Annotated in this window: 79 protein-coding genes (2 of these 79 cut by a window edge); 32 read left to right on the top strand and 47 right to left on the bottom strand. The window is 45.6% G+C overall.

Annotation, left to right across the window (positions count from 1 at the left end; all coding sequences use genetic code 11):
* Both H6F56_RS23925 and H6F56_RS23920 read right to left on the bottom strand, forming a co-directional pair.
* Positions 1–5,020, bottom strand: partial view of a CHAT domain-containing protein gene (locus H6F56_RS23925; protein WP_242032148.1) — the 5' portion only. It extends 815 nt beyond the left edge of the window; only the first 5,020 of its 5,835 coding nucleotides appear in the window; it begins with the start codon at positions 5,018–5,020; the stop codon falls past the left edge of the window.
* 84 nt (positions 5,021–5,104) lie between these two features.
* Positions 5,105–6,298, bottom strand: coding sequence for a caspase family protein (locus tag H6F56_RS23920; protein WP_190673949.1), 1,194 nt, complete (start codon positions 6,296–6,298; stop codon positions 5,105–5,107).
* A 246-nt stretch (positions 6,299–6,544) separates the two neighbouring features.
* On the opposite strand from H6F56_RS23920, the gene lysS reads away from it, so the two are divergent.
* Complete coding sequence (gene lysS / locus H6F56_RS23915) at positions 6,545–8,101, top strand: lysine--tRNA ligase (protein ID WP_190673947.1); 1,557 nt, start codon at positions 6,545–6,547, stop codon at positions 8,099–8,101.
* A gap of 91 nt (positions 8,102–8,192) precedes the next feature.
* Here lysS and H6F56_RS23910 read toward each other — a convergent pair whose 3' ends face one another.
* From H6F56_RS23910 to H6F56_RS23900, 3 genes are all read right to left on the bottom strand, one after another.
* Positions 8,193–10,424, bottom strand: a complete 2,232-nt coding sequence (locus tag H6F56_RS23910) for a glycoside hydrolase (protein WP_190673943.1) — start codon at positions 10,422–10,424, stop codon at positions 8,193–8,195.
* Positions 10,425–10,557: 133 nt separating this feature from the next.
* On the bottom strand, positions 10,558–10,788 hold the full coding sequence (locus tag H6F56_RS23905; RefSeq protein ID WP_190674979.1) for a NifU family protein: 231 nt from the start codon (positions 10,786–10,788) through the stop codon (positions 10,558–10,560).
* A gap of 160 nt (positions 10,789–10,948) precedes the next feature.
* Positions 10,949–11,599, bottom strand: a complete 651-nt coding sequence (locus tag H6F56_RS23900; protein ID WP_190673940.1) for a DUF3386 domain-containing protein — start codon at positions 11,597–11,599, stop codon at positions 10,949–10,951.
* Positions 11,600–12,253: 654 nt separating this feature from the next.
* Between H6F56_RS23900 and H6F56_RS23895 the strand changes: the two genes are divergently transcribed.
* From H6F56_RS23895 to dnaG, 3 genes are all read left to right on the top strand, one after another.
* Positions 12,254–20,260, top strand: coding sequence for a PAS domain S-box protein (locus H6F56_RS23895; protein ID WP_190673937.1), 8,007 nt, complete (start codon positions 12,254–12,256; stop codon positions 20,258–20,260).
* A complete protein-coding gene (locus tag H6F56_RS23890) occupies positions 20,253–21,815 on the top strand; it encodes a diguanylate cyclase domain-containing protein (RefSeq protein WP_190673934.1) in 1,563 nt (520 codons plus the stop codon). The genes H6F56_RS23895 and H6F56_RS23890 overlap by 8 nt, the downstream gene beginning before the upstream one ends.
* Positions 21,816–22,087: 272 nt before the next feature.
* Positions 22,088–24,106: a DNA primase gene (dnaG, locus tag H6F56_RS23885; RefSeq protein WP_190673931.1), complete on the top strand. Its 2,019-nt coding sequence runs from the start codon at positions 22,088–22,090 to the stop codon at positions 24,104–24,106.
* 331 nt (positions 24,107–24,437) lie between these two features.
* Here dnaG and H6F56_RS23880 read toward each other — a convergent pair whose 3' ends face one another.
* Both H6F56_RS23880 and H6F56_RS23875 read right to left on the bottom strand, forming a co-directional pair.
* Complete coding sequence (locus tag H6F56_RS23880; protein WP_190673928.1) at positions 24,438–25,112, bottom strand: response regulator transcription factor; 675 nt, start codon at positions 25,110–25,112, stop codon at positions 24,438–24,440.
* Between the two features lie 46 nt (positions 25,113–25,158).
* A complete protein-coding gene (locus tag H6F56_RS23875) occupies positions 25,159–26,262 on the bottom strand; it encodes a sensor histidine kinase (protein ID WP_190673925.1) in 1,104 nt (367 codons plus the stop codon).
* A 440-nt stretch (positions 26,263–26,702) separates the two neighbouring features.
* Between H6F56_RS23875 and kdpA the strand changes: the two genes are divergently transcribed.
* The 5 genes from kdpA (at position 26,703) to H6F56_RS23850 (ending at position 32,711) form a co-directional block, all read left to right on the top strand.
* Positions 26,703–28,385, top strand: a complete 1,683-nt coding sequence (gene kdpA, locus H6F56_RS23870; RefSeq protein WP_190673922.1) for a potassium-transporting ATPase subunit KdpA — start codon at positions 26,703–26,705, stop codon at positions 28,383–28,385.
* 55 nt (positions 28,386–28,440) lie between these two features.
* Entirely contained in the window at positions 28,441–30,540 is a 2,100-nt protein-coding gene (gene kdpB / locus H6F56_RS23865; protein ID WP_190673919.1) for a potassium-transporting ATPase subunit KdpB, read from the top strand.
* Positions 30,541–30,561: 21 nt separating this feature from the next.
* The gene (kdpF, locus tag H6F56_RS23860; protein WP_190673916.1) at positions 30,562–30,831 is read left to right on the top strand and encodes a K(+)-transporting ATPase subunit F; all 270 of its coding nucleotides are present in this window, start codon (positions 30,562–30,564) and stop codon (positions 30,829–30,831) included.
* A gap of 49 nt (positions 30,832–30,880) precedes the next feature.
* Positions 30,881–31,468 (top strand): K(+)-transporting ATPase subunit C, encoded by a 588-nt coding sequence (kdpC, locus tag H6F56_RS23855; RefSeq protein ID WP_190673913.1) that lies wholly within the window; start codon positions 30,881–30,883, stop codon positions 31,466–31,468.
* A 91-nt stretch (positions 31,469–31,559) separates the two neighbouring features.
* Positions 31,560–32,711, top strand: coding sequence for a sensor histidine kinase KdpD (locus tag H6F56_RS23850; protein WP_190673910.1), 1,152 nt, complete (start codon positions 31,560–31,562; stop codon positions 32,709–32,711).
* Between the two features lie 446 nt (positions 32,712–33,157).
* Here H6F56_RS23850 and H6F56_RS23845 read toward each other — a convergent pair whose 3' ends face one another.
* On the bottom strand, positions 33,158–33,667 hold the full coding sequence (locus H6F56_RS23845; RefSeq protein ID WP_190673907.1) for a pentapeptide repeat-containing protein: 510 nt from the start codon (positions 33,665–33,667) through the stop codon (positions 33,158–33,160).
* Positions 33,668–33,817: 150 nt separating this feature from the next.
* Here H6F56_RS23845 and H6F56_RS23840 point away from each other — a divergent pair, with 150 nt between their 5' ends.
* Positions 33,818–34,354, top strand: a complete 537-nt coding sequence (locus tag H6F56_RS23840) for a YraN family protein (protein ID WP_190673904.1) — start codon at positions 33,818–33,820, stop codon at positions 34,352–34,354.
* Positions 34,355–34,376: 22 nt separating this feature from the next.
* Here the strand turns inward: H6F56_RS23840 and H6F56_RS23835 are convergent, their stop codons facing one another.
* Positions 34,377–34,766 carry a hypothetical protein gene (locus H6F56_RS23835; RefSeq protein WP_190674976.1) on the bottom strand — a complete coding sequence of 130 codons (390 nt, stop codon included), beginning with the start codon at positions 34,764–34,766 and terminating at the stop codon, positions 34,377–34,379.
* 974 nt (positions 34,767–35,740) lie between these two features.
* Here H6F56_RS23835 and queA point away from each other — a divergent pair.
* Complete coding sequence (gene queA / locus H6F56_RS23830) at positions 35,741–36,898, top strand: tRNA preQ1(34) S-adenosylmethionine ribosyltransferase-isomerase QueA (RefSeq protein WP_190673901.1); 1,158 nt, start codon at positions 35,741–35,743, stop codon at positions 36,896–36,898.
* 76 nt (positions 36,899–36,974) lie between these two features.
* Here the strand turns inward: queA and rpmF are convergent, their stop codons facing one another.
* The 4 genes from rpmF to H6F56_RS23810 all read right to left on the bottom strand — a co-directional run bounded on the left by rpmF (position 36,975) and on the right by H6F56_RS23810 (position 43,356).
* Positions 36,975–37,145 (bottom strand): 50S ribosomal protein L32, encoded by a 171-nt coding sequence (rpmF, locus tag H6F56_RS23825; RefSeq protein ID WP_190673898.1) that lies wholly within the window; start codon positions 37,143–37,145, stop codon positions 36,975–36,977.
* A 314-nt stretch (positions 37,146–37,459) separates the two neighbouring features.
* Positions 37,460–38,455, bottom strand: coding sequence for a CBASS cGAMP-activated phospholipase (locus H6F56_RS23820; RefSeq protein WP_190673895.1), 996 nt, complete (start codon positions 38,453–38,455; stop codon positions 37,460–37,462).
* A 521-nt stretch (positions 38,456–38,976) separates the two neighbouring features.
* Positions 38,977–42,036: an ATP-binding protein gene (locus tag H6F56_RS23815; protein WP_190673892.1), complete on the bottom strand. Its 3,060-nt coding sequence runs from the start codon at positions 42,034–42,036 to the stop codon at positions 38,977–38,979.
* Between the two features lie 105 nt (positions 42,037–42,141).
* On the bottom strand, positions 42,142–43,356 hold the full coding sequence (locus H6F56_RS23810) for a DUF790 family protein (protein ID WP_190673889.1): 1,215 nt from the start codon (positions 43,354–43,356) through the stop codon (positions 42,142–42,144).
* Between the two features lie 719 nt (positions 43,357–44,075).
* On the opposite strand from H6F56_RS23810, the gene H6F56_RS23805 reads away from it, so the two are divergent.
* Both H6F56_RS23805 and H6F56_RS23800 read left to right on the top strand, forming a co-directional pair.
* Positions 44,076–45,410 (top strand): alkaline phosphatase PhoX, encoded by a 1,335-nt coding sequence (locus H6F56_RS23805; RefSeq protein ID WP_190673887.1) that lies wholly within the window; start codon positions 44,076–44,078, stop codon positions 45,408–45,410.
* Between the two features lie 154 nt (positions 45,411–45,564).
* Positions 45,565–46,017 (top strand): hypothetical protein, encoded by a 453-nt coding sequence (locus tag H6F56_RS23800; protein WP_190673885.1) that lies wholly within the window; start codon positions 45,565–45,567, stop codon positions 46,015–46,017.
* Positions 46,018–46,126: 109 nt separating this feature from the next.
* Here the strand turns inward: H6F56_RS23800 and H6F56_RS23795 are convergent, their stop codons facing one another.
* From H6F56_RS23795 to H6F56_RS23785, 3 genes are all read right to left on the bottom strand, one after another.
* A complete protein-coding gene (locus tag H6F56_RS23795; RefSeq protein ID WP_190673883.1) occupies positions 46,127–47,473 on the bottom strand; it encodes an MFS transporter in 1,347 nt (448 codons plus the stop codon).
* Between the two features lie 358 nt (positions 47,474–47,831).
* Positions 47,832–50,147, bottom strand: a complete 2,316-nt coding sequence (locus H6F56_RS23790; protein ID WP_190673880.1) for a tetratricopeptide repeat protein — start codon at positions 50,145–50,147, stop codon at positions 47,832–47,834.
* Positions 50,148–50,238: 91 nt separating this feature from the next.
* The gene (locus tag H6F56_RS23785) at positions 50,239–51,840 is read right to left on the bottom strand and encodes a DEAD/DEAH box helicase family protein (RefSeq protein WP_190674972.1); all 1,602 of its coding nucleotides are present in this window, start codon (positions 51,838–51,840) and stop codon (positions 50,239–50,241) included.
* Positions 51,841–52,035: 195 nt separating this feature from the next.
* Here H6F56_RS23785 and H6F56_RS23780 point away from each other — a divergent pair, with 195 nt between their 5' ends.
* Positions 52,036–52,659, top strand: a complete 624-nt coding sequence (locus H6F56_RS23780) for a cytochrome b N-terminal domain-containing protein (protein ID WP_190673878.1) — start codon at positions 52,036–52,038, stop codon at positions 52,657–52,659.
* A 156-nt stretch (positions 52,660–52,815) separates the two neighbouring features.
* Here the strand turns inward: H6F56_RS23780 and H6F56_RS23775 are convergent, their stop codons facing one another.
* The 3 genes from H6F56_RS23775 to H6F56_RS23765 form a co-directional block, all read right to left on the bottom strand.
* Positions 52,816–53,601 carry a Uma2 family endonuclease gene (locus tag H6F56_RS23775; protein ID WP_190673875.1) on the bottom strand — a complete coding sequence of 262 codons (786 nt, stop codon included), beginning with the start codon at positions 53,599–53,601 and terminating at the stop codon, positions 52,816–52,818.
* 62 nt (positions 53,602–53,663) lie between these two features.
* Positions 53,664–54,119: a type II toxin-antitoxin system VapC family toxin gene (locus H6F56_RS23770; protein ID WP_199313232.1), complete on the bottom strand. Its 456-nt coding sequence runs from the start codon at positions 54,117–54,119 to the stop codon at positions 53,664–53,666.
* Complete coding sequence (locus tag H6F56_RS23765; protein WP_190673871.1) at positions 54,106–54,348, bottom strand: hypothetical protein; 243 nt, start codon at positions 54,346–54,348, stop codon at positions 54,106–54,108. Before H6F56_RS23765 ends, H6F56_RS23770 begins: the two co-directional genes overlap by 14 nt.
* A 130-nt stretch (positions 54,349–54,478) precedes the next feature.
* On the opposite strand from H6F56_RS23765, the gene H6F56_RS23760 reads away from it, so the two are divergent.
* From H6F56_RS23760 to H6F56_RS23750, 3 genes are read left to right on the top strand one after another with little or no spacing between them, the layout of a single operon-like run.
* Positions 54,479–55,246 carry an ATP-binding cassette domain-containing protein gene (locus H6F56_RS23760; RefSeq protein WP_190673867.1) on the top strand — a complete coding sequence of 256 codons (768 nt, stop codon included), beginning with the start codon at positions 54,479–54,481 and terminating at the stop codon, positions 55,244–55,246.
* Positions 55,243–55,878: an ABC transporter permease gene (locus H6F56_RS23755; protein ID WP_190673865.1), complete on the top strand. Its 636-nt coding sequence runs from the start codon at positions 55,243–55,245 to the stop codon at positions 55,876–55,878. Before H6F56_RS23760 ends, H6F56_RS23755 begins: the two co-directional genes overlap by 4 nt.
* A gap of 29 nt (positions 55,879–55,907) precedes the next feature.
* Positions 55,908–56,810, top strand: coding sequence for a glycine betaine ABC transporter substrate-binding protein (locus H6F56_RS23750; protein WP_199313230.1), 903 nt, complete (start codon positions 55,908–55,910; stop codon positions 56,808–56,810).
* A gap of 78 nt (positions 56,811–56,888) precedes the next feature.
* On the opposite strand, the gene H6F56_RS23745 is transcribed toward H6F56_RS23750, so the two are convergent.
* Positions 56,889–57,572, bottom strand: a complete 684-nt coding sequence (locus tag H6F56_RS23745; RefSeq protein ID WP_190673861.1) for a Uma2 family endonuclease — start codon at positions 57,570–57,572, stop codon at positions 56,889–56,891.
* 173 nt (positions 57,573–57,745) lie between these two features.
* On the opposite strand from H6F56_RS23745, the gene H6F56_RS23740 reads away from it, so the two are divergent.
* Positions 57,746–58,762 carry an aromatic ring-hydroxylating oxygenase subunit alpha gene (locus H6F56_RS23740; protein WP_190673859.1) on the top strand — a complete coding sequence of 339 codons (1,017 nt, stop codon included), beginning with the start codon at positions 57,746–57,748 and terminating at the stop codon, positions 58,760–58,762.
* Between the two features lie 190 nt (positions 58,763–58,952).
* Here H6F56_RS23740 and H6F56_RS23735 read toward each other — a convergent pair whose 3' ends face one another.
* Positions 58,953–59,540 carry a DUF1802 family protein gene (locus tag H6F56_RS23735; RefSeq protein ID WP_190673857.1) on the bottom strand — a complete coding sequence of 196 codons (588 nt, stop codon included), beginning with the start codon at positions 59,538–59,540 and terminating at the stop codon, positions 58,953–58,955.
* 133 nt (positions 59,541–59,673) lie between these two features.
* Here H6F56_RS23735 and H6F56_RS23730 point away from each other — a divergent pair, with 133 nt between their 5' ends.
* The 5 genes from H6F56_RS23730 to H6F56_RS23710 all read left to right on the top strand — a co-directional run bounded on the left by H6F56_RS23730 (position 59,674) and on the right by H6F56_RS23710 (position 66,823).
* Positions 59,674–60,636, top strand: coding sequence for an aldo/keto reductase (locus tag H6F56_RS23730; protein ID WP_190673855.1), 963 nt, complete (start codon positions 59,674–59,676; stop codon positions 60,634–60,636).
* A 26-nt stretch (positions 60,637–60,662) separates the two neighbouring features.
* Positions 60,663–60,827: a hypothetical protein gene (locus tag H6F56_RS23725; RefSeq protein ID WP_190673853.1), complete on the top strand. Its 165-nt coding sequence runs from the start codon at positions 60,663–60,665 to the stop codon at positions 60,825–60,827.
* Between the two features lie 165 nt (positions 60,828–60,992).
* Positions 60,993–63,770: a HEAT repeat domain-containing protein gene (locus tag H6F56_RS23720; protein WP_190673851.1), complete on the top strand. Its 2,778-nt coding sequence runs from the start codon at positions 60,993–60,995 to the stop codon at positions 63,768–63,770.
* A gap of 211 nt (positions 63,771–63,981) precedes the next feature.
* Positions 63,982–64,851, top strand: coding sequence for a DUF4351 domain-containing protein (locus H6F56_RS23715; RefSeq protein ID WP_309236623.1), 870 nt, complete (start codon positions 63,982–63,984; stop codon positions 64,849–64,851).
* 94 nt (positions 64,852–64,945) lie between these two features.
* Complete coding sequence (locus H6F56_RS23710) at positions 64,946–66,823, top strand: tetratricopeptide repeat protein (protein ID WP_190673849.1); 1,878 nt, start codon at positions 64,946–64,948, stop codon at positions 66,821–66,823.
* A gap of 195 nt (positions 66,824–67,018) precedes the next feature.
* Here H6F56_RS23710 and H6F56_RS23705 read toward each other — a convergent pair whose 3' ends face one another.
* A complete protein-coding gene (locus H6F56_RS23705) occupies positions 67,019–67,627 on the bottom strand; it encodes a L,D-transpeptidase (protein ID WP_242032147.1) in 609 nt (202 codons plus the stop codon).
* A 935-nt stretch (positions 67,628–68,562) separates the two neighbouring features.
* On the opposite strand from H6F56_RS23705, the gene H6F56_RS23700 reads away from it, so the two are divergent.
* Together H6F56_RS23700 and H6F56_RS23695 are read left to right on the top strand one after the other, a co-directional pair.
* Complete coding sequence (locus H6F56_RS23700; RefSeq protein ID WP_190673847.1) at positions 68,563–69,123, top strand: hypothetical protein; 561 nt, start codon at positions 68,563–68,565, stop codon at positions 69,121–69,123.
* Between the two features lie 163 nt (positions 69,124–69,286).
* The gene (locus tag H6F56_RS23695; protein ID WP_190673845.1) at positions 69,287–70,117 is read left to right on the top strand and encodes a DUF1838 family protein; all 831 of its coding nucleotides are present in this window, start codon (positions 69,287–69,289) and stop codon (positions 70,115–70,117) included.
* A gap of 20 nt (positions 70,118–70,137) precedes the next feature.
* Here the strand turns inward: H6F56_RS23695 and H6F56_RS23690 are convergent, their stop codons facing one another.
* Positions 70,138–70,839 (bottom strand): dienelactone hydrolase family protein, encoded by a 702-nt coding sequence (locus H6F56_RS23690; protein WP_190673844.1) that lies wholly within the window; start codon positions 70,837–70,839, stop codon positions 70,138–70,140.
* A gap of 115 nt (positions 70,840–70,954) precedes the next feature.
* On the opposite strand from H6F56_RS23690, the gene H6F56_RS23685 reads away from it, so the two are divergent.
* The gene (locus tag H6F56_RS23685; protein WP_190673842.1) at positions 70,955–71,545 is read left to right on the top strand and encodes a hypothetical protein; all 591 of its coding nucleotides are present in this window, start codon (positions 70,955–70,957) and stop codon (positions 71,543–71,545) included.
* Positions 71,546–71,684: 139 nt separating this feature from the next.
* A complete protein-coding gene (locus H6F56_RS23680) occupies positions 71,685–73,094 on the top strand; it encodes a PQQ-dependent sugar dehydrogenase (RefSeq protein ID WP_190673840.1) in 1,410 nt (469 codons plus the stop codon).
* 99 nt (positions 73,095–73,193) lie between these two features.
* Here the strand turns inward: H6F56_RS23680 and ftsH3 are convergent, their stop codons facing one another.
* The gene (gene ftsH3 / locus H6F56_RS23675; RefSeq protein ID WP_190673838.1) at positions 73,194–75,032 is read right to left on the bottom strand and encodes an ATP-dependent zinc metalloprotease FtsH3; all 1,839 of its coding nucleotides are present in this window, start codon (positions 75,030–75,032) and stop codon (positions 73,194–73,196) included.
* Between the two features lie 331 nt (positions 75,033–75,363).
* Entirely contained in the window at positions 75,364–75,627 is a 264-nt protein-coding gene (locus tag H6F56_RS23670) for a hypothetical protein (RefSeq protein WP_190673825.1), read from the bottom strand.
* A gap of 19 nt (positions 75,628–75,646) precedes the next feature.
* Between H6F56_RS23670 and H6F56_RS23665 the strand changes: the two genes are divergently transcribed.
* Positions 75,647–79,480 carry a HEAT repeat domain-containing protein gene (locus H6F56_RS23665; protein ID WP_190673823.1) on the top strand — a complete coding sequence of 1,278 codons (3,834 nt, stop codon included), beginning with the start codon at positions 75,647–75,649 and terminating at the stop codon, positions 79,478–79,480.
* Between the two features lie 280 nt (positions 79,481–79,760).
* On the opposite strand, the gene H6F56_RS23660 is transcribed toward H6F56_RS23665, so the two are convergent.
* Positions 79,761–80,843, bottom strand: coding sequence for a glycosyltransferase family 4 protein (locus H6F56_RS23660; RefSeq protein WP_190673819.1), 1,083 nt, complete (start codon positions 80,841–80,843; stop codon positions 79,761–79,763).
* 695 nt (positions 80,844–81,538) lie between these two features.
* On the opposite strand from H6F56_RS23660, the gene H6F56_RS23655 reads away from it, so the two are divergent.
* Positions 81,539–81,841, top strand: a complete 303-nt coding sequence (locus H6F56_RS23655; protein WP_190673816.1) for an antibiotic biosynthesis monooxygenase family protein — start codon at positions 81,539–81,541, stop codon at positions 81,839–81,841.
* Positions 81,842–81,918: 77 nt separating this feature from the next.
* Entirely contained in the window at positions 81,919–83,217 is a 1,299-nt protein-coding gene (locus H6F56_RS23650; protein ID WP_190673813.1) for a hypothetical protein, read from the top strand.
* A 27-nt stretch (positions 83,218–83,244) separates the two neighbouring features.
* On the opposite strand, the gene H6F56_RS23645 is transcribed toward H6F56_RS23650, so the two are convergent.
* On the bottom strand, positions 83,245–83,736 hold the full coding sequence (locus H6F56_RS23645; protein ID WP_190673810.1) for a DinB family protein: 492 nt from the start codon (positions 83,734–83,736) through the stop codon (positions 83,245–83,247).
* Positions 83,737–84,118: 382 nt separating this feature from the next.
* Between H6F56_RS23645 and H6F56_RS23640 the strand changes: the two genes are divergently transcribed.
* Positions 84,119–84,322 carry a hypothetical protein gene (locus H6F56_RS23640; protein ID WP_190673807.1) on the top strand — a complete coding sequence of 68 codons (204 nt, stop codon included), beginning with the start codon at positions 84,119–84,121 and terminating at the stop codon, positions 84,320–84,322.
* Between the two features lie 378 nt (positions 84,323–84,700).
* On the opposite strand, the gene H6F56_RS23635 is transcribed toward H6F56_RS23640, so the two are convergent.
* The 8 genes from H6F56_RS23635 to H6F56_RS23600 form a co-directional block, all read right to left on the bottom strand.
* Positions 84,701–85,960: an ATP-binding protein gene (locus H6F56_RS23635; RefSeq protein ID WP_190673804.1), complete on the bottom strand. Its 1,260-nt coding sequence runs from the start codon at positions 85,958–85,960 to the stop codon at positions 84,701–84,703.
* A gap of 20 nt (positions 85,961–85,980) precedes the next feature.
* A complete protein-coding gene (locus H6F56_RS23630; protein WP_190673801.1) occupies positions 85,981–88,071 on the bottom strand; it encodes a CHASE2 domain-containing protein in 2,091 nt (696 codons plus the stop codon).
* A 419-nt stretch (positions 88,072–88,490) separates the two neighbouring features.
* The gene (locus H6F56_RS23625) at positions 88,491–92,840 is read right to left on the bottom strand and encodes a CHAT domain-containing protein (protein ID WP_190673798.1); all 4,350 of its coding nucleotides are present in this window, start codon (positions 92,838–92,840) and stop codon (positions 88,491–88,493) included.
* 7 nt (positions 92,841–92,847) lie between these two features.
* A complete protein-coding gene (locus tag H6F56_RS23620; protein WP_190673795.1) occupies positions 92,848–93,642 on the bottom strand; it encodes a DUF928 domain-containing protein in 795 nt (264 codons plus the stop codon).
* A gap of 1,400 nt (positions 93,643–95,042) precedes the next feature.
* Complete coding sequence (locus H6F56_RS23615; protein WP_190673793.1) at positions 95,043–97,880, bottom strand: PAS domain S-box protein; 2,838 nt, start codon at positions 97,878–97,880, stop codon at positions 95,043–95,045.
* 811 nt (positions 97,881–98,691) lie between these two features.
* Positions 98,692–99,567 carry a nucleotidyltransferase domain-containing protein gene (locus H6F56_RS23610; RefSeq protein ID WP_309236622.1) on the bottom strand — a complete coding sequence of 292 codons (876 nt, stop codon included), beginning with the start codon at positions 99,565–99,567 and terminating at the stop codon, positions 98,692–98,694.
* A gap of 20 nt (positions 99,568–99,587) precedes the next feature.
* On the bottom strand, positions 99,588–100,223 hold the full coding sequence (locus tag H6F56_RS23605) for a GerMN domain-containing protein (protein ID WP_190673791.1): 636 nt from the start codon (positions 100,221–100,223) through the stop codon (positions 99,588–99,590).
* Between the two features lie 205 nt (positions 100,224–100,428).
* Positions 100,429–101,706 carry a hypothetical protein gene (locus H6F56_RS23600; RefSeq protein WP_190673789.1) on the bottom strand — a complete coding sequence of 426 codons (1,278 nt, stop codon included), beginning with the start codon at positions 101,704–101,706 and terminating at the stop codon, positions 100,429–100,431.
* Between the two features lie 425 nt (positions 101,707–102,131).
* On the opposite strand from H6F56_RS23600, the gene H6F56_RS23595 reads away from it, so the two are divergent.
* Positions 102,132–102,860, top strand: a complete 729-nt coding sequence (locus tag H6F56_RS23595; RefSeq protein WP_190673787.1) for a DUF72 domain-containing protein — start codon at positions 102,132–102,134, stop codon at positions 102,858–102,860.
* 75 nt (positions 102,861–102,935) lie between these two features.
* Here the strand turns inward: H6F56_RS23595 and H6F56_RS23590 are convergent, their stop codons facing one another.
* The 12 genes from H6F56_RS23590 to H6F56_RS23535 all read right to left on the bottom strand — a co-directional run.
* Entirely contained in the window at positions 102,936–103,880 is a 945-nt protein-coding gene (locus H6F56_RS23590) for an alpha/beta hydrolase (RefSeq protein ID WP_190673785.1), read from the bottom strand.
* Positions 103,880–104,263 carry an AbrB family transcriptional regulator gene (locus tag H6F56_RS23585; RefSeq protein ID WP_190673782.1) on the bottom strand — a complete coding sequence of 128 codons (384 nt, stop codon included), beginning with the start codon at positions 104,261–104,263 and terminating at the stop codon, positions 103,880–103,882. Before H6F56_RS23585 ends, H6F56_RS23590 begins: the two co-directional genes overlap by 1 nt.
* Positions 104,264–104,703: 440 nt before the next feature.
* Complete coding sequence (locus H6F56_RS23580) at positions 104,704–105,576, bottom strand: ABC transporter substrate-binding protein (RefSeq protein WP_190673779.1); 873 nt, start codon at positions 105,574–105,576, stop codon at positions 104,704–104,706.
* 95 nt (positions 105,577–105,671) lie between these two features.
* On the bottom strand, positions 105,672–106,463 hold the full coding sequence (locus tag H6F56_RS23575) for an ABC transporter ATP-binding protein (protein ID WP_190673776.1): 792 nt from the start codon (positions 106,461–106,463) through the stop codon (positions 105,672–105,674).
* Between the two features lie 236 nt (positions 106,464–106,699).
* Positions 106,700–107,701, bottom strand: coding sequence for a FecCD family ABC transporter permease (locus H6F56_RS23570; RefSeq protein ID WP_190673774.1), 1,002 nt, complete (start codon positions 107,699–107,701; stop codon positions 106,700–106,702).
* On the bottom strand, positions 107,694–108,329 hold the full coding sequence (dhaL, locus tag H6F56_RS23565; RefSeq protein WP_190673772.1) for a dihydroxyacetone kinase subunit DhaL: 636 nt from the start codon (positions 108,327–108,329) through the stop codon (positions 107,694–107,696). Before dhaL ends, H6F56_RS23570 begins: the two co-directional genes overlap by 8 nt.
* 10 nt (positions 108,330–108,339) lie before the next feature.
* Positions 108,340–109,413 (bottom strand): dihydroxyacetone kinase subunit DhaK, encoded by a 1,074-nt coding sequence (gene dhaK, locus H6F56_RS23560; RefSeq protein WP_190673769.1) that lies wholly within the window; start codon positions 109,411–109,413, stop codon positions 108,340–108,342.
* A 173-nt stretch (positions 109,414–109,586) separates the two neighbouring features.
* A complete protein-coding gene (locus H6F56_RS23555) occupies positions 109,587–111,248 on the bottom strand; it encodes a dynamin family protein (RefSeq protein ID WP_190673766.1) in 1,662 nt (553 codons plus the stop codon).
* A gap of 55 nt (positions 111,249–111,303) precedes the next feature.
* On the bottom strand, positions 111,304–112,413 hold the full coding sequence (locus H6F56_RS23550; RefSeq protein ID WP_190673763.1) for a leucine-rich repeat domain-containing protein: 1,110 nt from the start codon (positions 112,411–112,413) through the stop codon (positions 111,304–111,306).
* 91 nt (positions 112,414–112,504) lie between these two features.
* Positions 112,505–113,746 (bottom strand): leucine-rich repeat domain-containing protein, encoded by a 1,242-nt coding sequence (locus tag H6F56_RS23545; protein ID WP_199313228.1) that lies wholly within the window; start codon positions 113,744–113,746, stop codon positions 112,505–112,507.
* 89 nt (positions 113,747–113,835) lie between these two features.
* Positions 113,836–115,077 (bottom strand): leucine-rich repeat domain-containing protein, encoded by a 1,242-nt coding sequence (locus H6F56_RS23540; RefSeq protein WP_190673760.1) that lies wholly within the window; start codon positions 115,075–115,077, stop codon positions 113,836–113,838.
* A gap of 92 nt (positions 115,078–115,169) precedes the next feature.
* Positions 115,170–115,343, bottom strand: the end of a protein-coding gene (locus H6F56_RS23535; RefSeq protein WP_199313226.1) for a leucine-rich repeat domain-containing protein. The gene runs 672 nt beyond the window's last position; 174 of the gene's 846 nt are visible here — the last part of the coding sequence; the start codon falls outside the window, past its right edge; the stop codon is at positions 115,170–115,172.

Here is a 115,343-nt window from a genome sequence, read left to right as displayed (position 1 = left end):
GCGGAGTAGTCGGATTTGATGGGATAGGTAATGCCGCAAAAGGAATATATTGCAATGCCCCATCCCCAACAATCAGTAGCCGTTTATTGCCAAGTTGATTAGCAGCCGGCCCTAGTAAAATTTGACTCAGAGGCACGCCGGCATCTAGTTTTGCTACACTATTTTGAGTAACAGAATCTCGGAAGGTTTTGACCAGGGTTTCAATTTCGTTTTGTTTGGGAAGTTCGTAACTGGTAATGCTGTTGTTAGTCACTGCCCAAAGATAACTACGGTTTGCGCCCAGAGAATATTCTAGAAGTACAGTATTTTCATCCAATACTTGTTGTTGAATTTCTGACAGTTTCAGAGGTTCAGGATATTTCAGCTCAGCATAGCGGGGATTTGTGACGCGAATTTTAGCTTTAAGTTGATCAAGTTGAGCGAGCATTGATGCAATTTTTTGCTGAATTTCCTCAAGTTCTGTTTGCGTATAAGACCCACTGACTAATTGATACTTTTGATGATCTAAGGCATTAAGTTTTTGTTGTAAACTTTGTTCTTGTTCCAGTAGTTGAGGGTCAACCCCAGCTCGAATATCTGCGGTTGCTTCAGTCAGGAGTTCAAGAAGACTTCTAGCACGGGCACGTTCGCTAATATGCAAAGCCTCGGCATCATATCCTTTAGTCGGATCTTGCTGATGCAATTGCATTAATAAATCAATATAAAATTGATAATAATCTTGGTTGCCGGCAAAGTAGGATTGTCTTAGTTCTTGACTGGCAATTTGGGTGCGAAGGTTCTCAATAATATTGATAGCGGTTTCGATTTCAGTTTTGGCAACTGTGAGGTGATTTTGTTGCCGGCTCAAAATCGCTTGATTGTAGAGGATGTTCGCTTCTTCAGTTTTATAACCGAGTTGCCGAGACAGAGATAACGCTTGATTATAAGATTCAATGGCTGCCGATTCTTGACCTAAAGCCGCGTAGATTTTTCCCATCTGATTAAGGATGGTGGTTTCTTTAATTCTGTCGTTAAGATGCTGGGAGATTAATAAAGCTTGGTTGTAGGCATTGAGAGCCGTTGTCCAGTTTTGAGAGGTAATATAAACGTTGCCAATACCCATGAGGGCAGAGGCTTCAGCATCTAGAGTGCCGGCAGGGCGAGAAATAACCAAAGCTCGATTGTAAGATTTGAGAGCATTTTGCCATGGTTGGGAAGTTGCTTGAATAGAACCAATGTTGTTGAGGGTAGCGGCGACGGCCTTTTGGTCATTTAATTGATAAAACAAGGGTAAGGCTTGGTTATAGTAATCAAGGGCAGCTTTTGGCTCAGCTAACTCGGTGTAGAGTTGACCGAGACTATTGAGAATATCGGCTTCTTCTTTTTTAGACCCAGCTTGTTGTGACAAAGGTAACGCTTGATTGTAGGAGTCTAGTGCCGATTGAAATTGACCTAAATCAGCGTGAATTTTACCCATTGATAAAAGCGTGAGTGCAGCTTGAGCAGCGTTCTGCTCGGCACGATAGAGAGTAAGCGCTTCTTCTAACTGAGTGAGAGCGAGTTGTCTAGATTCGATAGTTTCTTGATTTGAGAGTTGATTACCTTTGATAAAGGCGACTTCTGCGGCTGAGACTTTGATGCCGGCAGCAATATCCCATATACGGGCGGTTCTATCATTACTAGCGGTGAGGATTTGCCAGCTATCTGGGCTAAATTCTGCACTTCTGACCCCATCTTCATGTCCCCGAAATATGGCGAGAAGATTACCTTTGTTATCCCACAGACGGGCAGTTTTATCCTCACTGGCAGTGAGAATTTGACTCCCATCCGGACTAAATACGGCGCTGTTGACAGCACTGTCATGATCTCGGAGTATTGCTAGAAGATTGCCTTTGATATCCCACAGGCGAGAAAGTCTATCTCCACTGGTGATCAGGATTTGCTGGCCATCCGGGGTAAATTCTACATGGCTGTCATGACTGGAACCTTGATATACATCCTTCTGCCCCCGAAACTCTGCCAGGAGATTGCCTTTGGTATCCCACAGACGGGCATACCCGTGCAAATCATTGCCGAGGGTAAGGATTTGCAGGCCATCTGGGGTAAAGATTGCATTGTCAACCCACTCATGCCCCCGAAATTCTTGCAGAAGGTTGCCTTGGGTATCCCACAGACGGGCAGTTTTATCTAAACTGCTGGTGAGGATTTGACTGCCATCTGGACTAAAGACTGCACTGTCAACAGCACTGTCATGCCCTCGGAACACAGTCAGGACATTGCCTGTGAGATTCCACAGGCGGGCAGTACTCTCTAACCCGGCAGTGAGAACTTGCCGACCATCGGGGCTAAAGACTGCACTTTGGATTCGATGCCCTTTTTCCTGAAACTCAATCAGGAGATTGCCTTTGGTATCCCATAAACGAACGCTTGAATCAGTCGCAACGAGAATTTGCCGGCTATCTGGGCTAAATTCTGCACTTTGGACATACTCCTGCCCAGCTAACTGTGCGACAAGATTGCCGTGGGTATCCCACAAGCGGGCAGTTGCAGAAGGATAATGACCAATTGTAAGAATTTGCCGGCCATCTGGGCTAAATATTGCACGCCTGATCTGATCCTTATCATCGCGTAATGCGGCGAGTTGGGCATTATTTTTAGAGAGATTGTCCTGAAAGGTTTGCAAAGCAGCCGTTTGCTTCGCTTGAGCAGCCATTGCGACTGATACATCCCACAAACGGGCAGTGCCATCCCCACTGGCGGTGAGAATGTGCCGGCCATCGGGGCTAAATACTGCACTATTGATTCCAAGCTCATGCCCTCGGAACACAGCGAGTAGATTGCCTTTGAGATCCCACAGGCGGGCGATGCCAGGGCCGGTATTCTCACTGCTAGTAATGAGAATTTGGCTGCCATTGGGACTAAAAATTACACTCCCAAGATAGGTTTCATCTGCTCGAAACTCTGCCACAAAATTGCCTTTGCTATCCCACAAGCGGGCGGTCTCATCTAAACTCTTAGTGAGGATTTGGCTGCCATCTGGGCTAAATATGGCACTTTTGAGTCTCTCCCGATGCCCTCGAAACTCTGTTACGAGATTGCCTTTGAGATCCCACAAGCGGGCTGTTTCATCATCACTGGCAGTGAGAATGTGCCCGCCATCCGGACTAAATACTGCACTGTTCACCCCTTTCAGGTGTCCCCGGAACTCTGTTAGGAGATTGCCTTTGAGATCCCACAGGCGGGCGGTTTTATCGTTACTAGCGGTGAGGATTTGTTTACCATCAGGACTAAATACTGCACTTTTAGCGACCCCCCCCCATACTTCCTCAGGGGGTCGCAACTCAGCAAGGAGATTGCCTTTAAGATCCCACAACCGGGCGGTATTATCCCCACCACCATTAATACCAGCAGTGAGAATTTGGCGACCATCGGGGCTAAATTTTGCACTTCCGATTATTAGAGACTCACTCCCGCGCAACACAGCTAAGAGGTTGCCTTTAAGATCCCACAACCGGGTAGTTCTATCAAAACGGGTCGTGTTATAGTCCCCACCAATTGTGAGGATTTGGCGACCATCGGGGCTAAATATTGCGCGGCTGACCCCCTCATGAACCTGGAACTGTACTAATAGATTACCGTTGGTATCCCACAGACGGGCGTTTCTATCATCACTAGCAGTAAGGATTTGCCGGCCATCGGGACTAAATACTGCAATGACATCACCATTGTGTCCCCCGAATATTGCCAGTTGAGCATTATTTTTAGAGACGCTTTCCTGAATAGTTTGCACACCAGCCATTTGCTCAGACTCGGCAGCTATTGCAGCTGATACGTCCCAGAGACGGGCGACTTTATCCCAACTAAAGGTAAGGATTTGCCGGCCATCGGGACTAAATACAGCCTGGACTAAATCATTATGCCCCCGCAACTTTGCTAGGAGATTGCCTTTCGTATCCCAAATTTGAGCAGTTCCATCTCGACTACTTGTCAAGATTTGCCGGCCATCGGGGCTAAATCCTGTTGCAATCCAGATATTACTCCAGTCAGAATCTCCATGCTGCCCAAATACAGTTAGGAGGTTGCCTTTGGTCTCCCACAAGCGGGCGGTTCCATTGCTGACGGTGAGGATTTGGCGACCATCCGGGCTAAATATTGCATTGGCGACCCCTGCCTCCTGAAATTCTGTCAAGAGATTACCTTTGGTATCCCACAAGCGAACGATTTTATCATCACTATTAGTGAGAATTTGCCGGCTATCGGGACTGAATACAGCCCTGATGATCTTATGCTCCTGGAACTCTTTGAGAAGCTTACCTTTGATATCCCACAAGCGAGCGGTTTGATCTGAACCGACTGTGAGGATTTTGCTGGCATCAGGACTAAAGGCTGCTCTTCCTTGAAACGCACCATTTCTAACTACTTTATGTCCCTGGAGTTCTACTAAAAGATTGCCTTTGGTATCCCATACATGGAATTTATCCCATATACCAGCTTTATCGCCAAAGTTACCAATGGTGAGGATTTGCTTTCCATTGGGGCTAAATACTGCTTTTCTGACATCATTCTGGTGCCCCCGAAACTCAGCTAGAAGATTGCCTTGGGTATCCCACAGACGGGCGGTTTTATCCTCAGTGGTGGTGAGAATTTGGCTGCCATCAGGACTAAATGTAGCTTCTGGAGCAGCAGCAAGGCTACTTGTCTCCTTCTGATCTGCCTCAAACTGAGTTAAGAGATTGCCTTGAGTATCCCACAAGCGGACAGTGCTATCTACATCAATGGTGAGGATTTGCTTTTTATTGGGACTAAAGACAGCGCTGGTGACATGATCCTCATGCCCCATAAATACTGCTAATTGGCCGGCAAATGCCTGCACCGGCTCTTTTGTTTCTGTTGTCGCCGAGTGTTCAGTTGCCGGCACCTGAGAAACTATGCGAATCCTCGATTGAGCGTTGATGGGGATGCTGTAAGTCGTCGCAAATACTACACCCATCACAAGGGCAACACAGCGCTCAACTTTTCGGTATTGACTTGGCATCATCATTATTTTTTCAGCAACCTGAGTGCGGGGACTTTTTGGAATTCTTCTAATCTATATGAATTCTTAAAAGCAAAAAGTTATTGTTATTTAACTCATCAAACGCAACGGCGTTCCTTCCGTAACCGCTTTCTCAATCTTTGCCTGTGCGACTAACCCCTCACGAGACAAAACTCTCACCTGTCCTGTCCCCTTAACAGCAGTAAATATCGCTCCTACATCCACTTTTCGTAAATCAACTCCTCCTAACCACAATTGGGCAGTATCCCCACTCACTTGCGTCACTACTGCCTGTGCAGTGGAATTGGGAGAATTGATAAAATACAAAGGTTGCTTCTGATAGCTAGTTCCTGGTTTAACTTCATAACGAGGATCTTGAGCGAAGGTTTCAGGAATCTCTGGCTGAATCTTCGGAAATATTCGCTCAATATTTCCATCTTCTTGCCATAAAAAATGGGTTAATAAATAAGTAAATATCCCCGACAAGAACCCATTAACATTAATTTCTCGCGCCAGTTGCTCTGGAGCAGTCGCCGCTAAAACAACACCTTTCGCCACACCTGTGCGGTAGCCTTTAACAAATTCTTCTGGCGACATATTTAACCGTGATAACCATTGCTGTTGGTAGGTTTTTTCATCGGCAGATACTAAAATATTCTTGCCACCTTCGCGGGAACGGACTCGTGCTTCTCTCGTTGCTCCGCCGGCAAAACAACTATCTAACACCACCGTGACGTTTTCAGTGTTTAGGGCAGACATCAATAAAAATAAAGTATGCCCCATTATGTCTTGCACCGCTCCTCCCACTTCGGGATATCCTGCCGGCAAGTTACCATCCACCGGCACAAAGGTTCCGTTCATGCCTTCCTTCCCTGGTTCAACAATAATTGGGTTCGGATCACGAATCAGTGAACCATGTCCAGAATAGTGATAAACCACCACATCTCCGGGTTTAGCTTGTTTAATGAGATGTTCTTCAAAGGCTCCTAACATTCCTTCCCGTGTCGCTTCTTTGTCGGTTAATATATAAACATCTTTGGGATTAAACCCAAACCGATGAACTAGCAAATTTCGTTGCAGTTCAATATCGTTGAGACATCCTTCTAACGGTTGCGAGGTATATTGATTAATTCCTACCAGTAAAGCAAGTTTGCGAGGGGTACTTTGGGCAAGCACTTGGCCATAGCGTTGTGCTTGTTGTTGGAATAAAAATTGATTAATTCCCAGAGTTGCCAAGGCAGAACCGGCAAATTTGAGGAAATGACGACGAGTTGGATGAATCATGGCGAACTCACTTAAAGATTTAGGTTTGTTATAGAGGGCAACTGAGAAATTAGCTAAAATATCAGTTTTTTGTCATATTTATACAAATTTTTCTAGAAGTTTACCCTTAAAGGTTGTTTTGATCAGGTTTTATGGACGGAAAAGGCAAATCTGCGAACGGGAAACGCGCTTTAAGATTATCTTTGACATTAATCTTGCCCTAAGCTGCTATAATTTTATGTTTGACTTAACACAGGATGCCAGGGAATGACTCGGAGTGAAGCGGAAGTTCGAGCGCAAAAAGTAGATGAACTGCGAGCGCAAGGGATAGAACCTTATCCCAGCCAATCTTATCAGCGGTCGCACACAACACAGCAAGTTCACGATTTATTTAGTCAGCCAGGAAACGAACTACAAAATGAAGAAACAGACCCCGAAGAACGCCAACTTCGGGTTTCAGGACGCATCACTTCAAAACGGGATAGTGGCAAAATTTGCTTTATCGACTTAACCGATGCCACCGGCAAGATTCAACTGAAGATCGAAAAGAACGAAGTTACTGGCAATCCCGGCTTATCTTTTGACCAAATTAAAAAACTGCTTGATGTCGGAGATTTCGCCGGCGCCGTTGGAATTGGCTGTCGTACCAAGCGGGGAGAACTTTCAATTCAGGTTAAAGAATTGGATGTTTTGTCAAAAGCAACCATCCCCTTTCCTGATGCTTATTACGGTGTAAATGACCCGGAAACGTGCCGCCGGCATCGGGAAATGGATCTCGCCGGCAACTTAGAATCTTTCAACCGCTTTCAACTCCGCAGCCGCATCATTCAAAGCATTCGCGCTTACTTAGTTGACGCTAATTTCTATGAAATTGAAACTCCAATTTTGCAAGCGATTTATGGCGGCGCAGCGGCTAGACCTTTCATCACCCATCATAACGCCCTAGATGTGGATTTATATCTACGAATTGCCCCAGAATTGTTTTTAAAAAGGGCAGTTTGTGGCGGATTTGAGCGGGTTTTTGAATTGGGTAGAGTGTTTAGAAACGAAGGCGTTGACAGCACACATAATCCTGAATTTACAGGATTGGAAGTTTATCAGGCTTATGCAGATTACTTCGATATTTTAGCAGTGGTAGAAGATGTCATGTGTCATGCTGCTACGGTTGTTTTTGGTGAGCAAACAGAAATTGAATATCAGGGACAAACGATTAGCTTAAACCGGCAATACGATTACAGTGACAAATATCCGGGGTTTGCCGGCAAGCATTGGCAAGTCAAAACAATGGTTGAAGCGGTTAAGGATGAAACCGGCTTAGATTTTGAGGTTTTAGATTTACCCGCAGCCATCAAAGCAGCGGAAGAACGCGGACTTAACCTTTCTAAGTTAGAGAAACAAAGCTTAGGTTATGTTCTCTATGCCGTCTTTGATAAGCTAGTTGAATCAACATTAATTCAGCCAACGTTTATCATCGATTTCCCCGTAGAAGTCAGTCCCCTGGCGAAGGGACATCGCAGCAAACCGGGTTATGTTGAGCGGTTTGAATTATTTATCGCCGGCACTGAATATTCCAATGGATTTTCAGAGTTGAACGATCCGAAAGAGCAAAGAAAGCGATTTGAAGAACAACTCGCGCAAAAGAATGCCGGTGATGATGAAGCGCATCCAATGGATGAAGATTTTATCGAAGCTTTATCTTTAGGAATGCCGAATTGTGCCGGCATGGGAATTGGAGTTGATCGCCTTGTGATGCTGTTAACAAATACGCAAAGTATCCGAGATGTCGTGATGTTCCCCACCATGAGACCTGTGAAGGATTCTTAGGCCGGTTTAAGAATTCTACTGTACTCTCGCTTAGCCAGTAGTCCGCCTGGGATTTGATTCCCAGGCGTTTTATTAGACAACAACTTAAACGCTACGGCATCTCAATCGGAATTAAGGAATTCTCCGGCACATAATCTTGAAAACGACCAGCATCGGAAAGCATTAAAACCAATCGCAGTGACCAATCTGGATTCATTGGCAAATCGGCCCACGGAATTGCGATTTCCAAACACTTATCTAGAGCCACCTGAGCACGACCGGCACGGGGATGCCACTTATGGTGTTCACCGGCTTCTTGAAACCAAGCGGTTTGCGTTACCAAATTAATCCCTAAATGATGGTGAAACCCATAATTCACCGGCGCTTCATCGGGGATATCTGCCAGAGGCGCACGACTGTTGTGCATTGTCCGATCCGGATAGTACCACAGCAAATTCAGCTCTGAGGGACAATCCTTGCCCGGTTGCGTGCCACTTTTGAAATCTAGCCGCAGATAGAAATTTAAGTGATCCACCCCATACCACAGCCGCTGAACCGCTGAACTGCGGTGCATCGTTCCCCGTGCGCCACCAATATCGAGCCGGCCGGCCTTATCCCAATCTTGCTCATCCCCCACCCCATCGATAACAGGATGAATAAAGCTTTGTGGCCGGTGATCCCCCTGATTTTCGTGGATCTCCACTGCACGCATCAACTCAGGGGGAATCGGCTCATTCAACGCTTGATAAATCGCCGCTAAATGTTCGCGGAACAGCTGGTCAAAAATCGCATCTTGGTTTGAGGAATGGCCGGCTCCAAACCACCAGAACCAGTCAGAACCCTCCGCCGCATACAGCGCTTCCCAGGCTTCTGGATTGTTTTCTTCCGTCGCCTGTGGATGGTTGGCGAGTACCTGCCGCGCTTGTGTCAGTAAATCCCAAGCCCGATTTTTTGCGGGATCGCCGATCCAAGTGGTAAAGTTGCCATCCACCCAGGAACCGCTATGCAGACGATCTGTCGGCAGTTTTTCCGTCGGCGGGAATTGCTCAATAAACTCGGAAACCGTCACCAGTTTTAGATCCGGCGCATCACTCAGGGTTTGATAAAGCTGTTCTAAGAACGGTTTCCCATCCTGCTGATAGAATTCCCAGCAATTTTCCCCATCTAAGGCAATTGTCACCAACCAGGGTTGTTCTAAAGCTGTGCCGTCACCCGGTTGTCGATATTTCAGGGTTCGTGAAATGGCTTCCAAATGGCCAACCAAATCGGCTGCGGCCCGTTTCGGTTCCATCGCGCTATAAGTAAAGCCGATCAAATCGGAAAGCCGGTGATCTCTAAATACAATGGCGAGATCCCCGTGAGGCGTTTCTAAGCGATAAGGCCGGTAAAGTAACTCCGGTTCGCAGACATTCCCCACACCATCCCGGTGGAAAAAGGTTTTGAGGGTACAACCGAGCACCGCTTCATCCGAGCAAATCCAGTTAAACCCTTGCTTTGCAATATAGGGCAAAATTTGGGGACTGACAGACTGCTCTGAGGGCCATAATCCGCGCGGCGCTTGACCGAAGCGGTCGGTATACATATCCCAAGCTTTCTGCAAGTGCCGGGGAATATCTTCTTCCCACTGGAAACGGTGTTGCGGTAAGGTCATGTGCGGCACCGCCACCCGACCGGCATCTGTATCCGCTAGTAAGGGTAAAATCGGGTGGGTGTAGGGCGTTGTTGTTACCTCCAACTGACCAGCTTGTTGCATCTGCCGGTGTTGCGGGACGATGCGGCGGAGAATGTCTCGCTGTTTGGAATAAATTCGCTGCCGATCACTTAAGGTAAAGTTCTTGCCTTGCTCTAACCACTGCGCGATTTCTGGATCATCCCAAAACAGGGGATCAATCCAAGCTAAGTTATGCCAAGCCAACAAATCGCTATAATCTTGCGCGTTCCAATTGTCTAAGCACCACGGCCAGCCCTTGTCTTGTCGTTGATGGTAGAGTTCGGCGTAGCGGGGGTGGGGATCAATTAAGGTGTGGTGATTGGCGTCAAAGAAATGCTCAATGATGAATTGCTTTTGTTCGGTGTTGAGCTGTTCCGTTGGCGTTAGCGCTGCTGTCAGGTAAGGGTCGAGTGCAGTGCCGTCGATGTAATCCTCTAACTGCAAAATCAAGGAGGGAACAAGGTTCACCGTTTGATGCAGTTTGGGATAGCGCTCTAGCAATAATACGAGATCCAGGTAATCTTTTGTCCCGTGCAGCCGTACCCAAGGCAGCCGGTATTGACCGTTGCTGCGATTTTTGTAGAGCGGCTGATGTTGATGCCAGATAAACGCAATGTAGAGGGGATGGGGCATAGGTTTCAGCTTAAAAACAAACAGGGAAAAGCTTTTACCTCTCCCTGTTCAATGTATCAGTTTTCAGCTGTCAGTTATCTTTTATGGCTTGTCATTTGTCGTTTGCTGTTGACAAATAAGTGATGAGCGATAACTAGAACACTTGCTCGACTTCGGCAATTTCTGGGATCATTTCACGCAATTTCCGCTCAATGCCCATTCTCAAGGTCATTGTAGAGCTAGGACAGGAACCGCAGGCTCCTTGCAAGCGCAGTTTGACAATCGGGCCGTCTAATTCAACTAGCTCAACGTTGCCACCATCAGCCATCAGGTAGGGACGCAGTTCATCCAAAACAGTTTCTACGTTGTCTGGGGTTAGTTCCAGTGTGTTCATGGTGTCCTCGGAAAATCTTGCTCTATTGGTCATTTTACCTTTGTTCTCCCAACGTGGGCGTAGGAAGAGTAGGAGAGGGAAGCAAGAGCGACGGCAACTATCTGCGCTCTTGCTATGGCACGCTGCGCTTACCCCCCTACGAGCGTTCAAATTAAACGGCTGCCGGTTCGAGCAGTTTCACGTTCGAGAAGTTGAACTCGGTGGTCGTTACTTGGCCATTTTCTTTGGAATGAATCACCTGACGGGTCATTACATAGTAATTGCCAATTTTCTCGTAGCTGTCTTCAAATTGCAGTTCTTTGATGGTGTCATTGGTCTGGGGATTGCGGAAAATGGCATCATACCGGCTTGCGGCGTAGCCCTCCCCAGTATCCAAGCTTTCGTGGGTGTCGATGGTGAATGCCATCCGTCCCATGACTCGGCTGACTTGGCAAATTTCGGTGCCTCGGATCTTGTAATTTGATCCCATCGCGTCACCTTTGACCAAGATTTCGAGTGCGCCGGTGTTGTCAGCTTCACCCGCACTAAAGGTGTTTTTTCCGTGAGATTGCTCGAAATTACTGCGTTTGCGGTGGGTGACGATGTCGCGTAGTTGGGTGTAGACGCTTTGTTTCACCTCGTCGTCTTCAATGCCGGTGACTTCGACACTCATATCAGGCTTGATGGCGATCTTGCCGTGATAAACTTCATCACCCTGCTTGAGTACGATATCAGCCGTGTAGCCGGGAAAGTTCCCATCCCAGGTGTAGCGGTTTTCGTAAGCAGCTCGAAATAGCTCACGAGCATTCGTTTGCTCGGTCATAGAATTCCTCTGTGTATCAACACTTACCAGTTTGACATCTTCCCCACCCAGGCGTACTGGCTAAGGGTGTGGTATTCCCATCCTCGCTGATAGGGTTTCCTGCCTCTATAGTTGCTGTAGCGTCTAAAAGGTCAAGTCATTGATAAGTGGCCGGCAAATTTATCTCACCCTTGCCCTATAGGTACTATCGGTGAGAATCGGCAAAAATTTCCATAAAAATCGTTTAGTAAAATTGTAGTCATAGCTTCTTAAAGCTGTTTAATTATTACCACAATTTAAATATTAACTTCTTTGTTTTATTATTATTATTTATTGCCGTAATTTTTAGTTTTAGATTGTGCAATATCTATTTATAAAAATAAAACTTTATTGTAAAAGTAGCTATTTAAATTTATAATATTTTACAACAAAAAATGACATTTATCTGAACTTTATGCTTGAGGTCTAGGTAAAATAACAGAATCGTGTTGCAGTTTTACAAAACAGTTAATTATACTGGTCTTAATAAATTTTTCCTTTAAGTAATGCAGTCTGAGAGGTAGGAATTAGAAAGCTGTAAAGTTGAGCTTGCCGGCTCTTAAGTTGTATGAACCTATCTTCACAGCAACATCCCATTGACTTTTCTGCCTGATTAATACTTCTAAAAAAAATAAAATGTTGGAATTATTCAAAAACCTTTTCGCTTGGCAACCATTTCTCCCCCAGGGACATTGCTACCTCTGGAAGCCTGGGTTGGTAGGGCTTCATATCGCTTCCGACTTAATTATCGCCCTAGCCTATTATTCAATCCCCATCACCCTACTCTATTTTGTTCGTAAGCGACAAGATTTGCCCTACCCCCGGATATTTCTGCTATTTAGCACCTTCATCGTCGCTTGTGGCAGCACTCACCTGATGGAGATTTGGACGCTTTGGCATCCCACCTATTGGCTGAGTGGATGCCTCAAAGCCATCACCGCCTTCATTTCTTTCTTAACGGCTGTTGAGATGCTGCAATTAGTGCCCAAGGTACTTGCTCTCCCTAGCCCTGCACAGTTGGAAGCAGCTAACCGAGAATTGGAGCGTCAAATTGGCGAACGCAAGCGGGCTGAAGAAGAACTGCGCTGGAAAGAAACCTTGCTGCGCTCAATGACTAATGCTTCGCCACTTGCTTTTTACGCCGTAGATAATCGCACCGATAAAATTCTCTACTTCAACCACCGCTTCTGTAAAATCTGGAGCATCGAACATCTAGAAGAACGAATGCAGCGCAGTCAACTCAAACACAACGACATCATTCCTGACTGTTTGCCTTCCTTTACAGATATTCTTGCTTGCGGCGAATTTTGTAACCCGCTGCAAAGCGAAGAAAATCGAGACGTTGTTGAAGATGAAATTCCTTTTAACGATGGGCGCACAATTCGTCGGTTCTCGACACAAATTCGCGACGAAAGCGAACGCTATTTCGGTCACCTTTATCTATTTGAAGATGTTACCGAGCGCTATCGAGCAGAAGAAGCACTGCGGGCATCCCAAGCACGTCTTTCTGGGGTTCTAGATATTGCCGATGAGGCAATTATCTCAGTAGATTCCAGCCAACGCATTACCCTATTTAACCAGGGGGCGGAACGGATTTTTGGCTATACTGCCGAGGAAATGCTAGATCAGACCCTCGACCGGCTTTTACCAGAACGCTTTGCGGCAAGTCATCACCGGCATATAGAGCAATTTGGCAAAATTACTAACCCAGCAAGAAAAATGGGTAAGCGCGGCGAGATTGCCGGTTGTCGTAAAGATGGCACGGAATTCCCAGCTGAAGCCTTGATTTCTCAATTGGAATTAGCTGGAGAAAAAGTTTTTACTGTCTTTCTGCGTGACATTAGTGATAGCAAACGAGCAGAAGCCGCCTTGCAAGAAAGTGAAGCCCGCTTCCAGGCATTTATGGACCATAGTCCTGCGGCTGCTTGGATTACAAATGCAGATGGGAAAATTCTCTACGCCAGTCAAAGCTATTTCCGTATGTTTAACTTGCCGGCAAATTATTCAGTTGGCAAAACAGACCTCACCATTTATCCATCTGAGTTCAGACAGGAATATTTAAAAAATATTCGCAAAGTTGTAGAAACCAATCAAGCGCTCGAAGCAATTGAGCACAGTCCCCTTCCGGACGGCAGCATTGGCGAGTTTTTGGTTTACAAGTTTCCGCTGCCAAGTTCATCGGGGCAAGTGTTAGTTGGCGGAGTAGCGATTAATATTACCGCTCGAAAAAAAGCAGAGGCGGCCCTGCAACAGCGAGAACAAGAGTTCCGCGCTTTAGTCGAAAATGCCCCCGACATTATCATGCGATTGGATCGCGAATGCCGGTATCTCTACATTAACCCTACGGTTGAACGACAATCCGGCATTGCTCCCGCAGCGTTTATCGGTAAAACTGTTGAGGAATTTGGCGCACCCGAAGCGTTGGTTAATCTTTGGCAAACAGCCATTCAGCGAGTATTTGAAACAGGCCAAGAGCAAGTTATTGAATATGAGATTCCATCGATTACAGGGCTAAGTTATTATGCTTCTCGCGTGGTGCCTGAGTTTGGCAGTGATGGCTCAGTGCAATCGGTTTTGGCGATCGCTCGCGATATCACCGACCGGCAAGCTGCGCTTCGCGAACGCAACTTAGCAGAAGCAGCTCTGAAACAGGCTCGCAACGAGTTAGAAGTGAGGGTAAAAGAACGCACAGCGCAACTCGTAATAGCCAATAAGGAGTTGCGGCTGGAGATTAGTGATCGCAAACAAACACAATTTGCTCTGCAAGCGTCAGAAGCCAGACTCAAAGGAGTGCTTGGCAATACAGGCGCTTTCATTTGCTCTGCACGCATCCATCCTGAAAAACCTTGGAAATATGAGTACTATTCTCCGAATGCAGAGGAAATTTTGGGCTACAAGGGTGAAGAATTATTGGCTGTCGATTCGAGTCTGTGGTTTTCTCGAATTCATGCTGAAGATATCGAGACGATCGTTCAGCCGGCGATGGAAGATTTGTATGCTGGACGCCAAATAACCCTAGAGTATCGATTTCGCCGGAAAGATGGGAATTGGTGCTGGTTAGGTAACACTTTGGTTGCCAAAAAATACGAATCTGAGGATTACTGGTTTCTCACCGGCATCGCTATTGACATCACCAAACGCAAAGAAGCAGAAAAAGCATTGCTGCAAAGCGAACAGCGCTTTGCTACTTTAGCGAAAACCGCGCCGGTTGGAATATTCCGCACCGATACTCAAGGCAATTGCGTGTACAGCAACGAACGCAGTTCTCAAATGATCGGACTTAGCCTAGAAGAATCAATAGGAGCCGGCTGGACGACAGCGATACATCCGGATGATCGTGATCGCACGATAGCCGCATGGTTGAGCTTTGTCCAACAGGGCATTCCCTATCACTGCGAACACCGCTTTCGGCGACCTGATGGGAGCGTTATCTGGGTGTTGGGACAGGCGATTGCAGAAAAAGATGCTGACAGAAATATCATCGGTTACATCGGCACCATTACGGAGATTACGGAGCGAAAACAAGCAGAACAACTTTTAAAAGATTACAATCAAGCTTTAGAAAATCAGGTGCAAGAACGCACGGCGGCACTTAGCCGAATGAATACTTATTTAGAGCTTGAAATTGAGGAACGCAAGCAAATAGAAGCCCAATTACGACGCAGCGAAACCAAACTATCAGCGATCTTAGATAACGCAGGTGCTTGTATTTATATCAAGGATTTGAATGGCACCTACACCTATGTAAATCGATCAACTGCGGAGCTTTTTGGTTGCGGTGAAGCTGAAATTGTTGGAGCGAATGATCGTGATTTTTTTGGAGAAGAGTTCGCTGTAAATTACAGAGAAAATAACGCTCAGGTAATAAAAACTGGGGTCGTCCATCGCTTTGAAGAAGCTGGAATTGATCGTCACGGAGAGCTTCATAACTATTTATCTACCAAAGTTCCTTTAAAAAATTACGATGGCGATATTTATGCCATTTGCGGGATTTCCACAGATATTACCGAAATCAAAAAGGCAGAAGCAGCACTGCGGCAAAGTGAAGAACGAATGCAGGCACTTTTGAGGGCGATACCCGATTTGATGGTTCGGTATCGGGTCGATGGTACTTATCTAGATATCGCGGGAAATGAGAGTTCCTTGCTGCTACCGCGCGAAGCACTCATTGGCAAAAAAATACAGGACACCCCCTTTCCCAAAGCCCTTAAAACCGGCCTGCTGGAACGTTTTCAGGCAGCAGTGGCAACCGGAACGCTCCAAATTTACGAACACGACCTCAAAAAACCCGATGGAATGCACAGCTACGAGACGCGCATCATGAAAAGCAATGCCGGTGAGGTCGTGTGTCTCGTGCGCGATATTACCGAGCGCAAGCGAGCGCAAGCCGCCCTAGAAGAGAGCGAAGAACGCTACCGGACTGTAATCGCAGCGATGGCAGAGGGTATTGTCTTGCAAGACGCCGCCGGTGCAATTAGTACGTGTAATCTCAGCGCCCACGGCATTTTGGGTTTATCTCGCCAGCAAATGATGGGGCGAACTTGCCTCGATCCGGCTTGGCGAGCGCTTCACGAAGATGGTTCGCCTTTCCCAGGAGAGGAACACCCGGCAATGGTGACGCTGCGAACCGGCAAAGCTTGCTCTAACGTGGTGATGGGAGTCCACAAACCGGATGGGAGTTTTACCTGGATTTCGATTAATTCCCGCCCTTTATTTCGAGCCGGCGCACCGCTTCCCTATGCAGTTGTCAGCTCATTCGCTGATATTACCGCTCGCAAGCAGGCAGAAGAGGCACTGCGGCAAAGCGAAGCGCGTTATCTTGCGATTATTGAAGATCAAACGGAACTGATCGGTCGCGCCTCACCCGATGGAATCTTAAGGTTTGTCAACGAAGCTTTCTGTCGATTCTATGGGAAGACACGCGAAGAACTCGTCGGTCACTGCTTTGAACCTGATGTGTTTGAGGAAGACCGGGAAAAAGTCGTAAGACTGATTAAGACCCTTAGCGTTGATAATCCGCTCGTGATTATCGAACATCGAGTCATTGCCAAGGGACAACAGGTGCGTTGGACGCAGTGGATTAACCGAGGAATATTCGACGAAGAGGGTCAACTCCTAGAGTTTCAAGGGGTTGGACGAGATATCACTGAACGCAAGGAAATGGAAGAAGCGCTTCGGGAAAGCGAAGCGATGCTATCGAGTATTTTTGATAACGCCGGCGCTTATATTTTCATTAAGGACTTAGATAGTCGCTACACCTACGCCAACCGTTCGATCTTGGAATTATTCGGCTGCAGGAAAGAAGAAATTATTGGCGCAGATAATTCCAAGTTTTTTGCAGCAGAAACAGCTCAACGCTTGCGAGAAAGTGATTTACAGGTTCTTGAGAGCGCTGAGGTGTGGCAATCCCAGGAAGTTGCTATCGTGAAATACTCTGGGGAGGTTCATTACTATTGGACAGTGAAAGTTCCCCTAAGACGTGCCGATGGCAGTATTTACGGCCTTTGTGGGATCTCAACCGATATTACCGAACTGAAACGAACCGAAGAAGCGCTGCGACACAGCGAATCAACGCTTCGCAGCTTCTTTGACAGCGGCTCAATGATGATGGGTATTGTTGAGCTATATGACGACGACATTCTACATCTTTCCGATAACCTAACAACGGCGCGGTTCTTCGGGAGTACCCAAGAACAGATGAAAAATCGGTTTGCAACTGAGATGGGCGTGCCGGCAGCACACCTACAACAGTGGCTCGATCACTACCGAGAAGCTTTACACACTCAAGCTGCCGTGCGATTTGAATATGCTCACGAGACTCCAACCGGACAAAAATGGCTCTCTGCCAGCGTTTGCCCGATTGGAACCGGCCCTAGCGGTCGTCCGAGATTGTCGTACATTGTTGAGGACATCAGCGAGCGCAAATGGGCAGAAGAGGCGCTCCAGTTAAGCGAAAGCCGGCTCAAACACTTAACCAGCAGCGTTCCGGGAACCCTTTACTCCTTCGGATACTATCCTGATGGTTCGGCTAAGTTTGAATATGTTAGTGCCGGTTGCCGAGACTTATTTGAACTTGAGCCGGAGCAGGTACTAGAAGATCGAAATCTTCTGGAGAATCAAGTTGCTCCTGAGCATCGACCCAAGTTTGAAGCAGCAATTTTTGATGCCCTTGAAAATATGCAACCGCTCACTTCTGAATGGCGCAATATTGCGCCTTCTGGAAAACAAAAATGGGTACGTGTCCAAGCCCAAATTGAAGACCGTGAAGATGGCTCTAAAGTTTGGCATGGCGTGATCTTAGATATCTCGGATCGCAAACAAGTAGAAGAAAAGCTCAAACAGGCAGAGCATAAATATCGCACCTTAATCGAACAAATTCCAGGCGTTGTTTATATTTCTCCGATTGCAGCAACGACTGAGCAAGCTTATATCAGCCCTCAACTGCAACAATTGCTAGAGATTTCTCCCGAAGAATGGTCTCCTGGCTTCTTTAATAGTTGGGCTGATTTTGTGCATCCAGAAGATCGCCATCGGGTTTGGCAAGCTGTAAATACTGCGATTTCGACGGGAGAACCATTGAGTATCGAATATCGCATGATTACTAGCAATGGCAAAACGATCTGGATTAGAGATCGTGCCCATCTCGTTCTTTCTGCCGGCGGACAGACTCAAGTGCTTCAGGGTTTAGCTTTTGATATTACCGACCGCAAGCAAATGGAGCAAGCCCTGCAACAAAGCAACGAACGTTTTCAGCTAGCAGCATCAGCAGTTAAAGGATTTATCTACGACTGGGATCTCAAACAGAATATCGTTTTAAGGACGCAGGGATTATTTGAAGCCGTTGGATATCACCCCGAAGAAGCCGAAGCTAAAATTGATTGGTGGAGCAAACACGTCCACCCAGAAGATTTAGCCAACGTTTCCCAGCACCTATCCGAAGCATTTGCCAGTAAAACTCAAAATAACTACGTGCTGGAATATCGGCTTCGCCATCGAGCCGGTCACTACGTTTACCTATCAGATTATGGGACAATCGCCAGGGATGCAGACGGACAAGCCATTCGAGCAGTCGGCCACGCGATAGATGTCAGTGATCGCAGAGAGGCAGAAGCCGCCTTGCAAAAAGCACTCCAAGCCGCCCAAGCCGCATCCATTGCTAAAAGCCGCTTTTTGTCTAACATGAGCCACGAACTGCGTACCCCTCTCAACGCCATTCTTGGTTTTAGTCAGGTAATGGTTCGCCGCCATTCTCTTTCCGTTGACCAAAAAGAGCAGTTAAAAATCATCAATCGCAGTGGTGAACATTTGCTCAGTTTAATCAACGATATTCTGTCAATGGCCAAAATTGAAGCCGGTCAGGTCACTCTTAATAAAAATCGCTTTGACCTATATGAGCTACTTGACGATTTAGAACAGATGCTTAAACTCAAAGCGACGTCTAAAGGGTTACAGCTAATCTTTGAACGGGCATCAAATATTCCTCAATACGTGCAAACTGATGAAAATAAGTTGCGTCAAGTTTTAATTAACCTGCTGGGAAATGCGATTAAATTCACGAATTTTGGTCATGTGGCACTGCGCGTGAAAAGGCGTGAAATGTTAGAAGCGAGGGGTTCGAGGCTAGGAAAATCTCATGGCCAAAATCCAAAACTTGAAACTTGTTTATTCTTTGAAGTTGAAGACACCGGCCCTGGGATTGCTTCCGATGAAATTGGCAGTTTATTTAACGCCTTCGTCCAAACAGAGACGGGTCGCAAATCAATGCAAGGAACGGGGTTAGGTTTACCGCTCAGTCGGCAATTTGTCCAGATGATGGGGGGAAAGATTGCAGTCAGCAGTCAAGTTGCCAAAGGGACAATTTTTACATTTGATGTTCTGGTGAACGAGGTGCCTGAAGCTGATGAAAAAAGTTTATCAAGTAGCCAGCGGGTGATTGGGTTAGAGCCAAACCAGCCAACCTACCGTATGCTGGTAGTTGAGGATGTCCAAGAGAACCGTCAGCTGCTATTACAATTACTTGAACCTTTAGGATTTCAAGTGCGAGAAGCGGTTAACGGTGAAGAAGCAATTGCTTTGTGGTCAACTTGGAAACCGCACCTGATCTGGATGGATATGCGAATGCCAGTTATGGACGGCTACAAAGCGGCTAGAAAAATTAAAGCTTTGGAACAGCAAAGTGGAGGTGTAGAAGAGAATAATCGCTCGTCCCTAGCCGGCACCTCATCTGCCGGTAAAACTAAAATTATTGCTTTAACCGCTAACGCTTTTGAGGAACAGCAAGCTAAGATTTTGGCTGCCGGTTGCGACGACTTCATGCATAAACCTTTCCGGGAGTCGCAACTGTTTGACAAGATAGCTCAACACCTCGGAGTACGCTATATCTACGAAGAAGACGAGCAAAGCGATTCCCTTCAGTTAGAAGCGCCCAGAAAACTTACCCCGCAAGATTTGAGCGTCATGTCTCCTGAGTGGATAGCGCAGCTACACCAAGCAATACTGTGTGCTGATGAAGCCTTAATTTTGAAGCTGATCGAACACATTCCTGCTGCTGAAGCTTCTTTAGCACATACTCTTACAGATTTGCTCAATAATTTTCGTTTGGATCTGCTTTTTGATGTGACTCAAGAATGTACTCATGAGTAGTAACCACATACCAATTTGTGTTGAAGATGTTCTCATCGTTGATGATAGCGCAGACAACCTAAGAGTTTTGTCTACGATACTTGCTGAGCAAGGATATCAAGTTAGAAAGGTGATTAACGGAAATCTGGCTTTAAAAGTCGCGCAAACTGCTCCACCGGCTCTGATTTTACTAGACATTTTGATGCCAGATTTGGATGGCTATGAACTCTGCCGGTTGCTGAAGGAGAACCCACTAACAGCCAAAATCCCAGTAATTTTTATCAGCGCACTAGATGATATCTTTGATAAGGTTAAAGCCTTTGAGGCCGGTGGAGTGGACTACATTACGAAACCTTTTCAGGCGGCAGAGGTTTTAGCTCGCGTTAAAAGTCAATTGACGATTCGAGATTTTTATATTCAACTCCAGCGGCAAACACAAAAGCTCACTGAACAAAAAAAGTGCTTACAACAAGAAATTAAAAAACGCCAACGCGCTGAAGCGGAAACCAATCTCTTACTGAAGATAACGCAAGCGATTAGCGCCTCGGAAGATTTTCCCTCGGCTTTAGAAGTGACTCTTCGCCAAGTTTGCGAAACCATAGGTTGGGATTTAGGAGAAGCTTGGATTCCCCAGGAGGAACGGGAGGTTTTAGAATACAGCCGAGCTTGGTATTCTAGCGAAGCGAACCTAGAAAAATTTCAACTTGAGAGCAAGAAGTTGACGTATGCTCCAAATGCAGGACTGCCAGGGCGAATTTGGGTATCCAAACAACCGGAGTGGATAGAAGATGTTTCGGTTGCCAAAAACCCAGTTTTTTTCCGCTCTGCTCTTGCCGTAGATGCGGGACTCAAAGCAACCTTCGGTATTCCTATTGTTCTTAATAACCAAGTATTAACTGTTTTGATTTTTTTTAAGAAAGAAAAGCTTGAACCTAAACAGCGGCTGATTGAGCTAGTTAATGCCGTTGCAACCCAATTAGGTGCGCTTGTTCAGCGCAAAAAAGCTGAAGCCGCTCTTAAAGAAGCTAACCTGAAACTGCACCGCCTCGCAACGGTGGATGAGTTGACAGGAGTTGCGAATCGTCGTTGGTTTAATGAATCCTTGAACCAAGAGTGGCGGCGGATGGCACGAGAGAGATTACCCTTGTCTTTAATTTTGTGCGATCTAGATTATTTTAAACAATATAACGATACTTACGGTCATTTAGTTGGAGATTTTTGCTTGCAGAAGATCGCTCAAACAATTAGTGATGTGCTCAAGCGTCCAGCAGATTCAGTTGCTCGTTATGGCGGCGAAGAATTCGTAATAATTCTGCCTAATACCCATGCTGATGGAGCTTTACAAATCGCTGAAAATATGCGAAATGAAGTTGAAAGTCTTAAGATGGATCACGCCAAGTCTGAGATCAGTCAATATGTGACTTTGAGTTTGGGCGTTGTTAGCTTACTTCCCCAAAATCCACTGAACCCTTCAATTTTAATGGCTGTGGCGGATAAAGCACTTTATCAAGCTAAAGCTGAGGGAAGAAACCGCTCAGTTTTAAAACCGTTGGATTTAGATAATTTAGAATTATAAATATCCGTTATTTTTTAGTAATAAAACTTTAAGCTTTATTGCGAGAATTGGATTCCTAAACTTTCGTGTAAGTTCTCAATAAAGTTTAATGCCTGACTGATAAAAATATCCTTTTAAAAGAACTTAATGCTGAGTAGATAAAAATTTTAGCAGCTTTTAACTCTTAAGCGATGCGCGGGGAAATTCATTTTAAAATAAATTAGCCCGACTTTACTGCCGGCAGCAGAAACGTCAAAATAGGCATAGTGATTTTTTTGGCATAATTTTGACTGATGGACATTCCCCGCCTGCATCCAGACACCATTGAAGAAGTTAAGCAACGCGTTGATATTGTCGATGTTATCTCCGAACACGTTGTACTGCGAAAGCGCGGGAAGGATTATGTGGGCTTGTGTCCTTTCCATGAGGAAAAATCACCTAGCTTTACGGTAAGTCCTGGGAAGCAAATGTACTACTGCTTTGGCTGTAATGCCGGCGGTAATGCGATTGGGTTTCTTAAGGAAGTGGGTAAGCAATCCTATAGCGATGTAGTGTTAGATTTGGCGAAGCGCTATCAGGTGCCGATCAAAACCCTGCAAGCCGAACACCGGCAGGAATTTCAGCGCCAAATTTCCATCAGAGAGCAATTGTATGAAATTCTGGCAATTGCATCCAGTTTTTACCAACACGCGCTCACGCAACCTCAAGGCAAACTGGCGCTGGAGTATTTGCAATCTGAGCGGCAACTAAGCCAAGAAACGATTCAGCAGTTTCAACTCGGTTATGCACCTGCCGGCTGGGATACGCTTTACCGCTATCTGGTGGAAGTCAAACAGCAGCCGGTGCAGTTGGTGGAACAAGCCGGTTTAATTGCACCGCGCAAGTCGGGAAGCGGCTATTATGACCGATTTCGTGAGCGTTTGATTATTCCCATTCACGACATCCAAGGAAGAACGATTGGTTTTGGCGGTAGAACTTTGACGGATGAGCAACCGAAATACCTCAATTCTCCGGAAACTGAGCTATTTGACAAAGGCAGAACCTTGTTTGCTCTAGATAAAGCGCGAAATGCGATTTCTAAAGAAGATCAAGCGGTGGTGGTGGAGGGATATTTTGATGCGATCGCGCTTCACGCTGCCGGTATTGCCAATGTTGTTGCTTCTTTGGGAACTGCTCTCAGTATCGATCAAGTGCGTCAGTTGCTCCGCCACACAGAATCGAAGCAAATTGTGCTTAATTTTGATGCGGATAAAGCCGGCACGAATGCGGCAGCACGAGCGATTGGAGAAATCGCCGATTTGGCTTATCGGGGTGAAGTACAGTTACGAATTCTTAATATTCCCGAGGGTAAAGATGCGGATGAATTTCTCAAAACTTATTCTTCTGAACAGTATCGAGAACTTTTAGCAAATGCTTCTCTGTGGCTTGATTGGAAAATCCAGCAAACTTTACTTGAGCGCAACTTGACACAAGCGGATCAGTTTCAGCAAGTGGCGACGGCAATGGTGAAGTTATTGTGTAATATTTCTAATGATAATCAGTTAACTCACTACATCAATCGCTGTGCCGAACTTTTGAGCCAGGGTGATTCTCGCCGGCAACCTTTATTGGCGGATAACCTTCTGAGTCAAATTGTTCGTTACTGTGACGAACTTCTCAGCCATGATGAGTCGTGTCGGTTTGCGCCGTTTATCGAAAGCCGCTTGCAACAAAATAAGCGACGTTTCGTGCGTCGTGCCGGCACCCCAAAGTCAAATCCTGCTCAAGCACTTCCGCTTTCTTCTGAACGCAATCTTTTAGAAAAAGCTGAAGCTTTACTGCTGCTGATTTATCTCCACTACCCTGAACATCGGCAGGCGGTTCTTGATGCTTTAGAAGAACGAGATTTAGAATTTAGTTTATCTCATCATCGATTTTTATGGCGGCAGATTTCGGAGATTCCGACTGCCGGCTCAACACCGGCACAGCTTATTTCGACACTTCAAGATCGTTGCTTGGAGTTGTCTGAGGATATGGCTGTTATTTCTCCCCTATTTCATTTAGATGAAAGAACGAAGCAGGAAATTTTGCGAACTCCGCTCGTTATCCGCGCTGCTGCTGCTTCTATAGAGCGGGTAATGTGTGAGAAACGCTATCGTTTATTTCTGGATTTATGGCGCAATACAGACAGCAAGACGAATCCTGATCTTTTTGAGTCTTATTTACAGCAACTTTATGCTGAGCAAGCTCGCATTCAAGAATTAGATCGGCAGCGCCATACTACGTTTTCTGATTTGGTACAGTTGCCTTGGATCGGGAATTTTGTATCTTAGACTTTGTGTAAAAGTCGATGGTTTGGTTTTTACTAACCGCAAATGATAGCGCAGCGTGCCGTTAGGCATATGCAGATGATAGCGCCAATGGGGATTGAAAATGCCGGCACGGGAATGCTTACTAATAGGTTGGATTTTACCGATTTAAACATCACCTGTGCCACATCATGAATCACCGTAAAGCGTTTCACGAGTTTCTCGATCCTTAACTGGATGGAAATTCCTTGCGGCAAGAAGTTGCAACAAACTTATCCGGACATCAGAAAAAATACACTGTTTTGAAACGTCAGTTGTCTGAGTTTATCAAATAACGATATCCACAGATGAGATGTTAAGCCAAAAGTTTTGTATCAATCAATCCTTTCTGTAGCGCGAGGATAGCAGCTTGCGTGCGATCGCGCACCTCTAACTTTTGCAAAATAGCATGGACATGAACCCGCACTGTACCGGGGGCAATGTAAAGCATTTGTGCGATTTCTTGATTGTTTTTACCGGCAGCCACCAATGCCAAAATTTCTTGTTCACGCTTTGTCAACTGATTTTCTATTGTATGTGCCGATTGTGAGGCAGCAACTAAGTCGTTGTCTGCAAAAGCCGCTCGAATTTCCGTCGTTGCTGCCTTATCCCACCAAGAAGCGCCGGCAGCCACCGAACGGATCGCCAAAATCAAAGCCTGTGCTGCAATTCCTTTAAGACAGTAGCCATGAGCGCCGGCTTCAATTAACCGCGCAATTAGAGGCTTTTGTGAGTGAGACGTTAACACTAAAACTGGTAATTCTGGATGTTGCTGCTTGATTTTGCGACAAGCTTCAATGCCCCCAATTCCAGGCAGTCCCACATCAAGCAGAACAATGTCGAGTGGATGCCGATTCGCTAATTCCACAGCCGTATCGCCATCTTCCGCCTCCGCCACTACGTCCAATCCCGTTTCCTTTTGTAACCGCATTGAAAGACCAAGGCGAAATAGTTCGTCATCTTCTACTAGCAAAATCTGCACTGCGCTCATTAGTGATTAATCCTTGAAAAAGGATGGAGCATAGAGGAATCACAACTCAGGATTTAGGAAAGCAAGCTGCCAATTTAAAGCCAAACATTGCCCCGTGCGGCAATCGATTTTCCGCCCAAATTGTACCATCATGGGCGGTAATAATCTGGCGCGTCAAATATAAACCCAGCCCAGAACCTTTGGCGTGGCGATTACTGTGTCCTTGATAAAACCGCTCAAATAAGTGAGGCAGTTCGTCTGCGCTCATTCCTGGCCCATCATCAGTAATTTTCACAACTTGATAGGCGGACTGTGATTGCATTGCGACTTCTACCTTACTGCCGCGAGGAGAGTGATTGATGCTATTGGTCAGTAAATTGGCAAAAACTCGCTGCAATTGCAAGGCATCCCCGTTTACCCAAAATGAGCGGCGGAAATCAGATTCTCCATAACTTAAACGAATATAGACTTGGCGGGTTGCAGCTAAATCGATGAGGGTCGCAATCACTTCCTCAGCAATGGCAACTAAATTCACCGGCGATCTGCGCAGTTGAAGTCCTTCTGTATCGTTGTGATACACATCTAGCAGTGTCTCAACGAGTTGTAACGTGGTGCGGTGAGAGCGAACCATCATTTCTAGCACTTTTTGTTGTGCCGGCGTGACTGCACCAAATTGCTGCTGCTGAAAGGATTTGATAGTTTCAATGGCACCGAGTAGGGGGGTTTTGAGGTCGTGACTTAACGTGGATACAAAATCTTCACGCAAACTTGCGAGTTGCGCTTGTGCTTGCAGTTGCGCTTGCTGTCGAGCGAGTGCTTCCTCATACTGCTGGTTGCGTTCGCTTAACCAGCCGGTGACAACTAGCGCCAGCACTGCAATTAATCGGTTGGCTAAAGTTGCGGAGTCGAAAGCTTCCAAAACGGGAAAGACGAGATTTAACAAAGTTAAACCACAAGCTGCCAGCGTTACTCGCACCGTTGCAGACTTACTCCGGCGGGGATGTACCAACAAAATCGCGCCGGTGTAGAAGTAGCCAAAGACATAAGCCGGCGGCGTGGAAAACTCCAGTCCCAGAACAATCGCTAATAAGCCAGCCATCAGCCAGTTCGTGTTGAAGCGCTGGTTAGACTTTAACAGCTTTTCTTTGAGCGTTGAGAACTTGATGGCCATTCTGAACAGCTATGGTTTAAAGAACCTACCGATCAAGATTAAACGCAGACAAGCAATTTGGATTCAGTCAAAATGCGTGTTTAGTTTTGATCTATATCTGTTGTTATAGATCAAAGCTAAACGCAGTGAATCTCAATATAACTTAAAAAATATATTGCTTTGTGTAATCTTTCCCAAATCACCTTTTAGATATTGATTATTCAAAATAAAACTTTTAAAATCAGCTAACTTCCTAATTAAATCAGTCAGGTTTGCGAATTATACGTGAAAAAATATTTTCAGTTTTGTGGTATTTGATTAAGTTTAAACACTTTCAAAAACTTAATCAAGAATTTGTTCCAGCTATCTATTTACGAAGAAGTCGCTAAGCCGGCCCTTAGTGGAAAAAATTAGAAATTCATCAATTTTGTTTAGTTTACAACAGAGATTCGTGGCTATTTATGTTCCAAGGATTCATTCAGATTGCATTAACTCTAATCATTTTGGTGGCAATTGTACGCCCACTCGGAAGTTACATCGCGCAAGTATTTCAGGGAAATAAAACCTTTCTTGACCCCGTAATGAGACCTGTTGAACGAGTTATCTACAGCGCCGGTGGATTGCGTTCGCTCGAAGCAATGACCGGCAGGCAGTATGCTCGTGCTTTGCTACTCAGCAACCTGGCAATGGGCTTTTTAGTTTATTTAATTTTTATGTTTCAGGGGCTTCTGCCTCTGAATCCTACTGGCTTAACAGCACCTAGCTGGGATTTAGCGCTACATACAACAATCTCATTTTTGACAAATACAGACCAGCAACATTACGCCGGCGAAACAACCTTCAGTTATTTAAGCCAGCTAACGCTAAATTTTTTGATGTTTACATCCGCCGCAACGGGTTTAGCTGTAGGAATTGCTTTTATTCGGGGCTTAACCGGCAGACCCGTCGGCAATTTTTATGCAGATATGATTCAATCAATTACCAGAATTTTGCTTCCGCTTTCGGTTGTGGGGGCATTGCTATTACTGATTCTGGGAGTTCCAGAAACTTTAGCCGGCCCAGAAACCGTTACCACTTTAGAAGGAGCAACTCAGGTAATTGCCAGAGGGCCGGTGTCTCACTTTGAAGCGATCAAACAGTTTGGAGAAAACGGCGGCGGATTTTTTGGTATTAACTCCGCACATCCTTTTGAAAATCCCAACGGGGCGACCAACTTAATTGAAACACTTGCCATGATGTGTATCCCGGCGTCACTAATCTACACCTACGGGATATTTGCAAAAAACACCAAACAATCTTGGCTGATATTTTGGATGGTATTCATCATCTTTGTCATTCTAGTCGGCGTAACTGCGATTGGTGAATATCAAGGCAATCCGCTGGTTAATTCTATTTTGGCAGCAGGAGATCAGCCGAATTTAGAAGGCAAAGAAGTTCGGTTTGGTTGGGCAGCAACAGCATTTTGGGCAGTAGCCGCCACCGGCACCATGACAGGGGCAGTTAACGGAATGCACGATTCCCTGATGCCTGCCGGTGGTTTCTCGACTTTGTTTAACTTGTTTTTGCAAATCGTCTGGGGCGGACAAGGCACCGGCACCGCTTACTTATTTATTTACCTAATTTTGACCGTATTTCTCACCGGCTTAATGGTCGGACGAACCCCAGAATTTCTGGGACGCAAAATTGAAAAGTGGCAAATCGTTCTTGCCAGTGTGGTGCTACTCGTCCACCCTATCGCGGTCTTGATTCCGAGTGCCATTACCCTCGCCTTTCCTGAAACCCTCGCTGGCATCAGTAACCCAGGCTTTCACGGTCTTTCTCAAGTTGTCTACGAGTACGCCTCGGCTGCCGCCAACAATGGTTCAGGCTTTGAGGGATTGGGAGATGCAACTCTCTGGTGGAACCTAAGCTGTTGTTTCAGCCTCTTGGCAGGACGCTACATCTCGATTGTTGCCTTGTTGCTGCTGGCTGACAGTATGGCAAACAAACAACCTGTCCCCGAAACTCCTGGCACCCTCAGAACCGACAGCCTGCTATTCACCGGCATTACAGCCGGCGTAATTTTAATTCTCGGTGCTTTAACCTTTTTCCCGGTTTTAGCGCTTGGCCCCATCGCCGAAGCCTTTCAACTCGCCAAAGGTTAGCGGAACGCAATTTCTCTGCAATCAATCCCGGCATTAAAAAACTTTCCTCACAACTATGACATCTGCCAATTCTTCTGCTAAACCTGTGCGCCGGCCTGAAGGGCCACGCGACTCCCGCAGACACACACCCAAGGTCAATACAAAAGGGCTTTATCAAAGAGCAATTCGCGAGGCATTTGTCAAGCTTGACCCCAGAAATACTGTCAAAAACCCCGTCATGTTCATCGTTTGGGTTGGCACAATTGTCACTGCACTGCTGACGGTCGATCCCAACCTGTTTGGCACAGTACAGGGAGAAAATCTGCGATTGTTAAACGGTTTAATTACGACGATTTTATTTTTTACCGTCGTATTTGCCAATTTTGCGGAGGCAGTGGCAGAAGGGCGGGGGAAGGCACAAGCGGATGCCTTGCGGGCGACGAAATCTGATACAGTTGCCCGCAAACTCGCACCCGATGGATCGGTGCAGGAAGTTTCTTCAACTGCGCTGAGAAAAGGCGATTTGGTGAAAGTGATTGCCGGCGATATGATTCCTGCGGACGGAGAGGTGATTGCCGGCGTTGCTTCGGTCGATGAATCTGCGATTACCGGCGAATCTGCGCCGGTGCTTAAAGAACCGGGGTCTGATATTGCCAGTTCCGTCACCGGCGGGACGCGAATTATCTCGGATGAACTCACACTCCGGGTAAGTGCTGACCCCGGAAAAGGATTTATTGACCGGATGATTTCTTTGGTGGAAGGCGCTGAACGGTCGAAAACACCGAATGAAATTGCCCTAACGGTTTTGCTGGCGGTTTTAACCCAAGTCTTTTTGATTGTGGTGGCAACGTTGCCGTCGGTGGCTAACTATGTGAATAGTCCCGTGAGTGTGGCGATTTTAATTTCTCTATTGGTGGCGCTGATTCCCACAACGATTGGCGGATTGCTGAGTGCGATCGGGATTGCCGGCATGGATCGGGTGGCTCAATTTAATGTGGTGGCAACTTCTGGACGCGCTGTTGAGGCGTGCGGGGATGTCAATACTCTCGTTTTGGATAAAACCGGCACGATTACTTTGGGCAACCGGCTGGCAGAGGAGTTTATTCCAGTCAATGGCTACTCAATCGAGGAGACTGCCGGTGTGGCGCTGACTGCCAGCGTCTTTGATGAAACGCCAGAGGGGAAATCTATCGTTCGCCTAGCAGAGACATTAGGGTCAACCATTGATTTTGACCGTAGCCAAGCCGAAGGGATAGAATTTTCGGCCAGAACGCGCATGAGTGGTACAGACTTGCCCAATGGCCGTGAGGTGCGAAAGGGCGCGGTCGATGCGATTAAAGGCTTTGTGCGCTCTCGCGGCGGCAATCTCACGCCAGAACTCGATGCCGCCTACGAACGAGTTTCCCGTCTTGGGGGGACACCTCTAGCCGTTTGTCAAGATGGCAAGATTTACGGCGTTATTTACCTCAAAGATATTATTAAGCCCGGTATCCGCGAACGCTTTGACCAATTGCGGCGAATGGGGGTGCGGACAGTGATGTTAACTGGCGACAATCGAATTACAGCGTCTGTGATTGCTGATGAAGCCGGTGTGGACGACTTTATTGCGGAAGCGACACCGGAAGACAAAATTTCTGTAATTCAAGCCGAACAAGCGGAAGGCAAAATTGTCGCAATGACCGGCGATGGCACCAATGATGCGCCGGCACTCGCCCAAGCAAATGTTGGATTAGCGATGAATTCTGGCACTCAGGCGGCAAAAGAAGCAGCGAATATGGTGGATTTGGATTCAGATCCCACGAAGCTAATTGACTTGGTTACGATTGGCAAACAGTTGCTAATTACGCGCGGTGCGCTGACGACTTTTTCTCTTGCTAATGATATTGCCAAATACTTCGCAATTATTCCGGCGATGTTTGCCCCGGCAGGAATTGGTAGCCTTAATGTAATGGGATTATCCAGTGCAAATTCAGCAGTTGTCTCGGCACTCATTTATAACGCCCTGATTATTCCCGCTTTGATTCCTTTGGCGCTGCGGGGTGTAGAATTCAAGCCGCTAACTGCTAATCAATTGCTGCAACGCAACATTCTAATTTATGGGCTGGGGGGAGTTATCGCACCGTTTATTGCTATCAAAATTATTGATATTGCGATTTCTGCTGTCGGGTTGGTTTGAAAAGAGATAGGAAAAAAAGCCATGAGAAAAATTAAGCTGTTTGATACAATTCTGGCTGGTAATTTAGCTGAAACTCTGGATTTCGCCGGGATGCTGCGAGGAAAAAATCGGGTGCCGGTGCAATTGTTTCTCTTAATGTGTTTGAACCTGGTGATCGCACCCGCAGTTTATGGGGCTGCCGGCAGAGAAATTGAGCGATTCACTGCCTGGACAATTAGCCTTTTAGGTCTTGTAACGTTGGGACTTTCTCTCTATTTATTTGTCGTAATTTTCCAACCAGAACGATTTTAAAAGGCAGCATTAAAAACAAAGGATCAAAGAAAAAGCAGCCGAGGAAAAAATGTCTCTAATTCGAGAAACGATTGTTGGCCTTCGCATGACCCTAATTTTATGGGTATTAACGGCCTTAATTTATCCCTTTTTCATGCTGGGTGTTGGCCTGATTTTTCCTTATCAAGCCAATGGCAGCTTGATTAAAAATGCCCAAGGGCAAGTTGTGGGTTCGGCTTTAATCGGTCAGCCTTTTGCTTCAGAGCGATATTTTTGGAGTCGCCCCAGCACCACGAACTACAGTACAGGAGAAGCGGCTAAACAAACTGGCATTTCTGGTGCTAGCAATCTCGCACCCAGCAATCCAGATTTGGTAAAACGAATTCAATCGGAAGTTAGCCGGCTAAACCAGGCAAATATCAAGCCTACAGCGGATTTAGTTTACACATCTGGATCGAGCTTAGATCCTCACATTAGTGAAGAATCTGCCCGCACCCAAATTCAACGAGTGGCAAAGGCGCGAGGGCTAGATACGAATCAGGTTGAAATTCTGATTTCTAAATATGTTGACGGGAGATTTCTCGGAATTTTTGGTGAATCGGGTGTTAACACCCTCAAACTAAATTTGGCTTTAGATGCTTTACAAACGGGTAAATAAAAATTACCATATTTCTAAAGTTTCTTGTCATTTTATCAAATTCTGATTGGTTAAATGAATTCTGAAAAATGAAGCTAAAAATTAATTCCTGATGATTCACTCTAGCGAAGTTACAGGTACTCCCAACCTCCCTAGCAATTCGTCGGATAAAACTTACAATCGTTCTGGCCGGCGCGGGAAGCACAAAATTTTTATTGGCATGGCTCCTGGCGTCGGTAAAACCTTCCGGATGCTAGAAGAAGCTCATCAGATTAAGCGGGAAGGGATTGATGTTGTTATTGGGCTTTTAGAAACCCACGGACGTCGAGAAACTGCTGAAAAAGCCGAAGGTTTGGAGAGGGTGCCTCGCCAACAAATCTTGCGAGGGGGCATGACACTCACCGAAATGGATACGGATGCGATTTTGACACGAGTTCCTCAGTTGGTGTTAGTAGATGAACTCGCACATACTAACGTTCCCGGTTCTCTACGCGAGAAGCGCTACCAAGATGTTGAAGTAATTTTAGCTGCCGGTATTGATGTTTACTCCACTGTTAATATTCAGCACTTAGAAAGCCTCAATGATTTGGTAGCTCGAATTACCGGCGTTGTGGTGCGAGAGCGCATCCCTGATCGGTTGCTAGATGAAGCGGATGAGGTAATTGTTATTGATGTTACCCCGGAAACCCTAGAAGAGCGGCTGATGGAAGGTAAAATCTACGCACCAGAGAAAATTCAACAATCTTTAGAAAACTTTTTCCAACGCCGAAACTTGATTGCCTTACGAGAGTTGGCGCTGCGAGAAGTGGCGGATTTTGTTGAGGATGATGCTAATTCCAACACCTCATCGGGTCAATTTTGTAATATTCACGAACGCGTGTTAGTTTGTGTTTCGACTTACCCTAATGGGATGCAGTTGCTGCGTCGCGGCTCCCGAATCGCTAACTATATGAATGCTAAACTCTACGCAGTGTTTGTGAATCATCCTGAGCGCTTTCTTAATAAGCAAGAGAGCCTTCATATCGAAACCTGTGAGAAACTTTGCAAAGAATTCGGAGGTGAATTTGTGCGCTTCACCAGTTCCAATATTTCCCAAGCAATTGCTGAGGTGGCGGAAAAATATCACATTACTCAAATTGTGCTGGGCGAGACTCAGCGTTCACGCTGGCAGTTACTAATGAAAGGATCTTTGATTCAACAATTGATGCGAGAACTAAAACATATTGACTTACACATAATCGCAACAGAAAAAATACAAAGTTAGTTAGATAAGTAAGCCGAATTTAGGTTAAAGTTATATACAATATCATGTAAAATCGTGATGAGAGTGGAGCGTCTTAGTTTAGGCTCTCAGAATGTTAAGATAGTTTGAAATAAAACTCCAATATTTTTGAGTTTTATTTACAGCAACTTTATGCTGAACAAGCTCGCATTCAAGAATTAGATCGGCAGCGTCATACTACGTTTTCTGATTTGGTGCAGTTGCCTTGGATCGGGAATTTTGTATCTTAGATTGTTGGTTAGTGTTGATGGGTTTGATTTTTTAACCGCAGATTCCGCAGGTGAAACTTGAATGTGCTTTGCTCGTCATTCAAGTTCCACCTTCGTCCGCAGATAAACGCAGATGTTGGTGATAGCTTAATTCCGTTAATGGAGATTAAAGATGCCGGCACGGGTAATGTCTATGGCAGCATCACCCGTGCCACATCATTAATCACAGTAAAGCGTTTCGCGCGTATCTCTACCCGTGACTGGATTTTTCCCTGTCGCTATCTGACAAAGCAATTTCTGGGTATCCTCGCGCAGCAGCACATCGGTAAAATCTGCGCCGTCAATCGTGGCACCTTCAAATTTGGTATTAAAAGCGAAGGCACCTTCTAAAATTGCGTTGGATAAATTGACTTTGGTAAAACGAGCAGTGTCTAAGGTGGCGTTTCGCATATCCGCCCCCTCAAAATTTGCTCCATCCAAATACGCCCCAAATAAGCTAACGCCCTGCAGATTGGTATGGCTGAAATTGCTACCGCGCAGGTTGGCTTTGTTAAAGCTGGAGTCTGTCAGGTTTTTGCCTGAGAAATCCATATTGACGAGAATTTCTTTGTCGTATTCATTCGCAAACGCAGGGGTTGCTAGGGCACCAATGGCTGTCAGGCACACGACAGTGCACAAGAGTGCGCTGAGGAGGATTGCTGGGATACGCTTAATAAAGCTATGATTCATTCGGTTTTTACGTTGATAGGAAACCTTATCCTTAACAGGGTATAGCCGGCTGGCTGCCACTGTTTGATGAGGGGAATAAAAGTAACAACTGTTACCGATGCTTCCTATCTCGTAATCCTACCAGTTAAATGAATGCTGTGAGTTTGCTTTATGCCAAGCTTTCCCTCATCACCCTCTGCCGGCGAGAATCGCAAACCTGACACCGGCACGCTTGGGGAAAATTTGGTGGCTCACTGGTTGCAGGAGCGCGGTTGGGTAATTCTACGCCGGCGGTGGCGCTGCCGGTGGGGTGAACTCGATCTCATCGCTCAGCAAGCGAGTGGATCTGAGTGTCGATTGCAGGAAACAGCCTTGGCGTTTGTAGAAGTTAAGACTCGTCGCCGGTGGAATTGGGATGCCGGCGGACTTTTAGCTATCACTGAGCAAAAGCAAGCAAAACTGAGGAAAGCTGCTGAGATGTTTCTGGCAGAGTGCCCGGATTTTGCTGATTTACCCTGCCGGTTTGATGTGGCGCTTGTTAGCTTTGAGCCACTCGCGCCTACGCAAATACAAGATTGTGAAATAGGGATGGATGCCGGCAGTTACGCCTTCGGGCAACCAATTATATTGGGTCAACCCGTCTTCGCTCCAGGTTGCAAACTCACGCTTATCGATTACATTGAGTCAGCTTTTGCTGAAGACGGTTAACTAAGCTCAACAGGCACAACCCTTAAGCTAGTGTTTCCGGGCAGTAGCCCAATCCTTTCACAAACTGCCGGCGAAATTCTTCAATTTCTCCGCGATCTGGATGTCCGTGAGAAACGACTGCTACTTGATAACGACGCATGACATCAATCGGAGATTGTCCGTTTTCCAAGCTCCAAAGCGCCATTTGCAGCCGAATTCCCGGCATATAGGAAATTCCCACTTCATTCATGAACGCTCTAAAGTCGCCATCAGTCTGGGATTCTAACGGCTGGCTCATCTTGACCCGAATTACCCAGCCATCTATCTGATGAATAACGCTCATGAACTCCACGGGAAGATGGCGTGCGCTGTGCAGGTACTCAGCGACTCTCAAGGTCAAGCTGGCATTGGCAAGGTAATAAAGGTATTCCATCTTTTCGGGGGTGTGCATACGCTACTTCTTATATTGTTACGAAGTGCGAGTGCTTACGACTACGGGAAAAGCCCGATCTTTAATGGGTAAGTTTCCCCAATTCACTGCATAATTAAAGGGTTTTGTTGCGGGAAATCATAAAATTATTATTGTCATCTAGCTAAAGATATATTTCTCAAGAGCGCTATTCAATATTTTTAAGCGGTCTGTAGCGTTGAGGCTTCTCTTGGCGCTGTCGGCTTGCGATAGCTGATTTCTAAATAATTTTTTTATTTTTACAGAGAAAGACGCTCGTTTAATATTTGAAATTTTAGGGTTAATTGTATTTAACGGTTGAAACGCAAAGGTGGCTGCTGCTCTTTTCTCTCGAATCCATGAACCACACACACGTTCAAAGCAGATAATTTTTTCTTTTATAGTCGGTATATTTACTCAAAGGCAAAGCAATCATCGTATTTCTGTACTTCTAAGTTTTTTACACAAGCCTGCTATCTGCTATAAGTTTTCCCTATTTTTTTAAGGAAAGCGGTATCTTTTGAAACCTTATAGCAATATCTAATCAGTCGTACAATTTAGTTACAATGATTCAATGTAACGCTGTGTTAAGCTATTTGGCTTTTTGAGAATATTTTTATTTATTCAACGAACTTACGTGATTTGAAGCCTTTTGTCTGATAAAATCCATTTTCTAGAATCAAGGGAGCTGTATGACTCACTACAAAAAAGTCTGGCAGTGAACGCTTAAGCCCTGATTTTATCGTGGGCTTTGTATGCAGCTCAAAAGAAAAAACAGAGTTTTTCACCGGCTCGATTTCAATTCTGATAAATTTTTGTAACGACTGCCAACTGGGTAAATTTCAAATTTTGACAAAACAATAGATATACGAGATAATTTTTCGGTTAAATTTCCCCATCTTCCCCCATCGAAACAAACACCGGGGGAAGCGAGTACAACTTTGTTAGAAGCGAATAATATGCCGATCCACTCCTCATCCGTCAATTCACTCGCAGCCGGCAGTGAGTGGGATCGGTCATTGATGGCTTATGATTACGAACTCCCAGCGGATCGAATCGCTCAAAATCCAGCCGTGCCAAGAGATAGCTCCCGCTTGCTGGTGGTAGATTCCCCCACTGATCACAGCCATCGCATTTTTCGTGATTTACCGGCTCTGCTCAACCCTGGAGACTTGCTGGTACTCAATAACACCCGCGTTATCCCAGCCCGATTGTACGGACGCAAACCCACCGGCTCTGTGGTAGAAGTCCTGTTATTAGAGGAGCGGCAGGAAAATATCTGGCTGGCTTTAGTCAAACCGGGGAAGCGCTTCAAAGCCGGCTCAAAAATAGAATTTGAACCCCAAAAATCTTCAAATTCCCCAATGTCAAGCCGGTTGAGCGCCACAGTCATCGACACAGATGAAGCAACCGGCGGACGCTTGCTGCATTTTGAGCTTCCAGAAGGCATCCCCCTGAGCCAGATGTTAGAAGCATTCGGCTATATGCCCCTGCCGCCCTACATCACCAATTCTGCTGCCTCACCGGCACAGTATCAAACTGTCTATGCCCAGCAACCAGGGGCAGTTGCGGCACCCACAGCTGGGCTGCACTTCACCGACGATTTATTTGGCCGGCTGGCTGAACGCGGCATCAATCACGCGTTTGTGACGCTGCACGTCGGCGTGGGGACATTTCGACCTGTGGAGGTGGAGGACGTAACAACTCACCAGATGCACGAAGAGTGGGTAGAGGTGCCGGCAGCCACCGTAGAAGCGATTCGTCAGACGCAGCAGAAAGGAGGGCGGATCATTGCAGTGGGCACTACCGTGGTGCGATCTCTGGAGGGGGCGGCTGCGAATGGCCGGCTGCAACCGTTTTGCGGCAAGACAAATTTGTTTATCTATCCCGGCTATCGATGGCGAGTCGTGGAGGGGCTAATTACGAATTTTCACTTACCCCGATCTAGTTTGTTGATGCTGGTGAGTGCGTTGGTGGGGCGTGAGCGCTTGCTGGATTTGTATCGGGATGCAATTGAGAAGGAGTATCGCTTTTACTCGTTTGGCGATGCAATGCTGATTTTGCCGGCGGCACGCATAGCAGTGATTGCCAATGATGGTGATCGTGCTAATGGCTAACGGCTAATGGTCGATCAAGCTTTGCTTACAATTCTCAACGATTAGCAATTAGCCTTTAGCCCAACTACAGTGCGGATTATTCTTCGTCATCCTCCTGATCGGGTGGATAAACAAAGCTGGAGCGTTTCGTTAAAATCGACTTGCCTAGGGAGAGGGCTTTCTGCGCTTGCTGGACTGCTTTGTGCTTCCAGGTTGCTTTACGCTTATCGCGCTTGGATTTTGATGTTTTCTTCTTAGGGACTGCCATGACAGTGAGTGCTGCTAATTTTTGACAATTTCCTATTGTAAGGCATTCTCTGCCGGTTAGCGGGTTTTTGGGGAAAATCAGATTTTGCACCCTGTAGTGTCACAGGCAAACAAGGAATTGTCAAAATTATTATGGATAGCCAAGCCAAGCTTTCTAAAAGGTGGGAAATTAGATAGCCTAGGCTGGTTAGAGCGAAGCGTACCCTCCGTTTTACTTCGCTCTAAAACCAATCGCTCAATATTGGGTTGAAAACCCAACCTAGTTAAGTGTTTTAGGGTTGCTGGCACTGTTCAGTGTTTTGCACGAATCAACCTTTAAACGTTGCCGGTTGGGATGCTGCTAACTAACTGCTGGCAAAGTGTATTTAAAAGAGTGTCGTTCTTATTAATCATATCTTGTGCAAGGCGTTTCAGGCCGGTGATGTTTTTGGGATTTGCATCATCCAGATGATCGCCGACATCCCCAATTAAGCTAGTTTGAAAGCGGTAATAACGATTCGTTCCTTCTTCTAAAGCCGGCAATAAAAGTCTGAGTTGATAATCTACCGTATCGCTGCTGCCATCAAAAACAACGTGAAGAATGGGTTGCGCCCATTGAAGCAGTCCCCAGTCTTTTACATGATCGTAAAAAAGTCTGGTACTCAGCTCTCCTGTTCCCAATGAGACAACGAGAAAATCAGTGGCATCTGGATAAGTGTCTTTAGCTTCTACATAGGCACACATGGCAGGGTTGTTGGCAAAAACACCTCCATCAATTAATGCATAATAATCTGTTAGATCATGGTTTTCTAATTTGAGCGGTTCAAAATAAGTCGGTGCAGCAGAAGTAGCCCGTGCCACTTTTCTCATGGGAAAATCTCGCTCATAGTCATTTTTAGCTTTTCGGCTTTTAAAAAAATGGGGCCGGCGCTGCTCAATATCATAGCTGGGAACGATAATTTCGGTCAGAGCTTGACTTAAACGGGTGTTACCAAAATACTTTTCTAAAACGGCTTCAATGCCGTCTGCTGGATATTTTTCGTCTGTTAAGGATCTCAGTCTTGCAAAAGTTTTAGGTGAAAAAATTATCTCACCTTCTTCCTCATACATTCTGACTAAGTTTGTAGCTTTATATTGAGGTTGGTTACTATTTTTTTTGGGTTTTGTTAAAGCTAATGCCAACAGCCCTCCTGTTGAGGTGCCTGCAATTAAATCAAACATCTCTGAAATTCGCTTTTGCGTTCGAGCTTCAATTTCAGCTAAAACCATCGCCGGAATAATCCCGCGAATTCCGCCTCCATCAATGGCTAAAACTTTAACTACATTTGACATGGTGTTCTCCTAAAAAAAAAAACTAGCAACATTTACCGAGCAAATGGTAGTATCTGTGAATTCTTCCAGTCTGAGAAGCTAGAGTAAGTTATTAATTTTAGCTTTTCTTTTGTGATAACCTTCTTGATTCCTTAACAAGGTTTTTCAGCGTGGAGTTCACAACCGGCACTTAAGATGAGTGTTAAATTAACATACTAGGTACAATAGCGCAAAGAGGGGTGTGAACTGTGTTATATCTAAAACTCAGGGGTTTGAAGTCGCTTGCGGCTGATCATTCCTTGATAAATCGCTTACTTCCTAAGCCAGCTTCAGCAGTAAATTCTCCTAGAACTTTATCATTGCCGGCATTTCTAGATACATTGAACACCGGCGAAGAAATGGAAATGGTTTAACTGCTTTCATTTGAGATAATCTATTGATAAATTTTCAACCTATAAATCTTTTAACTTTCTTTAACTTAATTATTTTTAACAAAAAACCGTTTCTAATACAGCCAAATTGCTCTCATGCACACCCAGCAATTAAGGTGCAAAAACCATACGTTGACAGCGTTTTAAATAAATTTGAGCAACTTTGTCTTCTGGATTTTTAGACAAACAATCTTTGAAACATTGTGCAGATTCAAGAAACTTTTCTTGATTGTAGAGAAACAAAGCTTCCTCAAAGCGCTGGATAGTCATTAATTTCCCCTCTCGAATTTTATCGGGGTCGGCATCAAACACTTCATAAACCGTTACTAATTCTGATTTTCCCTTAACTGTAACTTTATCAATCAGACGAATAGAATAGTCATCTGGATGCTGGAGATGAGAAAAAGTATGGTGAGAGATTAATAAAGACACGCCATAATTTTTCGTCAATCCTTCAATTCGAGAGGCTAAATTCACCGCATCGCTAATTACTGTTCCATCCATTCGGTTGTGTCCGCCAACTGTCCCTAACATCAAAGAGCCGGTATTGATGCCAATGCCAATCTTAATTGGGGGTTTACCGGCTTCTTCGCGGTCTTTATTATATTCACCCTGCCGTTGTAGCATCGCAAGGCCGGCTTTAACCGCCCAATCTGCACTGCCCCCAAACAAAGCCATAATTGCATCTCCAATATATTTATCAATAAACCCATGATTGCTGGCAATTGCCGATTCCATTCGAGAAAGATAAGAATTGATAAATTGAAAATTTTCATCTGGCGTCATTGTTTCACTTAGGGTTGTAAAATCCCGAATATCAGAAAATAAAATTGACATTTCTTGTTGCACTGAATCGCCTAGTTTGACATCAATTATACTTTCCTTATTCAAAAGTTGAAGAAATTCATGGGGAACAAACCGACCGTAAGCTCGACTGATATTGGCGAGGTTAATGTGAGTTTTAATTCTTGCTAAAAGTTCATATTTGGAAATCGGCTTAGTTAGATAATCATTCGCGCCGGCATCCAATCCTTCTAGCAAATCCGAGACTTGATTTTTTGCTGTCAAAAGCACAATAGGAAGCTCATGAGCTGGAAATTTTTCGCGCAGTTCCCGGCAAACTTCATAGCCTGTCATTTTCGGCATCATCACATCCAGTAAAACCAAGTCGGGTGGGAAACCTTCATCAAATGCAGCGAGTGCCTCGCTGCCACTTGCTGCTTGAATAATGGCATAATTTTGCAGCGACAAATGATTAAAAAGAACCTGAAGATTCACCGGCTCATCATCCACAACCAGAATTTTGAACTGTGAGACGGATTCAAAATTAGAAACTGGGAATTGAGGCGCTTGAGAAATCGGGATGAGGGCTTGAGAATTGGCCATCGATGCAATTGGGGAAAGCTTTTGCAAAGAAGCTTCTTTTTCTTCAGTTTTCAGCTTCCTCTCTTCAGGAGACACCGGCAGGGTAAAAGTAAACCGCGATCCAGTACCTGGGGTCGATTCAACCTGAATTTTCCCACCATGTAATTCTACTAACTGTTTCGTAACCGTTAAACCCAAGCCGGTGCCGCCATATTCCCTGGCTGTCGAGCCATCCGCTTGCTCAAAAGATTCAAAAATTCTGTCTAATTTATCTTCAGCAATTCCAATGCCGGTGTCAGACACAGTAATTGCGAGTTGGGAATTGGCTGAAGATACGGATAAGTCTTTTTCAACCAATTCCGCTGAAATTTCTACTGTGCCAGATTGCGTAAACTTAATCGAATTTCCAATTAAGTTATACAAAATTTGTTGAACCCGATTCTCATCGGCCTTGGCAAGGGGAAGATTCGGAGAAATTTTATTAATGAGCTGCAAATCTTTTTTACCAACCAGCGTTTTACTGAGGGCTAAAACCACCTCAGTGATTTCTCTCATTCCCACCGGCTTCAGTTGCAGTTCAATATTTTTATGTTTGAGTTGCGAGAAATCGAGGAGATCGTTAACCAGCGTGTTCAGCCGCTGTCCGCTTTGGGCAATCATCAATAGATTTTTCTGTTGCTGTTCTGACAGTTCCCCCGTCGCTCCATCTATCATCGATTCGGCAATGCCAATCATCCCATGCAGGGGGGTTCGCAATTCGTGAGACGTATTTGCCAAAAATTCATCTTTGATGCGATCCAAGTGCTGCAACTCGGTATTTGCTGCCATCAGGGCTGTCTCACTGTTTTTCAGCGCCCCTGTAGCCCGTTCTACGGCTTCTTGCAATTTTGCCGGCCATCTGACCAAAATGTAAACCAAACCGCCCGCCACCAGCGCCAGCACCCCGCCTCCCAAGTGCAACCATTGGGAAATAGGGGCTTGGCTTGGCCATCCTTGTGCCGGTACTGCTGCCAACTGCCACGAACCGTTTGGCAGCGTCACGGGCAAAATGACTGGATTTTGTTTAAAAATTTTCTCATCACCGAAAAAGACTTCCCCACCCACCCCTAACCCATCCTTGCCACGAATGGTGTAGTGAAGTTTCGCTGAGGGATCGAGTAGTCCTGCATCTTGAAACAACGTATTTTGGTCGATGATGATGCCAACCATCCCCCAGAAAGCGCCACTTTCAGGTACTTGTCCGGGGGGAGTGAGAAAAACCGGCGTGCGGCTGATGAATGCCACACCGTGGGGCCTTAAATTAATCGGGCCGGCAACCACCGTTTTTTTGTTTCTAATTGCCCGTTCGATTGCTTCGCGTTCTTCAGGGATGCTCATTGGATCAAAGCCGATAACCCCTTCATTCCCTGCTAAGGGATACATATGACTGACAATGGTGTTTTTATAAAATCCTACACTGCGGATGCCCCGTTGCTGCGCCACGATGACTTTAGCAATACTTTCAAATTGCTTTTGGTCAATATCGGAATTGATAGCTGAAACATAAGCCACCAGACCCCTTTCTAGAAAAAGTCTCTGGTTTAACGCGCCTTCAAGGCGAGCTCTAACGGTACTCAATTGATTAAGAACATTGGCGCGATGTTGCTCTTGAAACCGTTTTTGTTCAGAATAATCGAGTACCGCCGTCACACCCAAAACCATCACGAAGGCGAATGAGGCGGCGAAATAGGGCAATAAGTGAATTTTACCGCCGGCTTTAGGCGCTTTTCGAGAAATTTTAGCTGAAAAATAAGTTAAAAATTTCATATTTTATGAAAATGAGAGCGACCTCTCTTCAACAGCAGTGGTTTTAGAGGATGATGTCTTCTGCTTTTTTATAGTAGTGAGCCGGCGAAATTATGCCTTAACAATTTAGTCAAGGACTTCTAATACAGATTTGGGTGATAATTTATCTTTAAACCAGACAATTCGTGCCGGCACATCTTTGAGATTAACTCCAGCTTTTTCTAAATTCAATCGCTCAGAAATCGCCAAAATTAAGTTATCGCGATCTGACCGGCGCACTTGAGCAAATTTCTTTTGCAAATATTCAGGCCGCCAGTAGCCAACAATTTCTAGCAAGAATGTGCGACCGTCGGGATGTACCAAGCGAAAGTCTGGAATCATTACACTCCCAGGAATGGGAATTAAATCCACTTCTCTTTCCAAAACCCAATCAGTTTTCATTGCGTCCCACCTGTCCGCAAAGGATGCTTCTAGCATACTGTCATAAGGCTTGCCGGGGGGGTAATGACTGACTAAACCGCACTCAGAGTCAAGAGCAAAGCGTCCCGTTTTCCAGTCGCCGGTATAAAAGTCACGGGTTTGCAGCGTTGCTTTCATGCTCCATTTCGTAACGTGCAGCAAAGCGGGGATCATTTTGGCGAGGGCGAGTCCATAGCGCGTGCTTGGTTTAAATAAGCTGGTCGGGCCATCGATGGTGATCGTGAAACCGCAATCGGCATCGCCTTCAATATAAGCCATTAGTTGAAAAAGTTTGAGATAGCGGAATAAAAGCTTATACTCACCGGGAACGTTACGGTGTGCGTTGAGGGTGAGGTGGGTGGCGCGGTAAAAAACGCCCTGCACTTGAGAAAGGTTGTAGCGGTACAGTAAGTTTTCGGGCGTTGGTGCGTCAAATTCTGTGAGGATTTTATTTTCGTTTAAATCGGCATAAAGGCCGGCTTTGATTTCCACCGGCAGCACTTCCCGTTCTAATTCCTGACTCAGTTGGGTGGCGAGTTTGTCTAGGGTTTTCTCGGTGGCGTGGCTGCTGGGGACAGTTTCTGCTGCCAGCGTAAACACGCGTTGCCGCAATTGTTCAGGATCGAGGGGACTGATCGCTTCAAAGGTGCAAAAGCCACTTTTCAGAAGGTGCGCGAGTCCGCGTTTGAGCCGGTAGTCGGGACTGTCGCCTTCGAGTTCGAGGAGTTGCCGGTCGAGTTCTCCTTGCGTCGCACCTTGGCACTCTTGGAAACAAGTGATGATTTCGGAAGCGATCACCAGATGTTTAGAATCTATTGTTAGGCATTTGGGAACGATGGTTTCGCCCTGAAGTCGGTGCATCAGTAAATCGGTTGGAAGCATGGATAATTATTAACGACTTTTAACTTTTTATTTTGCCTTACTTCCCCCCACTTGTTGGAATTATATCAGTTGATTTTTGTTATAAAAATTACATAGATCAGGCCGGCACCGTGCCGGCCCTAAAGATACAGCAGTTTCAAGCTAGCGCAACAGACCTGTTGAATGTGTCAGTTTGGTAGAATTTCTCAAACTCAGCACAGTTTTAGACATAAAATTTAAAATATTTATAAGCTGGTGGTTGTTTTATAAATAAAATTTTTGGATAAATTAAAAAATAGTAAGCTTTTAAAAAAGCTCAACAATAAAAACTGCCAAAATATTAGTTAATTATCTTAAAAACTTACAAATATTAGATAGACATAAATTTTAGAAAAACCCTTTTTAGCAAAGCGGAGTAGGGTGTTTATTGCCGATCTTACTCGGTTTTTTACAGAACAGGCAGAACAACGAACAGCCAGGGAAGTCGAGCAGTTACGAGCTGTTGCCATTGATCCTGAACAGCTATAAGACAAGCTTAATGAGAAATTAAACCAACCTTATTTTGCTCTTGATACAGGGTTAGGATGTTTTTTCGATACTGTATTTAGTTTTTCGCCATTAACCAAAGAATAACTAAATGGCTCCTGCAACTCTTAGCCCATAAATACCCTCTAACTATTCTTTGAGCAGTGGCGAAAACTTAACAACACTAATCTGTTTTTTGATTCACCGGAACCCTGATGCATCTATCACGACGAAAGTTTTTTACCTTGGCAGGAGCGAGTGCTGCCGGCGCTTTAATGATGTCTCCTCTAGAAGCGCTTTATGCGAGAAAAGCGAATGGTCAATCAGTATTTGGGGGAGGGTATGGCCCTCTCGTAGCCGATCCGAATGGATTGTTAGATTTACCTCGTGGGTTTCAGTATCGGGCTTTTTCACGGACGGGCGAGATCATGAGCGACGGTTCCCCCGTGCCTGGTGGTCACGATGGCATGGCAGCTTTCGCAGGTTCCAATAACACGGTGATTCTGGTTCGCAATCACGAACTGAGTCCGAATTCTACAACCCAAGTTGTGGGTTCAAATCCTTACGATCCTCTTTGCAAAGGAGGAACAACCACACTAGAGGTTGGACCCAATCGTCAGCTCATCAAGCACTATGCTTCGCTTACCGGCACCTATCGAAATTGTGCCGGCGGTCCGACTCCCTGGGGTTCTTGGATTACTTGCGAGGAGAATGTCTCGACTCCGGCGACTAATCGACCTGGCAATGCGACAAATGTCTCGAAATCTCACGGCTACAACTTTGAAGTGCCGGCTAAAGCAACAACTCCGGTGAATCCCGTACCGTTAGTTGCGATGGGCCGGTTTAACCATGAAGCGGTTGCGATCGACCCGACAACGGGAATTGTCTACGAGACTGAAGACCAAAGAGATAGCCTCTTCTATCGCTTTATCCCATCTCAAGGGAACAATTTAAGCGCAGGGGGCACTCTGCAAGCGCTGAAGATCAAGAATATGCCTCAGGCAAAGACTTTTGCCGGCTTTCCCCAGCGCCAACCGATGCCGGTGGAATGGGTGACCATTGACAATCCTGACCCGGCTACGGATACGGTACGGGTCGAAGGTTTCGGTAAAGGTGCTGCCCAGTTTGCTCGTGGGGAAGGCATCTGGTACGGCAATCGTGAAGTTTATTTCTGTTGTACGAACGGTGGCTCTGTTGACGTCAGTGGCAGACCGAACGGATTTGGTCAGGTTTGGCGCTATCTTCCCGATCAAGATGCGATCGAATTGTTTGTTGAGGCTCAATCGGTTGACGAACTCGATGGTCCTGACAACATTGTTGTGGCACCTCATGGTGATCTGATCATTTGCGAAGATGGCGATGATGAGCAGTTCTTGGTGGGCGTAACTCCCAAGGGGCAACTGTATCGTCTGGCAAAAAATGCGATCAACGATCAAGAATTGGCAGGAGCGTGCTTCTCGCCGGATGGTCAAACTTTGTTCGTTAATATCCAAACCCCAGGCACCACATTTGCCATCTGGGGTCCTTGGAAGTCTCAACGAGGAGCATAACATTATTGCCTTGTAGTGCAAGCATTTTAGTTGCCTGTAAAACGCTTAATGTTTGCACTATGTAATGACGAATCACGCCGGATTGTGGCAACATCCGGTGTGATTTTTCTACAAGCTTATGAAAGTTTAACGATTTGTGGGAGTTTGAAGAGTCGTGCAATCTGTCAGCCGGTCGAAACAAGTGTTTTATTTTGTAGTAACGGTGTTCAGTGCCTTTGCCGTTGACCTATTTCAATCTAGTAGTTCACTCGCTCAAATACCTGATGATTACGTTTGCTATATACAGACGAGTGATGGTCAAACGACCGACTTAGGTAAGCTTTGCGGACGCAGTAGTAGTGGCCAGCCAATCGCTTTACAGCCAAATGACCAGGCTTTTATTAAAAATTACCAACAATCGTTGAGCAAACGGCTCAAGTCATCCTCATCCGATGCTGTGTCTCGCCTTCAGCAAAATCCCCAAGCGGCTATCGAACGTGCACGCGGGATATGTAAAGCGCTCACCGGGGGAATGTCGATTGACTTGCTGCAACCTAAAGGCAATGCTGAAGTTGATGCGCTTAACGCTCTGGCTCCTAAATATTACTGCCCTGAGTTTGACGACTGAGCTTGGCTGTATGAGTGGAGAGATCGTCTCTAGCATTACCGGCACTTGATCCATTAGCCTGTTTAGGATGGGTTGCCAAAAATTTGCGAATTGCCGGCGCTCTCTGACTCTACGCCGGTTGTGGCTTTGTTGGAAGCGTCGTTCGTAGACTCCATAAACACACTGCGATCCCGCCAACCAAGACTGCACCCGTCACAAAACAGATGCCATAGCCAAAGGTTTTAGCCAGCCAGCCACTTACCAAACTACCAACAACGGTAGAAATACCAATCATTGCGTTATACACGCCAAGCGCTGTGCCTTCTTGACCTTTGGGAGTGAGGTTGGCAATGGTTGTCATGCTAGATAAGTTGATTGCTGCCCAAGTAATGCCGGTTAGCAGGTGAGTTACCCCAACAATGATCAAGCTTGCCGGCGTCGGTTGCATCAACGCGACTGTGGCAAAAATGAGAAAAATGATAACCCGCGAACCTGTCGCTACCGCTTGCAGCGTTATACCATTTCGGTGTTTTATAAATCTGCCGGCGGGAATGTAGAAAAATGTTTCCACGATGGCTTTACTAACGGTGATTAAAAGTACCTGGGTATTGGTTGCCTTTAATATGTCCGTGAGAAAAATCGGGAAGGGAACGAAGACGATTTGGATGGCGAAGAAAAAGGCAATGCAACAGAAATAGTAAAGGATTAAAGGACTCTCTAGCAATTGCGGAGCTTGGCGCAAAATTCCTGGATGCAGGATAAAATAAATCATTCGAGCCGAGTAAACCTTCGCCCTTTCTTCAATGACGCCGACTCCGAGACGTCCGCGTAGTTGGGGTTGAAAGTGCCGGCGGGGCTGGGCATTTTTCGGTTCTTTCACCCAGTACAGGCATAAAATTAAACTAAGGGAAGCAAAGCCGCCGGCGAATAGCAATAAACTCCGCATTGCGCCGGCAATACCCCAATATTTAGGCATGAATGCCAGCCAAATTGCACCGAGTACAACCCCGGCGACAAAACTCCAACCGCTAATTTCATAGAAGCGGCTGAAAGATTGTGCCCTCTCATCATCTGGCACACTATCTAATACTAAAGCTGAAGCAACAGGTGTGACGGCCGCCATCAAAAAACCGACGAGAAAACTCCATAGCAGAATGTGTGAGACGTTTTGCTCTAAAGCGATGAGGCAGGTAAAAACGGCAAAGCCAAGAAACCCAATGGTTAAAAAGGGGCGGCGGCGTTTCATCATGTCAGAAAGGTTGCCCCAAAAGATGAAAGCCACGACGCCGGCAAGGGAGATAATGGAGTGAATGTTTCCGACATCAGCGACACTCCCGCCGGCAACCTGCACGATGAATAAAGGCAATAAGGTGATGAGCAAACCTTCGCCTAACTTGTAGGGAACGAAAGCAAAAAACCAAAGTGGAACCGATAGATGCGAGCGCATGGAAAGTATCAATCCTTGTCTTGTTAACATAATTTTCCCTTTAGCCGGTGATTAAGCAGCCTGCTTCGTTAGGAAACATGGGTTTAATTGCAGAGGCTGCTTAATTTCGTTTTTAGGGTAAATAAAGAAAATAGAAAAGCACGCTTTCAGCGATCTTTAAATTTTACGCTCACAATTCTAGGTTATCCGGGATTTTGTATCCAATTTGATGCGTTTTTTTATATTAACTTTGTCAATTTTTTTATCAACTATCTAAAGCCGTATTTGGTACAGGTTTCAAAAAAATATGAGAGTTTTAAAATTAGAGAGATAGGCAAATGCACGCAGATAATTCCCAACAACATCTGCGTGCATCTGCGTGGATTTGCGGTAAAAAAACAATCAAGCGCTAGCGGAAACAGGCAAGACGTTTCTGTGCTAAATCCCGATCAGCGACGTTCTGAATATTTTGCGTGACTTGTAAAGCTCGGTCATATTGCTTTGCTTCAGCATATTTAATGGCTATTGTTTCATAGAGGCTGGCTCTGTCATACTCATCATCGACTTGAATACTCTCTGTGACATTCATTATTTGAGATTCCGGGCCGGCAATTGTCCGCGTGACTTCAATGGTTTTAGATAGGATTTCATCAACTCGATCTGTTTGGCCGGCTTCGATATGTTTATCGGCCAGTAAAAGCAGGATTCGGGCGTGCGCTTGAGGATTATTGACGAGCGCGTTTGCCGAGGAAATGGCAGCACTGTACTGTTCAGATTGAATCGCAGCTTGGGCTATCTCTTGCAACTTGTTGTTTTTGTAATCCTCAATCTTGATCGCTTTCACAAAAGGCAAGGCCATTTCGTATTTTTCAGCTTGAATCAATTGGTAAGAAATTTCGGTCAAAAGATTCGTATTCTCATCCACTGTTTGCGCGGTTTCTAGCGCTTCTGCAATAATTTCACTATCAGTTGTTTTCTGTCCAAATTTTGCGGTTTCCAAAGCAATTGCCGCGAGAGCATAAGTTTTTTTCTCAGGATCTGCAATGGCCTTCGCCTCTTGAAGCGTTTGAGAAAGTAGCGCAGAGTTTTGAGCCTGAAGGGCAGTTGCTGCCAAAATTTGGAATTGAGAGAAAGGCGAGTAATTTCCCATATTGCGAGCAATTTGCTCCGCTTTGTCTAGCTGGCCGGTTTTGGCATAGGCGAGGGCAACTTGATACAAAGTCGGATTTTTTAATGGATAGCCAATGGAATTAGGAATCATTTGAGCAGCTTGCAAAGCAATATCATAATTTCCAGCTTCTATCGCTTGCAGGGAAAGTTTTCGCAAATTCTCTGATTGCAGCATACCATCTGCCAAATCTAGGGAATTTCCGGCTTGTTTAAAGACCTCCCCTAGTTTTTCGCCGGCTTGAATCGCATAATTGTAAAAACCGGCTTTAGTGTAGTTGCGAAGCATCTCCCCACTAACATCCAGTTTTTGACGGGCATCTTTAATTTCTGCGACTGAATTAAATGCTTGATTTGCAACTTGGGCGGCTTTTTCCGATTGCCCCATTTTCGCGTATTGAAGGGCAATATAACCCAATGTTCTCGCTTTAATTTGGGGTTCGCTAATGGCTTGAACTCCTGTAAAAGCCGCATCAGGTTCGCCGGCTTGTGCGTATTGAATCACAATCTCTGAAACTAAGGCTGCCTTGTTGTATGGCTGGGGTTCAGTTTGAGCCACTTTCAGCGCTTGGGAAAAAATTTCAAATCCCCCATCTTTGTTACCGTTTTTAACAGAAGTTGTGGCAATATCAGTTAAAGCTTTTGCCTGTACTTGAACCATTTTGATGGTTGTAGCTAGTTGGGTGGCTTGCCTTAATTTTCCCTGTTGGGCATACTGATTAGCGATGCCGGCTAAAGCAGTTCCTTGGTAATATTCAGCATCGGTTATTTGTTCGGCAACTTCAATCGCTTTTGTATAATTGCCGGCTTGGGCGTAAGAAAGGGCAATTGGCTCTAAAACCCACGCTTTTTGATTGCTATCAGCATACTCAACTGATTGCGAGAATTGCAATGCTTGAGAAAGAATTTGTGTAGCTTTATCGAACTCATTAACAGCCACATAGGCTTTAGCAATTGCCGTGAGTGCTTTGACTTTAGACTCAGCGCCCTGAATTGTTTTTTCGCTTTGCAGTGCTTGAGAAATTAGTTCAGCAGCTTGGGATTTCTGTCCAAGTTTTGCGTAGAAGCCAGCAAGGGAACTCAAAGCATTTGTTTTTACCAAGCTAGAGCTGGCGCTCAAACTTTGGGTTAATTGCAGTGCCGGTGATAAGAGCGTTTGCGCTTTTTCTTTTTGTCCAGTTTGCTCGTATCGCTCAAGTATTTGACTTAAGACGCCCGGTTGATTGTTAGAGCCGGCAACAATTTCTTCAAGGAAACTAGCTTTAATTTGCTCGTCTGTTAAGTTTTGGAGGCTTGTAAAGGCTTGAAGAAGCGTTTCCTCTGCTTTCTCTGTCTGCTCTATATAAGTCTGCTGCTGAAATTGCTCCAGCAACTGTCGAACTCGTCCCGAAGCTTTTTGATTTTTATCTGCTTGACACTCGCTACTTACTTGGGCTTGAGCTAGCTTGATACTCGCTGAACTCTCAACTCTAGAAGTTTGAAAAGCTTGACTGAAATTACCCACGAAAAACAAACTTCCCAAACAACTAACACCCACCAGCAACCAAAGCTTTTTCATATGTGTAACAAATATCACTTACCTTAAAAGATTCATCAGAAGCTGCTCAAGTTCCTGATAATTTTCTTCCTATCTTCGTCTAGCAAAAAAATTACTCCTCTGTCCCCTCGTTATCCTGCTCCTCTGCTTCCTCACCCCATTTTTCCTTCAACTCAGCCGCACGCTTAGAAACCCCCTTAGAAGCGCCATATAGAGGCGTTGGCGCTTCAGGAGAGGTAGAAGGATCAGTTTTAGGGGAAGGCAAAATTTCTAACTGCCGGTATTTTTTCCCATCCTTTTTATTCTCTTTTTTCCGAGGTTCTTCAGGTTTGTGCGGTTCATATTTATTCTCTCCTCGGCGGCGCTGAGAGGTTCCTTCCTCTGCCGTATCTTCCGCTATGACTTCATATAAAACTGCGACTTTATCCCGATCTGTTCCTCTTCGCAAAACTCGCCCTAAACGCTGAATATACTCGCGCTGAGAACCTGTTCCCGATAGCAAGATGGCAACTTTAGCATCTGGCACATCAACCCCTTCATTCAAAACATGAGATGCTACTAACGCTTTATATTCACCGGCTTTAAATCGGGTGAGAATTTCATGGCGTTCTTTAACGGGTGTTTGATGGGTGAGGGCGGGAATTAAAAACTCCTGAGAAATGCGATAAACAGTAGCATTATCTGCGGTAAAAATAAGGGTGCGTTCCGGATGATGCTGGGCTAATAAATCTGCCAAGATTCGCAATTTTCCGCCAGTTCCGAGAGCGATATCCTTGGCTTGCCGGTGGGCTAACATGGCGCGTCTTCCTGCCGGCGATCTGCAACTGGCTTGCACAAATAGCTGCCAACCTTTGATACTGCCGAGGGAAATATTTGATTCGCGTAAAAATTCGTTGCGGGTTTTAATTAGTTCGGTGTAATGCTCGCGCTCTTGCTTAGAAAGTTTAACTTTAATCTGCACAATTTCATGGTTAGCAAGTGCGCCGCCGGCAAGTTCTTCTGCCGTCTTGCGATAAATTTCTGGGCCGATTAAAGTATTTAAATCGGAATGCTTACCATCTGTGCGTTCTGGGGTTGCAGTCAATCCCAGCCGATAGGGGGCGATCGCATACTCTGCTATCACGCGGTTGAAGTCGGTGGGCAAGTGATGGCACTCATCAAACACAATCAGGGCGTAACGGTTGCCCAAAGTTTCTGCATGAATGGCGGCGCTGTCGTAAGTTGCAACCAGAATCGGGGTGCGATCGCGTGAACCTCCCCCCAGCAATCCCACTTCCACATCTGGGAAAGCTGCCTCTAAATGGGCATACCACTGGTGCATCAAATCCAGTGTGGGAACCACAACCAGGGTGCTGCGGGGGGTAGCTTGCATTGCCAGTTGCGCCAAATAAGTTTTACCGGCAGCCGTCGGCAATACCACCACGCCGCAACGTCCCGCCTGCTTCCACGCCAGCAACGCCTCACTCTGGTGGGCGTAGGGTTCCATTTCCATGCTGGCATTGAGTTCCAGCGGTTCAAATGCCTTGGCTTCGTCGTTGATTTGAGTGCCTTCGGCTTGCAGCGCTTCGATGAGAGGGCGGTAGTCGATGGCGGGGATGCGAAATTTCTCAACCCGATCGTCCCACGTTGCAAATTCCACCCACGCTTTACCTCTTGGGGGTGGGTGCAAAATGAGTGTGCCGCGATCAAATGTAATGGTAGATGTACGCGCCATCAGTTGGTTTAGTTGCCGGTTCCCCGTTATTTTAAGGGAGTCTGAGCGGATTTGCAGGCGCACAGTTCAGGTTGTGTGCAAATCGGTTGCTATTCCTTGGGGAGTAGATTGCACATCTGTCGAAAATTTTTGAGCTTTTTTTTAATAACTGCGTTACAAAAGTATAGAGTACCTTAATAAAAGTACAAAATAGCCATGATCGATGTAAGCTGGGAGTTTAGGCTACGGCGACTGGCAACAATATTGTCTGTCGCAATTTTGACACTAGCGCTAATGGCGGCAATTACGGGCGGGCTTTTAGCGTTTTATTATCAACCGAGTGCCGGTGGTGCTTATAATTCGCTGGAAACGATTACCAATGAAGTTCCGTATGGTTGGCTAATTCGGAGTGTGCATAATATTGCCGGGAATGGATTAGTTGGGCTGGGATTAATTCAAATTGTGGTGATGTTTCTGGGTGAGAAGTTTCGCCGCAGTTGGATTGCCGGTTGGATTAGCAATATTTTGCTCGTTTTGACGGCAATTGGTTTAGGTTGGACGGCAATGCTTTTAGATTGGAGTCAGGAAGGTTTCTGGCGTTTCCGCATTGAGGTGGCAACGATTGAAGCAATTCCTTTAATAGGGCCACAATTAGTTGCCATTTTAACGGGTGGTAGCGGGGTGAGTACGGTGACGGTGCAACATTTATATGCGCTACACAGTTACGTCTTGCCATTGGGTGCCATCGCTTTGGCAACGGTGCATTTAGTTAGTCTATTGATGTTGCAGCAACAGGAAAGAAGGGAGAAGCAAAACGAACTGCTTGAGGCAAATAGTTAGTCGGGTGTTTTGAATAAAAGAAAATGCGTTTTGCTTTAGAGGCAATTCTTCTGTGCTGGTTTATTTACGAGGAATTGCCTTTACTGTTGACGAAATTAACAAGTTTTAGGAAGATTTAAAAGCGATGCCGGCAAGAAGTTGTCCCCATCCCCACCTTCATAACTGATCTGGATTAATCCCGAGCGAACGCAACCTTTCTTCCAATACTTGTGCCCTAAGCCGTTCCTGTTCTAATAACGTTTGCGTCTGCTCAAGTTGCTGCTGCGCTAACTGCTTCTGTTGCCGTTCCTGTTCAGTTCTTTCTTCTGACCATAACAGCAGATTTCCTTGAGTATCCCACCATCGCAACCAATGGCCGGTTCTCAGTTCGTGGCTGCCTTCCCAAACTCCTAAAAATAACTCTAAACCCGGAATCCAATAACGCCCAGACTCATTCGGTTTTTGGGTTATATAGCGTCCAGATTCTAGAGCATAAACCTCAATACGACCTGTATCTGGTCGAAAAATCACATAGATAGGAACTTGAATAACCTGTTCATAAAAGAACCATTTACCCACACTTTCTGTAAACTCAACAGAATATTCTTCACCGTAAGTTGCTGATAGAAATTCCATCACGACTTGCGGGATCGTCCCTTGTGTATGCGGTGTGTAGCTGCGACGGGGTTTGCTTGACTGCCACGGCTGCACCGGCTTTACATACATCCAGTCGGGCGCTTTGCAGATCATTCGCTCATCTATCGCCGCACACAAGGCAAAATTAGACACGATTAGCGCTTCTTGCGATAACTCAGGCAAGAAGCTCAAAGGCTGACTCAGTGCGGCTGCAATTAAGGGCTGGTCTGTATTTTCCACAGGATCGTCAGGCAGGATAAAATCATCGGGCAGTAAGGGCCAGGTAATTGATAGTTGGTGGACGGGTTTTTGAGTGACGGCAGACATAATTTAACCTCATCCTCGTGCCGGCTGAAAATGTTATCTATATCTTAAGCTGTTCTGTATTATTAAGCCTCATTTGACACAAGTGGCACTACGGCAATTAATTTGGAAAAACGGTTAAAATCTGCAACATTGTGCGTGAGTAATTGACGAATTCCATAAACTAACATCGTGGCAACAATATTCGCATCGTGCACTTGCCGGCCACCGACGGGTATTTCCTGCATCAGCATTAAAAGCCGTTCCGTTACCTCTTCATTATCTTCAGCCACGTGAAATTGAGTTTGAAAAAGGCGAACATCCTCAATCAATACCTCAATAGGATGGACATTAGTAAATTGCTGAGGACGAGTCAGGGTGGCTAAATATTCCCGCAATACCTGCCGGCTGATCCATAACTCGCTGCCAGCATCATAAAGGTGTTGAATCGCCTGTAGCGCAACTTCGTGAAACGGAGACTCTTCAACATTCGCGTACACTAGAATATTGGTGTCGAGAAATATAGCGTTATCTTCCATCATCACCATACATATCCTCACGTCTCAGGGAAAGGTCAGTCGGCCAAGCGCCATAACTTCGTACTGGGAAATTTAGCGGTGGGCGCTTTTCTTTAACTGCCGGCACCTCACTCACCGACTTTTCATCAATCACTAGAACCACCTGATGCTCACCGGGGGAAATATCTGGAGGTAACTGCACCGTCATTTGGCGATTTTCTGTGACTGTAGCAACCGTTTTAATCATTTTCATAAAACTTTCTTGATCTCCAACTATGACATAATTATCTTATCTTAAATCCTGGCATCTTTTTGAGTGGTGCCGGCACCTACTGCTTATTACTAAATGCTGTAGTAAACTTTATTCAGCATTGAAAAAAACCATGCCAAAAAATAACGAAATTGCTGTTGAATTCCGGGAGGTGAGTTATACCGTTAACCACCGGCAACTGGTGTCAGATTTAAATTTCACCGTCCGCCAGGGAGAAACGCTGGTGCTTTTGGGACGCAGCGGCAGCGGCAAAACCACGACAATGAAACTGATCAATCACCTGCTGATACCTACAAGTGGTGAAGTTTTGGTGCAAGGTAAACCCACAACTCAATGGAACCCAATTCAACTGCGCCGGCGCATCGGTTATGTGATTCAAGAAATCGGCTTATTTCCCCATTTCACAGTTGAGAAAAATGTCGGTTTAGTGCCGGCTTTGGAAGGTTGGAAACCCAAGCAAATCAAAACACGAGTTTATGAATTATTGCATCTAGTTGGCTTAGATCCAGAGGACTTTGCAAACCGATATCCGCATCAACTTTCAGGAGGTCAGCGTCAGCGGGTTGGAGTGGCAAGAGCACTCGCTGCTGATCCGCCAGTGATGTTGATGGATGAACCTTTTGGCGCACTCGATCCGATTACACGATTGGAAATTCAAAAAGAGTTTGGCCGGCTGCAAAAAGAATTAGGAAAGATAGTCATTTTTGTGACTCACGACATTGAAGAAGCATTCATTTTAGCCACCCGCATTGGTTTAATGGAGGAAGGGCGAATGGTGGTGTTAGGGACGCCGGCAGAATTTTTGCGCTCACAAGATCCTGAAGCCTGCGCTTTTATGGCTTGTCTGAAATCACTTGAACCAACGCAGGATGGGCAATGAATACTGACTTTTTTCTATTTAAATATGGCGCAGAAATTCTAACACGCACCGGCGAACACTTATTTCTCGTCGGCATTTCCATTGCCATTGCTACTTTGGCCGGCATTCCGTTGGGAATTTTAATCACCCGCAAGCCAGGATTTATTAAGCCGATTTTGGGTTTTGCCAATGTTATGCAAACGGTTCCGAGTTTGGCACTTTTTGGCTTTTTGATTTCTGTGCCCTTGCTGGGGGGAATTGGTAATAATCCGGCAATTGTCGCGCTTATCTTATACTCGCTACTGCCGATTATCCGCAATACCTATACCGGCATTATCGGGGTAGATCCTGCGGTTCGAGAAGCCGGTCGCGGGATGGGAATGACAGATTGGCAACTGCTTTATCAAGTCGAAATTCCCTTGGCATTGGGGGTTATTTTGGCAGGTGTGCGAGTGGCCACTGTGATTGCAATTGGCATTGCAACCATCGCACCAGCAATTGGTGCCGGCGGCTTGGGGGTGTTTATTTTTCGGGGTATTTCTGTCGTCAACAACCAGCTAATTCTTGCGGGGGCAATTCCGGCAGCCGCGCTGGCATTACTTGTAGATTTTGCCATCGGTTGGTTTGAAAAACAATTAATAATTAAAAAGTGAAAAGAATTCTTTGTTTTGCTCTTTGCATTTTGACTTTTGCCTGGATCGTTGCCGGCTGCAATACAAACAAAGCCGGTGGTGGCAGCGGTGACATTGTGATTGGCTCAAAAAATTTCACAGAACAAGTTATTTTAGGAGAGCTTGTAGCGCAGCAGATCGAAGCCAAAACCGGCTTAAAGGTTGAAAGAAAACTTAACTTAGGAGGCACCGGCATCTGTCACGAAGGCGTGAAATCTGGGCAGTTAGATGCTTATGTGGAATACACCGGCACTGCTTTCACGTCTATTTTAAAAGAGAAAACAATCAGCGACCCTAAAGCAGTGTACAAGCAGGTTAAACAACAATATGTAAGTAAATTTGGGTTAGAAGTAACAGAACCATTAGGTTTTGAAAACACCTTTGCAATGGTTGTGCGCGGCGCAGATGCTCAACACTTGAATATTGCCACACTTTCCCAAGCCGCTAAATATACACCCCAATGGCAAGCCGGCTTCGGGTACGAATTTATTGAACGCGAGGATGGATTTCCAGGTTTGGCGAAAACCTATGGATTAAAATTTGAAAAATCTCCCAAAATTATGGATTTGGGATTAATGTATCGGGCGTTAGTTGAGAAAAAGGTAGATATGGTTGCCGGCAACTCAACAGACGGTCAAATTGCCACGTTAAATTTAGTAATTCTCAAGGATGATAAGCAATATTTTCCTCCTTACGAAGCTGTGCCGGTAGTCCGCCAAGAAACCTTAAAAAAATACCCCAAATTACGCGAAGCATTCAAGCAATTGGGAGGAATCATCACCGCCCAAGAAATGCAGCAAATGAATTATCAAGTAGATGGAGAATTTCGCAAAGTCGAAGAAGTCGTGAGTAAGTTTTTACAATCAAAAGGATTATTGCCCCTCCAGCAAAAACAGATAAACACAGATAGATAAACTATGTCTTTATCTGTGTTTATCTGTGTCCATCTGTGGTTAAAAAATCTTTCTTCAAGTGAAATAAAAACCCTTCGGTTATCCCAACTCCTCTGGATTAACCCCCATTTCTAACAGCTTTTGCCGTAAGCGTTCCGCTTTTGCTTCGGCATTTTCTGCTCGTTGGCGTTCTTGTGCTTCCGCTTCTTCTGGAGTGGGAACCAATTCTCCTTCTAGGGTGAAAAATCGCAACTGTTCTCCTAAAATACCTAAATACAATTGCAATTCCTCACTCCAAAGCCATCCCCGCTCATTTGGCTCAATCTCTTCATAGTGACGGTAGATAAGTTTAAAACCCTTAAATTCTAATTTATAAGGGTCAAACCAAAAATATTCAGGAGTGCGAAAAATATCTTGGTAAAGCTGTTTTTTTAACCCTCGGTCAGTTTGTGCCGTACTATCTGAAAGCACCTCCAGAATTAAGTTTGGATACTTGCCGTCTTCTTCCCAAACAACCCAACTTTTTCGCTCTTTGCGTTCAGTATTTAAAACAACAAAAAAATCTGGCCCTCGCACGTCTTCTGATTTACGTTGCCGGGTGCTGTAGTAAATACTCATGTTTCCGCCGGCAAAGAAATCCTGCCGGCTGCCCCACAACCGTTCTAAGCAGGTTAATAGTAGAATTAATTGTTTCAGATGCCGGTAAGTTTCCAATTGCGGTTCCTCACTCAGTAAATCGCCGGCTGGAAACACTGGAATCTCCGATGGAGTGCTTTGTACCATATCGCATAGCCCAGATAACAGCAGCTTGTGTTGATTCTTAATTCTATTGTATCGAAGAAATTGCTCAATAAAAATAGTATAATTATTTGACGAATATAATATTTTATGGGTTTATGTTAAATCGCTCTAGAACTGTTTTTATCCTAATTAATCTGAGTAAATAAGTGCCAAAAATGGTTACATCTGACGCAATTTTACTCAACGGCTGGCACGTTGTAGCCAAATCAGAAGACTTGCAACCGGCAACCATCCTGCCGGCACGTTTGTTGGGAGAAAACTTAGTGCTATGGCGCAACGGAGATCGCATCATGGCATGGAAAGACGTGTGCCCTCACCGAGGTGCGCGTCTATCGATTGGAAATATCTCCGGTGATACCCTCATTTGTCCGTATCATGGGTTAGCTTACGATACCACAGGACAATGTACCTACATACCTGCACATCCAGACTTACAGCCGCCGGCACGCGCCCATGTTCAAACTTACCAGGCTTATGAACTATACGACTTAATTTGGGTGCGTCTTGGCGCAGATTCGCAAGGCACAATCAAAGATAAAAAAGACGCTTCCGAAGTTGAGTTCATTATCCCACCTTCGTTTCCAGAGTGGGAAAACCCAGCTTTTCACAAATTCCTCTGCGGATCTTACACATATCATTCAAGTGGATTTCGAGCCATTGAAAATTTCCTGGATGTGTCTCATTTCCCGTTTGTGCATGATGGATTGCTAGGCGATCGCAACCGTACCGCCACCGCAGACTATGAAGTGGAAGTCGAGGAAAATGGCATCTCACTCCGCAATGTGCGCGTCTGGCAACCCGATCCAGATGGCACCGGCACAGGAGGAGAAGTTACTTACAATTACCGCGTCTTGCGCCCCCTGACGGCGTATTTCGTGAAGCAGTCGCCAGCCGGCGAATTAACAATTTTCTTTACCGTCACGCCGGTTGATGAGGAAGAATGTTTAGGGTGGATGTGGATCACAATGAATTACGGGCATGAGATCCCAGAAGCAGAATTACGAGCATTTCAAGATAAAGTTGTCCGGCAAGATATTCCGATTGTCGAATCACAGCAACCTAAGCGTCTCCCTTTAGATTTGCCGGCAGAATTTCACTTGCCTTGTGATCGCGCCTCTATTGCCTATCGCAAATGGTTAAAACAATTGGGCGTTACTTTTGGAACAGTTTAATCTTTTGAAGATATTCAAATTACAGAAATTAAAAACTAACATAAACCCGACAAAAACAGCCTTTTTAGATAACACCGCAGGTAACCACAGAAAAAACATCCGTTTTCATCTGCGTTTATCTGCGTGCATCTGCGGTTAAAAAATCTCTAATTCCAGCGTTTTCTAAAACCCTCACTTACCAACACCGGCATCACGACGAAACCAACTCTGGGTTAGCGATCATGCGGCGAATAGCATTCGCTTGTTTAATATATTCACCATCACTTAAAACCGGCACTGCCCCTTCAATTGAAATCGGTTCAACTAGATCGATCCAAGATTTGCAGCCACCGTATTCTGGGCGATATGGAATAACTTGTGGTTGCGGAAGTTTATAAGCCCGCAGTAGCAGCACATAAATCGGCTGGCGCGGCTTCCATTTGAGGCGTTCGCTAACAAATTGCTCGTTCCAAATATGATAAGGTAACAGTGCCTTGATTGCCGGCTCGTGAGCAACTGGGAAAATATCAGTAATGTCTGCCAAGCAACCAATTCGAACCGTTTCCGGATGCCAGCCAGACTCCACCGGCATCACTTTGCCAGCATATTCAGATTTCAGCAGATTTGGCTGTTGGTGTTCATAAGTTGGGTAGAGAAAAACCCTATCGTAATCAACAGCAAAGCGCCCATTTTCTTCGCGTATGCCGCCTTTTCGCAGCAGAATGATAGTTTTACCGGCTTCCAGGGCATCAACGGCGACAGCCCATTCTTTCAGCGCGTGAGAAGTCATTGATTCCATAGCAACCAAATTACCTCTTTCTTTCAGATTAAACTACCACACCCCAACTTGACACAGACCTATCTGTATTAATCTGTGGAATCTGCGGTTAAAAAACAAAATATACTCAAAAAAGCAGAATAAAAAAATAAACATGAAAACACGAACCCTAGGCACATCTGACGTGAAAATTACCCCAATCATTATGGGGACTTGGCAAACCGGCAAAAGAATGTGGGTGGGAATTGAGGATGCCGACAGCATAAAAGCATTGAAAGCTGCCTATGATGCCGGTATCACAACCTTTGATACCGCAGAAGTTTATGGGGAGGGACACTCAGAACGGATAGTCGGAGAAGCGCTCTCATCTGTACGGGATAAAGTTGTCTACGCAACGAAAGTATTCTCGAATCATCTCAGCCGTAATCTAGTGATTGAGGCGTGTGAGCGTTCGTTGACAAATCTCAAAACAGATTATATTGATCTTTATCAAATTCATTGGCCGGCTGGAACTTGGAACAGTGAATTTGTGACAGTTGAAGAGACAATGAGCGCTCTGAAGAGATTGAAGCAACAGGGAAAAATTCGGGCGATTGGCGTGTCTAATTTTTCTCGCGGACAGATAGAAGAAGCTTCACTGTATGGACAGATTGATAGTTTACAGCCGCCCTATTCTTTATTTTGGCGTTGGGTGGAAAAAGAGACAATGCCTTACTGTGTTGACAAGAATATTTCTATTCTCGCATATTCTTCGCTTGCACAGGGATTATTAACCGGCAAGTTCGGCCTGGATCACAAATTTGAGGAAGGCGATAACCGGGCGAAAAATAAGTTGTTTGCCGATAAAGAGAATTATCAACGAGTGCAAGAAGCTTTAGATAAACTGCGCCCGATCGCAGAACGCAATCAGTGCAGCCTCGCTCAGTTATCTTTGGCGTGGTTAATCGCTCAACCGCAATCTAGTGCAATTGTTGGGGCGCGGAATGCGGAACAGGCAACCGCAAATGCGAAAGCCGGCACTCTTAAATTATCGGCAGATGATTTAGCAGAAATTGATACCATCGGACGCACTGTTACAGATACTTTAGATGACAATCCAGTGATGTGGGATTTTTAATAAGCCGGCTGCTTGTTTGCAGCTAAATGTTTTGCCGGCTCGGCTTACAAGCACGTCAACATTATCGCGTCGTTAACCTTTGGGAAGTAGATGTTGAGGTGGCATTTAACCCAGCACTCAAAGCCTTACCTCCCTTTTCTCCCTTACTGAAGGGTGGATCGCAAGAACCTGTAACAAAATTTTGGGGTTAAGCTTGATTGCCAACCTGTCTGAGGGTTGCCGACATTGTGCTGCGCTACTTTTAGCGAAAATCCGCCGGCACTCTCAGCCCGTTTGCGTAAACGTGCCTGATTAAAATGTAGATATTATTATTCCAATTGCTGAGGTTGTTCAACTCAACAACAACTTCTACTCAAATGACTAAACATCGCCGGCAATCTCTGTTCGCTGCATTCACCGTTCTTTTCCTGTCTCTGACATCACCGGCACTGGTAGTCGGCAGTGCATCGGCGCAAAATCAACGTGGGAAAGATGCCGGTGTCACACAGGTTGCTCCCCTGATCGAAAAATTAAGAACCGCTGATGAATTCAACCGCGACGAAACGGTTGAGGCGTTAACCAAACTTGGCGCACCCGCCGTTCCCCAACTCATCAAAGCCTTGGAGTCCGATAATTTGTTAGTCCGCCAAGGTGCAGCCGAGGCACTGAGAGAAATTGGGAAGCCGGCTGCGCCTGCCTTGATCAAAGCCTTGGAGTCCAAGAATGAGCGAGTGCGCTGGAATGCGGCTAATGTACTGGGTTACCTCTATAACAGCCCACTAGTTCTTCCTAGTGGGGGTTTCATATATACGTCCCGTCTGGAATCTCCCATTAAGGAAGTAGATAAGGTCGTTAGCCTTAACACAGATACCTTTGAAGCAAATACGGTCGTTATCGTTAACACAGATACCGTCGTCTCTGCTCTTGTCAAAGCACTAAAAGATTCGGATACACGAGTGCGTGGCAGTGCCGTTGAGGTCCTAAAGCGCATTGGCACAGAAGCCAAAGCGGCTGTCCCCGACTTGGTTAACGCTCTTAAAGACAACGATTCATACGTGCGTGGCAGTGCCGCTGCTGCCCTAGGGAGCATGGGCACAGAAGCCAAAGCGGCTGTCCCCGACCTTGTTAACGCTCTTAAAGACAACGATGCAGATGTGCGAGACCGTGCCGGTTATGCCTTGGGGAGCATCGGCACAGAAGCCAAAGCCGCTGTCCCCGACTTGGTTAACGCTCTCAAGGATAAAGATGCAGACGTGCGCCGCAATGCCGGTTATGCCTTGGGGAGCATCGGCACAGAAGCCAAAGCCGCTGTCCCTGACTTGGTTAACGCTCTCAAGGATAAAGATGCAGGCGTTCGCCACGATGCCGCTTCTGCTCTGGGGAGTATCGCGTTTAGCCTTCAGGAAAAAGCAAACACCCTATCACCAAAAGAGTTGGATCAAGCAATCTCAGACTTAGAGGCAGCTTTAAAAATCCTCGAAGAGACTAAAGCTTATTTCTTTACAGACAAGATTAGAACTTTTCGTCTGTCCCTCAACGCACTCAAAGCCCAAAGAAATGCCAATTTAACCTATTGGATTCAGCAAAATCCCTGGCAAGCCGGCATCCTTTTCTACCTCCTCTTCTTCCCCTCCCTATGGTTAACAATCTTCTGGCTGCGTCCCCGGTGGCTGTTGCGAATTAATGACGCCCTCAAACCCTACGAATTTAAACTTCCTGACTCCTTGGGAGGCTTTCCCATCCGCATTCGTCACCTCACGTTTTTCAGTCTTTTTGTTTACCGCCCCAGAGTCCTTGATAGCTGGGTTGCCAAACATATCCAAACTTTCCATGAAGAATTTAGCAAGCTAGAAACCGTTAAGCGTCGCGCCACCTACGTCCCCGTTGCTGTTGAACTAGACGATAAAAAAATTTCATTAGACCCTACAGAGTTGCAAGCTACCTTCAACAAAAAGCGTATCTGCCTGCTGATCTATGGCGAAGGCGGGATTGGCAAAACCAGTATCGCTTGTCAGATGGCACTGTGGGCAATGGAGTCAGATGAAACCAAACGCCTCTGCAAACACCGGCAGCTTCCCATTCTCATAGAAGAAGAACTCAGCACCCAACTTCCCCAAGGCAAACATCCGTTTCTAGAAGCGATTCGGGGAAAGCTCAAAACCCTCACCCACCATCCCCAAGCGATTGATGAAACCCTGGTGGCAAAATTGCTGGAACAACGCCGCCTTCTGGTCATCGTAGACCACTTTTCAGAAATGACCGAAGCCACGCAAAAGCAAATTGACCCGGATTCATCAGAATTTCCCATCAATGCTTTAGTCGTTACTTCGCGGCTGAAAAGCAGCCTCGGTAAAGCCGGCAAAACCACGATTAAACCCCAAAAAATTCAAGGAGCTGAGCTTTCAGCTTTCATGCAAAAATACTTGGATAAACTGGGTAAATCATCCCTCTTGAATGGGCAGGGTTTTCACTATTTCTGCGGTGACTTTGCCAAACTCTTAGAGGAGACAGAAAGACAGCAAAGAAGTACCACCGTTTTATTCGCTAGACTCTATGCTGATTTAGTGATAGCCAGTAAAGAAGGCAAAAAAGATGATAACTTGCCAGAAACAATCCCTGATTTGATGTTAGAATACGTCAATGAAATTAACCGGGATGTGGCAACAAACCGGCTCGATGAGCGCATGGTTCACGCCGATGCCAAAGCCATCGCTTGGAAATGCTTGAAACCCACTTACAAACCGGCAACCGCTAAGTTTAAAGATGTGATAGCGGCGCTCTCTGCCTTAAACCCGCAAGACGTAGAAATTCGCCTCAAATATCTGGAAGAAACACTCCGCCTGATTCAAACCGTAGGCGCAGCAAAAGAAGATATCCGGTTTACCCTCGATCCGGTGGCTGAATATCTAGCCGGTTTGCATTTAATTGATGTTTATGGCAATAACGATAGCAAATGGCAAGGTTTCTTAACGGTAGCTGAATCACAACCAGGTTTTCCCGATGCGATTAAAGGCTTTTTGCTGGCAGTGCGCGATTGCTATTTAACAAAAATTCCAGAGGCAAAAAATAGCGATTTTCTCCCCAAAGAAATTAGTGATCGCTGTATTCCCAGTGCGCCACCGGCACCTGTACAGCCCATGCCGGTTTCCCCGTAATGAAAGTCAAAGTGATGCCGGCTATCTTTCCAAGGATCTAATTCGCATATTTGACGAGCCGATTGTGCGCCAGTTAACCATCCGAAAATTCCTTTTCGGGCTAATAACGAAAGTTCTCTAAAGTGGATCAAGATTTTTTGGAAGCCGGCTCTTTGCCGGGTTAAGCGATTAACCGAAGATCTTACGAAAAAGGTATTCTAATTTAAAATAGATGCCTGATAAAAGAATGGCGAAACCGGCAGATATTGGCAGCAAACGTTTAATCAGTCTCGCCCCCGATGCCTGGGTGCAGTGGGTAACACAGCGCCCCGACATCGTAGCCGGCGAGATCCTCTCCTCAGAATTCCAATGGCTGAGCCGCGAAAGCGATGTTTTGCTCAAAGCCTCCAGCCCCGAACACGGCGAATTTCTTGTCCTCAACGAGTTACAATTGCGCTACACCCCCCGAATGCCAAAGCGGATGCGGGCGTATGCAGCACTGGCAGAGGAAAAATACAACTTGCCGGTTTATCCGGTACTCATTAACATCTTGCAACCCACACCCGGAGTCGTGGTTGCCACCGGCTATCAATCTGAGTTTATGGGGTTACAGGCGCGACAAGACTATCGCACAATTAACCTTTGGGAAGTAGACGCTGAAATAGTCTTTCAACAACCCTTACCCTCCCTGCTGCCATTTGTGCCGATGCTTAGGGGTGGGGATAACGAGTCAGCCGTGCGGCAGGCAGTCCAACTTTTGCGAAATGATCAACAATTAAGCGAGTTGGAACCGCTTCTAGCATTTTTTGCTAGATTCGTGTTGTCAACACCTTTAGTACAGCAAATAATGAGGTGGGATATGGTTGTATTACAGCAATCGCCTTGGTATCAAGAGATTTTGCAACAAGAAGCATTGCGGATATTACGACGTCAGCTTCAGCGTCGTTTTGGTGAGGTGCCGGCAAATGTACAAACTATCCTACAGGGATTAAATTTAGAGCAATTAGAGGAATTGGTGGATGTTGCTGTAACCGTGAATTCCCTCAATGAGTTTATCGCCTCTGTTCCCCCCACCTCTGAAAATGCAACAGAGCCGGCGTAATTTACCTGGATTGAGGGGGTGAGGGGGTGACAAACCGGCACACCCAAGCCGGCAAGTAAAATTAAAGGGAACGCCATCACCCGTAACCCCAACCATGTCAGACTCACTGAGCGAGCGCTACCTAGCCTTTATCGAGCAAATTGTTGAAATCACCCTCAAAGGGCAAATTCGCTCAAAAGAACAGGTTTATCAAATGCTTGTGGAAGGCATAGAAGCCGGCACCGACGAAATTTTTGAACGCAGTTTAGATGAACAATTAAACACTGCTCAATCTGTAGTAAAAACCGAAAAAGATGAGTTAAAACAAGCCAAAGCCAACCGCCGGCTGAGAGCAATCAAAACGATTCAAACCGAGTGGGAACGCTGGCAAAAAGAAAATAGAGTTTCTGGTGCTATTGCATCCACAATTCAACAAATTCTCAACGCAGATGAGCGTGATCGCCTTACCGTTGTCTTGCGCGTTCTCGATCCTAACCAAAAGCAGCCGCTTACCTTAGATCAACTGCAACAACTTGCCAAATTATTGCATCAACAACTCACGCAGATTGCCAACCCCGACTTAGCGCAAGATGTGCAGCAAATCCTCACCGGCATCACCGCAGGATTAGAATCTTGGCAGCGACTCGAAGGCAATCTTGTTAGCTGGATTTACGAAAAACGTAGCCAAATCGGATTTGCCGGCACTCCAGAACAAAATGGCCCTTGGGGATTATGGGCAAAACAAGTCAGCAGTCCCTTCCCCAAAGCCTTATTTAATGCAATTTCCCTCAATCAATCTATCGTTGAAGCCACTGGCAAGCAAGCAAGTTTAGAACCGGCAGCATTAATTGAATTAGCCGTAATTTTGCAGTGCTTGCAACGAGGTTTAGTTCAGTGGTTTGATAAACTGGTTTATGACTCAAAAGTTGGCGCAAAGCTTTCCATTTCCACCTTTTTAACCTTTGCCGCAATTTGGGTTCAGTTAGCGAATGGCTTTGAGCGAGCAACCAGCCTTAATTCCAGTAATCGAGAACGCTTAGCCAATGGATGTTTTCAAATTACATTACAAATTCTCCGAGCTTTCTCTCAACGAGAATACTTTCCGCTCTATGGCGGAATTTTTGCCTCGTTTTCAGGTAGCTACTTGCGAAATACACTCGATTATCTAAGTGAACCGCTGCGACAAGTTGAAGGAACCCAAGAAAAAGCTCGAATCCTCACACTTTTAGGCTATTCGCAACACGCTCAAGGTCGTTATGAGCAGGCAATTGTCTTTCATGAGCAAGCCTTGGAAATTGCCCGTGAAGCCGGTGATCGTCCCTGTGAAATTGCCAATCTCAATCACCTCAGCCGGACTTGCGTTGCTCAAAAAAACTATGCCGGTGCAATTAGTTACAGTCAACGCGCCCTTATTTATTCTAGGCAAGCCGGTGATCGTTTAGGAGAAGCAAACGCTCTCGCAAATTTCGGTTTTAGCGAAGTCTTCCAAGCCAAACAACAAGAACAATTGGAACCGGAAATTTATGAAGCTGCGATTAACTACTTAGAGCAAGGTTTGCAATTAGCAGAAAAATTAGGTGATCGTCAAAGTCAAGCTCTTTGTTTCAGCAGCCTCGGCATCGCTCACGTTGTTTTAGATCAACCGGAAGAAGCCCTCAACTATCTAACAGACGGTTGGAAAACTGCCCAAATGTCAGGAGATTTATATCTTCAAGGTCTGAATTTGGCTTATTTAGCGCAAGTTTGCTACAGTTTGACCGCCATTGGCAATGCTGTGGGTTACGGTAGTTTGGGAATGTATATTTTAGAGCAAATTGGTGCAAATGAGTGGCGGCAACCGGCAGGCTTGTTGACAATCTTAAAAGGTCAATTAAGCCTCGAATTTCAAAATATTTTAGAGCAGAAGCGCCCTACCATCATCGCAGTTATTGGGGTAGATGGCTATGACTACATCCCCGAACTGTTAGAAAGATATCAGCAATCTTTAGAGTAATTAGACTGGTTGCAAACGTTGATTTTTTGTTTCAAACCCGCAGATTTCGCAATTTCGTGGGCGAGGTGTATCCTCCGTTTCACTCCGCCCACCAAACCGCTCAATTACACTTCAACCGGCACGCACCCGTCATCTTTTTGTCAATCAACCTGTCGTTAATAAGGCAAAGAAAAACGACGTATGCGATTATTTTTCCTAGGGTTCTACGACAACAGTTGTCCCAACTGACACCTTTTCAAATAAAGCTTGAACGTCGCGATCAAACATCCGAACGCAGCCGTGGGAAGCTGCCTGTCCGACTGAATCCTCATTAGGCGTGCCATGAAAACCAATCACATCCTTTCCATCTGTCCAGAAGCCAATCCATCTGGTTCCTAAAGGATTATCTGGCCCAGGCTCGACAAGTTCTCCTGTCCAAGGATGCTCCCAAGTTGGATTTTTAATCATTTGCATCACTTGATAAGTGCCCACCGGCGTTTCCCAACCATCCTTACCAACTGCAATTGGATAACTAATTTGCATTTGGTTCTCCCGATACAGATAGACGCGGCGCTCGCCCAACTTAATTACCAAGCGGGTGCTGAGGCTGTCGCTGGCAGAAGAAGGTTTATTACTCGGAGAAATATTGGCAGGTTTATCCATCGGAGCAATATCAGCCGGTTTATTGCTCGGAGAAACATCAGAAGGTTGGTCAATCGGCGGCGAGACAGGTTGCTCAACCTGAGGCTTTAGCTCACCGGCAGCTCCTCCTTTCTGTGCAACCTCTAAAGCATCAGCTTGCCGATGCCCCCACAGCAGTAACATTGTCGCACTCAAACATAGCATTATTAACCTGTGCGTTTTGCCCATGCTGCAAGAACGATTTAGGGACTCTCCTCTCACCATTGCTGTCATCTCTTATCTCTAGCAAACGATTTATGCAAAATGACTGTCTAGAATTCACAGAAGCAGACCTTGCTTCGTTAGATTTTAAGGCATATCTATCTTAGCGTTTAAGATGGGATAGAGAATTTTCCAAAAAAAAGAAAGTTTTTACAGGAAGCCTTGCTGGATAATACTTTTAATAACTGACGAACCCGGACATTTATCAGTCATCCCTATTAATTTCATAACCTTTGATTAGAATTCCCCAGTTTTTTTAGGTCTTAGGGAACTTTTTATTCACTCTGTTCTTCTTAAATGCGGGGCAGATGATAAAATTTTATTATGAGAGTAATAAAAACCTTATCGGCAGCGTTAACCTGTCATCGCTTCTACATTGGTTATCTGTATAAAAGAGTCTGGTTAGAAATGCTCCGTAAACAGTAAGCTATTAGTAAACTCGCTGAGCCGGCAGTAACAAGCCTCATGTTTAACCGGACTTTTACGCAACGGTGAACAACGGGCCAGGTTTGAAATTTTTCGGTAGGTAAATTTTAGACAAAAGGCATCAATCAAAGTTTTTAACAGCCGGTATGCATTATCACTCTGATTCTGTATTAAAACCCTGTAAGATTAGTACACCAGAGCGGGTGCATTTACTGACTTGCTTGCTTTAACAGTCACGTTGGCTTTAAAAAAGCAAGATTTCAAATAGCGGTGTAAGCAGCAATTAGCTATACCTGCAGGTAGATTTAACCGAAAGCTGCGAACGTTAAAATTTGGGCAATGGGTTAAATCTATAAGCGTCTTGCAAGACCAAACTAACTTTGCTCGGTTAGTGTACTAACATAATGTTCTCCATAAGTGAGGAGGTTCTCATGCGAATTGAAAAAATGAAATTACTGACAGGGACGACGGTTTCACTGTTGCTTTCCGCCATCGCAATGTATCCGGCAGTTGCCGGCCAATCTGATGTAATCGCTCAGCAGCAGCCAATTGCCCAACGCAATACGCCGGTGGCATCTGAAATGATTAGAGGCACCATTAAAAGTATTGTCGGTGACGTAGTCACGATTCAGGAGCCTGATGACGGTCGAGTCAGAACGCTTACGATTCGACGACCGGAAAGAGGGGCGCTAGGACTGGTGCCGGGAATGGATATCATTGCGCGGATGGAAAACGGGCGTGTCGTTGATGTCGCTAGAGCGCCAATGATGAATGAAGAAACGTTGGAGACGACGACCACAACGACGACAACAACAACCCCAACCGTCCGCGAGACGATGACAACCACCCCAACCGCCCGACCGGCACCGACGATGACAACCACCCCTACAGTGCGACCGGCACCCGTTGAGGTTGAAACGACAGAGGTTGAAACCCAACCCGATAATACCTATTATGAAGCTCCTGCCCAGCCGGTGAGAGCGCTGTGGTAACTTCACAGTACACTTTTGCGGCTAACTAAAGCCTGATTAATGAAGTAATGCCGTCCTAAAGGGCGGTATTGCTTTTTAAGCGTTTCACTGAGCTTCATACCTAAGTTATTGCCGGTTCCACACACAGTTTTCACCGGCTACACAAAATACTTAACCATGCAAGATGAATTTAGCAACAGCCTCCCTAACGGATGAACAATTCGTCAAAATCCGCTGCAGTCTTGATAGTAGAACTCATTATTTCTCTGCCACGGGTTCCATGTATGCCCAACCGATGGATGGGGATCAACCGGCTCACCTGTTTGATTTTCTTGGCGTAGATATCTCACGCTGCATCAAAGATGAAATCATTAACTGCTGGGTATTGCTGAGCCGTAAAATTACGCTTTATCTTGACCCGCAAACCGGCGAAGTTTTAAAGACTTGGCAAAATCCTTGGAGTGGTGAAACGCTCAACGTGATGCATCGTTCTTACGACTACCAAGAATTTGAAATTCCTCAACAGATCAAGGCTCACATCGCGTCGGAACTTTCTTCAGTTTCATTAGATATTAACCTGAAATTACCGAACCCACTCGCAAAAAATCCAAAGTTTGTCGAGCATTCTCCTGAAGAATCTATTCAATCCTCAGATTCCTACAAATTCATCTTTCCCACAAAAATGCTGAGTGATGAAACACTCACGCCCGCTGATAATCGCTCTGTCGCACTTTCCTACTACCGCATGGGTCCCTGGGAACCCTGGATGAAAATGAAGGGAAAACCAGGCTTTTTAGTTTTGAATTATACCGGAACTAAAACCGACGTATTTGAAGAACTGCACCCAGAAATTAAAGCCCAAATAGAACAGAGAATGCCGTTGTTTTACGAGGCTCCAACCCATCGCTTGCAGCGGTCTATCGCCACGAGTTGGAGCCGATTTGAAGAACAGTTTGATGGTTATTTGAGAGGGGAAGAATTTCCCCTGCCGGCACCCCTCACAGAAGAGCATTGAATTGCCTAACTTGAATGACCTTAACTGAGATGGCGCTGTAAAAACGCCATTGTGCGGCTGTTGGCAAGCTCGGCAGCCGCTTGATCATAGGATTGACCCCCCTCACGAGCAAACGCGTGAGAGACGCCGGTATAAGAATAAACCGTCACCTGGGGGTGGCCGCTCAACTGTACCCTAATTGTGGCTTGGGCTTCAGGGGGGACAAACTGATCGCTCTCCGCAATATGCAGCATCAGCGGCTTTTGAATATTGCCAATCTCCTCAAGATTGTTTTCAATGCCAACGCCGTAATAACCCACATTGCACTCAGCGTCCGAACGAGTCGCCATTAAATAAGCCAGCTTACCACCCAGACAGAGGCCAACGCTCCCCACCTTGCCGGTGCATTCAGGCAGTTGTCTAAGAGTATTGAGCGTGGCAATCAAATCCTCAACCCCCTTATCTTCATCAAACCCTTGAAAAAGCTGTAACGCCTTATTCCAGTCTTCTTCGCTGTGGTCATCTAATTGCACTTGAGGCTGCTGCCGCCAGAACAAATCGGGCACAAGAGCAACGTAGCCGGCAGCCGCGTAAGCGTCGGCTAAGCGCCGCATCACCTGATTAACGCCGAAAATTTCCTGAATGATAATCATGCCGGCACCGACACCCGCAGTCGGAGTCGCCAGATAGCCACTGAAACTGCCGCCATCTAAGCTTGCGATCGCAATCTCTTGAGCGCTCATAAATCTTGGTTATTCGTTAGTTATTGAGAAGCAATGTTGCGTGAGATGAGGCACCGATGGCCAGCCTGTGATAAAAAAGGGACATCCACAAAACGCGGCAACTGGACATCAACCAGTGAACACACCCAGCCACGCTATCCTCAATCTGGCCATTCTTGGCAAACACCAGCCCTCACCCGCGACTATTCCCATCGTTATCGGTGCGATTTTACCTGATTTACCGATATTTATCTTCTATTTTTGGGCGAAATTCTTCCTTCGCCTTCCAGAAAAGCAGATTTGGTCGGAAGCTTATTATCAACCTTTTTGGCAAAACATCACGGCCACCTTCCATTCCATCCCCCTCGCCGTAATGGGTGTAGCGGTTGCTCACTACTGCGGTTGGCCGGCAGTTAAACAAATTTGTCTGAGTGCGATTTTACATTCCCTGTGCGACTTCCCGTTGCACAACGACGACGCCCACCGGCACTTCTTCCCTTTCAGCAATTACCGATTTATCAGCCCCGTATCCTACTGGGACCCTAGACACAACGGCGCGATCGGGGCGCTTATTGAACTGTTAGCGGTATTGGCCGCCACGTTCCCAGTTTTGGGTTTAATCAACTCGTGGGCCGGCAAGGGAATTGTAATTGTGATTGATTTAGTGTACTTGATTGGATACCTTAACTTTTATGGTCGGGCGATTTGGGGAGTCCTAAAAATGTAAGGGCAGTGAAGCGCGAAGATCGGGCGTGCAGGAGTCACTCAACTCCAAATCCTCTCACTGGTGAACTCTTTTCCTCTCCCAATCTCCCTCCTCTCATGAAGTGCACGAACTTACCGGCTAATTTTCTGAGGTCGCTTTAATGTACCGATTGTGTTGCTTAATGCTGCTTGTGCTGCTGAGTGCTTGTGGTGGGAATGTCCAATCTGGCAAGCCTGCAGAACCCGCCAAGGGTGATGATCGCCCAGCAGTAAACCCCTCCCTAGTTGGGGAAGCACAAACCCAGCCAACCCTGGCACCTGTAGCGGCTTCTGCCCCACTTCAACGAAAGGTCCGCACCCGATCACTGTCGCCGAAACCGATTCGCATCACTGTGGAAAGTTTGCCCAAACCCTACCACAGTAACAGCGCCTCCCGCTCTCCTGAGGTTGTGCCAGTGCCGGCCAACCCTGTGCTTAATGTTCCTGCCGGCTTTACCGTTAATGTCTTTGCCGAAGGGTTAGAAAAACCGCGCTGGTTGGCACTCACCCCCAGTGGTGACGTGTTGGTGACAGAAACGCCCCAAAATCGCATTCGCCTGCTGCGCGACAGCGATGGTGATGGTGTTGCCGATACAACTAAAGTGTTTGCCACTGCGGAAAACGGATTGCATTTACCTTTAGGGATGGCATTTGCCGGCGGCTACTTTTTCCTCGGCAATACGGACGAAGTCCGGCGGTTTCCCTACACTGCCGGCAGCGATAAACTCACAGGTGCCGGCGAAAAAATTGCGGATCTCCCTGGCGAAGGCTATAACCAGCATTGGACGCGCAACGTGGCTGTCTCGCCCGATGGCCAGAACCTTTACGTCTCCATCGGTTCAGAATCGAATGCAGACGAAGAACCGCCTCCCCGCGCTTCTGTGCAGGTTATGAACAAGGACGGTTCCGAGCAAAAAACCTTTGCCTACGGTTTACGCAATCCTGTGGGACTCGACTTTCATCCCGTCACCGACGAACTTTACACCGCCGTCAACGAACGGGATGGTTTAGGGGATGACTTGGTGCCAGATTACCTGACGCGTATTCGTCAAGGAGAATTTTACGGCTGGCCTTATGCTTACTTCTCGCCGGCCAACCTTGATCCTCGTCTGGTGAAACAGGGTCAAAGTTTGGAGGCTGAATTGGTGAAGCGCACCAAAACCCCTGATGTGCTGTTCCAAGCGCACTCAGCGGCTTTGGGGTTACAGTTTTATGATGGCCAGACTTTCCCGGAAAAATACCGCAATGGGGCGTTTGTTGCCTTTCGGGGCAGCTGGAACCGCAACCAGGGCACCGGCTATAAAATCGTGTTTGTGCCCTTCAGTAGCAGCGGTCGTCCCCAAGGCGGCTATGAAGACTTTGTCACCGGCTTTTTGATTAACCCATCTGGCCCAACGACCTGGGGGCGACCTGTGGGTTTATTGGTGATGCCGGATGGCAGTTTGCTGTTTACCGAGGAAGCCAATAATCGCATTTATCGCGTGCAATACCAGCCGGCGGCAGCCCAAAGTCCAGCGCAAACTCCTTCCTAGCCCCAGCTTTTCTAGAAAATAGATAGAAAAAACCCCCTTTTCCGTGAGGAGAGGGGGCTGGTGTGAGGTGTCAAAAGGAAACTTTATACAGACAAGCGATTAAGCAACCGCAGCCATTTTTACATCGTTGGTGGCTAGCAAGTCTTGTAGTTCATCAGCATCAACGGTTTCTTTTTCAATCAGCATATCTGCCAATTTGTCCAAAACTTGCCGGTTGTTGACCAATACTTCCTTAGAACGCTTGTAGGCTTGTTCGACGAGGCCGCGAACTTCATCATCAATGGCAGCGGCGGTTTCTTCTGAGAAATCGCGTTCTGCCATAATATCGCGCCCCAAGAACATATTACCTTGTTGGCGACCGAGGGCAACAGGGCCGAGACGATCGCTCATGCCGAAGCGCATAACCATTTGCCGTGCAACGCGTGCGACTTGCTGCAAGTCGTTAGACGCGCCGGTGGTGACTTCTTCCTCACCGAAGACGATTTCTTCGGCGATGCGACCACCTAAAGCGACGGCCATTTGATTTTGCAGGTAAGACCGGCTATACAAACCAGAGTCCATCCGTTCTTCGCTGGGGGTGAACCAGGTCAAACCGCCGGCGCGACCGCGAGGGATAATGCTAATCTTCTGCACGGGGTCATAGTCGGGCATTAAAGCACCAACGAGGGCGTGACCGGCTTCGTGATAGGCGACTAAGGTTTTGCGCTTTTCGCTCATCACCCGGTCTTTCTTTTCTGGGCCGGCGAGGACGCGGTCGATGGCATCATTGACTTCATCCATTGAGATTTCAGTCAAGTTGCGACGGGCGGCGAGAATGGCGGCTTCGTTGAGCAGGTTCGATAAGTCTGCGCCGGTGAAGCCGGGGGTACGACGGGCGATCTTTTCGAGATCCACGTCTTTTGCCAGGGTTTTGCCACGGGCATGGACGTTGAGAATTTCCAACCGACCCGCATAGTCGGGGCGATCTACCACAACTTGCCGGTCAAACCGGCCTGGACGTAGCAAGGCGGAATCGAGCACGTCGGGACGGTTGGTTGCGGCAATAATAATGATGCCGGTGTTGCCTTCAAAGCCGTCCATTTCGGTGAGCAACTGGTTCAGGGTTTGCTCGCGTTCGTCGTTACCGCCACCTAAACCGGCACCCCGCTGACGACCAACGGCGTCAATTTCATCGATGAAGACGATGCAGGGGGCATTTGATTTGGCTTGTTCAAACAAGTCGCGGACGCGGGAAGCGCCCACGCCGACGAACATTTCTACGAATTCTGAACCGGAGATGGAGAAGAAGGGCACGCCGGCTTCCCCTGCAACGGCTTTAGCGAGGAGGGTTTTGCCGGTTCCGGGAGGGCCAACGAGCAGCACGCCTTTGGGAATTTTGGCACCCACGGCGGTGAAGCGATCAGCATTCTTGAGGAAATCGACAACTTCACTCAGTTCTAGTTTGGCTTGCTCAATGCCGGCAACATCGCCAAAGGTGACTTGGGTTTGCGGTTCCATTTGCACTCTGGCTTTCGATTTGCCAAAGTTCATTGCCTGAGAACCTGGGCCACTTTGAGCGCGGCGCAGCAAGAAGAATAAGCCAACTAAAAGCAGGATGGGGAAAAACAGACTGCTCAGTGCTTTCAGCCAGAAGCCGTCATCAGTTTGCGGCAACACTTCGATATTGACCTTGTTATCGGTCAATATATTAATCAGATCAGGGTCGTTGGGGGGTAGATTGACTAAGAATTTGCCGTCTTGAGCTTGAACTAATGCTTTAGTCCGGTCGGCACTAATACTGACTTTATCTACTTTTTTCCCTTCTACTTCCTCAATAAACTGGCTGTATCGCAGCGTTTGCCGGCTGGGGGGTTGTTTGTCAAAAAATGCAGTAAATAGTGCAATGACAACAATTGCTAGCAATGCGTACAGTCCCGCATTTCTCCACCGTTTATTCACCGGGATCGAGCCTCCTAAAACTTTTATTTTTTGACGCGGACAGTTAGTATTGTTTATGTAAACTAATATTAACCGATTTTCAGCTAAATGCGGTAGCGGGGTGTTGGTGCCGACAGATCCAGAGGGAAAAGCTGCGTCTGGTAAGGATTTGAGACGTTAAGCTTGGAAAGTGTATGCTGGGTTCTCTAGGCGGTGGTAGAGTTCACCTCTGTTGATTTCCCTGTCTGGATCTGCTGAGTTGTTCTGCCGGCACAATGTCCAGCGCGATGACTACTCTCATTTGGGAACAGTGGCAAGGTGAGTGGTTACTTTCTTAGCGTAGCGTGTGCGTTTATGAGATCGCCGGTTGTGATTCATATTCTGTAACGTTGAGCGTTTCACTCTGCCGGCTATGGGGATGAATTTTTAACCACTGATAAACACAGATGAACACAGATAGTTCTTTCGCGTTGTAGCGTAGGTTAGCAAAACGTCGTCTCCGTTTTCCACTTAATCGGCAGAGGTGTTGGAAGAGTTGTTTGCGGAAGATAATTAAGTTTCCCTCTCTTTCACTCCACAGGTTGGGTAAGGCTGAGTATGCTATTGATATCGGCAACTGCACCCATCTGTTACTTATGAATCAACCGCGTAAACCTCACGGTGTCCCCACTAAACCAGACGCGATTAACTGGCGTGAAATCTGCTGCAAAATGCTGCAATTGCAGCGGCAACTTGCCAGCAATTTGTTGATCTCTGGTATTGATATCCCGATTGAAGATGAATTAGGTAACATTGAAGGTGATTTTTTTAACAAAATCCTCGCCAAGGGGCAAAGTCGCAACAGTAAGGGCAAACGCCTGAAAATTATTGGCGAACCCGGTTCAGGAAAGACCACGCAGTTATTAAAAATTGCTGATTGGTTGCTGGATGATTCACCAAACGATACAGCAACCGAGTTTGTTAAACCGCTACCCATTTGGATTTCCTTGGCGCAGGTGAAAAAACCCTTGCACCAGTATTTAAGAGAAGATTGGTTACGCAAGGCGGCGGAAAAATTGGATAGCGTACCCCCGGCATGGGTGGAAGAATTCACACAATTGCTGAAAGATGGAAAAGTGTGCTTGCTGCTGAATGGTGCAGATGAAATGGGGATTGCAGATCCGCTAGGAACCCTGGCGCAATGGCTGAGAACCCCGCTATTTAAAAATGTGCCAGTAGTGATTAGTTGCCGGCTTAATATTTGGGGAGCAGCGGGGAATGTGCTGTCAGATTTTGACAGTTACAAAGTGCTGGGTTTCAGTTATGCAGAGGACAGCCATCGGGATCAAGTTAAACAATTTATTGAAAAATGGTTTAACAAGTCCTCTTCAATGCTCTCCGGTGCAGAGAAAATCGAGGCGAGTCAATTACGCGCCGCCTTAGACGAACCGGGAAAAGAGCGAATTAAAGATTTAGCCCGTAATCCCCTGCATCTGTCGCTACTGTGCTTCACCTGGCAATCTAGGAAAAGAAAATTACCTGATACGAAAGCAGAACTTTATCAGATATTTTTTGAGGCATTTTATGAGTCTAAGAACAGTATTTATCCTACCACCCCAGCGCAGCAAAAAAACTTAAATGCTGCCCTTGGACAGTTGGCGCTAAAGGCAATTGATCAGGGATGTAAATCAATTTTGCCCTACAGTTTAGTCAACAAAGCGCTAGAGAAACTGCATCCAGAATTATTTGAGCAAGCTCTCACCTTGGGTTGGTTGAATCGGGTGGTATCTGACGCACAAAACCCGCTCAAATCTGCTTATGCTTTTTATCATCCCACGTTTCTGGAATATTTTGCTGCTTGTGAAATTAAGGATTGGCAATTTTTCTTGAATCCGCTATCTCACAGCATCGAGCGAGACAATTACCGGATCTTTGAACCCCAATGGAAAGAGGTATTTTTGCTATGGTTGGGGCGTGTGGATGTGCCGGAGGAGCAAAAAGAGGAGTCAATTACTTCTTTAGTCAAGTTTAAGGATGGGTGCGGCGAGTGGCACACTATTGATGCCAATAAAGGATTCTATGAACTTAGAGCCTATTTGATAGCAGCAGCCGGTGTTACGGAATTTTGCCAGTGTTCCAAAAGCGAGGAAATTGTCAGGCAAATCGTTAAATGGGGTGTTGGTTACTTCAACATTGAAAAACAACAGTGGCAAACATTTCTCGATCATCCCATTGCAGAGGCAGCACTTCCCTCGCTGCCCCAGACACAGCGTTCCAAAGCCATCAATACTTTAGTCGAATTAATCGGCAACACTGAGGATGAAGATACTCGTAGGATGGCGGCAGAAAGCTTGGGGAATATCGGCACCGGCAACGAAACTGCCATCCGTGCTTTAGTCGAGTTAATCGGCAACTCTAGGAATGAATCTACCCGCAGGAGGGCGGTATATAGCTTAGGGAAAATCGGCACCGGCAACGAAACTGCTATCCGTGCTTTAGTCGAGTTAATCGGCAACTGTGGGGATGAATCTACCCGCAGGGAAGCGGTATATAGCTTGGAGAAAAGCGGCACCGGCAACGAAACTACCATTCGTGCTTTAGCCGAGTTAATCGGCAGCTGTGGGGATGAATCTACCCGCAGGATGGTGGCAGAAAGCTTGGAGAAAATCGGCACCGGCAACGAAACTGCCATCCGTGCTATAGCCGAATTAATCGGCAACACTGAGGATAAAGATACCCGCAGGAAAGCAGCAGAAAGCTTGGGGAATATCGGCGTCGGCAACGAAACTGCCATCAATGCTTTAGTCGGGTTAATCGGCAACTGTGGGGATGAATCTACCCACTGGAGGGCGGCAGAAAGCTTGGAGAAAATCGGCACCGGCAACGAAACTGCCATCAATGCTTTAGTTGAGTTAATCGGTAACACTGAGGATGAACATACCCGCAAGAAAGCAGCAGAAAGCTTGGGAAAAATCGGCACCGGCAACGAAACGGCCATCAATGCTTTAGTCGAGTTAATCGGCAACTGTAAGTATGAATTTATCTGCAGGGAAGCAGCAGAAAGCTTGGGGGATATCGGCACCGGCAGCGAAACGGCCATCAATGCTTTAGTCGAGTTAATCGGCAATAGTAAGGATAAAGATACCCGCAGTCGGGCGGCAGAAAGCTTGGGAAAAATCGACCCCGGCAACGAAACGGCCATCCGTACTTTAGTCAAGTTAACCGGCAACAGTAAGGATAAAGATACCCGCAGGAAAGCAGCAGAAAGCTTGGGAAAAATCGATCCCGGCAACGAAACGGCCATCAATGCTTTAGTCGAGTTAATCGGCAACACTGAGCTTGAATCTACCCGCAGGGAAGCGGCAGAAAGCTTGGGGGATATCGGCACCGGCAGCGAAACGGCCATCCGTGCTTTAGTTAAGTTAATTGGCAACTCTCAGTCTGAGTCTACCCGCAGGAAAGCAGCAGAAAGCTTGGGGAAAATCGGCACCGGCAACGAAACGGCCATCTGTGCTATAGCCGAGTTAATCAGCAGATGTGGGGATGAATCTAACCGCAGGATGGCGGCAGAAAGCTTGGAGAAAATCAGCACCGACAACGAAACTACCATCCGTGCTATAGCCGAATTAATCGGCAACACTGAGGATAAAGATACCCACTGGTGGGCGGCAGAAAGGTTGGGGAATATCGGCGTCGGCAACGAAACGGCCATCAATGCTTTAGTCGGGTTAATCGGCAACTGTGGGCATGAATCTACCCGCTGGTGGGCGGGATTTAAGTTGCAAAGGATTGTTGCAACAGAGAAGCAAATGGCAGCAGTTGTCTCTGCCTTGAAAGATTGCTTATCCCATGAAACTTACGAAAATGACTTTAATCGATTTTATTCCTGCTACGAAGTCATCTGGAACTGCGCTCAAACTCTACCCTACCCAGACTTCTATCGCGCTTGGCACCGGCTGCCCTCCACCCATCCGGAAATGCAAGATATCTCAGCTGCGGAAAACACCCTCGACACACAACGGTTAAACTTAGAAACCTTACCCCAAATCCTCATCACTGCCACTAACAGCAACCCCGATTTATGCGGAAAAATTAAGCTGATTTGCATTGACGGCAGCAAATTCATCGATCCCGATAACCCCGCCCCAGAAATCTACGATTTTATGCTCGATCTCGATTGCCCAGAACGTCCAAATGGGGAACCGGAAACGATGCAAGCGCTCAAACTTTATTGGAACGCAATCCGGCGCAAAAGTGATCAACTTCCTGTCTGGATTTTCTACGAAGATTCCTCTGCCCCGGAACCCCAAGAATTTAGTGAAATATTCCTCAAAGCTTTGAGTAAATTTGATGGGGCGATTTGTGTCGTGACAGATACCCCGCAGCCGGCTTGTTTGCAGGGGAAAACCTTGCGGTGGTTTGATGCCACTGAACCCGATCTCACCAGTAAAATTCTTGTCTGGATACGGGCAATTCTGTTAGAAAGTTAGCGTCGGCATCTGGGGAAGAGTGCCGGCTTTGTAGGGTGTGGGACTCATGCACCCTACGAAGCCAAGTTTGATAAACGGTAAGCTTGCCGGCAAGATATTAGAGATTCCTTGAAAGCGTGTCTTTGTCGTTTAAAAATGAATTGTAACCGTGAATTAACCGGATATGTTACACTTTGCTAACTTACCCGACAAAACTTATAAAGGACGGAAGGAAATAATTTCCTCCGCCCTGCAATAATTTCTTAAAAGCTATTCGCTGAAAGCTTTGAACTTAAAAGATTTAACGAACGCTCCGCAAGGTAGGCAACTGCCGGTAATGACCGTTTTTTGAAAAGCGCTCTCCAATAATTTGCTGATAAACCGCTTCGTAACCTTCAGTCATCCGCTGCACACTGAAGTCTTTCATAACGTGTTCTCGACAATCGTAGCGATTTAAATCCGCTACTTTATCAATTGCCGCGACACATTCGTCAACGCTATGACATAAAAAGCCGGTTTTCCCGTCTACGATAACTTCCTCCGTAGATCCCATAGATATCGCAATCACCGGCGTCCCAGAAACCATTGATTCAACCATCACTAGCCCAAAAGGTTCGCGCCAGGTAATGGGGAATAATGTTGCGACTGCTCCTCCCACTAGGGCGTTCTTTCGCTCGTGGTTGGCTTCACCTAAATATTCAATTTGTTTGCCATCAATGTGAGGTTTGATTTCCTGCTCGTAATATTCCACATCAACAGCATCAACCTTGCCGGCCATTTTTAAATTCCACCCAGAACGTTTGGCAATTTCTATCGCTAAATGCGTTCCTTTTTCGGGAGAGATTCGACCTAAAAATGCTAAGTATGGCGGATCTTGTGGCTTCTCGTAAAACTCATAAGTCGATGTGTCGATGCCATTGTAAACCGTTGCCACACAATTCAGGTCTAATCTGGGTTCACGCTGTGAATTAGAAATACTCACATAAGGCTGCCGGCGCGCGTGAGAAAACATTTTTTCGTTATCAGGCGTAAAAATCCCATGCAGGGTGTGAACTGTTGGCGTTTTAACTAAATTGGCGTAAGGTAATGCCGCACAACCCATGTGGGAGTGAATGATATCAAATTCGTCAGCCTTTTCATACACCCGACTCATTTGCAGCATTTCATAAATGCCATACTCTTTGATAGAAGGATCTAAGCGCATGGCTCGCGGATGTACGGATTCTAACTTTGCTAAACTGATAGAATCTCCTGATGCAAATAGCGTTACTTCATGACCACGCCGGACTAATTCATCACAAAGCAGACCAACAACCAGTTCAATGCCGCCATAAGCTGGTGGTGGAACTCTTTCCCACAATGGGGCAACCTGGGCAATCCGCATATATCAAACCTCCTAAATAGTAAGCAGGATTAAACTCTTTTTTTAATGAAGAGGCTGCTTCATATCATACGCCCTCTTTTCGAGCTACACATCCTACTAAAGAAGTATTACTTCAGATAAAATTTAGGAAAAAGTTTCTGAATTGACAAGTCGAACTTCTTATATAGACATTAAAGTAGGGAAAAACGTACAAAAAGCCATATTGATATTATTTAATCCTTTAGTTAGATTAACGTTCAAAAGCTGAACGGGATAAATCAATATTTTAAGATACCTGATTGGGTAATTTAATACCACTTTCGATATACAGCCAAGCCTTGACAATGACCGGCATCGGCTCTGCTTCAATGGGTAGCCAGCTTGAAAACTTGATTGTTTTAACCTTAACATCAGCATCCAAAGGCAAACTCTGCAAAAAATTTCTACTAAAAAAATAGCCAATTTTGGTGCTGGTGCCGGCAGGCTCAGTAACTTTGATAACCAGAATATCATAATTATGAGTTGATCGAACCCCTCTTACTTCTAGGAGGTGGGTTGTTTGTTATTAGCTTGCATCTCATGCCTGCCGGCTGACAGAGTTGTTATTGCATCAAAACTTTTTGGTTGACTATTCAACTGTCCCGATAGCGGTTACTGTATTAAAGGAACTGCCGGTTCCAGATGAGGATGGCTCTCTATAAACAAATTCAATACCTATGATTACCTTTGTCAATGTCTTTACCGTTCTTCCAGAAAAGCAACAAGATGCTTTTCAAGCAATTCAGAAAGTTTATACAGAGGTTGTTGCTCATCAACCTGGATTTATTACAGCCAAATTAATTGTCAGTGATGATAGCACACGAGTCACTGCAATTGCCAATTGGGAGAGCGAAGAGAACTTAAAAGCTCTGAGAAACACCCAAGGCTTTAAAGATTTGCATGATAAAAACTTTTATAATGCAATTATTTCAAATGATGCTCATGTATATAGTACAGTTGTGGAAATTAAACCCCAATAATTAGTAATAATTCTACGGGCAAAACTGGCCAAACAAACTAAGTGCCGTTTAGGCTTTTTACAGACAAGGGTGTGAATATGGCAGAAAACCGCAGACTCGATGCCTTTTCTCTAGCTGCATTGCTAGTATCGGCACATTACGGCTTGGGGTTTATCCTGGGAACGGCTGAGAAATCATTGACTTTGGGTGTCGCCGGCAGCCTTTATGCTGTCTGTCTGGGTTTAGGCACACTTGGACTTTTAGCACTGGCAAAGTTTTACTGGACAAAGATTGAGCAAGTTTGGACTTTGTTGGGCAATCGCTATGGAAGTGCCGTAAAAATTGGCGTGGGGTTAATGTCTTGGGCATCCCTCATTGGTATTGAAGCCGTCCAAATGATTTCAGGTGCTTTTATCCTCAAAGCTTTGGGGGTACCGCTGCTTTCTAGTATGATTATTTTAGCTATCTTGTTTACTCTCATTTCCTTGCTGCCGGTGGAGAAAGCCGGCTTTTTATTTCGAGGATTGTTAATTATAAATTTTTTATCTCTACTTTATGGGTTGTGGACGTTGCATGGGTTTTCTGATTACTTACAAGCACCTTTTGGCTTTGTCGGCTCACTTAAACAAATCAGCCCGCCAGATTTAGCCGGTGTCTCTCTCTCTACAATTTTGCTGGTTCTTATTGATATGAAATACCAGCAATTTCTTGTCCAGGCAAAGAATGTGCAAAGCTTGTACCAAGGGTGTTTATTAGCGGCTATTTTGCTGCTCTTACTTGCTTTTTTACCTTCAGCCGTTGTGATTGCTGCCCAAAATGCAGAAATTTTGCCGGCAGGCATTGATGGAAAAGAAACTCTCCCGTTTATTCTGTTGTGGATTGGCGGTGGCATTCACCAACCTTTAGGTATTGTTTTGATTCTATCGCTATTAGTACCGGCACTCGGTGTTGGCAGCAGTATCTTACGAGTGCAAACCAAGACAATTTTAGACTTTAACTTTTTGCCGGCTTCTAACTTTAACCGACTGTTGATCACTGCAACAAACGTCTTGTTAAGTCTTGCTATTGCCTTAAAAGGAGGCGAAATTGTCAATTTAATTGTATCTTTTTATGCCGCTTATGTCTCCGCCGTGTTTGTCCCCTTTATTGTCTATCTACTTTCTGAAATAGGAGGCTACAAATTCGCTAAAGCCAGCGTGAGGTTGTCTTTATTGATGGGCAGTCTGTCCTCAATTTCTGTGCTTATCTTAATGCTGATCAATCCCAAAACAGCAGTTTTTGGCAATATTCAGTTAAATATTATGGGCATGGGAATTTTATTTGGTATTTTAGGTCTATTGCTTGGACAAGTTATAGAAAGGTATATTCCTACAACGACAATCAAAGACAAGGTTTAAGCCATTTTTTAAATAAATAAGTGAGATTTAGGGGCGAATAATCCGGTGCATATCGAGAACTGGCGGAGCAATTTCAGTTTGTGTTAACAAATCGTGAATTTGTCCCCGATGGTGTGTCTGGTGATTAAAAAAATGCGCCATTAATAGATTGACCGGATCGGTATAAATATTTCCTTGGTTATTTCGATATTCAATTGTGCTACTTAAAAATTCCTCATTTAAATTAGAAATAAAAGTCTCGATTCGTTCATCTTCTAACACCCGCGCTTCCCAAAGCTGATCAAAATCTTCATAGAGAATTGCATTAAGACCTGTGGAAGCAATATTTCCACCTTGAAATCGTGTCATCCAAATCCGATCACCTACCATAATGTGGTTAAGCGTCCCGTGAATACTTTTAAAAAAGGCTGGCCTGATACGCTTGCGTTCTGCATCACTCAGTTGACCGCAAACTTCATACAGCCGGTGATTTGCCAAAGTGTTATAGCGTGCGAGCATCTGGAAGTGTTGTCTGAGCATATCTGCCACCGATCAAACTTAATAAAACGGTTCAGCTTTTATCTAAGGGTTGAATAAATTTATCATACATTAAAAATATTAAAATCAGGAAATAAATAACTAAAATAACGCTAATTAAGGGCGAATTAAAATTAAAAAGTACTATAGGTTTCTGTTTGATTTTATCTTATTTTAAATAACAATTATGCTATTTAAAATAACCGAAGTCTTCAGTAAAAATTCTACCTAATATAGAAGTAAGGAATTTAAGTGTTGCAGGGATAGTGGGTAAGATTCATCTATCACCGGCAAAGGTTTGAATCTCCACCTGGCGATAGAGTCTGCCCCGGAATTGATAAGTCTAAGCTGGGTGTATTCATTCAATTAATCAGAGGAAACTGTTATGTCTAGTGGTCACGCCAGTCATAAAAGCACTTCAACTAAACCCAACACCAACACTGGGGGTCTGACAAATGCCGCCGCCGATCCCGCAGAGGTGAGCGATGTTGCGGGTCTTGGTGATGACGATTCTACAAGAACCGATGAAGCGCAAGAAAATGAAGCTGCTACCCAACGTCCCGGCGATAGCAACCAACAATCAACTTAAGCTTTAGTAGGTTAGGGGATCGTGCCGATCCTCGCGACCTCATTAAAATCAGTGGGATTGGCCCATCTGTTCGCCGGCCCTTATATAGGAAGTGCCGGTGGATGTGATTTCCACAGGTATCTGCTCTGTACCGTTAAACGGTAACCGTCGCCTCTATCTGAGGTTAGAAATTAATAGTGAAAAAATGCAGAGGTTGCTCTATAATAAAAGAACCTTGATTGACGCCTCGGTGCCCAAGCTGGTTGTCGAGGTTTTTTATTGCCGGCAGTTCGCAACCGGCTGAAACTCGATGGATAAAATTTGGAAGAATCTCCTCGGACACTTCCAAAATAACCCAAAATGATGAATCCTCAAACAAATATCATTGCTCAGGGAGCGTTACTCAAGGGGAATCTCGATGATAAACTCTGCGCCCTGTCCGGGCGCACTCACACAACTCAGTTGGCCTCCGTGTTTTTCCACCACAATTTGATAGCTAATCGACAATCCCAAACCTGTACCACTGCCGACGGGTTTTGTGGTGAATAAGTAGTCAAACACGTGCTGTTGCACATCTTCTGGTATTCCTGGCCCATTGTCAGAAATCCGAATCACAACCCCCTTCTCATCTGCCGTTAACTCCGTGCGAATTTTAACGATATTAGAAACTTCCTTGATTTCATTAGATTCATTAGATAATGCCTCATCACTAAACTCATCAATGGCGTCAATTGCATTCGCAATGATATTCATAAACACTTGATTGAGCTGTCCGGGGTAGCACATCACTAACGGCAATGGCCCATATTCTTTAATCACTTCAATAGCAGGCCGGTTCATCTTCCCTTTAAGCCGGTACTTCAAAATTAGCAGGGTACTATCAAGTCCATCATGGATATTGAAGGCTACCTTAGAAGACATATCGGAACGAGAAAACGTTCGCAGTGACGTACTCAGCAAGCAAATGCGATCCGTTCCCTCTCTCATGGATGAGATCAGTAAAGGCATATCATTGACCAAAGCATCCAGGCCAATATCCTGCATTTTCTTAGAAATTTCTGGCCCTGGATCAGGAAACTGTTCCTGGTAGAGATTTAAGAGATCAATTAAGTCTTGAAGATACTCTTCAGCAATCTCAATATTGCCGGTAATATAGCCAACTGGGTTGTTAATTTCGTGCGCTACACCGGCAATGAGCTGGCCGAGTGCAGACATTTTTTCGCTTTGGATCAGTTGAGTCTGAGCAGATAACAGTTTTTGTTGGTTTTCTCTGATTTGCCGTACCTGATCTAAAGCTCTGTTAATTGTAATTTCTAAGTCTTGAAAATCAATTGGCTTATTGAGAAAATCAAAAGCACCCCGATTCATCGCTGTTCTAATATTTTTCATATCCCCATAGGCTGAAAGCACCACTGTTTTGAGGGTTGGATCTAAAACATTAATTTTATCAAGCAATGTTAGACCGTCCATTACTGGCATATTGATATCGGTGACAACGAGATCAACAGGAGCTTCTGCCTTCAACTTTGCTAGCGCTTCTGCGCCATTAGAAGCAAAAATTAAATCCAGCATTTTTGCCCTAATTTCTTTCCTGAAATGTCGTTTAATTAGGGCTTCAAAAGGTAATTCATCATCTACAAATAAAATTTTGGGTGGCATAGTTTACTCCCGTTTTATTCTCACCGAACAACTGTTTGGCTCTCAAGCGCGTTTCTTGGCAAGACTATGATAAATTCTGTATGCGAGTCTGGAACGCTTTCGACTTTTATTTCTCCTTGATGCTGGCCGACAATAATTTCATGCGTGATAGACAAACCCAAACCTGTTCCTTCTCCAGGCGGTTTGGTTGTAAAAAATGGATTGAATATTTTATCTATAATATCTTGTGAAATGCCCTCACCGTTATCTCCTATGTAAATTTCTGCACGATCTTCCAGGTTGATAGCTTTTATTTCAATAATTGGAGTGAACTTATCGCCCAGCACTTTTTTCTTCTGATTAACTGTATAACAAGCATTATTGATAATATTAACAAAAGCTTTGCTAATATCTTGGGGAACGATATAAAAGTTGCCTAAAGGCTCATCATGCTGAAGTTTCAAAATAATTTCAACAGTTTCTTTATTAGCCCGGAAACTCTGATAAGCAAGTTGAACTGATTCGGCTAATAAGGAATTGAGCGCTGTCAGTTCTGGTTGGCCGGTTTCTTGCTGAGCGTGCATCATCATTCCCAAAAGAATACTTTCGATTCTTTTGCCCTGTTTTTCTATTTCAACCACGCTTTCTGTTAAATCAGTAAAAATTTCATTGATATATTCAACAGCCTCGGCTTCTAAGTTTTCTGTTTGATTTTCAATCTCTTCTTTAAGTTCTTGCGCCAAATCCACAGAAATGGTGGCAAAATTGGTAACAAAATTAAGAGGATTTCTAATTTCATGGGCAATTCCGGCGGTGAGAGAACCCAAAGAAGCCAATTTCTCTTGAGCGATCATCTGTTTCTGTGCCGCTCTCAACTGTTGCAAAGTTCCATCAAGTTCTTCATTTTTAGTCTGTAATTCTTGGGTGCGCTGCTCAACTTTTACTTCAAGCGTGCGTGAATACTCCTCTATTTGCTTGTAAGAAAGTTTCAGATTTTCCCAAAGGGTGTAACCTGTTTTAACAATCGTAGCTCCGATCAAAGTCAGTAAGGCTGGAAATACAGGAACCCACAAGTTTTCGACAAAAGCGATGTAGCCAGAGCCGATGAGAATGCCACTGAATAGCACTATTCTGCCGGCGGTTCCCAGAAATGAAATTCTAGCTACACCGTTGGTGTATCTCCATTTACAGGTCAGTGTGGCACCAAGCGCAGACCAACTCAAAAGCCACAGCCACTCTAGTGGTTCACTCAGCGTTTTTAAGAGTGATCTTCCCTCTAAAGCGGCGCTAATAATTTGGCTGGTCATGTTCGCATGAATTTCGACGCCGGCCATTGGCTCAGGAATAGACACTAAGTTGCTACTGTAGGGAGTTAGCAAGAAATCTTTAATACTCTTTGCTGTAGAGCCGATCAGTACAATGCGATCACGCATCAAGTCTGGCTTGATTTTGTTTTCTAATACATCCCCTAGGGATACTGTTTCAAATGTCTGTTGCGGTCCCCGGTAGTTCAACAAAATTTGATAGCCTTGATCGGCAGCACCCACGTATCCACCATCATTTGTTTCAAAAGGCGTAAATATTGCTTTACCTAGCTGAATCTGAATTTCATTTTTCATCTTTGGTTGAATGCCTTCTTCTTCCAGATATAGCCAAGCTAGCTTAAATCCTAAACTATATACATTTTTGCCTTCTTTGCCTTTTAAATACAAAAAGCCACGACGGATCTTGCCATCCACATCCCAAGGAAAATCATTGGCACTGGTTTTACCCAACTTACTGAGCACCGGCGATGGAGCGACAGTCTGATTGGGTCCATAGCCAACGACTTTCTGGATACCGATCAAGTTTGGGGTAGACTCAAAAACCTGAACTAATTCTCCGTAACCAGGTTCTACCGGCAAATCGCGATAGATGTCCAGGCCGATCGCTCTCGGTTTCTGCTGTTGCACTTTCTTCAGCAATTGCGCCAGTACAGTATCCGGAATCGGCCATTTTCCTACTTTTTCCAAATCGGACTCATCGATGCCAACAATGACAATGCGTGAGTCGGGTTTTTCTAAGGGACGCAGGCGAAATAATTGATCTAAAGCGGACAATTCTAACAGCTGGAAGAAGCCAAGCATTCGCATAAGAATTACAAATGCTGCCACACTAGGGGCGATAATTAATCCACCGCGCCACTCCCATGTTTTTTTTTAGCCTTGATCCACATAAATATAATGTTGTTAGTTTATTAGCTAAGCGCAACTAGAAAAAAGGTATGAGGGGATGAGCAGAGTCATCGGATTTTAGATTGTAGATGCTCAAATTAAAAAGCCTTGGGATGGCAGTGATGCAGCAGCAAGCTTTGTGCTCGGCTAAACCCAAAATGCTGTCAGAAGAAGATGCCTGAATTAAAGGACGAGTTGGTTTGTCGGCGGCAGCCTCACAGTTCGGGCTTTCGCATTCGTCTGAGCGGCTTTCCTATAGTGCTCGCGGATTGCATTAACCAACAAGATCATATCTCAGTTATTACCCACTCGACAAATTTAAAAAATTATGCTTCTTACTACCAAGGACTGCCAATCATTGTAAAGCCGGCCCAATAATAAGGGTGTTTTAAGTTTCGATTCCCTAGTGCGGTCAATTCTGGAGGCAGTGACAGTTTCCCGAAGTTCCCCATCATCTGACCGTTTTGCAAATGCACGTCTCCCTGAAGCATTGCTATCTGCGCCCTTCTTAATGCTTCTGCCTTAATGGGGGCTGAGTGCAAAGACTTGTAAAACTCGCTCATCAGCCCTAGAGTGCCGGCATCGTTAGCGTACCACATACTTGCTAGGGCCGAACTCGCGCCGGTCTGCACCGCTAACCCTGCAAAGCCGAGTTCGGCTTGTGAATCTCCAACCGCTGTGCGGCAAGCACTGAGCACCAACAAATTTACAGGTGGGTCATGCCATTTTAACTGCTCCATCTCATCGAGGCGTAGCTTTTCATCCCATAACTGGATGTAGGAGTTATTGACTTCACCGGGTTTAAACTCTCCGTGAGTAGCTATGTGAATAATGCCAAACGACTGCTTTCTGCGTTCTCGTTGCAAATTTTCTAGGGTAGACGCTTGATTGAGAAAAGCTTGTCCTGACCACAGATTTTCCGAGATAGAGGCGATTTCCACCGGCACTGCCGGCAAAGGAGGTTGGTCAGGAAACTCTGACATTCCCATTGCTAGGACTGAAGCATTTTTCACATCTGCATAGCGGTCATCGGTCAAAACTAGGCTAGGAATCAAGCTCAAACTGTATTTTTCTACCAAAAACTGCTGACCGTTATGTAAAGCTGCTACCGGCAATGTCCGCAACCCTGTGTCCATACTGAACATCAGTGTATCCACCTCTAGCTGTTGCAACTCACCCTCTAGCGGAGCAATGATCCACTGATAGAGTTGCTGGGATGCTGCTAAATAGCTTGTGGTTCGGCGTTGAGTGGGATCGCCAATTTGTTGCTGAAGTTCTCTCACTTGTTCCATCAGCACTTTAGCATTGGCTGCCGGCACGCTTTTATAAATGGGTTTGCCTGTGGGTGGAACTAGCAGCAAATTTAATTGATCGGCTTCCACAAAGGTATAGATAACAACTGCCTTGGTGCCGGTAATGGCAGCCATTTCACTCAGTTTGCTTTGTATGCCTGTATAAGACAAATAAGATACTGGGAACTGCCGGCCTAAATACCCCTCAAATTCTTCGCTATAAAAGCGATCAGTTATTGCCACGGCTTGAGCAAAGTTGCCTTTCTCAATCAGGTTTTGAATGTCGCTGCGGCTAGTCAGGCGTATGACTGGCGCTTGCTCATTTGCTGAGTTGTAAACGGAAAGGTTATTTTCTGTTGAGATAGAAAAGGACTCTGCCTTGTTGACAAATGAATCGCTCCAGACTTGTCCAGTAGAGCCAACAACTGAGAACTTGGAAATGATAACACTTGAAAAGTCGCTCAAACTCCCTGTAAATTCAGGTACTTCTAATGGGGGAGCTTCTGTTGTTCTTGCTCTGCGTGGCAGGGGTTTCGCACCTGTTTGTAAACCCGTTGAAGTGTGAGCAGAATTTCGGGTTTTTGGTGAAGATGAGTAACTGCTGGGCGACGGCGTTGGAGTGGGTGAGGGTGCCGGCGTTGCAATTGAATCGGCTTCACCTGCAGAGGGTACCGGCGTTGCAATTGAATCGACTTCACCTGCAGAGGGTGTTGAAATTGGGCTGTTTGACGGAGACGGCGTGGGTGTTGAAATTGGGCTGTTTGACGGAGACGGCGTGGGTGTTGAAATTGGGCTGTTTGACGGAGACGGCGTGGGTGTTGAAATTGGGCTGTTTGACGGAGACGGCGTCAGAATGGGTGTTGGTGCCGGCAAGGGCGTTGGTAGAGAACCAGTGCCCGGTGTTGGTGCCAGAATGGGTGTGGGATTAGGTATCGGCGTTGAAACTGGGGTTGGTGTCGGTGCCGGTACTGGCGTTGATGCTGGAGTTGGTGTTGGTACTGAAGTTGATGCTGGCGTTGGTGCCGGCACTGGAGTTGATGCTGGAGTTGATGCTGGCGTTGGTGTTGGTACTGGAGTTGATGCTGGCGTTGGTGCTGGGGTTGGTGCCGGCACTGGCGTGGGTGTTGAAATTGGGCCGTTTGACGGGGATGGCGTCAGAATGGGTGACGGTGCCGGCAAAGGTGTTGGTAGAGAACCAGTGCCCGGTGTTGGTGCCGGAATGGGTGTGGGATTAGGTGCTGGAGGTTCTGAGGGGGTTGGTGCTGGGGGTTCTGAGGGGGTTGGTGCTGGAGGTTCTGAGGGGGTTGGTGCTGGAGGTTCTGAGGGTGAAGGATTGATTTGAACTGTATTGTCAGCCCCAGCTGTAATGCCTGCGGCAGTTCCGTTAGTGCTGGCATCCCCGATGATAAAGGGTGTTACTGGGTCAGTGCTGCCACCTCCGTGGTTGATGGTAATCGAACCTGCCGGAGAGCCGGCACTAGAAATGCTGGCGGCTATGCCATTTTGGTCAACAAAAGAGCCGTCGACTCGTAAAAATTGCTGGGTAGTGATATCAACATTACCCCCTTGGTTATTACCACCTTGGGCGTTAATAGATACCACATCAATGTCCCCGTCGGCATTGAGGGTAACATTCCCCGCAGATCCAGAGGGATGAGTGGTGTCTATAGCGCCCAGATTCATCGAACCTGTGCTGTTGAAGTTAATACTTCTCAGCTCTGTTGCAATGTCGCCAATTGTTATACTCGCTCCTGAAATGTTTAGCTCTATCTCGTTCGTTCCTGGGTTTGGGAAGCGCATATTTTGCGCCACAAATGCCCCATTCCCATCACTGTCCGCATCGGCTGTAAAAGTTAGTGAGCCATTGGTGCCGCTTACCTGAAACTCACTATCAATCGTGATATCGTTTGTCGCTTCTAAGATAACGGCTCCATCTCGCAAAAGCCTTTGAATGTTATTTTGGGAAATTGTGTAGGTTTGTCCTGGATCATCGCCGGCTAATATTTGACCATCATCTAACTGGTCGTCATCTGCTGCGTTATTGCCATTGACAATGACGATATTGTCTGGGTCTAACAGCAAAGTCCCCAATTGTCCGTTCGCTGCACTCAGATCAACTGTGCCATCAAAGGCGAGGTTTTCTTTGCCTGAGATTTCCGCGAAGCCCCCATTCCCACCATTGTTGCTGCCACGAGCGCTGAGATTGCCATAAAATCGGGTGACTTTGTCTGACCAAACGATGATTCGACCCCCATTGCCGGCTGTTATGGCGTCTGCGGCTATTTCTGAATCTTTGCTGACGTAGGTTTGGGAAGCATTGGGCACTAAGCCCATCCCCTGATAATCGCCGCCGATCCGGATATTCCCGCCACCGGCTGCGCCTGAGGCGTTAATTTTGGCACCGGCTAGTCCGACGGTATTGCCTAAGATGTTAATATTTCCGCCCGGTGAAGCGGGTGATCCTTGAGTGTTTGAGGCATCAACTGAACCGGCTATGATTGCTACGCCGGTTTGATTGGGCACTTTTAGACCGGAACCGCTTAGCTGTACGGTGCCATCGTTGTTGACTGTCAAACCTGTTGCGTGATTTGTGCCGCCGCCTGTGAGCAATTCGGGCAATTGCACTGCCGGCATTGTCGCTTGGATGTTTTGGGAATTCTGTTTGACTTCTAAGCTGAGAAGATGTCCTTGCTGGCTGATGCGTACGGTGCTTTCGCCTGGGACTGCGGCGAGGGTGATTTGACCTGCGGGGGCTGATACGCTGCCGGTGTTGATGACGGTGCCACCGAGCAGGGTTATGTTTTGGCCTGATTTTACAGCTAGAGCGCCACTATTGATGATTGCGCCAGTATGGGAAGGTGAGAAGGTAAAGGCGCTGGGAGTGCCGACTAAGGCTGGGTAGTTGTTGTTGCCCTCTGCGTTAAACTCGCCCCCATTAAAGCCGATGCGGTTAGCGGTTGTGGCGGTGAACGCTGCGGGCACGTTTAATGATGCGTTTGGGCCAAATACGATGCCGGCTGGGTTGATTAAAAATAAGTTTGAGTGGCCGCCGGTTATTTGTATTAATCCGTTAATGATTGATGCATCTCCGCCGGTAATCCGAGTTAAAATATTGCGAATTTCCGGGTTGGAGAGAAAGTTTGCAGTCTGGCCTGAATTGAGGCCAAACTGCTCCAAGCTGTGGAATAGGTTCGCTCCATCTTGAGAAAACTTTCCCCCCCCGATATCAAAGCGGTTGCCGTCAGGGGTAACAATGGTGCCGGTGCCATCGGCAGCAGGAACGATCGGTAAAGCGAGTACCGGCTTTAAATCAAGCGCTTCTATCCAAACAATTGCTCCTACTCCCAGAAAGATTCCGAGAATCAGGGTGTTTCTGCTTCTTCCCCGTGACGACATCCTACTGTTACTCCTGACTTATTTGACGATCCTCAACAAGCGGTTCTTGAGCGAAGCTGCCAAGTTGAACTGAATTCAAGAGTTGTTCCCATCTTGAAATGAGGGTTAAATCTTGCGGATTGTTCCGCCGCAGTTGAGCTAAGCTAGCCACAGCTTCATGCCAAATACCTTCTCTGGCATAAATGGAGGGCAGTTCGTTAATAGGAGCATTCTTTAGCTTGTTCGCCACAGTTGGGCTGACTTTGGTTCGCTCGATCCACCCGTCTGCGACCGTATCCCCAGATCGGTCATCTGGATCACAAACGATTGCCAAATACCAGTGGTACATTTTACCTACTTCTAGCGGAGGTAAAGCACCTGCCGGCAAGCTAAAGCTGACGATGCCGGCTTGACTTGGCATCGCTAATTGAGTTTTATAAATCACCTCCTGATCCGTTTCATCCCGCAGGGTGAATTCCAAGGTGTTGGCTGAAGATTTCGGAACATACCACAAAAAAGTCGGGAAGTCTGATACCGTCAATGCCAAAGAATTCATTGGCGTCAAGGCGGTGAGAACTTTTTCACCCGGTTTGTACAAGCCGCAACTTCCTCTTGCGCCACCATCGGCTGTGCTGGGCGGTGCCCCCCGATCCGGCGGTTGGAAGGCTTCACTAACTTTTTGAGGAAGGGATAGGTTTTGATCCCTTAGAGCCGGTTGTGAGCTAGCCTGTGCCGGCGAGTTGAAGCCTGACCCTACCACGAGTCCCAGAACCAAAACTCCTGAAACGGTAGCTAGTTGTTGGAGTAAGTTTTTCAAAATCATAAGTGAACTCCCTTTTGAGCAAATTAACAGCTGTCAAACCTTTCTCTTTCCGACGGGAGAAGGTCTTCTTGTGTGCCGGCAAACTCAGATCGCAAATTTAAACGATCCTAGCCTTCAGACGCCCCTTGCTCCCTAATAATTTTATCGATGCCAATTGATTGAAAAACAAGAGTACACGAGACTTTTTTAGCAAATGCATACTTTTGTTAGGAACATACTAAATAAATTGTAACATATATTATCAAAAAATCCAGTGATAGATACAGACAAAAGACTGCTGGGTCTATCGGTTTCCGTAGAATTAACTTGACTTTTTGTTCGCATAAGCACAAGGTTCAAGGATTTTTGAGGAAGTGAGGTTATGACTGCCGGTGTGGCAACAAAGTTGCTTACTGTCAACTCTAACTCTTCCCGGTTTTTTGACCGTCGCGCTAGTGAATTCCGGAGGGGGAGGCTCGAATCGCTTTTATACGAAAGCTGTTCGACCAAGAATTATTGAGGTGTTGTAGCATTGCCATATTCTCCTAGTTTTTTTACAGCCTTTAGTTTTAACTCTATATTAAGCAGATTTAATGACTTTTTATTTTAAAAACATGAGTTTTATATTTAATGATTTTTTATATGGCTAGAAGAAAACTTTTATATATTCAATTATTTAATTAAGTATTTTCTAAGTATTTTATAGCGATTGTAGAAGCGTATCTTTTATTTAATAAATAATAAATTTATTTAATTTAAATAAACTTATTTAAATTAACTTAAAGCAAACTTTAAAAGCTTTGCTGGTGTTTACTAAGTTCATTTTATTTCTCATGGAGGCAAACCATTATTTTTTACATCAACTAAGATTTCAATATTTTGAGTAACTTGACGATCAAAATACAAGCATATCTCCAGCTTCATCGGTTGAGGTATCCATTTTTCAATATTTATCGAAACCGCCAGTTGCGGTGGTGGTGAATGTATAAGTAGCCCACTTCAGGAAAATAAAGTTTATCTCTCTGTTAATCAGAAAAGAGTTTCAGGTGGTTCAACTGATTTTGGTTGCTTATCTGTTAACTGCGCTTCTGCTAACTTTTATAACTGAGATAAAATAAGCTATGCACTATAAAAATAGCCGTTCGCTTAATGACTAACAGGTGAAGATGTTCAAAGAAAGCTCGCATACTTTTTCAAGGCTATCTTTTTGCGCTCAATCACATTTTCCTGCCAAATCTTACGCAGTTTAAGGGTGGAGTCAGCAGGGAAGGGGGGAAGGGGATAGGGTTAGAAAAGATAGATAGCTCTAGCTTTTCACCATTAGCCCTAATAAATGGGTGCTTCAGCCTTACCTTATTGTTACCTCATTGCCTATTGGCAGTTTTTTTGAAATCTTTAAATTAGTAAAGGGTCTCTGAATGCTAAACTTTCGTGTCAATTGGAATCGAAATGATAAATTCTGAACCTTCACCCATAACAGACTTACAAGTTAGCTTTCCGCCATGTTTCTCTACTACAATTTGGTGGCTAATGGATAATCCTAAACCTGTCCCTTTGCCCACCGGCTTGGTTGTGAAGAACGGGTCAAATAGCTTAGCTTTGACTTGCTCAGTCATACCAGGGCCGTTATCGCTAATGCGAATTTCCAGGGATTTACCGTTGATGAGGGATGTGCAAATCCGAAGCAGTCCTTTGTCTTTTGTGCGTTGTTCGGCGTGCGAAGCAGATAATTTTTGCTCGCTAGCAAAAGATTCTTCAATCGCATCAATGGCATTACTGAGCAGATTCATAAACACTTGATTCAGTTGGCCGGCATAACAAGGCACTAAAGCAAAATCTCCATATTCTTTAATCACCTCAATACCTGGACGCCCTGCCTTAGCTTTCAGCCGATTTTGCAAAATTAGCAGCGTGCTGTCTATTCCAGAGTGAATATCCACCGGCTTCTTCTGGGCTTCATCCAAGCGTGAGAAATTCCGCAAGCTAAGCACAACTTCGCGAATGCGATCTGCCCCCACCTGCATAGAAGCCAGGAGTTTAGGAAAATCTTGGGTCAGGAAATCGAGGCTGACGCGCTCAATATGGCTTTGAATTTCTGCTACAGGATGGGGATAGTGTTTGGCATAAAGATCGACGAGGTTCAGCAAGTCTTGAGTGTACTGACGTGCGTAGGCAAGATTACCGTAAATAAAACTAACTGGGTTATTAATTTCATGGGCAACGCCGGCAACCAATTGCCCTAGAGAAGACATTTTTTCGGTTTGAATCAGTTGAGTTTGAGTGGCTTGGAGTTCTTGCAAAGCCAGTTCTAACTGTTGGGCTTGTTGCCTGAAGTTCTCTTCAGACCGGCGCAACGCTTCTTCTGCCTGTTTGGCCAGGGTGATATTTTGTGTCATCACCAGGCCGGCGAGCACTTCTCCCTGTTCGTTTCTCACCGGCAGGGTGTGGGTTAGATAAAGCCGGTTGGCATAGGGCACTTCAGCCACCGTCTCTTCCCCTGCAAGTGCCGCCCGGTAAAGCGGTTCGCTAAGGATGCTGGTTTCGGGTGGAAACACTTCTGACAAGGTTTTGCCTTGCATTAACTTTTTAGAAAGTCCGATTTTAGCTAACTCGGTGCCCTCTGCTAAGGTATAGCGGAGGTTGTGGTCAAATAAGCACACCGATCCGTTGGGGAAGTTCCTCGCAAGTGTGCGGTACAGATTTTTACTGCGTCGCAGTTCGGCTTCCATCTGCTTGCGTTCAGTAATGTCTAGCCCAACAAAGACCGCTCTTTTTCCTTGATTGTACTTTTGAGCCACCATCAAATAACTTCGCCGTTCGCCGTCATGATCGACACAAATTTCTTGAGAAGTTGTTCGTTGCGGGCTAGCAAAAGACTGGCGCACAAATTCGGCAAATCCAGGCCGGCTTTCCATAAAACCAACTTCTCTCCCGACAAAGGTTTCAGCCGGCAAATTTAAGGCGGCGGCAACATGGCGGTTAACTCCGAGATATCGCAAATCGGAATCTAACCAAGACACTAACCCGGGTACGGCATCCAATACAGCCTGGAGTTGATCTTTGGCATTTTGCAACTCGTCAGACGCTTGTTTGCGTTTGGTAATGTCCACCCCGACAAAAACAGCTCTTGTCCCCTGACAGTATTTTTGAGCGACGATTAAATAACTGCTCTGACCTCCTTCAAAGCCCACAGACACTTCTTGGGCGGCTGTCTTGTCTGGAGAGGCAAAAAACTCACGCACAAAGTCGGCAAATTTGGGACTGGTGTCTAAAAAGCCCACTTCCCGACCCAGAAAGCTTTCTGGGGGCAAGTTAAGGGCGGCGGCTAAATGCCGGTTTACCCCCAAGTAGCGCAGATCGCACCCGATCCAGGAAACTAATCCGGGTACGGCATCCAAGACTGTCTGGAGTTGCTCGTTGGCGTTTTGCAGTGCGATTTCGGCTTGTTTGCGTTCGGTAATGTCTCGCACAAAGGCGCAATGGTACTCAGCACCTTTGAATTCCAAATAATTGACGGTGACTTCGGCAGGAAACAGGAGACCTTCTTTGGTGCGGTAGGTGGTTTCAAAGGTGAAGGATTGAAATTGCTTGATTGCTCGCCAGTGTTCCACCCACAGGTTGCCAGAAAATGCAGGGTTGATGTCGTGAGCGCTCAGCGAGAGTAGTTCTTCGGCGCTGTACCCCAGCAAGTGGCAGGCGGCTTCATTGACGTAGCTTAATCTTGCATCTGAGGTCATCCAAAAGACTGCATCAGCCGCTTTGTCCATTGCAAACTGAGTTAGCTGTAGCGCTTGAGCGAGATGCTTGTGTTCGGTGACAACTTCGGTGAATAAGATTAAGCCACCGATTTCACCTGCACAGTTATGCCAAGGCTGGATATCCCATTTGACCCAATCTTGTTTGCCATCAGGTCTAGTGAGAGATTCTTCTTGGCTGTGTCCGTGTTCGCCGGCTAAACAGTTATGGTAAATTTGCTGCCAGTCTGGATTGGCGGTTGGAAAGAATTCGTCGTGAGATCGACCAATAAGGTTTTCGGATTCCAAGCCGTACTCTGTCTGCCACCGACGCGAAACGGCCAAATAATGCATTTGCCGGTCTACCATCGCGACTGCTGCCGGTACGTGTTCTACAAATCGACGAAATCGCTCTTCACTCTCATGCAGTGCCACGTCTGTCCTCTGGTGATTGTGAGTGGTTGACTCTTGAACTTCGTGCGGGGCTTGTAGATGAAGCGGTTGCTGAACGGACGTTTTAAGCACTCTTGGAAACCTCCTGCATGGCTCTGAATGAGAATTTTGACAGTTGTTTTGTTATTAAATATCCGTGCTTTTCCTACCAAAATATGCTGGTCATCGTTGGTAGGGTTAACACAATTGGGCCATCCAAAAGTTAAAACTTTCAAACGTCCGTCAAGTTTGAGTCCGCTTGTTTAGAAAGCTCCTCGCTATCAATGGTGGTTTCTTACTCAGGTTAAAGCCCCAAGCGATGGCTTGAAAGTTGCCAAATTCTATAAACCCTAGTTAATGCATCCTGGTGGCGGCACTGCCGTCTTCAGGTTGAGTGATGCGAACCCTATGATCTGGTGAAGTTAGATGCGAAAGTGGATGCACCGAGCTGAATTAACTGTGTCTTTCACAAAGACTTTGCTTCCCACGGCTTCGGTCTTCGTACCTATGCTCCCTAACTTAACTTTTCTTTATGATATCCGTCAAATTTTTTGGGTACATTTGTGCATAAATTTTAATACTTTGTATCGGTATTTTACACAATTAAAAAAAATCTCCTGTTGGGGAGCGATCTGAGCCGGCCAGCCTCGCTCCCGAAACTATCCTGATTGCTGTTGAACTCGGTCACTTAGGCCCCCGCGCAAGTTATTGACCATTTAGCAGGAAATTAAAAAAATTACCCCTATTTTAGTTATTTTTCAAATCTTAGGAAAGATGCTAGTGAACAATTTTGAAAAAGATAAGCGCAAATAAATTTAACCGTTTAATGCCCTTGAACAGGACTTTTAAACGTTCAGTCATGGCCTGATTCAGTAAATCCTACTTTTTTATTTTTTGAAGTTTTTTATAATCCCAGAGGGAAACTGGCTTCCACCTTTTTCACGGTTTCGGCAAAAAGTAATTCCGCTTCTTGTTGTTTTTTTGCTAGATCGTCAAGGCTGGACAGGCAGTAGAGATTTTCCACTTGGTCGATGACTTCTACGGGAAAATCTCGGTTAAAGTATTTAGTTTCAAAATCGTATCGATTAGGCCGGTATAGCATTCCCAGCACTTCAATTAAGGGGTTAAGGGTGTGGGAGTGGTAGTTAGAAATTGCGGCAACTAAGTTTCCGCGATTGAGTTCTTTTTTAACAAAAATTTGTAAAAAATCAAAGTTGTTTTTCAAAATTGCAAGTCTAGCTTGCATTTCTTGTAAATGCTTGATTTTATCAAGCGCCGGCGGCGTGACAAGATTGGCTTTATCAAATCCAACAACAACATTACCGTGTCTTTCCACTTCTAAAAAATCGTTACGGCTGCTGCGCTTGAGTACGGCAAAATCAATTTGTAAAAAAGGATTCACTCCTTCAAGTTGATAAAAGCACTGGCTGTGTCCATGCCAGGCCGGTTCTGGCACTCTCCATTTAAATTGAATCTCAGAAATTGTTTTGAGAGATTGTTCAAGAATATCGAAGGTATCTTGAACCCGATAGTCTTCAACGATCACTGCAATGTCAATATCTGACCACTCATCAGTATATCCGTGCGCTGCCGAACCGCCCTGCCATAAAGCTAAAACCCAATCTATGGGCAGCAGGGCCGCAATAATCGTTTCTAGAATAACCGCTCTCATCGATTGTAAAAATAGATAGAGAAAACCAACAAATAAAGGAAGCAGCGTCAGCTTCCATCCCAAAAGTAGTGCCGGCATCAACGGCTTCATGTCATTGATTGCCGGCACTAGTCTTCTGTCAGTTTATCCTATCTTTGCGCGGTTTTCAAACACAAGTTCTCACCACTCTGATCGGCTAAGCAGTTACCGTTTTTATCAAGGATGATGGCAGATTTAACGGTCGGAAATTGTTTGAGAGTGGCATTGATAGCGGTTTTTGCACGAGCATCATCTCCAACGCCGGCTGAAACCACATCTTTGCAAAATTTCACTTTGGCGACTCCATTGGTGACGGAGATGGTAAAGTCTCGGCCACAATTAGAGTTTCCTCTTAATTTGACAGCATCGGCTAACCCCTTTTGCCGTTCCGCTGCTTGAGGGCCGGCGATCAATTGTTCGATAGCAAAGGTAGCTACACTCTGACTTTCAGTCGTCCGCCACACAGCCTCAACATCGGTAAAGTTTTGAGCGGTTGCAGAGCTTTTTGGGAAAAAGACTTTAACCTTACTTTTAGCTGCTTTAACGGAATTGGATGCTCCTTGAGCAACTTGTTTTACTCCATTATTATGCTTAGATTCAGTTACGCTTGGCGCTGATTGTGATGCGGTAACTTGTGGAGATGAGTCCGGTGAAGGTACGGCAGTTGTTACAGAACTCGAACAAGCATTAACAGTGCAAACAGTCAGGAGAAGGAATAAAGCGCGGAAAGTTGATTGGCGGTTCATTTGCATTTTGACCTGTTTAGAAGTTTGTTTAATGTCTACGCTGCTATATTGGCTTCAAGCCAGCTCAACTTTATTTCGGGAGTGCCAAAAAGTTAATTGGCTACGAATTGTTGGATTTTTGAGCCGGCATTGGAAACCGGCCTGATTTTCCAGGGTGCCAAAAAATAAACTGTCTATGCCTCAATCTATTTTGTTAGACCTCTTACTAAAGCCGGCTATTGCCTTCCAACTGAGTGTTTGGATCTTCCAGTCGGATTTGGGAACCATCCTCATTGGTGCGGTAAACTAAGCTTTGGCCTCTGCCGTCTATCATCACTCGCCATCCCACGAAGTTACCCACTGCACAGCCATCTGCGGGACTTGGCAAACCAAAACAGCTATCAGACCAAATTTGCCTTTGTGCTTGGAGGATGCGTAATTCAGAAGTGGGTGCGTTTAAACGTTTGCCGGCTTCCCGTAAAGCTGCGTAAGCAATAGAATTAGGTGCTTCGTCATTGCGCGGTGGCATTCCGGCAATTGCTTCTGTCCGGATTCGAGAACCGGCATTATCTGTGCGATAGACTTGAATTTCCTTGGCTTTGCCTTCCACAACCACGCGCCAGCCGGGTGTCGGGGTTCCCATGCAGCGTTCCACAGAACTGGGAAGACCTAAACAGGCATCAGGCCAAGTTTCCTGCTTAATTTCTACAATTAAAAGTTCGGAGGTTGGCAAGGTTAAATGTTGAGATGCCAGCTTTAAAGCGACATCAACAACAGCAGTAGGTGCTTTTGTATTAACCGTGAGGAGTTCTCTTTTAGAGAGTTTAACCAGGGAACCTGTTTCGTCAGTATTATAAACCCAACGGTTTTGTCTGTTTTGTAAGGTAATTTCCCAGCCGGTTGTCGCGACTGGATCACAAGGATTAGGAAACGTTGAGACTTCGCACCCATAAGCCCAATTGGCTTTTACAGCTTTCACAATGCGAAAGCTTTTCTCTGGTAATTTCCAGGCTTGTGCAGCTTCTTGCAAAACGGCTTTTTCTACAGATTTCGGCAGGTTGCTGTCAATAATATTGCTAGCTGCTTCATTGAGTCTGACTTGGGAACCACGGCTATCACTGCGATAAACTAAGCGTTGCTGTTTGGCTTCTACGCTGACTTCCCAAGCCTGCATATTAATTTTTGTGCAACCTTCAGCCGGCTTCGGTAAATTTAAACAGCCGTTGGTTTGAATTTGTTCAGATTTAACAATGCGGAATTCTTTTGGTTGCAATCCTGTACGTTGACCGGCAGCTTTCAGGATGGCATTAGCAACGACTTGCGGCAACTTGCTGGCAGGCTGTCTTTGTTTGATTTGTTGGGCCGTTCTGTCTTGCCGGTTAAAAGCTTCTGCGGTTGCTGTTTGTAGTAGGGATAAACTTCCCCCGATTGCCAAAACTCCTGTTAAGGTAAAGGCGACAAAACCGCGAGATTTTAGATAATTGTTCGGTTGGAAGTCTTTCATAGGGAATGCGTTATAGTTGCTGGTTGAAAATATTCTTCAGGTTTTCAAATCAAGAAACTGGAAACTTTTGGAAAATTTGGAAGTAGGCCGGCAGTGCCAAGATTAAGGTGTTTCGGATTTTGGCGCTTATGATAAAAAATTCCCCAAAAATTATTGAAGAAAAATAAACGCTCAAAATAACCAAACACATCATAAAATTCGGGTGCCGATTAGTCGCAAATTAGCCACAGGTTTGCTTTGTTATTGTTCTAGCATTCTGCCTGAAGGGGGATGTCAGTGGTTTCTAAAACTGAAACCGACAGAGAGTGGGTGAATTAACCGGCGCTTGATGGTTAGTTGTTGAAACGTGGATTGATCACCTAAGACGGGTTTACTTTTGAGTCCTATGATGAAACCTTACGATCAGGACTTTTAAGATCAAAATAATGGCAATCCACATCGGCACATCAGGTTGGAGTTATGACCACTGGCAGGGGATACTCTATCCCCACCAACGGCCACCCCGCGAAAGACTTGATTACTATATCCAGCGATATCAAACTGTCGAAGTTAACAGCACTTATTACCGTTGGCCTCCAGATGCTACGTTTTCCGGCTGGCAGCAACGTCTTCCAGAGGGCTTTTTGATGACGGTAAAAGCGCCTCGCGGGTTGACCCACAGCACTCGTTTGTATTCGCCAGAAAGATGGTTAGATCGCATGGATGCCGGCCTGCGTTGTCTAGGAGATAAGCTAGGCATTCTACTGGTGCAACTGCCGCCCAAATTTGCCTGCGATCTTCCCCGTCTAGCTTACTTTTTGCAACAAACGCCGGCTTGGATAAAATTAACAGTAGAATTCCGGCATCCGAGTTGGCACCGGCAAGAAGTTTTTGAGTTACTAGAACAAAGAAATGCTGCTTACTGCGTAATGAGTGGCGCAAATTTACCGTGCATTCTTCGCGCCACCGCCTCATTTGTGTATGCGCGTCTACATGGCCCAGATCCGAACTACCTTTATGGCGGATCGTATTCTGACAACGATCTGCACTGGTGGGCTGATCGCATCCGCGAATGGGAAGGGCAAGGACGCAGTGTGTTTGTTTACTTCAACAATGATGGAGAGGGAAATGCTATCAGGAATGCAGATACGTTGAAGGGGTTTTTAGGCGTTTGAAGCGGTTTTAAATTAATCCTAATCAGTCTTATTTGCAAAAAATTTCCGCGTGGTTGGATAGATGCCTGCCGGCACCTACCCTGATTCTTTGTGCCAAAACGCGTGGAGTTGGGTAGCTATGTCTGCGATCGCTTGTTTGCCGGTGTCGAGTACCGATGCCCAGCCGACAAAACTGTGAATCATGCCGGCATACTGTTTAAGCGACACCGGCACCCCTGCCTCTTGTAACCGCACCCCATAGGCTTGGGCTTCATCACGCACCACATCGCATTCAGCGGTGATAATCAGTGCCGGAGGCAGGTTACTTAAGCTATCAGCCAGCAGGGGAGAAGCATAGGAATTTTCTCCATCCTCCCCACTGCTGAGATAGTGATGCCAGAACCAAACCATCTCGTCATGGCTTAAACCATAGTTTCCTTGCCCATAAAGCCGGTAAGACTCGGTGTCAAAGCCATAACAAGTTACGGGGTAAATTAGCAGTTGATGCACAATGGCTGGATAACCTCTATCCCGCGCCATGAGTGCCACTGCCGCAGCGAGATTGCCGCCGGCGCTATCCCCTCCCACAGCAATGCAAGTGGGTTCTCCATTGATCACAGCGGCATTCGCGGCACACCAAGCAGTCGCAGCAAAAGCATCTTCTACAGCGGCGGGGAACTTGTGTTCTGGGGCGAGTCGGTAATCTACCGACACCACCACACACTTCGCATCCTTCGCCAACAAGCGACAAATATTATCTGCCGCATCCAGATCGCCCAGTACCCACCCGCCACCGTGAAAATACACCAGCACCGGCAAGGGCGTGCTGCTTTCAGGGCTATAAATACGAACCGGAATATTGCCATCCCCGCCAGGAATGGTTCGATTTTCGATGTGAAAAACGGCTGGTGGTTTGAGCGCTTTCCCTCGCACTTTTGCGGCGAGTTCCCGTGCCTGTGCTGGTTCGAGGGTAGTAAGGGCCGGTAATTCCAGCCGATCTAGTTGCTGCAAAAATTTCTGTACTTGTGGATCGAGCGACATTAATCTTCTACGCGATCAACTTGTTTCAGATGAATGTGCTTGCGTCCTAAGGAAATTTCAAACTCATCTCCCGGTTGGAGTTCCATTTGTTTGGTGTAGGCAGCACCGATCAAAAGGTTTCCGTTCGTTTGCACGCTAATGCGATAGCTTGCTGTCCGTCCCCCGCGCCCAGATCCTTCAGAATTTCCATCAAGATCGATTCCTTCCGCATCTATCAGTGCGTTAAGGAACTTCATAATGTTGACCCTTTCCAATCCGTTTTTGGTAACGGTGTAGTAACCACAGGCTTTCGCTTTTTCTTCTTTGCTGAGATTGGAAAGCTCTTTAACTTTCTTGAGCAGGTCTTCACCTGTTAGAACTTGAGGAGTTTTTGCTTTAGCCATTAAATCACACCTTAGAAAAATTATTCAATGATTCTATCATTAACTAGCTAAAACACAAGAGGATTTTTAAGGATTTACTACCGGCTCTATCCAAAGATGGGAGATGGGGAACTAAATCGCCCTAAAATTCTACCTGAAGGTATCGCCCTCAAAGATGTAGTGACCCCCTAGGCTTAATGACTGCAACTCCTCTTGAGTCCTGTTAGTTGCCCGTCGATTAATTTTACTCTCTCTCTTCTCCTTTCACGCGCAATTTTAATGACAGGTATTGCTAAGGGATGCGCTCTTGTTCTTGGGGGCCGGCCTCAGCACAATCAGCGAGAATTTCCAGCTAGATATTATAAAGGAGGAAAAGGCGAAAGCGATCAAGAATTTGGCATTTTGCACATTGAATAACGTGGGTGCCGGTGTTCTCTTGCCCCATCTTTTCCCCCACCGAGCTAAGCTTTAGTTTTTGCTGAAAGCGCCTGCTCAAGCTGGTTGCAGGCTGATTCAATTTTGTCAATGCTACCGGGATTTACCAACCCGTAGTAGTCAAAAACATACACCCGGTTGTTCTGCGTCGCTCTTAGCTTTCCCCAAAAAGGCTCAGACTTAAACTGCTTGAGATTTTCCTGTCTGGTATCCACAACTAAGATCATTTCGGGATTTGCCTCCAACACTTTTTCTGCCGAAAGGGTCACATACCCACCGATAGGACTTTTACCTTGTAAGTCTGCCACGACATTATTTATCCCAAATTTAGCTAGCAAATCGCCCGTCCAACTGTTTTTGTTGGGTGAGAGAATCGGCTGGCGGCTGACGAGCACTAAAGTAGATGGAGCATCCGTTGCCGGTTTTTCGATAAACGTTTGATAGCGTGCCAACAGTGGTTGAGGATCGGCACCAATTGCTTGAGCGAGGCTTTTAGTGATTTCTGCAAGGTCATCCCATTTATCAATCTGGGTGGAGAGAGTGGGAATCCCTAGCGCTTTCAATTTTGGCAGGATTTCAGCATGAAACTCCTCACTCCCGACAACGAGATCGGGTTTGAGGGCGACAATTTTTTCCAGATTGGGGGGCGTTTGACCCTTGCTAACTTGCGTGATTCCCTGAAAGCGGGCATCCTCTTCAAATAACTTGCTGCCTGTGATGCCAACGAGTTTGGTTTTGTCTAGCCGGTAGATAATATCAGAAGAGAGAGAGGTGAGGGTAACAACTCTTTCGGCTACCTTTTTAGAGGTGTCAGTTGGTGAGTTCGTGGCAGGGGTGCAAGCGACTAACACCACACTTAATAAGAGTGCAGCAACGGCAAATATCCAACGACGAAGCATAAAACCTCCGGGTTTGAAACGCAATATTTAAGAAGAATAGGGAATTTTTTAGCTTCCCATCTTTCCGTCTTCCTTTCAGCCATCGGGAAAAACAATCAACCCGAAACCGCAGGAGAGGGGGAAATCGGGCAAATTTGAGGGCCAACCGGCGTCTGGAGAACGACAACTTCCACGTCAAAGACTTGGGCGAAATTTTCGGTAGTCAGCACTTGTGCCGGCGTCCCGATGTCACTCAGCCGCCCTTGCTTAAGCATGGCGATGCGTGAACTATACCGCGCCGCTAAGTTTACCTCATGCAGTACCGTTACAATTGATAGTCCTTGCTGCTGGTTGAGTTTTTTGAGGAGTTCCAGCAGTTGCAGTTGGTAGTGAATATCTAAATAAGTTGTCGGTTCATCTAATAACAATACGCGCGGCGATTGTGCCAGCGCCAGTGCCAAAAACGCCCGCTGCCGTTCTCCCCCGGACAGTTGTTCGACGGGGCGATCGCTAAACGGTTCAATCCCTGTCTCAACAATTGCCTCCTCAACTTTGGCGCGATCTTCTGCATTGAGTTCCCACTGCCACCAAGGTTGATGCGGTGTTCTCCCCAAACCGACTAACTGCCGCACTGTCAAGCCGGCAGGAATCGGTTGCTGTTGCGGCAAAATTGCCAATTTTTGCGCGACTACATTTGCCGGCTGGCTGTGAATGGCTTTTCCATCTAAAATGACTGTGCCTTGTTGAGGTTGCAGGATGCGACTGAGAAGTTTGAGCAAGGTAGATTTACCTGAACCGTTGGCACCCACTAAACTCAGCCACTCGCCCGGTTGTAGGGTTAAGTCAATGTCATGAATCACAGGCGTCATATCGTAACCACCGGCAAGATTTTGAACTTCTAAGGGCATGATCTGGGGGAAAAGGGGAGGAGGCAGAGGGGGAGAATGGGAGAAATTTATATAATCAGAAAAACAAGTTTTTTGGCAACGTCCCAGAGGGGGAGAAGCGTTAACTTTGAGATTTAGACAAATTCAACTGAGTAAGTGAATGAATATCTAACGTTTTAATTGCTACTAAGTAAGTAGATAAAATTAAGCATCAGTCTTAAACAGGGACATGGAGAATTTGCTACATTATCTTCCCCTTATAAACGTGTCGGGGCAATAGATCGGCGAGACAGCAACCAGATAAACAAGGGCGATCCTAGAAGTGCGGTGACAGCGCCCACCGGCAGCTCAACTGCCCCCAAGCGAGATAACATATCGGCAAAAGTTAGGACTAAAGCCCCGCCAACGGCTGAAAGCGGCAGAACCCAGCGGTAGTCTGTTCCCACTAGCAACCGTACCCCATGCGGTACGATTAAACCAACAAATCCAATTAATCCGCCCACACTAACAGCACCGGCAGCGAGTAAAGTAGCGACGCCTCCGATTAAAATGCGTGATCGCATTAAAGAAAATCCCAATCCCACTGCCAGATCGTCGCCTAAATTTAAGATATTAACTGAGCGTGCTAGCAGACAGCCGGCGACTAATGCTATCAAAATATAAGGGCCGGCTAATCTCACTTCTGACCATCCTCTACCATTGAGACTGCCAATCAGCCAATTAAGGGCAACTTGCACCCGCCCATCATCCGCTAGCAACAGCATGGTTGATTGAGTTGCGCCAAAGAGGGAACTAACGGCAACTCCACCTAAAATTAATCGTTCGACTGAAACGCCGGTGCTTTTGGTACGGGCAATAAAATAAACAAATACGGTTGTTAATATGGCCCCAATCCAAGCGGCTAAGGGCAACCAAGCGGCAAATAATCCTAAAGTTACTAAACCTACAGCAACTAAACCTGCGCCGGCAGAAATTCCCAATAAAAAGGGATCTGCAAGTCCATTTCTTAACATTCCTTGTAGCAACGCGCCTGACATTCCTAAAGCTGCCCCAACGACTAAGGCTGCTATTGTGCGCGGCAGTCGTAAATCCCAGAGAATCGTTTGATTGATCGGATCACCTTGATGTTGCACCGCTTGCCACAACTGGGCAAAACTTAGGGGAACAGCACCTTGAGATAAGGAAATTGCAACGGTCAAAAGTAAGCAAATACCCAAAATTATGCCGGCTTGCCAAGCCCTGTTACCTTGCTTACTCATAATTTTGTAAAGTTTCTAATAATGTTTTGAGAATGAGATAAACAGAAGTTGCCCCGGCATCTGGGTGGCCGGCACTGCGATCGCCTAAATAACTAGCCCGTCCCTTTTTTGCCACTAAAGGAATGGTGTTTTTCACGCCATTCTCTGCCGCTGTTACGGCACAGTTTAAGGCTTCTTTCGTATTCATCCCTTCAGCGATGGCGTTTTTAAAAGCGTCAGATGCCGGTAGCAAAGCATCGAGCATTGTTTTATCACCTAACTGCGCTTTACCGCGTTGAATGACGCCATCTACCCCGGCTTCTAAAAACGCTATCATATCTTGATCGCTTAATTCTAATTTGCCGGCAACCGCTGTACTCGCGCGTAAAAAAAGCGTCCCATAAAGCGGCCCACTTGCCCCTCCTACGCTAGAAATTAAAGTCATACTCACTGCTTTAAGAATGCCGGCAATATCTTTGTCAGCAACGCTTTGTAACTGACTTAAAACTTTCTGAAACCCGCGATTCATATTGATGCCGTGATCCGCGTCCCCAATCGCCGCATCTAATTCAGTTAAGTAGTCTTTATTTTGCTCTAGCACGACTGCTAAAGCTTGCAACCACTGCAAGATTTGCTCTTTTGTTACCACAATGCCTCCTTTAAATGCCCCATCGTAAGCTTGGCGTTTTCACCGGCGCATCCCAAAATTTAAGCATTTCCTCGTCTAACTTCAGCAAGGTAATCGAACAGCCTTGCATATCTAAAGCAGTCATATATGGGCCAATTAAATTGCGGACAATTTGAATTTTGTGCTGTTCACAGATTTTTGCCAATTGTCGATAAACAATGTATAGCTCAGAAAAAGGAGTGCCACCCATGCCATTTACAAAGGCTAAAACTGAATCTCCACTTTGCAAGGGAGGATCGCTGAGTTCTACTTCCACCCAGTCTCCTTTATCTGCATCCCATTCGCGCAGTGTACGGGTGTAGTTAGAATCTTCAATGATAGAAACAGCCAGCATTTCGGTTATTTCATCGGCTGATTTTATTGCCATTCTTTGACGTCCAGGCTCACCGTGAATGCCAATTCCCATTTCGATTTCATCATCACCTAAATTAAACGTGGGACTGCCTTTTGCCGGCACTGTGCAAGACGTTAATGCCATTCCCATGCTACGTCCGTTAAGGTTAACGTGCCGGCAAAGATCGGCAATTTGCTGTAAATTGTAACCGGCTTCAGCAGCAGCACCGCATATTTTTTCTGCAAGTATTGTTGTACCAACTCCTCTACGTCCTTGGGTATAAAGTGAATCTTTGACGGCAATATCATCATCTATCAAAATGTTAAGAATTGGGATGCCTTCTGAGTAGGCGAGTTCGGCTGCCATCTCGAAGTTCATCACATCGCCTGAGTAGTTTTTAACGATGTTGAGGATACCGACACCACTATTCACCATTTTTGCGGCTTCTAGCATTTGATCAGGAGTTGGAGAAGTAAAAACTTCACCAGGACAAGCGGCGTCTAACATTCCCATCCCAACAAAGCCGGTGTGCATCGGTTCGTGTCCGCTACCCCCGCCGGAAATCAGGGCTACTTTGTTTTGAATAGGGGCATCTGTGCGGTAGACGAAGTGAGGATCAAAATGGATTTTGATCAAATCTGGATGTGCGATTGCCATGCCTTCCAGGCTTTCTCGTACAACATTGTCGGGATTGTTAATGAGTTTTTTCATAGTTTTTTAAGAAGAGGCTGGGATTTGGGGATCTAGAATTGTCAGGAAAAATTTACAGACTGGGTATTTTTGGCTGATTTTCCAGATTTTTGGCACGGGCAATTCCAGATAAATGTATTTTCTCAAATTAAAGGTTATTTATTAAATTTTTTATAATTTCAATTTGATTTAACTCAAGGCTGTCTTAGCGTCTCTAATTCTTCAGTCAAATTATCCAGCAAGCTTTGCAATAACTGCTGCTGATGTTGCCGGCTGGTTATATCTGCCGGTTCTTCAGCAATTTGAAAATTAATGACCCTGTCTGCCTTTCGCTCATATTCACTCAACGCCGATAATGCTTGCGTACTAAAAAGTGTGAGATACTCTCTCGCAGCATTGGCATAAGCTTCTTGTACCTGATTTAAATAGGAATCTGAGCTTTCAGGGTTTTTTGGGTCAGTATTTTGATTGAGAAAATAAGTGGCACCGCCCACAACGGCTGCACCCACCGGCCCGCCTAAAACCCAACCGAGTCCAGTTGCTAAAGCAACCGGCGCTGCACTATTTGATGATTTAGAATTGGGAGGTGGATTGGGTAAAATAACTTGCGGATCGCCAGGAAATGAAATCAGTAAACCAGCCGGCTGCTCTTTATTGAAGAATTCACAGGCTTGATTGACCCATTTTACAATCGCCTGCTGATAATCTACGAGTGCCTGCTTAAAAGACCCCCTTTCCCAAGTTCTAAATTCACCTTTCTGCAGTGCTGAAATTAGATCGGATTGGTATCTTGATAAAAGATTTGACAAGTTTAACCAACTCTGCATCTCCAAATTGCTATCTTGAAAACCTTTTTTAATTAAATTCTGTGCTTTTTGCTTAATTTCAAGTTTAGCTTTGCGCTTTTGTTCTGCCGATTCTAATTCTGTATTAATCTCTCGCATCTTTGTTTGCAAAGCTTGCTGAATTTGAGCGGCTATTGCTAAGACACGAGGCAACCGAACAGCCGTTTTATCTTCTTGCATAGCTACGATATTTTGCAAGGCAGATTCAAACATGGTCAGTCCGGTTGTCTGTGCGGCTGAGGTGTCTCCTTTCAATCTCGCTCTCAGTGCCGGCAGCGCATCAACGCGGTATAAATTGCTGAGATTATTCGGTAGTTCAGAGCGAAAGCTTTCAGCCACAAATAAGAGCCGGCTGTAAATTTGTTTTTGCTCTTCAGCTTCTAGTAAATTCAAGAAGTTAACAACAAAAACAACCGTTTTAATTCCTCGATCCAACAACCAATCTCTCAAGTTCTCCCGCTCGCCTAATGTCATTAACTTGCGAGCATCTAGCACCTGAATCACCAAATCTGCCGTTAAAAGCTGGTCGCGCACCAAGTTATCCTGTGCTTCCCGATCATTCGTTCCCGGCAAATCTAATAACTCAACACCGGCTTGCAGAAATGGATGAGGACAAAACACCTCTACAGAGGTGACATCATTCCGCATTCGTCTTTCATCATCTAGAATTGCAAACTGTTTTAAAACATCTGTTCCTTTTTCATTAATTTCAGTCCCATCTTTTAGCGTAATTCGCGTTTGTAGCTCATTTCCATATTTAATCGTAATTGCCGCGCCGGTTGTGGGAATGAGATCAATAGGAAGCGCTCGATTTCCTAGGATGGCATTCAGCAGTGTTGATTTCCCGTAATTAAACGGGCCAAAAACAGAAATCCGAAAGCTTGGTTTGTCAAGATAGTCGCAGATAGAAAGCGCATCTCGATAAAGCTGTGAGTTTTTATCGAGTTCTAGTACGCCAAGTGCGGACTTAAGATGATTAAGAAGGGTTTGAGTCGGTGCCGATTGTTGCATAAGATTGCTTTTTATAGGTAGACTCCAAATATCTCAAGCAATAGCTGTTAAAAGCTTAAAATCTACAGATAAACTCTGGTTTCACAGGACAAGTTTTATTTGTGATTCTTGGATTGTTTTCCAGGTAGAGGCTAGTCAGGTTAGTTAGGTTCCTCAAGGTTTGGACTTCAGTAATTTGATTGTCCGTGAGGTAGAGTTCACTCAGGTTGATTAAGGAACTCAAGGGCTGAACTTCTCTAATTTGATTTTCTTCAAGCCAGAGGGTATTCAGGTTAGTCAGGCTCATTAAGGGTTTGAGTTCTGCGATTTGATTTTGGCTGAGGTAGAGGTTAGTCAGGTTAATTAAGTTGCTCAAGGGTTGGAGTTCACTGATTTGATTGGTCGAGAGGCTAAGGCTAGTCAGGTTAGTCAAAGTGTTCAAGGGTTGGAGTTCAGTAATTTGATTGCCGGCGAGGTAGAGTTCACTCAGCTTGGTCAGGGTACTCAAGGGCTGGAGTTCTTTGATTTGATTGCTTGAAAGGCTGAGGCTAACTAAGTTAATAAGATTGCTCAAGGGTTCCAGGTCAGTAATTTGATTGTAGGAAAAACTAAGTTCACTCAGGTTGGTTAGGTTTTTCAAGGGTTGGAGACCTGCAATTTGATTGTTTGAGAGGCTAAGGCTAGTCAAGTTGGTCAGGGAACTCAAGGGTTTGATATCGCTGATTTGATTGTTGTTGAGGCTGAGTTCAGTCAAATTAGTCAGGGAACTTAGGGGTTTAAGGTCGCTGATTTGATTACTGTTGAGGCCAAGCCGAGTCAGATTCGTCAGGGAACTTAAGGGTTTAAGGTCACTGATTTGATTGAGGCCGACGAAGAGATCAGTCAGGTTAGTCAGAGAACTGACGGGTTTGAGGTCACTAATTTTAATGTCTAATAGATGGAGTTCTGTAAGTTTTGAAAATGTCTGGTTAGCCTGAGTGCAATCAGAAGTGCCGGCCTTCTCTAAAAGCACATCAACAGTATGTTTTGTCTCTGGCGGAAGACTTTGTTTACTCAAACACCAATCCGCAAAACTTTTTGGCGTTGCTGTCTGTGCATCAATAGGAAAAGATGAGCCTCCTACAAACAGAGAGACAAGCAGGCCGGTTAAGTAAATTTTGTGTCTAAAATGCTTTATCTTATTCATTTAAATCCTTTCTTCATGCTTAAAAAAATAACCACTAGGTCGATTCCGTGCATTTTTCACAAAGAGTAATCGAGCCTTAAATATTAGCAATTTAGAAGCCACAAATAGATTCTGGCTTCACAGGACAAGTTTTATTTTTAAACAATGGATTGTTCATTAGGTTGAGTTCAATAAGCTTGGTCAGGGTACTCAAAGGTTTAAGGTCGCTGATTTGATTGTTGTCGAGGTAGAGATAAGTCAGGTTAGTTAGAGTATTCAACGGTTTGAGATCGCTAATTTGATTGTTGTCAAGGTCGAGATAAGGCAGGTTAGTTAGAGTGTTCAAAGGTTTGAGATCGCTGATTTGATTGTTGTCGAGTCTAAGGGAAGTTAGGTTAATTAGAGTGCTTAAAGGTTTGAGATCGCTGATTTGATTGTTGTCGAGGTAAAGATAAGTCAGGTTAGTTAGATCACTCAAAGGTTTGAGTTCTCTGATTTGATTGTTGTCAAGGTAAAGATAAGTCAGGTTAGTCAGAGCGCTCAAGGGTTTAAGATCGCTGATTTGATTGTTTTCGAGGTAAAGGGAAGCCAGGTTCGTTAGGGTACTCAGAGGTTTGAACTCACTGATTTGATTGTCGGAGAGGTCAAGGTAAGTCAGGTTGGTCAGGGTGCTTAAGGGTTCAAGTTCTCTAATTTGATTGTTGCCTAGGTCGAGGGTAGCCAGGTTGGTCAGGGTGCTCAAGAGTTGGATGTCGCTGATCTGATTGTTGTCGAGGCCGAGGGTAGTCAGGTTGGTTAGGGCGATCAAGGGTTTTAGGTCACTGATTTGATTGTTCGAGAGGCCAAGAAAAGTGAGGTTGGTCAGGGTGCTCAAGGGTTGGATGTCGCTGATTTGATTGTTCCACAGCCTGAGGTCAGTCAGGTTGGTCAGGTTCCTTAAGGGTTGGATGTCGCTGATTTGATTGTTCCACAGGCTGAGGATAGTTAGGTTAGCCAGGGTACTCAGGGGTTGGATGTCGCTGATTTGATTGTTGTTGACGTAGAGGATAGTTAGATTGGTCAGGGAACTTAAGGGTTTGAGATCACTGATTTGTTTGTTGTCCAGGTCGAGTTCTTGGAGAGTTGAAAGCTTCTGGTTCGCCTGAGTGCAATCAGAAGTGCCGGCCTTCTCCAAAAGCACATCAACAGTATGTTTTGTCTCTGGAGTCAGACTTTGTTTACTCAAACACCAATCCGCAAAACTTTTTGGCGTTGCTGTCTGTGCATCAACAGGAAAAGATGAGTCTCCTACAAACAGAGAGACAAGCAGGCCGATTAAGTAAATTTTGTGCATAAAAGAATCGAATCTATTCATTTAATACTCCATTCATACTTTTGAAAACTTACCAGATCAACTTTGGATTTTCTATAAATAATAATTCAACATTAAATATTAGCACCTGTTTAGAAAATACAGATAGACTCTGGCTTCAGAGGACAAGTTTTATTTGTGAGCATTGGATTGTTCTTTAGATTGAGTTCAGTAAGCTTAGTCAGGGTACTCAAGGGTTGGATATCTCGGATTTCATTGTCAGAGAGCTTGAGGTCAGTCAGGTTAGTTAGAGCGCTCAACGGTTTAAGATCGCTAATTTGATTGTTGTCAAGATAGAGAGTAGTCAGGTTGATTAGAGTGCTTAGGGGTTTGAGTTCTTGGATTTGATTATTCCAGATGTAGAGGAAAGTCAGCTTAGTCAAGGTGGTTAAAGGTTGGAGATCGCTAATTTGATTGTTCCAAAGTTCCAGGAAAGTTAGCTTAGTCAGGGTGTTCAAGGGTTTGAGATCGCTGATTTGATTGTTATGGAGTTCAACGTAAGTCAAACTAGTCAGGGTGCTCAAGGGTTTGAGATCGCTGATTTGATTGTTGTCGAGGTAAAGGTAAGCCAGGTTAGTCAGGGTACTCAGGGGTTTGAGTTCAGTAATTTGATTGTCGGAGAGTTCAAGGTAAGTCAGGTTGGTCAGGGTGCTTAAGGGTTTGAGTTCAGTGATTTGATTGTCGGAGAGGTTGAGGGTAGTCAGGTTGGTCAGGTTCTTCAAGGATTTGAGATCACTGATTTGATTATTCCAGAGCCAGAGACCGGTCAGGTTAGTTAGGGTGCTCAAGGGTTGGATATCGCTGATTTGATTGAAACTGATGCTGAGGGAAGTCAGGTTGGTTAGGGTGCTCAAGGGTTTAAGATCACTGATTTGATTCTCGTCGAGGCCGAGGGAAGTCAGGTTGGTTAGGGTGTTCAAGGGTTTAAGATCACTGATTTGATTCTCGTCGAGTGCGAGGTCAGCCAAATTAGTCAGAGCACTCAAGGGTTTAAGATCACTGATTTGATTTTGCGAGAGGTTGAGGATAGTTAGGTTGGTCAGGGAACTCAAGGGTTGGAGTTCTCTGATTTGTTTGTTGCCGAGGTTGAGCTGCTGCAGAGTTGAAAGCGTCTGGTTAGCCTGAGTGCAATCAGAAGTGCCGGCCAGCTCCAAAAGCGCATCAACAGTATGTTTTGTCTCTGGAGTCAGACTTTCTTTACTCAAACACCAATCCGCAAAACTTTTCGGTGTTGTTGTCTGTGCATTGACAAGAAAAGATGAGCTTCCTAGAAACAGAGGGACAACTAGGTCGGCGAAGAAGATTTTGTGTATTAGATGCTGGTATCTATTCATCAAAAGCCTCTCTACGCGCCTTGAAAAAATTATCGCTAACTAAATTGAGTGACATTTCTCACAGACATCAATCGAACAAGAAATTGATCAGTTCAAAATTTACAGATGGACTCTGGCTTCACAGGACAAGTTTTATTGGTGAGCATTGGATTGTTATCTAGGGAGAGAAACATCAATTTAGTCAGCCTCCTTAAAGGTGTAAGTTCTCTGATTTGATTGCCGGAGAGGTTGAGGTAAGTCAGGTTGGTTAGGTTGTTCAAAGGTAT

The organism is Microcoleus sp. FACHB-672 (assembly GCF_014695725.1).
Lineage (GTDB): Bacteria > Cyanobacteriota > Cyanobacteriia > Cyanobacteriales > Oscillatoriaceae > FACHB-68.
This window is presented reverse-complemented; position numbering and strand designations above follow the sequence as displayed.

Coding starts and splice junctions, on each gene's coding strand:
- H6F56_RS23920 (WP_190673949.1), bottom strand. CDS start 6,298: ATGATTCATCCAACTCGTCGTCATTTCCTCAAATTTGCCGGTTCTGCC.
- lysS (WP_190673947.1), top strand. CDS start 6,545: ATGACTCGGAGTGAAGCGGAAGTTCGAGCGCAAAAAGTAGATGAACTG.
- H6F56_RS23910 (WP_190673943.1), bottom strand. CDS start 10,424: ATGCCCCATCCCCTCTACATTGCGTTTATCTGGCATCAACATCAGCCG.
- H6F56_RS23900 (WP_190673940.1), bottom strand. CDS start 11,599: ATGACCGAGCAAACGAATGCTCGTGAGCTATTTCGAGCTGCTTACGAA.
- H6F56_RS23895 (WP_190673937.1), top strand. CDS start 12,254: ATGTTGGAATTATTCAAAAACCTTTTCGCTTGGCAACCATTTCTCCCC.
- H6F56_RS23890 (WP_190673934.1), top strand. CDS start 20,253: ATGAGTAGTAACCACATACCAATTTGTGTTGAAGATGTTCTCATCGTT.
- dnaG (WP_190673931.1), top strand. CDS start 22,088: ATGGACATTCCCCGCCTGCATCCAGACACCATTGAAGAAGTTAAGCAA.
- H6F56_RS23880 (WP_190673928.1), bottom strand. CDS start 25,112: ATGAGCGCAGTGCAGATTTTGCTAGTAGAAGATGACGAACTATTTCGC.
- H6F56_RS23875 (WP_190673925.1), bottom strand. CDS start 26,262: ATGGCCATCAAGTTCTCAACGCTCAAAGAAAAGCTGTTAAAGTCTAAC.
- kdpA (WP_190673922.1), top strand. CDS start 26,703: ATGTTCCAAGGATTCATTCAGATTGCATTAACTCTAATCATTTTGGTG.
- kdpB (WP_190673919.1), top strand. CDS start 28,441: ATGACATCTGCCAATTCTTCTGCTAAACCTGTGCGCCGGCCTGAAGGG.
- kdpF (WP_190673916.1), top strand. CDS start 30,562: ATGAGAAAAATTAAGCTGTTTGATACAATTCTGGCTGGTAATTTAGCT.
- kdpC (WP_190673913.1), top strand. CDS start 30,881: ATGTCTCTAATTCGAGAAACGATTGTTGGCCTTCGCATGACCCTAATT.
- H6F56_RS23850 (WP_190673910.1), top strand. CDS start 31,560: ATGATTCACTCTAGCGAAGTTACAGGTACTCCCAACCTCCCTAGCAAT.
- H6F56_RS23845 (WP_190673907.1), bottom strand. CDS start 33,667: ATGAATCATAGCTTTATTAAGCGTATCCCAGCAATCCTCCTCAGCGCA.
- H6F56_RS23840 (WP_190673904.1), top strand. CDS start 33,818: ATGCCAAGCTTTCCCTCATCACCCTCTGCCGGCGAGAATCGCAAACCT.
- H6F56_RS23835 (WP_190674976.1), bottom strand. CDS start 34,766: ATGGAATACCTTTATTACCTTGCCAATGCCAGCTTGACCTTGAGAGTC.
- queA (WP_190673901.1), top strand. CDS start 35,741: ATGCCGATCCACTCCTCATCCGTCAATTCACTCGCAGCCGGCAGTGAG.
- rpmF (WP_190673898.1), bottom strand. CDS start 37,145: ATGGCAGTCCCTAAGAAGAAAACATCAAAATCCAAGCGCGATAAGCGT.
- H6F56_RS23820 (WP_190673895.1), bottom strand. CDS start 38,455: ATGTCAAATGTAGTTAAAGTTTTAGCCATTGATGGAGGCGGAATTCGC.
- H6F56_RS23815 (WP_190673892.1), bottom strand. CDS start 42,036: ATGAAATTTTTAACTTATTTTTCAGCTAAAATTTCTCGAAAAGCGCCT.
- H6F56_RS23810 (WP_190673889.1), bottom strand. CDS start 43,356: ATGCTTCCAACCGATTTACTGATGCACCGACTTCAGGGCGAAACCATC.
- H6F56_RS23805 (WP_190673887.1), top strand. CDS start 44,076: ATGCATCTATCACGACGAAAGTTTTTTACCTTGGCAGGAGCGAGTGCT.
- H6F56_RS23795 (WP_190673883.1), bottom strand. CDS start 47,473: ATGTTAACAAGACAAGGATTGATACTTTCCATGCGCTCGCATCTATCG.
- H6F56_RS23790 (WP_190673880.1), bottom strand. CDS start 50,147: ATGAAAAAGCTTTGGTTGCTGGTGGGTGTTAGTTGTTTGGGAAGTTTG.
- H6F56_RS23785 (WP_190674972.1), bottom strand. CDS start 51,840: ATGGCGCGTACATCTACCATTACATTTGATCGCGGCACACTCATTTTG.
- H6F56_RS23780 (WP_190673878.1), top strand. CDS start 52,036: ATGATCGATGTAAGCTGGGAGTTTAGGCTACGGCGACTGGCAACAATA.
- H6F56_RS23775 (WP_190673875.1), bottom strand. CDS start 53,601: ATGTCTGCCGTCACTCAAAAACCCGTCCACCAACTATCAATTACCTGG.
- H6F56_RS23770 (WP_199313232.1), bottom strand. CDS start 54,119: ATGATGGAAGATAACGCTATATTTCTCGACACCAATATTCTAGTGTAC.
- H6F56_RS23765 (WP_190673871.1), bottom strand. CDS start 54,348: ATGAAAATGATTAAAACGGTTGCTACAGTCACAGAAAATCGCCAAATG.
- H6F56_RS23760 (WP_190673867.1), top strand. CDS start 54,479: ATGCCAAAAAATAACGAAATTGCTGTTGAATTCCGGGAGGTGAGTTAT.
- H6F56_RS23755 (WP_190673865.1), top strand. CDS start 55,243: ATGAATACTGACTTTTTTCTATTTAAATATGGCGCAGAAATTCTAACA.
- H6F56_RS23745 (WP_190673861.1), bottom strand. CDS start 57,572: ATGGTACAAAGCACTCCATCGGAGATTCCAGTGTTTCCAGCCGGCGAT.
- H6F56_RS23740 (WP_190673859.1), top strand. CDS start 57,746: ATGGTTACATCTGACGCAATTTTACTCAACGGCTGGCACGTTGTAGCC.
- H6F56_RS23735 (WP_190673857.1), bottom strand. CDS start 59,540: ATGGAATCAATGACTTCTCACGCGCTGAAAGAATGGGCTGTCGCCGTT.
- H6F56_RS23730 (WP_190673855.1), top strand. CDS start 59,674: ATGAAAACACGAACCCTAGGCACATCTGACGTGAAAATTACCCCAATC.
- H6F56_RS23725 (WP_190673853.1), top strand. CDS start 60,663: ATGTTTTGCCGGCTCGGCTTACAAGCACGTCAACATTATCGCGTCGTT.
- H6F56_RS23720 (WP_190673851.1), top strand. CDS start 60,993: ATGACTAAACATCGCCGGCAATCTCTGTTCGCTGCATTCACCGTTCTT.
- H6F56_RS23715 (WP_309236623.1), top strand. CDS start 63,982: ATGCCTGATAAAAGAATGGCGAAACCGGCAGATATTGGCAGCAAACGT.
- H6F56_RS23710 (WP_190673849.1), top strand. CDS start 64,946: ATGTCAGACTCACTGAGCGAGCGCTACCTAGCCTTTATCGAGCAAATT.
- H6F56_RS23705 (WP_242032147.1), bottom strand. CDS start 67,627: ATGTTACTGCTGTGGGGGCATCGGCAAGCTGATGCTTTAGAGGTTGCA.
- H6F56_RS23700 (WP_190673847.1), top strand. CDS start 68,563: ATGCGAATTGAAAAAATGAAATTACTGACAGGGACGACGGTTTCACTG.
- H6F56_RS23695 (WP_190673845.1), top strand. CDS start 69,287: ATGAATTTAGCAACAGCCTCCCTAACGGATGAACAATTCGTCAAAATC.
- H6F56_RS23690 (WP_190673844.1), bottom strand. CDS start 70,839: ATGAGCGCTCAAGAGATTGCGATCGCAAGCTTAGATGGCGGCAGTTTC.
- H6F56_RS23680 (WP_190673840.1), top strand. CDS start 71,685: ATGTACCGATTGTGTTGCTTAATGCTGCTTGTGCTGCTGAGTGCTTGT.
- H6F56_RS23665 (WP_190673823.1), top strand. CDS start 75,647: ATGAATCAACCGCGTAAACCTCACGGTGTCCCCACTAAACCAGACGCG.
- H6F56_RS23660 (WP_190673819.1), bottom strand. CDS start 80,843: ATGCGGATTGCCCAGGTTGCCCCATTGTGGGAAAGAGTTCCACCACCA.
- H6F56_RS23655 (WP_190673816.1), top strand. CDS start 81,539: ATGATTACCTTTGTCAATGTCTTTACCGTTCTTCCAGAAAAGCAACAA.
- H6F56_RS23650 (WP_190673813.1), top strand. CDS start 81,919: ATGGCAGAAAACCGCAGACTCGATGCCTTTTCTCTAGCTGCATTGCTA.
- H6F56_RS23645 (WP_190673810.1), bottom strand. CDS start 83,736: ATGCTCAGACAACACTTCCAGATGCTCGCACGCTATAACACTTTGGCA.
- H6F56_RS23640 (WP_190673807.1), top strand. CDS start 84,119: ATGTCTAGTGGTCACGCCAGTCATAAAAGCACTTCAACTAAACCCAAC.
- H6F56_RS23635 (WP_190673804.1), bottom strand. CDS start 85,960: ATGCCACCCAAAATTTTATTTGTAGATGATGAATTACCTTTTGAAGCC.
- H6F56_RS23630 (WP_190673801.1), bottom strand. CDS start 88,071: ATGCGAATGCTTGGCTTCTTCCAGCTGTTAGAATTGTCCGCTTTAGAT.
- H6F56_RS23625 (WP_190673798.1), bottom strand. CDS start 92,840: ATGTCGTCACGGGGAAGAAGCAGAAACACCCTGATTCTCGGAATCTTT.
- H6F56_RS23620 (WP_190673795.1), bottom strand. CDS start 93,642: ATGATTTTGAAAAACTTACTCCAACAACTAGCTACCGTTTCAGGAGTT.
- H6F56_RS23605 (WP_190673791.1), bottom strand. CDS start 100,223: ATGAACCGCCAATCAACTTTCCGCGCTTTATTCCTTCTCCTGACTGTT.
- H6F56_RS23600 (WP_190673789.1), bottom strand. CDS start 101,706: ATGAAAGACTTCCAACCGAACAATTATCTAAAATCTCGCGGTTTTGTC.
- H6F56_RS23595 (WP_190673787.1), top strand. CDS start 102,132: ATGGCAATCCACATCGGCACATCAGGTTGGAGTTATGACCACTGGCAG.
- H6F56_RS23590 (WP_190673785.1), bottom strand. CDS start 103,880: ATGTCGCTCGATCCACAAGTACAGAAATTTTTGCAGCAACTAGATCGG.
- H6F56_RS23585 (WP_190673782.1), bottom strand. CDS start 104,263: ATGGCTAAAGCAAAAACTCCTCAAGTTCTAACAGGTGAAGACCTGCTC.
- H6F56_RS23580 (WP_190673779.1), bottom strand. CDS start 105,576: ATGCTTCGTCGTTGGATATTTGCCGTTGCTGCACTCTTATTAAGTGTG.
- H6F56_RS23575 (WP_190673776.1), bottom strand. CDS start 106,463: ATGCCCTTAGAAGTTCAAAATCTTGCCGGTGGTTACGATATGACGCCT.
- H6F56_RS23570 (WP_190673774.1), bottom strand. CDS start 107,701: ATGAGTAAGCAAGGTAACAGGGCTTGGCAAGCCGGCATAATTTTGGGT.
- dhaK (WP_190673769.1), bottom strand. CDS start 109,413: ATGAAAAAACTCATTAACAATCCCGACAATGTTGTACGAGAAAGCCTG.
- H6F56_RS23555 (WP_190673766.1), bottom strand. CDS start 111,248: ATGCAACAATCGGCACCGACTCAAACCCTTCTTAATCATCTTAAGTCC.
- H6F56_RS23550 (WP_190673763.1), bottom strand. CDS start 112,413: ATGAATAAGATAAAGCATTTTAGACACAAAATTTACTTAACCGGCCTG.
- H6F56_RS23545 (WP_199313228.1), bottom strand. CDS start 113,746: ATGAATAGATTCGATTCTTTTATGCACAAAATTTACTTAATCGGCCTG.
- H6F56_RS23540 (WP_190673760.1), bottom strand. CDS start 115,077: ATGAATAGATACCAGCATCTAATACACAAAATCTTCTTCGCCGACCTA.